General features: G+C 68.4%; 110 protein-coding genes, 5 tRNA genes and 1 other RNA gene (1 of these 116 cut by a window edge). 81 read left to right on the top strand and 35 right to left on the bottom strand.

All coding sequences use genetic code 11. The features are described 5' to 3' along the window. Positions 1-736, top strand: the 3' portion of a protein-coding gene (locus tag MicroSTF_RS07600; protein WP_322954613.1) for a LysR family transcriptional regulator ArgP. 209 nt of this gene lie to the left of the window's left edge; the window shows 736 of its 945 coding nt (coding positions 210-945); the start codon falls outside the window, past its left edge; its stop codon occupies positions 734-736. Here the strand turns inward: MicroSTF_RS07600 and MicroSTF_RS07595 are convergent. After that, positions 675-1,163, bottom strand: a complete 489-nt coding sequence (locus MicroSTF_RS07595) for a MarR family winged helix-turn-helix transcriptional regulator (protein ID WP_322954612.1) — start codon at positions 1,161-1,163, stop codon at positions 675-677. The two genes, MicroSTF_RS07600 and MicroSTF_RS07595, sit on opposite strands and share 62 nt — an antisense overlap. Further along, entirely contained in the window at positions 1,150-2,871 is a 1,722-nt protein-coding gene (locus MicroSTF_RS07590; RefSeq protein ID WP_322954610.1) for an MDR family MFS transporter, read from the bottom strand. Before MicroSTF_RS07590 ends, MicroSTF_RS07595 begins: the two co-directional genes overlap by 14 nt. A gap of 281 nt (positions 2,872-3,152) precedes the next feature. Here MicroSTF_RS07590 and MicroSTF_RS07585 point away from each other — a divergent pair, with 281 nt between their 5' ends. The 5 genes from MicroSTF_RS07585 to MicroSTF_RS07565 are packed head-to-tail and all read left to right on the top strand — an operon-like array spanning position 3,153 to position 6,183. Then, positions 3,153-3,773 carry a SipW-dependent-type signal peptide-containing protein gene (locus MicroSTF_RS07585; RefSeq protein ID WP_029258901.1) on the top strand — a complete coding sequence of 207 codons (621 nt, stop codon included), beginning with the start codon at positions 3,153-3,155 and terminating at the stop codon, positions 3,771-3,773. A 7-nt stretch (positions 3,774-3,780) separates the two neighbouring features. After that, positions 3,781-4,398, top strand: coding sequence for a SipW-dependent-type signal peptide-containing protein (locus MicroSTF_RS07580; RefSeq protein ID WP_297555882.1), 618 nt, complete (start codon positions 3,781-3,783; stop codon positions 4,396-4,398). Between the two features lie 26 nt (positions 4,399-4,424). Continuing rightward, positions 4,425-5,042 carry a signal peptidase I gene (locus MicroSTF_RS07575; RefSeq protein ID WP_322954595.1) on the top strand — a complete coding sequence of 206 codons (618 nt, stop codon included), beginning with the start codon at positions 4,425-4,427 and terminating at the stop codon, positions 5,040-5,042. After that, positions 5,039-5,689, top strand: coding sequence for a hypothetical protein (locus MicroSTF_RS07570; protein ID WP_322954594.1), 651 nt, complete (start codon positions 5,039-5,041; stop codon positions 5,687-5,689). The genes MicroSTF_RS07575 and MicroSTF_RS07570 overlap by 4 nt, the downstream gene beginning before the upstream one ends. Beyond that, the gene (locus tag MicroSTF_RS07565) at positions 5,686-6,183 is read left to right on the top strand and encodes a hypothetical protein (protein ID WP_029267316.1); all 498 of its coding nucleotides are present in this window, start codon (positions 5,686-5,688) and stop codon (positions 6,181-6,183) included. Before MicroSTF_RS07570 ends, MicroSTF_RS07565 begins: the two co-directional genes overlap by 4 nt. Before the next feature lie 28 nt (positions 6,184-6,211). Here MicroSTF_RS07565 and MicroSTF_RS07560 read toward each other — a convergent pair whose 3' ends face one another. Further along, on the bottom strand, positions 6,212-6,892 hold the full coding sequence (locus tag MicroSTF_RS07560) for a YqaJ viral recombinase family protein (RefSeq protein WP_029267314.1): 681 nt from the start codon (positions 6,890-6,892) through the stop codon (positions 6,212-6,214). A 472-nt stretch (positions 6,893-7,364) separates the two neighbouring features. Here MicroSTF_RS07560 and MicroSTF_RS07555 point away from each other — a divergent pair, with 472 nt between their 5' ends. The 3 genes from MicroSTF_RS07555 (at position 7,365) to rplL (ending at position 9,507) form a co-directional block, all read left to right on the top strand. Next, positions 7,365-8,204 carry a hypothetical protein gene (locus MicroSTF_RS07555; protein WP_322954590.1) on the top strand — a complete coding sequence of 280 codons (840 nt, stop codon included), beginning with the start codon at positions 7,365-7,367 and terminating at the stop codon, positions 8,202-8,204. Positions 8,205-8,586: 382 nt separating this feature from the next. Further along, positions 8,587-9,075: a 50S ribosomal protein L10 gene (rplJ, locus tag MicroSTF_RS07550; RefSeq protein ID WP_017829129.1), complete on the top strand. Its 489-nt coding sequence runs from the start codon at positions 8,587-8,589 to the stop codon at positions 9,073-9,075. Positions 9,076-9,123: 48 nt separating this feature from the next. Next, on the top strand, positions 9,124-9,507 hold the full coding sequence (rplL, locus tag MicroSTF_RS07545) for a 50S ribosomal protein L7/L12 (RefSeq protein ID WP_017829128.1): 384 nt from the start codon (positions 9,124-9,126) through the stop codon (positions 9,505-9,507). Positions 9,508-9,669: 162 nt separating this feature from the next. Here the strand turns inward: rplL and MicroSTF_RS07540 are convergent, their stop codons facing one another. Continuing rightward, complete coding sequence (locus MicroSTF_RS07540; protein ID WP_021199173.1) at positions 9,670-10,674, bottom strand: LacI family DNA-binding transcriptional regulator; 1,005 nt, start codon at positions 10,672-10,674, stop codon at positions 9,670-9,672. Between the two features lie 287 nt (positions 10,675-10,961). On the opposite strand from MicroSTF_RS07540, the gene MicroSTF_RS07535 reads away from it, so the two are divergent. The 3 genes from MicroSTF_RS07535 to MicroSTF_RS07525 all read left to right on the top strand — a co-directional run bounded on the left by MicroSTF_RS07535 (position 10,962) and on the right by MicroSTF_RS07525 (position 14,480). Further along, positions 10,962-12,278: an ABC transporter substrate-binding protein gene (locus MicroSTF_RS07535; RefSeq protein ID WP_021199172.1), complete on the top strand. Its 1,317-nt coding sequence runs from the start codon at positions 10,962-10,964 to the stop codon at positions 12,276-12,278. A gap of 103 nt (positions 12,279-12,381) precedes the next feature. Next, a complete protein-coding gene (locus MicroSTF_RS07530; protein WP_029258742.1) occupies positions 12,382-13,521 on the top strand; it encodes a carbohydrate ABC transporter permease in 1,140 nt (379 codons plus the stop codon). After that, positions 13,518-14,480 (top strand): carbohydrate ABC transporter permease, encoded by a 963-nt coding sequence (locus MicroSTF_RS07525; RefSeq protein WP_021199170.1) that lies wholly within the window; start codon positions 13,518-13,520, stop codon positions 14,478-14,480. The genes MicroSTF_RS07530 and MicroSTF_RS07525 overlap by 4 nt, the downstream gene beginning before the upstream one ends. A gap of 66 nt (positions 14,481-14,546) precedes the next feature. Here MicroSTF_RS07525 and MicroSTF_RS07520 read toward each other — a convergent pair whose 3' ends face one another. Continuing rightward, positions 14,547-15,554: a glycerophosphodiester phosphodiesterase family protein gene (locus MicroSTF_RS07520; protein WP_322954570.1), complete on the bottom strand. Its 1,008-nt coding sequence runs from the start codon at positions 15,552-15,554 to the stop codon at positions 14,547-14,549. A gap of 141 nt (positions 15,555-15,695) precedes the next feature. Between MicroSTF_RS07520 and MicroSTF_RS07515 the strand changes: the two genes are divergently transcribed. The 5 genes from MicroSTF_RS07515 to MicroSTF_RS07495 all read left to right on the top strand — a co-directional run bounded on the left by MicroSTF_RS07515 (position 15,696) and on the right by MicroSTF_RS07495 (position 21,152). Further along, positions 15,696-17,072, top strand: a complete 1,377-nt coding sequence (locus tag MicroSTF_RS07515) for a cystathionine beta-synthase (protein ID WP_029267310.1) — start codon at positions 15,696-15,698, stop codon at positions 17,070-17,072. A gap of 76 nt (positions 17,073-17,148) precedes the next feature. After that, positions 17,149-18,303, top strand: coding sequence for a cystathionine gamma-synthase (locus tag MicroSTF_RS07510; RefSeq protein WP_322954568.1), 1,155 nt, complete (start codon positions 17,149-17,151; stop codon positions 18,301-18,303). Positions 18,304-18,461: 158 nt separating this feature from the next. Beyond that, positions 18,462-19,862 carry a multidrug effflux MFS transporter gene (locus MicroSTF_RS07505; RefSeq protein ID WP_029258738.1) on the top strand — a complete coding sequence of 467 codons (1,401 nt, stop codon included), beginning with the start codon at positions 18,462-18,464 and terminating at the stop codon, positions 19,860-19,862. Positions 19,863-19,893: 31 nt separating this feature from the next. After that, entirely contained in the window at positions 19,894-20,523 is a 630-nt protein-coding gene (locus tag MicroSTF_RS07500) for a phosphatase PAP2 family protein (RefSeq protein WP_029258737.1), read from the top strand. A 26-nt stretch (positions 20,524-20,549) separates the two neighbouring features. Continuing rightward, positions 20,550-21,152: a GNAT family N-acetyltransferase gene (locus MicroSTF_RS07495; protein ID WP_029258736.1), complete on the top strand. Its 603-nt coding sequence runs from the start codon at positions 20,550-20,552 to the stop codon at positions 21,150-21,152. 171 nt (positions 21,153-21,323) lie between these two features. Here MicroSTF_RS07495 and MicroSTF_RS07490 read toward each other — a convergent pair. Continuing rightward, positions 21,324-21,411, bottom strand: a tRNA-Ser gene (locus MicroSTF_RS07490). A 170-nt stretch (positions 21,412-21,581) separates the two neighbouring features. Here MicroSTF_RS07490 and mpaB (MicroSTF_RS07485) point away from each other — a divergent pair. From mpaB (MicroSTF_RS07485) to MicroSTF_RS07425, 13 genes are all read left to right on the top strand, one after another. Further along, a complete protein-coding gene (mpaB, locus tag MicroSTF_RS07485; protein WP_322954563.1) occupies positions 21,582-22,658 on the top strand; it encodes a daptide biosynthesis RiPP recognition protein in 1,077 nt (358 codons plus the stop codon). Beyond that, on the top strand, positions 22,658-23,707 hold the full coding sequence (gene mpaB / locus MicroSTF_RS07480; protein WP_322954562.1) for a daptide biosynthesis RiPP recognition protein: 1,050 nt from the start codon (positions 22,658-22,660) through the stop codon (positions 23,705-23,707). Before mpaB (MicroSTF_RS07485) ends, mpaB (MicroSTF_RS07480) begins: the two co-directional genes overlap by 1 nt. Next, a complete protein-coding gene (gene mpaD, locus MicroSTF_RS07475; RefSeq protein WP_322954560.1) occupies positions 23,704-24,957 on the top strand; it encodes a daptide-type RiPP biosynthesis aminotransferase in 1,254 nt (417 codons plus the stop codon). Before mpaB (MicroSTF_RS07480) ends, mpaD begins: the two co-directional genes overlap by 4 nt. Further along, complete coding sequence (mpaC, locus tag MicroSTF_RS07470) at positions 24,954-26,141, top strand: daptide-type RiPP biosynthesis dehydogenase (protein ID WP_322954558.1); 1,188 nt, start codon at positions 24,954-24,956, stop codon at positions 26,139-26,141. Before mpaD ends, mpaC begins: the two co-directional genes overlap by 4 nt. Next, positions 26,142-26,276 carry an MpaA1 family daptide-type RiPP gene (gene mpaA1 / locus MicroSTF_RS07465; RefSeq protein WP_021199159.1) on the top strand — a complete coding sequence of 45 codons (135 nt, stop codon included), beginning with the start codon at positions 26,142-26,144 and terminating at the stop codon, positions 26,274-26,276. It begins immediately after the preceding gene. Between the two features lie 37 nt (positions 26,277-26,313). Further along, positions 26,314-26,439: an MpaA2 family daptide-type RiPP gene (mpaA2, locus tag MicroSTF_RS07460; protein WP_269320225.1), complete on the top strand. Its 126-nt coding sequence runs from the start codon at positions 26,314-26,316 to the stop codon at positions 26,437-26,439. 40 nt (positions 26,440-26,479) lie between these two features. Continuing rightward, positions 26,480-26,593, top strand: coding sequence for an MpaA3 family daptide-type RiPP (mpaA3, locus tag MicroSTF_RS07455; RefSeq protein ID WP_021199157.1), 114 nt, complete (start codon positions 26,480-26,482; stop codon positions 26,591-26,593). 66 nt (positions 26,594-26,659) lie between these two features. Next, positions 26,660-27,487 carry a daptide-type RiPP biosynthesis methyltransferase gene (mpaM, locus tag MicroSTF_RS07450; RefSeq protein ID WP_322954554.1) on the top strand — a complete coding sequence of 276 codons (828 nt, stop codon included), beginning with the start codon at positions 26,660-26,662 and terminating at the stop codon, positions 27,485-27,487. Beyond that, positions 27,474-29,210, top strand: coding sequence for a daptide biosynthesis intramembrane metalloprotease (gene mpaP / locus MicroSTF_RS07445; RefSeq protein ID WP_322954552.1), 1,737 nt, complete (start codon positions 27,474-27,476; stop codon positions 29,208-29,210). The genes mpaM and mpaP overlap by 14 nt, the downstream gene beginning before the upstream one ends. Beyond that, positions 29,191-29,907 (top strand): ATP-binding cassette domain-containing protein, encoded by a 717-nt coding sequence (locus MicroSTF_RS07440; protein WP_021199154.1) that lies wholly within the window; start codon positions 29,191-29,193, stop codon positions 29,905-29,907. The genes mpaP and MicroSTF_RS07440 overlap by 20 nt, the downstream gene beginning before the upstream one ends. Continuing rightward, the gene (locus MicroSTF_RS07435; protein ID WP_322954549.1) at positions 29,904-30,632 is read left to right on the top strand and encodes an ABC transporter permease; all 729 of its coding nucleotides are present in this window, start codon (positions 29,904-29,906) and stop codon (positions 30,630-30,632) included. The genes MicroSTF_RS07440 and MicroSTF_RS07435 overlap by 4 nt, the downstream gene beginning before the upstream one ends. After that, positions 30,629-31,390: a hypothetical protein gene (locus MicroSTF_RS07430; protein WP_322954548.1), complete on the top strand. Its 762-nt coding sequence runs from the start codon at positions 30,629-30,631 to the stop codon at positions 31,388-31,390. Before MicroSTF_RS07435 ends, MicroSTF_RS07430 begins: the two co-directional genes overlap by 4 nt. A 9-nt stretch (positions 31,391-31,399) precedes the next feature. Then, complete coding sequence (locus MicroSTF_RS07425) at positions 31,400-32,290, top strand: rhodanese-related sulfurtransferase (protein ID WP_029267290.1); 891 nt, start codon at positions 31,400-31,402, stop codon at positions 32,288-32,290. 4 nt (positions 32,291-32,294) lie between these two features. Here MicroSTF_RS07425 and MicroSTF_RS07420 read toward each other — a convergent pair whose 3' ends face one another. The 3 genes from MicroSTF_RS07420 to MicroSTF_RS07410 are packed head-to-tail and all read right to left on the bottom strand — an operon-like array spanning position 32,295 to position 36,740. Then, positions 32,295-34,562 (bottom strand): DUF3488 and transglutaminase-like domain-containing protein, encoded by a 2,268-nt coding sequence (locus MicroSTF_RS07420; RefSeq protein WP_322954546.1) that lies wholly within the window; start codon positions 34,560-34,562, stop codon positions 32,295-32,297. Further along, positions 34,549-35,739, bottom strand: coding sequence for a DUF58 domain-containing protein (locus MicroSTF_RS07415; protein ID WP_322954544.1), 1,191 nt, complete (start codon positions 35,737-35,739; stop codon positions 34,549-34,551). Before MicroSTF_RS07415 ends, MicroSTF_RS07420 begins: the two co-directional genes overlap by 14 nt. A gap of 11 nt (positions 35,740-35,750) precedes the next feature. Continuing rightward, a complete protein-coding gene (locus MicroSTF_RS07410; protein WP_021199148.1) occupies positions 35,751-36,740 on the bottom strand; it encodes an AAA family ATPase in 990 nt (329 codons plus the stop codon). A 143-nt stretch (positions 36,741-36,883) separates the two neighbouring features. Between MicroSTF_RS07410 and ffs the strand changes: the two genes are divergently transcribed. The 16 genes from ffs to MicroSTF_RS07330 all read left to right on the top strand — a co-directional run bounded on the left by ffs (position 36,884) and on the right by MicroSTF_RS07330 (position 56,221). Continuing rightward, positions 36,884-36,980: signal recognition particle sRNA small type (gene ffs / locus MicroSTF_RS07405), an RNA gene on the top strand. A gap of 83 nt (positions 36,981-37,063) precedes the next feature. Continuing rightward, a complete protein-coding gene (locus MicroSTF_RS07400) occupies positions 37,064-37,675 on the top strand; it encodes a rhomboid family intramembrane serine protease (RefSeq protein WP_322954541.1) in 612 nt (203 codons plus the stop codon). Next, positions 37,672-38,394 (top strand): hypothetical protein, encoded by a 723-nt coding sequence (locus MicroSTF_RS07395; protein ID WP_322954539.1) that lies wholly within the window; start codon positions 37,672-37,674, stop codon positions 38,392-38,394. The genes MicroSTF_RS07400 and MicroSTF_RS07395 overlap by 4 nt, the downstream gene beginning before the upstream one ends. Before the next feature lie 65 nt (positions 38,395-38,459). Then, positions 38,460-40,592, top strand: coding sequence for a phosphate acetyltransferase (gene pta, locus MicroSTF_RS07390; RefSeq protein ID WP_297555949.1), 2,133 nt, complete (start codon positions 38,460-38,462; stop codon positions 40,590-40,592). Further along, complete coding sequence (locus tag MicroSTF_RS07385) at positions 40,589-41,809, top strand: acetate kinase (protein WP_322954537.1); 1,221 nt, start codon at positions 40,589-40,591, stop codon at positions 41,807-41,809. The genes pta and MicroSTF_RS07385 overlap by 4 nt, the downstream gene beginning before the upstream one ends. Positions 41,810-41,921: 112 nt before the next feature. Continuing rightward, entirely contained in the window at positions 41,922-42,680 is a 759-nt protein-coding gene (locus tag MicroSTF_RS07380; protein WP_021199143.1) for an HAD family hydrolase, read from the top strand. Beyond that, entirely contained in the window at positions 42,677-45,181 is a 2,505-nt protein-coding gene (locus MicroSTF_RS07375) for a glycoside hydrolase family 65 protein (RefSeq protein ID WP_322954534.1), read from the top strand. The genes MicroSTF_RS07380 and MicroSTF_RS07375 overlap by 4 nt, the downstream gene beginning before the upstream one ends. 45 nt (positions 45,182-45,226) lie before the next feature. Further along, positions 45,227-47,530, top strand: coding sequence for a DNA polymerase III subunit gamma and tau (locus tag MicroSTF_RS07370; RefSeq protein WP_021199141.1), 2,304 nt, complete (start codon positions 45,227-45,229; stop codon positions 47,528-47,530). After that, the gene (recR, locus tag MicroSTF_RS07365; protein WP_021199140.1) at positions 47,530-48,123 is read left to right on the top strand and encodes a recombination mediator RecR; all 594 of its coding nucleotides are present in this window, start codon (positions 47,530-47,532) and stop codon (positions 48,121-48,123) included. Before MicroSTF_RS07370 ends, recR begins: the two co-directional genes overlap by 1 nt. Further along, positions 48,120-49,037 carry a DMT family transporter gene (locus tag MicroSTF_RS07360; RefSeq protein ID WP_029267277.1) on the top strand — a complete coding sequence of 306 codons (918 nt, stop codon included), beginning with the start codon at positions 48,120-48,122 and terminating at the stop codon, positions 49,035-49,037. The genes recR and MicroSTF_RS07360 overlap by 4 nt, the downstream gene beginning before the upstream one ends. A gap of 227 nt (positions 49,038-49,264) precedes the next feature. After that, entirely contained in the window at positions 49,265-50,545 is a 1,281-nt protein-coding gene (locus MicroSTF_RS07355; RefSeq protein ID WP_029258718.1) for an aspartate kinase, read from the top strand. Between the two features lie 180 nt (positions 50,546-50,725). Beyond that, a complete protein-coding gene (locus MicroSTF_RS07350) occupies positions 50,726-51,796 on the top strand; it encodes an aspartate-semialdehyde dehydrogenase (protein ID WP_021199137.1) in 1,071 nt (356 codons plus the stop codon). An 83-nt stretch (positions 51,797-51,879) separates the two neighbouring features. Next, positions 51,880-53,352 carry a malate:quinone oxidoreductase gene (locus tag MicroSTF_RS07345; RefSeq protein ID WP_021199136.1) on the top strand — a complete coding sequence of 491 codons (1,473 nt, stop codon included), beginning with the start codon at positions 51,880-51,882 and terminating at the stop codon, positions 53,350-53,352. Positions 53,353-53,361: 9 nt separating this feature from the next. Then, positions 53,362-54,015: a thymidine kinase gene (locus MicroSTF_RS07340; RefSeq protein ID WP_021199135.1), complete on the top strand. Its 654-nt coding sequence runs from the start codon at positions 53,362-53,364 to the stop codon at positions 54,013-54,015. Positions 54,016-54,228: 213 nt separating this feature from the next. After that, entirely contained in the window at positions 54,229-54,951 is a 723-nt protein-coding gene (locus MicroSTF_RS07335; RefSeq protein ID WP_029267273.1) for a FadR/GntR family transcriptional regulator, read from the top strand. Between the two features lie 10 nt (positions 54,952-54,961). Next, positions 54,962-56,221: an alpha-hydroxy acid oxidase gene (locus MicroSTF_RS07330; RefSeq protein WP_322954524.1), complete on the top strand. Its 1,260-nt coding sequence runs from the start codon at positions 54,962-54,964 to the stop codon at positions 56,219-56,221. Positions 56,222-56,263: 42 nt separating this feature from the next. On the opposite strand, the gene MicroSTF_RS07325 is transcribed toward MicroSTF_RS07330, so the two are convergent. The 6 genes from MicroSTF_RS07325 to MicroSTF_RS07300 all read right to left on the bottom strand — a co-directional run bounded on the left by MicroSTF_RS07325 (position 56,264) and on the right by MicroSTF_RS07300 (position 62,083). Beyond that, on the bottom strand, positions 56,264-57,106 hold the full coding sequence (locus MicroSTF_RS07325) for a DUF1295 domain-containing protein (RefSeq protein ID WP_029267272.1): 843 nt from the start codon (positions 57,104-57,106) through the stop codon (positions 56,264-56,266). Between the two features lie 52 nt (positions 57,107-57,158). Continuing rightward, complete coding sequence (locus MicroSTF_RS07320; protein ID WP_029258713.1) at positions 57,159-57,914, bottom strand: HAD-IIB family hydrolase; 756 nt, start codon at positions 57,912-57,914, stop codon at positions 57,159-57,161. Beyond that, on the bottom strand, positions 57,911-58,387 hold the full coding sequence (locus MicroSTF_RS07315; protein WP_322954520.1) for a VanZ family protein: 477 nt from the start codon (positions 58,385-58,387) through the stop codon (positions 57,911-57,913). The genes MicroSTF_RS07320 and MicroSTF_RS07315 overlap by 4 nt, the downstream gene beginning before the upstream one ends. 67 nt (positions 58,388-58,454) lie before the next feature. Then, positions 58,455-58,531 (bottom strand) — tRNA-Pro (locus tag MicroSTF_RS07310). A gap of 55 nt (positions 58,532-58,586) precedes the next feature. Then, positions 58,587-59,528 (bottom strand): metallophosphoesterase, encoded by a 942-nt coding sequence (locus tag MicroSTF_RS07305; RefSeq protein WP_297555985.1) that lies wholly within the window; start codon positions 59,526-59,528, stop codon positions 58,587-58,589. Further along, positions 59,519-62,083 carry a transglycosylase domain-containing protein gene (locus MicroSTF_RS07300; RefSeq protein WP_029258710.1) on the bottom strand — a complete coding sequence of 855 codons (2,565 nt, stop codon included), beginning with the start codon at positions 62,081-62,083 and terminating at the stop codon, positions 59,519-59,521. The genes MicroSTF_RS07305 and MicroSTF_RS07300 overlap by 10 nt, the downstream gene beginning before the upstream one ends. An 89-nt stretch (positions 62,084-62,172) precedes the next feature. On the opposite strand from MicroSTF_RS07300, the gene MicroSTF_RS07295 reads away from it, so the two are divergent. Continuing rightward, positions 62,173-62,397, top strand: coding sequence for a hypothetical protein (locus tag MicroSTF_RS07295; RefSeq protein WP_021199127.1), 225 nt, complete (start codon positions 62,173-62,175; stop codon positions 62,395-62,397). Then, positions 62,394-62,852, top strand: a complete 459-nt coding sequence (locus tag MicroSTF_RS07290; RefSeq protein ID WP_021199126.1) for a RidA family protein — start codon at positions 62,394-62,396, stop codon at positions 62,850-62,852. Before MicroSTF_RS07295 ends, MicroSTF_RS07290 begins: the two co-directional genes overlap by 4 nt. A gap of 86 nt (positions 62,853-62,938) precedes the next feature. On the opposite strand, the gene acs is transcribed toward MicroSTF_RS07290, so the two are convergent. Continuing rightward, entirely contained in the window at positions 62,939-64,906 is a 1,968-nt protein-coding gene (acs, locus tag MicroSTF_RS07285) for an acetate--CoA ligase (protein WP_021199125.1), read from the bottom strand. A 401-nt stretch (positions 64,907-65,307) separates the two neighbouring features. Here acs and MicroSTF_RS07280 point away from each other — a divergent pair, with 401 nt between their 5' ends. The 12 genes from MicroSTF_RS07280 (at position 65,308) to MicroSTF_RS07225 (ending at position 75,868) form a co-directional block, all read left to right on the top strand. Continuing rightward, positions 65,308-66,315 (top strand): TadA family conjugal transfer-associated ATPase, encoded by a 1,008-nt coding sequence (locus tag MicroSTF_RS07280; RefSeq protein WP_029258709.1) that lies wholly within the window; start codon positions 65,308-65,310, stop codon positions 66,313-66,315. Then, a complete protein-coding gene (locus MicroSTF_RS07275) occupies positions 66,315-67,211 on the top strand; it encodes a type II secretion system F family protein (protein WP_322956361.1) in 897 nt (298 codons plus the stop codon). The genes MicroSTF_RS07280 and MicroSTF_RS07275 overlap by 1 nt, the downstream gene beginning before the upstream one ends. Positions 67,212-67,268: 57 nt before the next feature. Then, positions 67,269-67,466 (top strand): DUF4244 domain-containing protein, encoded by a 198-nt coding sequence (locus tag MicroSTF_RS07270; protein ID WP_021199122.1) that lies wholly within the window; start codon positions 67,269-67,271, stop codon positions 67,464-67,466. Next, a complete protein-coding gene (locus MicroSTF_RS07265; protein WP_322954510.1) occupies positions 67,466-67,861 on the top strand; it encodes a TadE family type IV pilus minor pilin in 396 nt (131 codons plus the stop codon). Before MicroSTF_RS07270 ends, MicroSTF_RS07265 begins: the two co-directional genes overlap by 1 nt. Continuing rightward, entirely contained in the window at positions 67,861-68,187 is a 327-nt protein-coding gene (locus tag MicroSTF_RS07260; RefSeq protein WP_021199120.1) for a hypothetical protein, read from the top strand. The genes MicroSTF_RS07265 and MicroSTF_RS07260 overlap by 1 nt, the downstream gene beginning before the upstream one ends. A gap of 80 nt (positions 68,188-68,267) precedes the next feature. After that, the gene (gene topA / locus MicroSTF_RS07255; RefSeq protein ID WP_322954508.1) at positions 68,268-71,141 is read left to right on the top strand and encodes a type I DNA topoisomerase; all 2,874 of its coding nucleotides are present in this window, start codon (positions 68,268-68,270) and stop codon (positions 71,139-71,141) included. Next, positions 71,138-71,767 (top strand): dTMP kinase, encoded by a 630-nt coding sequence (gene tmk / locus MicroSTF_RS07250; protein WP_167255710.1) that lies wholly within the window; start codon positions 71,138-71,140, stop codon positions 71,765-71,767. The genes topA and tmk overlap by 4 nt, the downstream gene beginning before the upstream one ends. Before the next feature lie 71 nt (positions 71,768-71,838). After that, positions 71,839-72,996 carry a DNA polymerase III subunit delta' gene (locus MicroSTF_RS07245; protein ID WP_136024972.1) on the top strand — a complete coding sequence of 386 codons (1,158 nt, stop codon included), beginning with the start codon at positions 71,839-71,841 and terminating at the stop codon, positions 72,994-72,996. Continuing rightward, entirely contained in the window at positions 72,993-74,546 is a 1,554-nt protein-coding gene (locus tag MicroSTF_RS07240) for an alpha/beta hydrolase (RefSeq protein WP_029258703.1), read from the top strand. Before MicroSTF_RS07245 ends, MicroSTF_RS07240 begins: the two co-directional genes overlap by 4 nt. 70 nt (positions 74,547-74,616) lie before the next feature. Continuing rightward, positions 74,617-74,689 (top strand) — tRNA-Thr (locus tag MicroSTF_RS07235). A 67-nt stretch (positions 74,690-74,756) separates the two neighbouring features. Next, complete coding sequence (locus MicroSTF_RS07230) at positions 74,757-75,338, top strand: isochorismatase family protein (RefSeq protein WP_322954505.1); 582 nt, start codon at positions 74,757-74,759, stop codon at positions 75,336-75,338. After that, entirely contained in the window at positions 75,335-75,868 is a 534-nt protein-coding gene (locus MicroSTF_RS07225; RefSeq protein WP_136024974.1) for a DUF1697 domain-containing protein, read from the top strand. Before MicroSTF_RS07230 ends, MicroSTF_RS07225 begins: the two co-directional genes overlap by 4 nt. On the opposite strand, the gene MicroSTF_RS07220 is transcribed toward MicroSTF_RS07225, so the two are convergent. After that, a complete protein-coding gene (locus MicroSTF_RS07220; protein ID WP_021199113.1) occupies positions 75,849-76,073 on the bottom strand; it encodes a hypothetical protein in 225 nt (74 codons plus the stop codon). The genes MicroSTF_RS07225 and MicroSTF_RS07220 overlap by 20 nt on opposite strands. Before the next feature lie 25 nt (positions 76,074-76,098). On the opposite strand from MicroSTF_RS07220, the gene MicroSTF_RS07215 reads away from it, so the two are divergent. Beyond that, positions 76,099-76,614: a CGNR zinc finger domain-containing protein gene (locus tag MicroSTF_RS07215; protein ID WP_029258700.1), complete on the top strand. Its 516-nt coding sequence runs from the start codon at positions 76,099-76,101 to the stop codon at positions 76,612-76,614. Positions 76,615-76,629: 15 nt separating this feature from the next. Here the strand turns inward: MicroSTF_RS07215 and MicroSTF_RS07210 are convergent, their stop codons facing one another. Beyond that, positions 76,630-77,175, bottom strand: a complete 546-nt coding sequence (locus tag MicroSTF_RS07210; protein WP_029267250.1) for a type 1 glutamine amidotransferase domain-containing protein — start codon at positions 77,173-77,175, stop codon at positions 76,630-76,632. 170 nt (positions 77,176-77,345) lie between these two features. On the opposite strand from MicroSTF_RS07210, the gene MicroSTF_RS07205 reads away from it, so the two are divergent. Beyond that, positions 77,346-77,801, top strand: coding sequence for a hypothetical protein (locus MicroSTF_RS07205; protein WP_029267248.1), 456 nt, complete (start codon positions 77,346-77,348; stop codon positions 77,799-77,801). Positions 77,802-77,827: 26 nt separating this feature from the next. On the opposite strand, the gene MicroSTF_RS07200 is transcribed toward MicroSTF_RS07205, so the two are convergent. Beyond that, a tRNA-Lys gene (locus MicroSTF_RS07200) sits at positions 77,828-77,900 on the bottom strand. A gap of 137 nt (positions 77,901-78,037) precedes the next feature. Then, a complete protein-coding gene (locus tag MicroSTF_RS07195; protein ID WP_021199109.1) occupies positions 78,038-78,697 on the bottom strand; it encodes a fasciclin domain-containing protein in 660 nt (219 codons plus the stop codon). A 196-nt stretch (positions 78,698-78,893) separates the two neighbouring features. Here MicroSTF_RS07195 and sigK point away from each other — a divergent pair, with 196 nt between their 5' ends. The 4 genes from sigK to MicroSTF_RS07175 all read left to right on the top strand — a co-directional run bounded on the left by sigK (position 78,894) and on the right by MicroSTF_RS07175 (position 82,022). Beyond that, on the top strand, positions 78,894-79,493 hold the full coding sequence (sigK, locus tag MicroSTF_RS07190) for an ECF RNA polymerase sigma factor SigK (protein WP_029258697.1): 600 nt from the start codon (positions 78,894-78,896) through the stop codon (positions 79,491-79,493). Further along, positions 79,490-80,281, top strand: a complete 792-nt coding sequence (locus tag MicroSTF_RS07185) for an anti-sigma factor (protein WP_322954501.1) — start codon at positions 79,490-79,492, stop codon at positions 80,279-80,281. The genes sigK and MicroSTF_RS07185 overlap by 4 nt, the downstream gene beginning before the upstream one ends. Positions 80,282-80,310: 29 nt before the next feature. Next, positions 80,311-80,940 carry a DNA-directed RNA polymerase subunit beta gene (locus tag MicroSTF_RS07180; RefSeq protein ID WP_167255722.1) on the top strand — a complete coding sequence of 210 codons (630 nt, stop codon included), beginning with the start codon at positions 80,311-80,313 and terminating at the stop codon, positions 80,938-80,940. A gap of 197 nt (positions 80,941-81,137) precedes the next feature. Continuing rightward, the gene (locus tag MicroSTF_RS07175) at positions 81,138-82,022 is read left to right on the top strand and encodes an aminodeoxychorismate lyase (RefSeq protein ID WP_021199105.1); all 885 of its coding nucleotides are present in this window, start codon (positions 81,138-81,140) and stop codon (positions 82,020-82,022) included. A 189-nt stretch (positions 82,023-82,211) separates the two neighbouring features. Here the strand turns inward: MicroSTF_RS07175 and MicroSTF_RS07170 are convergent, their stop codons facing one another. From MicroSTF_RS07170 to MicroSTF_RS07135, 8 genes are all read right to left on the bottom strand, one after another. Continuing rightward, on the bottom strand, positions 82,212-83,060 hold the full coding sequence (locus MicroSTF_RS07170; protein WP_322954499.1) for a type IV toxin-antitoxin system AbiEi family antitoxin domain-containing protein: 849 nt from the start codon (positions 83,058-83,060) through the stop codon (positions 82,212-82,214). 231 nt (positions 83,061-83,291) lie between these two features. Further along, on the bottom strand, positions 83,292-84,071 hold the full coding sequence (gene pstB, locus MicroSTF_RS07165; RefSeq protein ID WP_017828973.1) for a phosphate ABC transporter ATP-binding protein PstB: 780 nt from the start codon (positions 84,069-84,071) through the stop codon (positions 83,292-83,294). 28 nt (positions 84,072-84,099) lie between these two features. Next, positions 84,100-85,203: a phosphate ABC transporter permease PstA gene (gene pstA, locus MicroSTF_RS07160; protein ID WP_029267231.1), complete on the bottom strand. Its 1,104-nt coding sequence runs from the start codon at positions 85,201-85,203 to the stop codon at positions 84,100-84,102. 1 nt (position 85,204) lies between these two features. Further along, entirely contained in the window at positions 85,205-86,155 is a 951-nt protein-coding gene (pstC, locus tag MicroSTF_RS07155; protein WP_021199103.1) for a phosphate ABC transporter permease subunit PstC, read from the bottom strand. Between the two features lie 92 nt (positions 86,156-86,247). Next, the gene (gene pstS, locus MicroSTF_RS07150) at positions 86,248-87,354 is read right to left on the bottom strand and encodes a phosphate ABC transporter substrate-binding protein PstS (protein WP_322954495.1); all 1,107 of its coding nucleotides are present in this window, start codon (positions 87,352-87,354) and stop codon (positions 86,248-86,250) included. A gap of 150 nt (positions 87,355-87,504) precedes the next feature. Then, entirely contained in the window at positions 87,505-88,494 is a 990-nt protein-coding gene (locus tag MicroSTF_RS07145; RefSeq protein WP_051668074.1) for an NUDIX hydrolase, read from the bottom strand. After that, entirely contained in the window at positions 88,491-90,656 is a 2,166-nt protein-coding gene (locus MicroSTF_RS07140) for an RNA degradosome polyphosphate kinase (protein ID WP_322954494.1), read from the bottom strand. Before MicroSTF_RS07140 ends, MicroSTF_RS07145 begins: the two co-directional genes overlap by 4 nt. Positions 90,657-90,707: 51 nt before the next feature. Further along, a complete protein-coding gene (locus MicroSTF_RS07135) occupies positions 90,708-91,391 on the bottom strand; it encodes a winged helix-turn-helix transcriptional regulator (RefSeq protein ID WP_021199099.1) in 684 nt (227 codons plus the stop codon). 71 nt (positions 91,392-91,462) lie between these two features. Here MicroSTF_RS07135 and MicroSTF_RS07130 point away from each other — a divergent pair, with 71 nt between their 5' ends. The 3 genes from MicroSTF_RS07130 (at position 91,463) to MicroSTF_RS07120 (ending at position 93,644) form a co-directional block, all read left to right on the top strand. Further along, positions 91,463-91,753, top strand: coding sequence for a hypothetical protein (locus MicroSTF_RS07130; protein WP_292765633.1), 291 nt, complete (start codon positions 91,463-91,465; stop codon positions 91,751-91,753). Between the two features lie 150 nt (positions 91,754-91,903). Further along, positions 91,904-92,506 carry an FABP family protein gene (locus MicroSTF_RS07125; RefSeq protein ID WP_322954493.1) on the top strand — a complete coding sequence of 201 codons (603 nt, stop codon included), beginning with the start codon at positions 91,904-91,906 and terminating at the stop codon, positions 92,504-92,506. Between the two features lies 1 nt (position 92,507). Continuing rightward, entirely contained in the window at positions 92,508-93,644 is a 1,137-nt protein-coding gene (locus MicroSTF_RS07120) for a YgfZ/GcvT domain-containing protein (RefSeq protein ID WP_322954492.1), read from the top strand. Between the two features lie 2 nt (positions 93,645-93,646). Here the strand turns inward: MicroSTF_RS07120 and MicroSTF_RS07115 are convergent, their stop codons facing one another. Continuing rightward, positions 93,647-94,474, bottom strand: a complete 828-nt coding sequence (locus MicroSTF_RS07115; protein WP_029267226.1) for a class I SAM-dependent methyltransferase — start codon at positions 94,472-94,474, stop codon at positions 93,647-93,649. Between the two features lie 59 nt (positions 94,475-94,533). Between MicroSTF_RS07115 and MicroSTF_RS07110 the strand changes: the two genes are divergently transcribed. Next, the gene (locus MicroSTF_RS07110) at positions 94,534-95,283 is read left to right on the top strand and encodes a phosphoglyceromutase (RefSeq protein ID WP_021199094.1); all 750 of its coding nucleotides are present in this window, start codon (positions 94,534-94,536) and stop codon (positions 95,281-95,283) included. A gap of 72 nt (positions 95,284-95,355) precedes the next feature. On the opposite strand, the gene phoU is transcribed toward MicroSTF_RS07110, so the two are convergent. After that, positions 95,356-96,066, bottom strand: coding sequence for a phosphate signaling complex protein PhoU (gene phoU / locus MicroSTF_RS07105; protein WP_021199093.1), 711 nt, complete (start codon positions 96,064-96,066; stop codon positions 95,356-95,358). Positions 96,067-96,282: 216 nt separating this feature from the next. Between phoU and MicroSTF_RS07100 the strand changes: the two genes are divergently transcribed. Together MicroSTF_RS07100 and MicroSTF_RS07095 are read left to right on the top strand one after the other, a co-directional pair. After that, positions 96,283-97,506, top strand: a complete 1,224-nt coding sequence (locus MicroSTF_RS07100; RefSeq protein WP_029258686.1) for a sensor histidine kinase — start codon at positions 96,283-96,285, stop codon at positions 97,504-97,506. Beyond that, on the top strand, positions 97,503-98,186 hold the full coding sequence (locus MicroSTF_RS07095; protein ID WP_021199091.1) for a response regulator transcription factor: 684 nt from the start codon (positions 97,503-97,505) through the stop codon (positions 98,184-98,186). The genes MicroSTF_RS07100 and MicroSTF_RS07095 overlap by 4 nt, the downstream gene beginning before the upstream one ends. A gap of 70 nt (positions 98,187-98,256) precedes the next feature. On the opposite strand, the gene MicroSTF_RS07090 is transcribed toward MicroSTF_RS07095, so the two are convergent. Next, a complete protein-coding gene (locus MicroSTF_RS07090) occupies positions 98,257-98,790 on the bottom strand; it encodes a restriction endonuclease subunit M (RefSeq protein WP_029267222.1) in 534 nt (177 codons plus the stop codon). A 137-nt stretch (positions 98,791-98,927) separates the two neighbouring features. On the opposite strand from MicroSTF_RS07090, the gene MicroSTF_RS07085 reads away from it, so the two are divergent. The 5 genes from MicroSTF_RS07085 (at position 98,928) to MicroSTF_RS07065 (ending at position 103,849) form a co-directional block, all read left to right on the top strand. Continuing rightward, entirely contained in the window at positions 98,928-99,410 is a 483-nt protein-coding gene (locus MicroSTF_RS07085; protein WP_017201416.1) for a CarD family transcriptional regulator, read from the top strand. A 69-nt stretch (positions 99,411-99,479) separates the two neighbouring features. Continuing rightward, positions 99,480-100,676: a 2-C-methyl-D-erythritol 4-phosphate cytidylyltransferase gene (ispD, locus tag MicroSTF_RS07080; protein ID WP_322954486.1), complete on the top strand. Its 1,197-nt coding sequence runs from the start codon at positions 99,480-99,482 to the stop codon at positions 100,674-100,676. 103 nt (positions 100,677-100,779) lie between these two features. Beyond that, complete coding sequence (gene cysS / locus MicroSTF_RS07075; protein ID WP_029258685.1) at positions 100,780-102,180, top strand: cysteine--tRNA ligase; 1,401 nt, start codon at positions 100,780-100,782, stop codon at positions 102,178-102,180. Beyond that, positions 102,173-103,186: a 23S rRNA (guanosine(2251)-2'-O)-methyltransferase RlmB gene (rlmB, locus tag MicroSTF_RS07070; RefSeq protein WP_021199087.1), complete on the top strand. Its 1,014-nt coding sequence runs from the start codon at positions 102,173-102,175 to the stop codon at positions 103,184-103,186. The genes cysS and rlmB overlap by 8 nt, the downstream gene beginning before the upstream one ends. 21 nt (positions 103,187-103,207) lie before the next feature. Then, positions 103,208-103,849, top strand: coding sequence for an NAD(P)-dependent oxidoreductase (locus MicroSTF_RS07065; RefSeq protein ID WP_029258684.1), 642 nt, complete (start codon positions 103,208-103,210; stop codon positions 103,847-103,849). A 182-nt stretch (positions 103,850-104,031) separates the two neighbouring features. Here MicroSTF_RS07065 and MicroSTF_RS07060 read toward each other — a convergent pair whose 3' ends face one another. After that, positions 104,032-105,336 (bottom strand): DUF4032 domain-containing protein, encoded by a 1,305-nt coding sequence (locus MicroSTF_RS07060; RefSeq protein WP_322954481.1) that lies wholly within the window; start codon positions 105,334-105,336, stop codon positions 104,032-104,034. An 83-nt stretch (positions 105,337-105,419) separates the two neighbouring features. Beyond that, on the bottom strand, positions 105,420-106,523 hold the full coding sequence (locus MicroSTF_RS07055) for an ABC transporter ATP-binding protein (protein ID WP_021199080.1): 1,104 nt from the start codon (positions 106,521-106,523) through the stop codon (positions 105,420-105,422). 229 nt (positions 106,524-106,752) lie between these two features. Here MicroSTF_RS07055 and MicroSTF_RS07050 point away from each other — a divergent pair, with 229 nt between their 5' ends. Together MicroSTF_RS07050 and MicroSTF_RS07045 are read left to right on the top strand one after the other, a co-directional pair. After that, entirely contained in the window at positions 106,753-107,697 is a 945-nt protein-coding gene (locus MicroSTF_RS07050; RefSeq protein ID WP_322954478.1) for a DsbA family protein, read from the top strand. Positions 107,698-107,742: 45 nt separating this feature from the next. Then, positions 107,743-107,815, top strand: a tRNA-Thr gene (locus tag MicroSTF_RS07045). 192 nt (positions 107,816-108,007) lie between these two features. On the opposite strand, the gene MicroSTF_RS07040 is transcribed toward MicroSTF_RS07045, so the two are convergent. Further along, positions 108,008-108,868, bottom strand: a complete 861-nt coding sequence (locus MicroSTF_RS07040; protein ID WP_081859764.1) for a M15 family metallopeptidase — start codon at positions 108,866-108,868, stop codon at positions 108,008-108,010. A 426-nt stretch (positions 108,869-109,294) separates the two neighbouring features. On the opposite strand from MicroSTF_RS07040, the gene MicroSTF_RS07035 reads away from it, so the two are divergent. Continuing rightward, positions 109,295-109,573: a hypothetical protein gene (locus tag MicroSTF_RS07035; protein WP_021199068.1), complete on the top strand. Its 279-nt coding sequence runs from the start codon at positions 109,295-109,297 to the stop codon at positions 109,571-109,573. 31 nt (positions 109,574-109,604) lie between these two features. Here the strand turns inward: MicroSTF_RS07035 and MicroSTF_RS07030 are convergent, their stop codons facing one another. Continuing rightward, a complete protein-coding gene (locus tag MicroSTF_RS07030; protein ID WP_029258679.1) occupies positions 109,605-109,943 on the bottom strand; it encodes a hypothetical protein in 339 nt (112 codons plus the stop codon). 238 nt (positions 109,944-110,181) lie between these two features. On the opposite strand from MicroSTF_RS07030, the gene ppk2 reads away from it, so the two are divergent. Next, positions 110,182-111,012: a polyphosphate kinase 2 gene (gene ppk2 / locus MicroSTF_RS07025; RefSeq protein ID WP_315073754.1), complete on the top strand. Its 831-nt coding sequence runs from the start codon at positions 110,182-110,184 to the stop codon at positions 111,010-111,012. Positions 111,013-111,051 lie beyond the last annotated feature (39 nt).

The following is a 111,051-nucleotide window of genomic DNA, read 5'->3' as shown; positions in this document are numbered from 1 at the left end:
GCAGGTCGCTCTGCTGGAGCATGATGCGCTGGCTGGGGTGGGCATCGACGAGGCCGGCGCGGCGCGCAGGATCAGCATCCCCCTCGCGGTCAACGCCGACTCGATGGCGACCTGGTTCCTCGCTCCGCTCGCGCGCCTGTCCGCCGCGCACGACATCGACTTCGACCTGCACCGCGATGACCAGAACTTCACCGCGCGTCTCCTGGAATCGGGAACGGTGATGGCTGCCGTCACGAGCGAGGAGTCTCCGGTCTCCGGATGCTCGGTGTCACCGCTCGGGGTGCTGGAATACCGGGCGATGGCCGAGCCGGGTTTCGCGGCGCGGTGGTTCCCGGACGGGCCGACCTCGACCGCGCTGGCCGCAGCCCCGTTCGTCGACTTCGACCGGAGGGACACCCTGCAGCACGAATGGCTTCGGGCGATGGCGGTCGCGCAGGAGGGCGTTCCGCGGCACTACGTTCCCGCATCCCATGACTACGCTCTTGCCGTCACCCTGGGGCTCGGTTGGGGGATGGTGCCGCTGCTGCAGGAGTCGGCTGGGCTCGTGCCGTTGGGGGGACCGACCCTGCGCGTGCAGCTCTATTGGCAGCAGTGGAACCTGCGCTCGGAGTTGCTCGACACGATCGCCGCGGAGGTCGCCACCGAGGCCCGGCGCGTCCTCGGCAGCGTCCCGGTCAATCGGCCGCGGTCGACCCCGGTGTCACTCCGGAAGCCAGGGCGTGCAGCAACCGGGTGAGGTTGCCGATGTCGGTGAGGCTCCACTGCTCGAGCGTGCGCAGCAGCAGGCCCTCCTGCGGCAGTCGAGCCGCTGACAACCGCTCCGTGCCGAGGGGCGTGAGCTCCAGGAGGGACGAACGGCCGTCGGCGGGGTCGGCGGTGCGCTCGATCAGACCGAGTTCCTCCAGCTCGCGCACCGTGCGGCTGACCTGTCCCTTGTCCATGAGCATCCGCTCGGACAGCGTCGACACGGTCACCCGTTCGCATCGGGCGATCGTCGTGAAGATCTTGTAGGCGCCGGGCAGCAGACCGGGGCTCACCCGATGGGCGTTCTCGGTGATGACGCGGCGGAAGTGCGTGATCAGCTCACTGAACTCCGCCTCGAGGGCGCGGACCGTTTCGGCCCGCGCCTCCGGGGTGTCGATGTCTTTCTCAGCGTCGGGCATCGGAGGTGCCGTCCCCACGGTCACCGGCGCGGTCGACGACCGTCACGGTACCGGTCGTCGGGGCACCGGAGAGCGCAGTCGCGTCGGCGATCGCCACGTCGACCGCGCCGTCGACGCTGCCGTCGACGGGCTTCTTCTTCGCGGCGTCCGCCTGGGCGCGCTCGGTCGTGGTCATCGTCGTCAGCGGTCGGTTCGGCAGGAACAGGATCGCGATGAGGCTGATCACCGCGAGCGGGATGCCGATCAGGAACGCGTGCGAGATGGCCTGGGCGTAGAAGTCCTCGATGATCGAGCGCACCGGTTCCGGGAGGAGTCGGACCTCCGGCAGTGTTCCGCTGGAGAGCTGTGCGGCGACTTCGGCGCCCTTGTCGCCGAGCTGGGCGATCGCTGCCCCGATGCGCTCCTTGCCGTCGCTGAACAGACCGGTGAGGCTGTTCGCGAGCACGGCGCCCATGACGGAGACGCCGATCGTGCCGCCGAGGCTGCGGAAGAAGGTCACGCCCGAGCTCGCAACGCCCATCTCGCTGGGCTTCGCGACGTTCTGCACGATGAGCACGAGATTCTGCATGGTCATGCCGACGCCCGCGCCCATCACGAACATGTAGATCGAGACGAGGACGAAGTTCGTGTCGTAGTGCAACGTGGACAGCATCACGGAGCCCGCGATCAGCAGCACGGACCCGAGGATCAGGTAGCCCTTCCACTTGCCGAAACGGGTGACGAGCTGGCCGATGACCATCGACGAGATCAGGAGGCCGGCCATCATCGGCAGGGTCATGAGCCCGGCCTCGGTCGGCGTCGCACCGCGGGAGAGCTGCATGTACTGCGCGAGGTACACCGAGGTGCCGAACATCGCGACGCCGATCGAGATCGACGCGAGCACCGAGAGGGTGAAGGTGCGGCCGCGGAACAGCGTGAGCGGGATGAGCGGCTCGCGCACCTTGAGCTCGACGATGATGAAGGCGATGGCCGAGACGATCGCGCCGCCGACCATGAGCACGGTCTCTGTGCTCCACCAGTCGAACGTCGAGCCGGCGTTGGTGATCCAGATGAGGATCAGCGAGACGGCGGCCGACAGCAGCACGATGCCGACGTAGTCGATCGACACCTTGCGGGTGCGCTCGGTGCTGATGTGCAGAGTCTTCTGCAGGATGATCAGTGCGGCCACGGCGAAGGGGAGGGCGACGAAGAAGTTCCAGCGCCAGTTGGCGACGTCGGTGATCCATCCGCCGAGCAGCGGGCCGCCCACGGTGGCGACAGCCATCACGGCACCGAACAGACCCATGTAGCGGCCGCGCTCGCGCGGGCTGATGATGTCGGCCATGATGACCTGGCTGAGGGCGGCGAGCCCACCGCCGCCGATGCCCTGGATGGCGCGGAAGGCGATGAGGGTGTTGGTGTCCTGCGCGAATCCGGCCGCAGCGGTCGCTCCGACGAAGACGATGATCGCGATCTGGATCAACAGCTTGCGATTGAACAGGTCGGCGAGCTTGCCCCAGATCGGGGTCGAGATCGCGGTGGTGAGGAGCGTCGCCGTGATGACCCAGGTGTAGGCGGCCTGGTCGCCGCCGAGGTCGTGCACGATGACCGGCATCGAGGTGGAGACCACCGTGGTCGCGATCATCGAGACGAACATGCCGAGGAGGAGGCCGGTGAGGGCTTCGAGCACCTGGCGATGCGTCATCTTGACGGGGGAATCCGTGGTCATGCGTGACCTTTCGCAGAAGGGTGGTGGAGAGATGCTGCGACAGCTCTGGCGCGCACGAGATGGTTGAACTGCGTCAACTATACGCCGATCGTTGATATACGTCAACGATCTTCGAGAGGGATTCGGATCTGCGCGGGATGAGCGAATGTCGTGCGCGAAATCGCCTTGTTCTGCGGATGAGGCGGGGAGAGGATGGCGCAAACGCGCGGATGCGGGGTCGTTGAGGGGCGACCGGACGACAGGCATTCGCGTGGTTCACGAATTCCTGAGGGGGAAGCGACATGGCAACCAAGGCAACCCAGCGCAAGGTCCTGGCGGTACTGGCCGGTGGACTCGTGCTCGGCATCGGCACCGCAGTGACGCTCGCGGTCTGGAACGACTCCGAGTTCGCGAACGGCACGTTCACCGCGGGCGCATTCAATCTGCAGGGGTCCACCGACGGCACCGCGTACGCCGACCACAACTCCGCTGGCACCGCGGCGACTCTCGCCTTCACCCTGCCGGCGGGGCTCGTGGGCAACATGTCGCCGACGAGTTCGGTCTACGCCGGGTTCTGGGTGCGCCTCGCAGCCGGCACCACGAGCGGAGCGAACCTCGTCGCCGACGGCACGACGGCCGACCCCGCCGCGAGTTCGAACACCGGTCATCTGTCGTACTCGATCTACCAGCTCGCGCCGGGCGCCACGTGCAACGCGGCGAGTGCCACGGGCACGCCCATCGCGACCGGAGCGACGCTCGATGTGCAGACCGGCGTGACGCAGGTTCCGCTCACGGCCGGCGGCACATCGGCCGTGCCCGGCACGGCGGTGCAGTTGTGTTTCAAGGTGACGGCGGATGCGTCGCTCACGCCGAGCCTGGTGACCAACGCCACCTGGAAGTTCACGGCCACGTCGACGAACTGAGCATGTGATGGTCACCCGCAGAGATGTGCGGGAGAGGCGGCGGCTGCGCTCCCGTCGGCTGAGAGCCGTCCTCGCGGGCGGGCTCGTGCTCGGCATCGGCGTCGCCGCCACCCTCGCCGCCTGGAATGACTCCGAGTACGGATCCGCCAGCTTCACGGCCGGGAGATTCGACATCGTCGGAGCGGTCGACGGTTCCACGTTCTCGAGTCACGCCACCACGGGCGCGGCGGCGACCCTGAACTTCCAGCTCGCGCCCACCGCGATGGCGCCGGGGAACGCGACGTATGCGCTGTTCAGCGTGAAGACGGCGAACCCCTCGGTGGCGGGAACCCTCCAGCTGACCGCGGGAACACCCGGCGGCACGGGGCTCGCGACGTATCTCACCTACGGTGTGCGCACCATCGCGGGCACCACCTGCAACGCGACCACGTACGCGGCGGGGACGGCCGTCGTCGCGGACGGGTCGGCGCTCACCGCCGGGGGGTCGGGGACGCAGGCGGTGACGGCGAACGGTGCGGCTCAGGTCAACTACTGCTTCGCGGTCACCCTCCCGACGACGGCCCCGAACGCCGCGCAGGGACTCACGATGACGCAGACCTGGCAGTTCCTCGGAACGTCGTCGTAGGCGCGGATGGCAGGGAGGAGGACGAGATGACGACCCCCATGACGCGAAGGAGCCTGCGCGAGAAAGAGACGTCCCTCGCCGCGGTCGAACCCCACGCGACCGCGGCGAGGGTACATACCGGCATGCGGCCGGGGCGTGTGATCGGCGACGCGCTGCTCTGGATGGCCGCGGTCGCCGGGGCGATCTGCATCCTGCTCGTCGTGCTCGCTTTCACGGCGCAGATCACGCTCATCATGTTCCGCACAGGGTCGATGTCCCCGACGATCCCCGCGGGCTCCGTCGCGGTGGTGCAGCGCGTCCCGGCGACGGAGATCGACGTCGGCGACGTCGTGACCGTCGACCGCGAAGGGGAGCTGCCGGTGACCCACCGCGTCACCACGATCGTCCGGGGTGCGAGCGCGGATGAACGGGTGATCACGATGCGTGGCGACGCGAACGCCGCAGACGATCCCTTCCCCTACCCGGTGACATCGGTGCGGAAGGTGCTGTTCTCCGTTCCCGGTATCGCGCTCGTCGTCGCGGGCATGGGGAACCCGATCGTGCTGGGAGCTCTGACAGTTGCGGCGACGTCGCTGGTCGTCTGGGCGTTCTGGCCGCGCGGGCAGCATCGGTCCGGGCGCGATCCCGACGGGAACGGGCCATGAGGCGCGCGCTCGCCGTCGTCCTGCTCGCCGTCCTCGCGGTCACGATGCCGGTGGTCACGATGCCGACGGCCGCGTGGGGCGCGCCGACGACGCAGATCATCCAGGGGTCGGTCCTGCGCCTCGTCTCGATCGCGGACTGGACGGCAGCCGGCAGCCTGCTGCCGGGACAGCCGGTGGAATGGGACATCGCGGTGAGTGCAGATGCCCCGGATCCGGGGGTCGTGCGGATCGCGGTCAGCGCGACGGGTGATGCACAGCTGCTCCTCGACGTCGCCCTGTGCCTGCAGGAATGGACCGACGCCGGGTGTCCCCATGGCGCCGCCACGCTTCGTACGGCGTGGAGCATCCCGCGCGACGGGGTCGAGATCCCGCTCGCACAGGTCGCCGACACCGAGACGGCGCATCTTCGCCTCGCGATCTCCCTGGATCCCTCCGGGGGTGCGGGTGCGGGCAGTACCGATGTGCGCGTGCACGCGCAGGGGGCGGGCGAGACGGTGATCGTGGGGTCGGACGGCGGCCTCGCGACGACGGGGCTGCCACCGGGCATGCCGTGGGCGATCATGGCCGGCTCGGCGCTGGTGGCGTCGGGCATCGCACTCGCGGGTCGGCGTCGACGCGCGACGTCAGAGACGCGGAGTCGACGATGAGGCGGCCGACGCGCGCACGCATCCTGGCAGGAGCCCTCGGCCTCGTCGTGCTCGTCGGCGTCGCCTCGACGCCCGCTGTGCAGGTCACCGACGCCGCATTCACCGACAGCGAGTATGCGACGCGCACGTTCACCGCGGCGACCCTGGCCGCCCCCGTGGTCACATCGTGCACGGTGACGAGCTTCCTCGGCACGTTCACCGGCTTCACGATCACGTGGACATCGCCCTACCTGACCGTGCAGCAGCGGCTGTCGATCAACAACGTCGTCGTCGACAACAGCAACGTCACGCAGAGCGGATCCGGCCCCTACACCTACTCGTCCACGATCAGCTCCGGATTGCTGAACACGCTGCTGGGGAGTCTTCTCGGATCGTCCAACGCGGTGAAGGTCGAGACGATCTACGCGGGAACGTCGTGGGTCTCACCGGCCGCGACACGCACGCTCTCGGTCGGTGGTCTGCTCGGTCTCGGTGGCAACAACACCTGCACGTGAGGCCGGGCTCGGCCTCGGCGGGGTCGGATCAGTCGGCGAGGGCCAGCGCGCGGAACGCGTCGCGTTCACGGAGCTGTTCGCGCCGGCTCGCGGCGGCATCCATCACCCGGCTCGGAACCTGCTGGCCGGTGGTGCGTCGGTAGAGCTCATCGATGAGATCCGTGGCGAGGCCGACGAGTTTCGCGATCTCGCGGTCGTCGCGGTCGATCCACACGCAGCGCGGCTCATCGTGGATCGGGGCGAAGTCGACGTGCTCTTCCCAGACGAACAGGGTCCGCTCGGCGCCGAGCACGTGCTGCTGCCACCACACCTGACGGAGGTAGGTGCGCGGGATGCCCCGGAACGCCTTGTTCGTGGTCTTGATCTCGGCGAGCTTCACGCGTCCGTCGGCGTCGACCGCGATGCCGTCGGGGGTGGCCAGGTGCCGGTGCTCGACCTCGGCGCGGAACAGTGCGGAGGAGGGAAGGATGCCATGGGTGGCCGCGACCCATGCCGCGATCTCGGGCTCGCGTCGTCGACCATGATCGGTGTAGGCGTTGCCGCCGAAGCGGGGTCCGCCGCCGAGCTTGGAGTCGGCCGCGCGGGCGATCGACTTCTCCGAGGTGAGACCTGCCACGTCGGTGGCCGTGATGCCCCGCGAGCGCGCACGCAACCATGCCACGCGGTCGCGGGAGTCCGCGACGATGCGTGCAGAGAGTTCCGGGGTCACCCTTCGACCCTAACCCCGCGCGCCGACCCTCCCTCCCGTACACGCCGCCCTCCCGCCCCCTGCCCCCCGCCCCGCCCGCCCTCGCCCCGCCCGCTCCCGCCCCGCCCCCCTCCCCGTCCCTGCCGCTCCCTGCCTCGTTTCGCCGTCGAGTGCACGGCATCTCGTCGAGCGCACGGGACCTGTACGTGAGTACGCCGTCCATTCGGCGACATCCCGTGCACGCGACGAGCGTGCCAGTGCTCCTGCACATTCGCAGAACGGACGAGGAAACGGAGGGACGGCGGGGGAGGGTGGGGAAAGAGGGAAAGTGAGGGGTGGCGAGAGGCAACCATGGGGCATGCCGCACGTATCACCCGCTCTTACTCAGCTCGTTCGCTCGCGCGCAGACCTCCTCCAACACGGATGGACGGATCGGAGGATCACCGCTGCGGTGCGGGAAGGAGAGCTTTTCGCCTTCCGCCGTGGATGGTTCATGTCTTCGACTGCTCGGGAGAATCTGTGGCCGGAGCAGAGGCACCACGCCCATGTCATCGCGGTGGCGCGCGACGCACGGGGGCCAGCCGTGATGTCGCACGCGTCCGCCGCCGTGCTCTGGGGTTTGCCGCTCTACGCGATGCGGCCCGCCCGCGTGCACATGACGACGGCGACGCCGAGGCGCATCTCGAGTGCACCGGATGTGTTCCGTCATGTCGCTCCTCTGCCGGCCGCCGACGTCACAGTGCGCGGCGGGATCCGATGCACGTCGTTGTCGCGAACGGTCTTCGATCTCATCCGCTCGCTGCCGGTGGCCGCGGCCGTCGCAGCGGCTGATGCGGCGGAGCGGCAGATTGCCGAGCGGCAATGGGAGTGGGACCTGGATGCTGTCGTCGCGTGGCGTCGTGGACTCGGCGAGAGGCTGAGCGAGGCCGGAGGTGCCCGGGGGATCCGTCAGGCACGGTGGGTGGCGGAGTTCGCCGATGGGCGGGCGCAGCTTCCCGGCGAGAGCGTGAGCCGACTGCAACTGCGCAGACTCGGCTTCGCCGACCCCGAGCTGCAGGTTCCGGTCGACGGACCGGACGGCACGCAGTACTTCGTCGACTTCGGGCTTACCGATGTCCGCAGCTTCGGCGAGTTCGATGGAAAGACCAAATACCTCGATGAAGCGCTGCGCTCGGAGCGCACGCTCGAGCAGGTGCTGTTGGCAGAGAAGCAGCGAGAGGACTGGATCCGGGGTCGAACCCGTTGGGGCTTCGCGCGGTGGGGGTCTGAGCACATCGCAACCCCCGCCGCCTTGGCTGCACGCCTCTCTTCCTTCCACATCACCCCACCCTGAGTCGCCCCGCTGCCAGGTTGTCGCGTCGAGTGCACGGGATCTCGCCGAGCGCACGGCAACTTCGTGCTGGGAACCCGTGCACTCGTTGAGATCCGGTGCGCTCGGCGGAGGGCGGAGAGGCGGAGGGCGGAGGACGGACGGTGGCGGAGGGGTGGGGATTTGGGGGAGCGGGGCGGGTGGGGTACAGTTATGTCGAACCGAAGACCGCTGGTCATCGTCGTGTGCGCAAGCATGCAGCGATCGAAGCTCTGCATAGCAGGGGCCCGCGCAGGCCACGAACTCTCAAAGCTCCGTGCGCTTGCGCCGGAGCTTTTTCTCTTGCAGGTGGTCCAGGTCGGCGCCTCACCACCGTGCGGCGCCTCGTACACACCAAGGAGTGACCATGGCGCAGAAGGATGCATCGGTCGCCGAGCTCACGAAGTCATTCGAGAACTCGACTGCCGTTCTGCTGACCGAGTACCGCGGTCTGACGGTTGCCCAGCTCAAGGAGCTGCGCAACAGCATCCGTCAGGACGCTGAGTACGCCGTGGTGAAGAACACGCTGACCAAGATCGCCGCCAACAAGGCTGGCATCTCCGCGCTGGACGACGACCTCAAGGGTCCGTCGGCTGTCGCGTTCGTGCACGGTGACTTCGTCGCCACCGCCAAGGCTCTGCGTGACTTCGCCAAGGCCAACCCGCTTCTCGTGATCAAGTCCGGCATCTTCGAGGGCAACGCCCTCACCGCGGACGAGGTCAACAAGTACGCCGCGCTCGAGAGCCGTGAGGTTCTGCTGGCGAAGGCTGCGGGCATGATGAAGGCGACGATGGGCAAGGCTGCCGCCACCATCGATGCTCTTCGCGAAAAGCTGGAGACCGCAGAGGCCGCGTAAGCGACCTGCGATCTCGTCTACAAACCCCATCTATCTAGGAGATACATCATGGCGAAGCTTTCCACCGAGGAACTGCTCGAGCAGTTCGCCGGCCTGACCCTCATCGAGCTCAACGAGTTCGTGAAGGCGTTCGAGGAGAAGTTCGAGGTCACCGCTGCTGCTCCCGTCGCCGTCGCCGGTGCCGCGGGTGGCGCAGGCGCTGCTGAGGCTGAGGAAGAGAAGGACTCCTTCGACGTCATCCTCGAGGCTGCTGGCGACAAGAAGATCCAGGTCATCAAGACCGTCCGCGAGCTCACCTCGCTGGGTCTCGGCGAGGCCAAGGCTGTCGTCGACGGTGCCCCGAAGGCCGTCCTTGAGGGCGCCAACAAGGAGACCGCCGAGAAGGCCAAGGCTGCTCTCGAAGAGGCAGGCGCCACGGTTACCCTCAAGTAATCGCGACGCTCACGCGTTTCTCGTCGAAGGCCCCGGGTTCGCCCCGGGGCCTTCGTGCGTTCCGGGTGGTTTCCGCCGTTGCCGACGCTTCCCGGGGCTGTCCTCCCGGTGCACCCAGGAGCCCGGGCCGCGGCCCGGCCTGCATCCCGGCATGCTGCGAAGTCAGCGCGGAGGAGCCGTCGAGCTGCGCACGACGAGGGCCGACGCCGCATAGATGCGCTCCAGCGGTGCGTCGGGGTGCTCCATCCGCTGCGTCAGGAGGCGCACCGCCTCATGTCCCTGGTCGCGCGGTGACTGTCCGATCGTGGTCAACGCGAACATGTCGGCGTGTTCGTGATCGTCGATGCCGACGACGCTGAGCTCGGTCGGCACGGCGATGCCGAGTCGCCGCGCGGCGATGATCGCCCCGATCGCGGCTTCATCGCACACTCCCACGATCGCCGTCGGCCTCCGCCGTCGGTCTCCCAGCAGTCCCGCTGCCGCGGTGTACCCGCCGGGCATCGTCGGAGCCCCGCCGGCGACGCGCGCATGAGCCGCGATTCCGGCCGCCTGCAATGCGCCGCGATAACCCTCCAGCCGCTGCGCGTCACCGTAGCTCAGCGTGGCCGCGTCCGTCGATCCGCCGACGAAGGCGATGTCGGTGTGCCCGAGCTCGATGAGGTGCTCGGTCGCGATGCGCGCGGCGGCCGTGTCGTCGATCGACACCGCGCTGGAACCCTCGCTGTACGGTCCGACGCTCACGAGCGGCCGCCCGGTCTGCTGCAGGCGCTCGAGCTCCCGGGCGCTCGGCTGGATGCCGACCGCGATGATCCCGTCGAACCGCCGGCCGGGGAGCACGCTCTCGAACAGCCGCTCCCTGGTCTGCGACCCTTCCGGCACGCCGTAGAGCGACAGGTCGTAGTCGAGGGCGAAGAGCGATTCCTGCACGCCGGCGAGCAGCTCGGCGAAGAACCAGCGGTCCACAGGCGGCATCACGACGCCCACGGTCTGCGTGCGCCCGGTGGCCAGGCTCGTCGCGGAGGAGTGGGCGACATAGGAGAGATCGCGAGCGGCGTCCTCGACGCGCTGCCGGGTGGTCTCCGACACGTACCCACGGCCGCTCAGGGCGCGACTGGCGGTGGCCTTCGATACGCCGGCACGCGACGCGACGTCCGCGATCGTGCTCATCGGTCCTCCTCGACCTGATCACGCAGCTGCGTGGCCCCGACGCGGGGGTGCGCGCCGCGTCAAATCGTAGTCGCCGGCATACGAAAAAGGAACCGGTTCCAGAGCGGAAGCGAGGGAGCGCTCCCACGTCGGGGGCGCGAGCACGTCGAATGGTTGCGAGCTTGTGACCCTAGCGTGTTGTGCGGGGGTGCGCATGGCCAGTAGGTTGGCCTGGAATCGGTTCCCTAACGATGCCCCGGGGTGGCGTCGCACCAGTCGGGAACCTGTACTCGAAGAGGAGAATTCACATGGCTCTGTCACAGCGTTCCCGGCGTTACGCGCCGCTCGCCCTGCTGGGGGTCGCGGGCATCGCGCTCGCCGGATGCGGGGCTCCCGGAGGGGCACCGGGCACCGACGGCGGCGATGGGGGCGATGCCACCGTCACCATCTACGGAACGATCGTCGATGACGAGGCGAAGCTCCTCCAGGAGTCCTGGAAGGACTGGGCCGACGAGAACGGCATCACGATCAAGTACGAGGGCAGCCAGGACTTCGAGACCCAGCTCGGCACGCGCGCCCAGGGCGGCAACCCGCCGGACATCGCGATCTTCCCGCAGCCGGGACTGTTCAAGGACTTCGCAGACCGCGACTACCTGAAGCCCGCACCCGAAGAGGTCGAGAAGAACGCCAACGAGTACTGGACCGAAGACTGGGTGAACTACGGCACCGTCGACGGCACCTTCTACGGCGCCCCGCTGATGGCGAACGTCAAGGGCTGGATCTGGTACTCGCCGGCGAAGTTCAAGGAGTGGGGCGTCGAGGTTCCCAAGACGCTCGACGAGATGACCGCCCTCACCGAGAAGATCCAGGCGACCACCGGAACCCCCGCATGGTGCGCCGGCTTCGAATCGGGCACCGCGACCGGCTGGCCGGGAACGGACTGGATCGAGGACTACGTGCTGCGTCAGTCCGGACCGGACGTCTACGACCAGTGGGTCACGAACGAGGTCAAGTTCACCGACCCGCAGATCAAGCAGGCGTTCGACTCGGTCGGCGGCATCCTGCTCAACCCGGCCAACGTCAACGCCGGCTTCGGTGACGTGCGCTCCATCAACTCCACCGCGTTCGGAGATGTCGCTCCGAAGCTCGCGGGCGGCGAGTGCGCGCTGACCCACCAGGCCTCGTTCCTGTCGGGCTTCTTCCCCGACGGCACGAAGGTCGCAGAGGACGGCGACGTCTGGGCATTCATGCTGCCGGGCGAGACCGAGGGCGACACGGCTGTGACGGGTGCCGGTGAGATCGTCGGCGGGTTCAGCGACTCCGAGGCGACGCAGAAGGTGCTCGCGTACCTGTCCAGCCCCGAGTGGGCGAACAGTCGCGTCAGCCTCGGCGGCGTGACCTCCGCGAACAACGGCCTCGACCCCGCGAACGCGAAGGACCCGATCCTCCAGGAGACCATCAAGATCCTGCAGGACCCGGACACCACCTTCCGATTCGACGCGTCCGACCTGATGCCCGGTGCCGTCGGCGCCGGAACGTTCTGGAAGGGCATGGTCGCGTGGGTCAACGGCACCTCGACCGATGAGGTGCTCACGCAGATCGAGACCGGCTGGCCGAGCAGCTGATCCAGGGGAGGGGCCGCCCCGCACCGGGGCGGCCCCTCTGACCCCACGGCGCGCACTCCGACGTGTGCGTCGATGATCCGGTCCGCGTGATGAAGGGGAATCCGTGAACGCGACTAATTTCTTCAAATGGATCGGCTCGCTCCCGCCGGTCCTGCAGGCCGTCGCCGTGGTCATCGCCTTCGCGGTGGTCGTGGCGATCATCCTGCTCCTGGTGGACATCGCTCCCCGTAGGGGGAAGGTCTACACGTTCGTCCGATTGGCGATGTGCCTGCTCATCCCTCTCGCGGTGATGTTCTTCTTCAACTCCTATTACTGGGCGATGGGAGTCGCCGTCGCCGTCGGCGCCTTGTTCTTCTGGCTCGACTACCGTTCCCGCGATGGCGCGGGATATCTGATCCAGCTCGTGGCCTTCATGGCTCCGGCTCTGCTGTTGCTGATCGTCGGCCTCGTCCTGCCGTCGATCCAGACGATGTTCTCGTCGTTCATGAACTCCTCGGGGAAGGAGTTCGTCGGCCTGTCGAACTACCTCTGGATCTTCACGCAATCCGACGGCATCACCGCCGTCATCAACACGATCATCTGGGTGCTCCTGGTTCCGACGGTCTCCACGATCGTCGGCCTCGCGTACGCCGTGTTCATCGATCGCACCCGGGGCGAGAAGATCTACAAGGTGCTGGTCTTCATGCCGATGGCCATCTCCTTCGTCGGGGCGAGCATCATCTGGCGATTCATCTACGAGTACCGTGGCCCGCAGTATGAGCAGATCGGTCTGCTCAACCAGCTCCTCGTGTGGTTCGGTGGCACGCCGCAGCAGTGGCTGCTCAATGAGCCGTGGAACAACCTGTTCCTGATCGTCGTGCTGATCTGGGTGCAGACCGGTTTCGCGATGGTGGTGCTGTCCGCATCGATCAAGGGCGTGCCGGCGGAGCTGCTGGAAGCGGCCGAGCTGGACGGCGCGAACGCGTGGCAGCGGTTCATCTCGGTGACGGTCCCTGCGATCCGCCCGGCGCTCATCGTGGTGCTCACGACCATCTCGATCGCCTCGCTGAAGGTGTTCGACATCGTGCGCACGATGACCGCCGGCAACTACGGCACGTCGACCCTCGCGAACGAGATGTACACGCAGTTCTCGAAGTTCGAGGCGGGACGCAGTGCCGCGCTCTCCGTCATCCTGTTCATCCTGGTGTTGCCGATCGTGATCTACAACGCGCGCCAGATCAAGAAGCAGCGGGAGATCCGATGACCGACACCGTGAAGTCAGACGCCGCCGTCAGCACGCGCGCGATCACCACCGGCGGCGGGTTCGACGGCGCCGCCGGTCGCACCCGCAAGCGCCTGTCCCGTCCGTGGGCGTCGGTGGCGTCCATCGTCATCGCGTTCCTGTGGACGATTCCGACGCTCGGGCTGTTCATCTCGTCGTTCCGGCCGAGGGACCAGATCCAGACGACCGGCTGGTGGACCTTCTTCGCCGACCCGCAGGTGACGCTCGAGAACTACGTCGACGTGCTCCAGTCCGGCACGACGCAGCTCACGATCCTGGAGTCGTTCGTCAACTCGATCGCGATCACGATCCCCGCCACCATCGTGCCGCTGATGATCGCGTCCATGGCGGCCTATGCGTTCGCGTGGATCGACTTCAAGGGGCGCAACGCGCTGTTCATCTTCGTGTTCGCGCTGCAGATCGTGCCGATCCAGATGGCGCTGGTGCCACTGCTGAGCTCGTTCTCCCGAGGGATCAACCTCTTCGGGCTGCAGGTCACGACCCCGCTCGGTGCCTCCTCGGGCTACGCCCAGGTGTGGATCGCTCACTCGATGTTCGCTCTCCCCCTGGCGATCTACCTGCTGCACAACTTCATGTCGGAGATCCCCGGAGAGATCATCGAGGCCGCGCGCGTCGACGGTGCGTCCCGTGGGCAGATCTTCTTCCGCGTGGTGCTGCCTCTCACGATGCCGGCGATCGCTTCTGTCGCGATCTTCCAGTTCTTGTGGGTGTGGAACGATCTGCTCGTGGCGCTGGTGTTCGCCGACGGCGCCGCGGCGCCCATCACGAAGCTGTTGGCCGAGATCACGGGCACGAGAGGAAACGACTGGTACCTGCTCACGGCGGGCGCCTTCGTGTCGATCATCGTGCCGCTGATCGTCTTCTTCGCACTGCAGCGCTACTTCGTCCGCGGCCTGCTGGCGGGATCGACGAAGGGCTAGCGGTACGGATCCGCTTCATCGACGACGCCGCGCCGACCTGAGGAGGTCGACGCGGCGTCGTCGATGTCAGCGGGAGTGGCCGTACTTCCAGCTCACGGCATCGCGGGGCGAGTCCACGAGGACCGCATCGACGCCGACGCGGGCGAGGTCTCGATACCGTTCGGCGTCCGCGACTCCGATCGCCATGAGATTCACACGGTCGGTGGGATCGATGCACCGCACGGCCTCGCGATCCCAGGGGGTGACTTCCACCTCGCTCTTCGTGGTACCCGAGGTGAAGGTCTCACTGACGGTGATCTTGCGGCGATCCTCGAAGGCCATCCAGGTTCCGGCCGCGGGCGGCGGCTCGCACTCGTGTGCGAGGGCGATGTCGAGGAGTCGCTTGCGGGTGACATCGCGGTCCTCTGCGACCTGGACGTCGCCGGCGTCACGGGCTCGACCGCTCGCGGCCGCATCCGTGGAGTAGATGACGGTGTTCTCCGTACGCTCCGCATCGCGGAGAACGGCGACGACCGCGTCGGCCAGAGGAACGGGATCCGCCTGCTTGAGATCGAGGAACAGCAGGCGGTCGGCGGGGATGTCCGCCAGAGCCTGTCGGAGTGTCGGGAGAAGGGCCGGGGCGTCGCGATACGGCGTCTCTTCCGATCCACGAGGGCGGAAGTTCCATCCGGCGTTGAGCGCGGTCAGTTCTGCGACGGTCTTCTCCGCCACGGTCCCCGTCCCGTTCGTCTTCTCGTCGAGGCCGATGGGCCGGTACAGCACGGGCACGCCGTCGCGAGAGAGCTGGACGGTGATCCAGAGCGCGTCAGCGCCGTCCTCCAGTGAACCTCGGATGCCCTCCCTGGTGTTCTCCGGGTAGTCGGCGGTCCCCGCCCGATGAGCCACGATCAGCGGCGCCTCTTGCCCGTAGCCGGTTTCGGAGTCGGTCCCGGTTTCGGTGCCGGTTTCGGTGCCTGTCCCGGCTCCGACTTTCGGGGGCCGATCTGCCGCGATCATCGGCGCGACGCCGAGCACGAGACCGAGGGTCGTGATACCCGCCACGCGCGTCCAGAATGGATGCTGCTTCGAGAACATGGTGATCTGCTCCTTCGTGAGCCCGCCGCTGGAATCTGTCCCGCCATCAGGCAAAAGTAACATTTTACGTTTTGGGTCCTCGGTTCGATCGGCACCGAAACACATCCCCGTCCGCGGCACCGCCGCGTCTACCCTGAAGGCATGAAGTACGCAGACTCGATCGTCGACCTCGTCGGCGACACGCCCCTCGTGAAGCTGCAGCACGTCACCGAGGGCGTCGCGTGCACGGTGCTCGTGAAGCTCGAGTACCTGAACCCCGGCGGTTCCTCGAAGGATCGAATCGCCGCGCGGATCATCGACGCCGCGGAGGCATCCGGCGATCTGAAACCCGGCGGCACGATCGTCGAGCCCACCAGTGGCAACACCGGGGTCGGCCTGGCGCTCGTCGCCCAGCAACGGGGCTACAAGTGCGTGTTCGTGCTGCCGGACAAGGTCGGCGAAGACAAGATCGACGTGCTGCGGGCCTACGGTGCCGAGGTCGTGGTGACCCCCACTTCGGTCGCCCCCGACAGCCCGGAGTCGTACTACAGCGTGAGCGACCGGTTGACCCGCGAGATCCCCGGAGCCTTCAAGCCGAACCAGTACGAGAACCCGAACGGTCCGCGCAGCCACTACGAGACCACGGGTCCCGAGATCTGGCGCGACACCGACGGCGAGGTCACGCATTTCGTGGCCGGCGTGGGCACGGGCGGAACGATCACGGGGACGGGGCGGTATCTGCGCGAGGTCTCGGAAGGGCGGGTGCGGATCGTCGGGGTCGACCCCGAGGGCAGCGTGTACAGCGGCGGCACCGGCCGTCCGTACCTCGTCGAGGGCGTGGGCGAGGACATCTGGCCCGGTGCGTACGATCCCACGGTGCCGCACGAGATCGTCGCTGTCGGCGATGCCGAGGCGTTCGCGATGACCCGGCGCCTCGCCCGCGAGGAGGGCATCCTCGTCGGGGGATCGAGTGGCATGGCCGTCGTCGGTGCGCTGCGCGTCGCGCGTGACCTGCCGGCGGACGCCGTGATGGTCGTGCTGCTGCCCGACGGCGGACGCGGCTACCTGGGCAAGATCTTCAACGACGGATGGATGCGCTCCTACGGGTTCAGCGAGCTGGAGGACGGGGAGACCGTCGCCGACGTGCTCGCGGCTCGTCCGTCGCGGCAGGGCGCCGGCATCCCCGACCTGGTGCACGCCCACCCGACCGACACCGTGCTCGAGGCCATCGGCATGATGACCGAGTACGACGTCTCGCAGCTGGTCGTGCTCAGCGCCGAACCGCCGGTCATGATGGGCGAGGTGGTCGGCACGGTCGACGAGAAGGGGCTGCTCGACCTGCTGTTCCGCGGTGAGGCGAACGCGACCGATGCCGTGGGCGCGCACGTGGGGGAGAGGCTCCCGCTCGTCGGCATCCACACCTCCGTCGCACAGGCCAAGGCCGCGCTCGCCGATGCCGACGCGCTGCTGGTGACCGAAGACGGCAAGCCGCACACCGTGCTCACCCGTCAGGACCTGCTGGCGTATCTGTCGCGCTGAGAGACACCGAGAGCTCGGCCGACCCGGGGCGTAACCAGGAGGCCCTCCCCGCAGGGGCGGACGTAGGCTGAGACACATGTCCGATCACGCCTTCGCCACCCGAGCCATCCACGCAGGACAAGCGCCCGACCCCGTCACGGGAGCGATCATCCCGCCGATCTACCAGTCCTCGACGCATGTGCAGGACAGCGTCGGCGGCCTGCGTGCGGGCTACGAGTACAACCGTGCGGGCAACCCCACGCGCTCCTCGCTCGAGACCCAGCTCGCGGCCCTCGAAGGGGGCGCGAGCGCGCTCTCGTTCGCGTCGGGACTCGCCGCGGAGGATGCGCTGCTGCGTGGCATCCTCAAGCCCGGCGACCACATCCTGCTCGGCAACGACGTGTACGGCGGCACCTACCGGCTGCTCACCCGGGTCCTCGCACCGTGGGGGATCGAGACCACGACGGTCGAGCTCTCCGACGTGGATGCGCTCCGCGCGGCGATCCGTCCCGAGACGAAGATCGTGTGGCTGGAGACGCCCAGCAATCCGCTCCTGAAGATCGTCGACATCGCTCTGATCGCCGAGATCGCGCACGCGGCCGGCCTGATCGTGGTCGTGGACAACACCTTCGCCTCGCCGGCGCTGCAGCAGCCGCTCGCGCTCGGCGCCGACCTGGTGGTCCACTCCACGACCAAGTACCTGGGCGGGCACTCGGATGTGCTCGGCGGCGCGGTCGTGTTCGGCGATGATCGGTTCTTCGATCAGGTCAAGTTCCAGCAGTTCGCGGTCGGAGCGGTCTCCGCCCCGCTGGACGCCTGGCTGACGACCCGCGGCATCAAGACCCTGGCGCTGCGGATGCGGCAGCACTCCGAGAACGCGCAGGCCATCGCCGAGTGGGCGCAGGATCGGCCGGAGTTCGCGCAGGTCTACTTCCCGGGACTGGCCTCGCATCCCGGCCACGAGATCGCCGCGAAGCAGATGAGCGGTTTCGGCGGGATGCTGTCGCTCGGTCTCGCCGCCGGCGCCGACGCGGCACGGGCCTTCGTCGAGAGCACCTCGGTGTTCCAGCTCGCCGAGTCGCTCGGTGGCGTCGAGTCGCTCATCGGATACCCGCCGGACATGACGCACGCCTCCGTGCGCGGCACCGAGCTCGCGGTCCCGGAGAACATCGTGCGCCTCTCCGTCGGGATCGAAGACGCGGGCGACCTGATCGCCGACCTCGAGCAGGGACTCGACCTCATCTCGCGCTGACGTCGCACCGGGCCGTGAGAGACGCACCTTCGCATCCGCGGGGGTGCATCTCTGCTCTGCGCGTGGGCGGGCGGACGAGGCCGTGGCGGCGGTAACATGGGGGCTTCCCCGGTCGAATCGATTCGACCCTTGCACCCCCTGAACTCTGGAAGGACGTCGTGTCCGACGCTCCCCGCACTGATTCCCTCCCCGTCGTGAAGGCGGGGGATTCCGCCGCCGACGAATCGCGGATCCCGCAGCCCGAGCGCACCGCGACGGGGAGCATCCGCATCCCCACCGCGACCGGCGCGATTCGCACCCTCGGCGCGAACCCCGCCACCGCGCCGATCATGCTGCACCCGGGCGATGCCATCTCCCTGGGCCGCCGCACGCTGTACATCATCCTGCTCGGCGCGCTCACCGCCCTCGGCCCCTTCACGATCGACCTCTACCTTCCGGCGTTCCCGGTGCTGGAGCAGGACTTCCAGACCACGGCCGCCGCGATCCAGCTGACCCTGACCGGAACCATGATCGGGTTCGCGCTCGGCCAGCTCGTGGTCGGACCGCTCAGCGACAAGGTCGGTCGTCGCGTGCCGCTGATCGCCGTCACCGCGCTGCACGTGCTCGCGAGCGTCGGGGCGGCCTTCGCACCGGACCTCGGGCTGCTCAGCGTCGCCCGCGTGCTGATGGGAGTGGGTGCCGCGGCCGGCGGCGTGGTGGCCATGGCGATCGTGCGCGACCTGTTCGGCGGGCGTCGACTGGTCGTCATGCTCTCCCGCCTCGCTCTGGTCTCGGGCGTGGCACCGGTCATCGCGCCCCTTATCGGCTCGTGGCTGCTCACGCTCATGCCGTGGCGCGGGATCTTCGGCGTGCTCGCGGCCTACGGCGTGGTCATGCTGCTGTCGACGATCCTGTTCATCCCGGAGACGCTGCCCGTCGCCCGGCGCCAGGGTCACGGTGGCGCCACCATGCTGCAGCGATATCGCTCCGTGCTCTCGGACCGGGTGTTCCTCGGCGTGCTCGTCATCGGCGGGATGACCTTCTCCGGTCTGTTCTCGTACCTGTCGGCATCGCCGTTCCTGTTCCAGGTGACCCACGGGCTCGATGCACAGCAGTACGGTCTGCTCTTCGCCGTGAACTCGCTCGGCGTGGTCGTCGGCGTGCAGACCGCCTCCCGCTTGGCCGCACGCTTCGGACCGCAGTGGGTCATGGCCTACTCGACCGCAGTGTTGCTGCTCGCCGGCGTCGCGATCATCGTCACCGACCAGCTCGGCCTCGGCCTGTGGGGCACGGTGATCCCGCTGTTCGTCTTCATGACTGCTTGTGGCTTCACATTCCCGAACGTGCAGGTGCTGGCGCTCGACCGCCACGGGAAGGCCGCGGGAACCGCGGCATCCATCATCGGCGCGACGAACTTCGGCGTCGCCGGGCTCATCTCGCCCGTCGTCGGCTGGCTCTCGCACGACGCCGGGATCACCGCGACCACCATGGCGTCCGTCATGGTCGGCTGTGCCGCGATCGGCATCCTGTCGCTGTGGTTCGTCGTGCGCCCGCGCACCGTCGGGATGCTCGCTCCCTGAGTCTTCAGGTGTCGTCCGACAGAATAGGACGATGAACAGGCGCATGCTGCTGTGGTGGGGAGTGGGCCTCCTCGCGCTCGCAACGGTCCTGGGCGCCGTGGTCGTGTTCGCCTACCCGCAGACTCCGGGCTTCGACCACTGGTGGAACGAGACGATCGCCGGGGTCCGCGCGGACTGGATGGTCGACTTCGCCCTCGTTCTGAACTGGATCGGCGGCGGCTGGGTCGCGATCCTCGGGGTGCCGCTGCTGGCGATCCTGGCGCTCGTGCTCGCACGGCGCTGGCGTGGCGCGCTGTTCGCGGCACTCTGCTTCGCCGCCAGTGCCGCCGGCGTGCAACTGCTCAAGCAGCTCTTCGGGCGGGCGCGGCCCGACGACATGCTCGTGGTGAGCGACTACGGCTCGTTCCCCTCCGGGCACACGGCGAACGCCGCGACGATCGCCCTCGTGCTCTGGGTGCTGTTCCCGCGCGTCTGGGTCGCGATCGTGGGTGCGGCGTGGGTGCTCGCGATGGCGCTCTCGCGCACCTTCCTCTCGGTGCACTGGGCCAGCGACACCCTCGGCGGCGCCCTGGTCGGCGCCGGCGTGGTGCTGGTGCTCGCCGCCTGGTTGCTCCCGTGGGTGCAGCAGAAGAAGTCGGCGGTCGAGGCGCCGATAGGCTGAGAAGACCCGTCCCCAGAGGAGTCGTCGTGTCTCGCATCCGTCCGTACCGCCCCACCGATCGTGCCGCACTGTATGAGATCTGCGTGAAGACGGCCGACGCCGGGGCAGATGCGACCGGCGTCCTCTCCGACGACTCGCTGTGGGGCGACCTCTTCGCCGTCCCCTATGCCGAGCGTCATCCCGACCTCGCCTGGGTGGTCGAGAGCGATGACGAGCGCACGATCGGCTACATCGTCGCGACCGACGACACCGATGCCTTCTACACCTGGTTCCGCGAGGAGTGGTGGCCGACGCTCGAGGGTCGCCACCCCCGGCCGGCGGAGGTGGTCACGCGGGAGGATCGGATGATCGACTACGGCTACAGCCGCGCCGCCGGCATCGAGCCGAACGTCGCGGATCACCCGGCCCATCTGCACATCGACCTGCTTCCCGAGACCCAGGGTCAGGGGCTCGGTCGCCAGCTCATCGAAACGCTGTTCGCCGAGCTGACCCGACGCGGAGTGCGCGGGCTGCACCTGGGCATCGATCCGAACAACACCGGAGCCGCCGCCTTCTACGAACGGCTCGGGATGACGCGTCTCCCGGCCGAGCCCGGCGGACAGATCTACGGCGTGCGCTTCGACGACTGAACGCCGAACGATCGCGTGGGCGAAGCGAAAGAGCCCCCGCTGATGCGGAGGCTCTTTCACTTTTGGCGGTGACGGCGGGACTCCGGTGCTCGCTGCGCTCGCTCCTCCCCGAATCCCCGGTGCTCGATAAAAGCGAAAGAGCCCCCGCTGATGCGGAGGCTCTCTCACTTTTGGCGGTGACGGCGGGATTCGAACCCGCGGTTGCTTGCACAACACACGCTTTCCAAGCGTGCTCCTTCGGCCGCTCGGACACGTCACCAGGGAACAACCTGTCCATCCTATCCGATGCGAGGGCGACGACGTGACAGGCCTCTGGGGTCCGCGACCTGAACGTCCACCGATGTGAAATATTGCACGTCACACGTCACCTGTATAGCCTCATGTGAGGACGGACGCATTCGCTGGGGGTGCGGTGTCCAGAGGGGGAGCATGGACGCGAGCTCGATCACGACGGCGCGAGACCGCCACCGCACCACGACGGCCTTCGAACAGTGCGTCAGCGGAAGACGGAACCTCGTCACGGGCGCCGTGTTCTTCGTCGAGGCGGGTGACCACGTCGGTGCGGTGCTGAGCCAGACCCGCCTCGACGACATCGTGTTCGCTCCCGCGGGCAGTGTCGTCATGAGCAGCGACTCACGGGTGATCCCCTACGACGGTGCTCTGCGCGAGCCCGGCGATCGGATCATGTTCGACGGCGGGCAGACGTTCGAACTCCGGGAGTACGTGGCGGCTCCCTTCCTTCCGATCGTCGGGCCCACTCTCTTCCGGCAGTGCAACGCCGCGGGCGTGGCCGCGTTCCTGAGCGATGCCGATACGGCGAAGGACTCCGGGATCTTCATCGATCCGCTGCTCAGCAGCACGGTTCTGCTCGACTCCCTGCCGTCATTCCTCGGCTCCGGCCGCGAGGGAGAGGCCCTGCCCCGCGTGCACGTCACCGCGGAAGGCGAGTACAGGGACGGGCCCGACGGGCTCCTGCTCGGCGAGGTGGGCGACGGGCGGGCAGACATCGAGGCCCGCGCAGGAGAAGGCGCCGGCCGAGGGCGGGCGTTCGCGCGCGTCGTCGACCGCGGGATGCTGGAGGCCGATCTCGACGACCGGCCGTGGTTCGCACGGTACATCGGCGCGATCGACCTGCTGCGTCGATGGGAGGGAGTTCCGAATCGCCCCGCCATCTCCGGCTTCGGCGGACACCTCGTGCGGGCTCTCGACGAACTCGCCGCGCTTCCGGGAGTCGTCTCACCACGCGTCCCGTACCTGCTGACGGGCGACGGCGAGGAGTGGATGCTGATCGATCCCGTGAGCCGGCGCGGGATCCGGCTCGGCATCGACAGCGCACGCGCGGCGGAATGCCTGATCGCGACGGCGGACGAGTCCGCGGCGGTCGGATTGCTGGCGGCCGAGCTCGGCAGGGGGACGAGCAGCGTCGCCTCCCTGGTGCAGGAGGTCCGATGCCGATTGGCGGTGGTCGGCCTCGATCCCGCCGCGGGCGGGCAGGCGGGACTGTGATGCACGACGGTGAGCGGGTGGAAACAGGGGAAGTCAGCGGAGCGCGGGCACTCCGCGCATGGATCACCGGGCAGGGGGAGGGGCACTCGCGAGTGTTCCTCCTCGAGAGCGGGGCTCCGGCAGCCGATGTCGCGAAGGTGGCGCGCGGCGACGACGTGGTCCTCCTGCCGGTGGAGAGTGGGATGTACGACGGTCTCGGCAGCGTGGTGCGCTACCGAGGCGCACTGCGAGAAGCGGGTGACGAGCTGTTCCTCGGCGAACACGGCGTCGAACTCCAGGACTATGTCGCTGCTGCGTTCGTCCAGATCGTCGGTCCCACCGTGGTGCGCTTCTTCGACGCATCCAGCGGGCAGGCCTTCCTCGAGGATGCCGAGCTCGCTCGCCGAACCGGGGTCTTTCCCTCGGCGTTGATCGACCCACGGGTGCTGCTCGCGGACCGCGACGCCCTGGACTGCCCGAGGGAGAGGAAGACTCCGAAGGCGCTGCGGGTGGGTGCGGACGGCAGCGTCGGCATCGGCGTGCAGGGGCGGATCATCGGCACCGTCGACGACCTGCCGTCCGTTCTCGCCATCCCGCTGCCCCGGGCCGCGGCACTGGGAGAGGTCGCGGCGGGCGATGGGTTCGCGGCCGACCTCGCGAGCCGGGAGTGGATCGGACGCTACCTCAAGGCGACGGACCTCATGAAGATGCTCCGCGCAGAGAACGGCGCCGCCCGGGTCACGGGATTCGGCTGGTTCCCGATCGACGACGGCCTCTCGGATGCCGAACCGTTGACTGCGGATCCGTTTCTGCTCGAGACCGCCGCCGGTTTCCTGCTCGCAGACACCGGGACCCTGCGCCGCCAGCTGCTCACGCCATCGACGGCCCGGGTCATCGCGGTGATACAGACGTCGAGCACGATCGAGATCGCCACCGAGCGCGTGGCTCGGCTGCGGGGCACATCGTCACCGGACGCGCGTGACCTGTGCCTGCAAGCCCGCACCGCTCTCAACGTCCACACGGGCCGGCGTACCGGATCCGCTGACGGGACGAACGGGGCCGAAGGATGACATCGCCGCACGCGCTGTGGACCTCGATGCTCCCCGCGGACTCGACCTTCGCACCGGAGCGCGTCGCCGTCGGCGCTGCCGGGAACCTGATCGAGTTCGCTGACGGATCCACACGTCTCTGCGCGACGAGCGGTCTCTGGAACGTCCCTCTCGGGTTCGGCAACCCGACGGTCGTCGAGGCCGTCAACAGGGCGAATCACGATGCCTCCTATCTCTCGCTGTTCCGCGCGCCCCATGAGTACGCGCAGCGCGCGGCCGAAGCGCTGATCGAGCTCGCGGACCCCGTCCGCTACCGCCGCGTCATCTTCTCGACCTCGGGAGGGGCGGCGAACGACGCGGCGATGAAGCTGGGCAGGCAGTACTGGGCGCAGAAGGGGCTCGCGTCCCGCTCGTTGATCGTGGGCCTGAAAGGCAGCTATCACGGCACGGCATACGGCAGTCACGCCCTGAGTGGGGACGACCTCCTCCAATCCGTCTACGCCGTCGACCGCCGGTCGGTGCGGCATGTATCCCACCGCGACGACGGCGAGGAGCTCGAACGGCTGCTGCAGCGGGAGGGGGCGCGCGTGGCATCGGTCGTCGTCGAACCCGTGCTGGGCAGCGGTGCCTACGCGCTGTCTGAGGCGTTCGTCCAGCGTCTGCTCGCACTGCGCGAGGAGTACGGCTTCCTGATCGTCGCCGATGAGGTCGCGACGGGCTTCGGCCGCACCGGGACGATGTTCGCCACCGACAGGTGGGCTGCGGCACCGGACATCCTCATCCTCTCGAAGGCGCTGACCAACGGGGCGATGGGTGCGGCGGCGCTCCTGGTGGGGGAACGGGTCGCCTCGGAGTTCGTGCGGGGCGGGTGGACGTTCGTGCATGGCGAGACCCAGGCGGGGACGCCGGCTTGTGCGGCGGCGATCCTCGCCGTGATCGAGGAACTGCGCCGCATCGATGTGGAGTCGACCGCTCAGGCACTGGGCATCGACCTGCTTCGCCTCGCGGCCGAGTGGGAGGCGGACGGTGTGGTCGCGGAGATCACCGGACGCGGGTGCTTCATGGGACTCGGGCTCCGCCACGCGGACGAGAGCCCGCTCTCTGGGCCCGACATCCTTCGCGTCGTCTCCGCGATCGCGGACAACGGCGTCCTGGTGCAACCGGGCCCCAGCTCCATCGAGTTGATCCCGGCCTACGGATTCACTGCGGAGGAGCTTCTCGCCGTGGACGTGGCCGTACGCGCAGGCCTGGCCCGGGGAGTGCAGGGATGACCGCGGAGTTCGGTCGACTTCCCACCCTGTGGCAGGGGGAAGGGGCCACCGGCCGGTTGACGAAGCACCTCACGGCCGACCGAGAGAGCCTCATGATCGTGGATTCGGCGGTACCGGTTGCCCTCCCGTCCGGGCGCCGGACCACGACGATCCAGATCGATGCGTCGTCGGTCGACGTCGCTGCAGTCGTCGAACTGGCCCGACAGATCGTGCGTCGATCGCCGAGCGTCATCGTCGCGGTCGGCGGCGGAACCGTTCTCGACGCCAGCAAGATCGCCGCGCTCGCTCTCGCTCGGGGGCGGGTGTTCGACTTCGCCATCGGGCATGCGTCGAGGTCGGCGTTGACTCTCCTTCCCCACGCATTGCCACCCGTCGACATCATCGCCGTGCCGACGACGCTCGGCACCTCGTCGGAGACCAACAGCGTCGGAGTGCTCAAGAACGACAGCGGATACCGGCTCATCGTCGGTCTTGCCCTGAGGCCTCGCCACGCGATCATCGATCCGGGCAATCTGGCTTCGCTGACGCACGCCGCCGTCCGGGAGGGAGCACTGGAAGCGTTCCTCCGGGTAGCGGGCGCCTCGACGAGCTCGCGGAGGAACGCGCGGCAGAACGGAGACGCCGTCGCGCTCGGGAGAGCCGTCCTCGATTCCGCCAGCCGTGACCCGGACTCGCGCGGGGGAAGGATGCGTCTCGCTCGACTCAGCGCGGCGACCCAGCGCAGCGCGGCGCTGCGGGGGCCGGACCCCTACAGCGCGCGCCACTGGTATGCGGCGAACGAGATCGCCTTCGTGCTGGGGGTCCGCAAGATCATCGCCACGGCGGCGGTCATCGGCGCGGTCTGGCGGCGGATCTGCGCAGGAGACGTGCGCTGGGGAGACCGGCAGAGTCTCCAGGACTTCTGGGTGAACGTCGTGGGCGGGATGGCATTGCCGCTGGACCCGCCGACGGGCATCGAGGCCCTGATCGAACGGTGGGGAATCGAGCGCGCTCCGACACCGAGCCCCGATGACATCGACCGCATCTCCGTCGCCACAGAGAGGGCGTGGGGAAGACGCCACCCGATGCTGCCGGGCCTCCTCGCAGACGACTTCCGTGTCGTGCTCCACGATTCCCGGTGGAGTTCTGAGCTGGTCGGCCCTGATCGCCGACCTCCGATGTCTGTTGCGAAGGAGGTGAATTAGATGGGCGAGAAAGTCGAGAGCAGTATCCGGTTCCAGGAGCTGGAAACGATGGAGGCCCCCAGTTGGGAGAGCTTCTATCAGGGCGCGATAGGGGCGTTGGTCCTAATCGGGATCGGCGCAGCCGCGGCGACCTGATCCCTGGCACGCGCAGCGACACGGAAGGGAGGTGAAGATGCACACCGCAACGCCGACGCTCGAGTTCACGGAACTCGAGGCCATGGAAGCCCTGAACGACACCGACGACTACATCCGAGGATTCGCCGTGGGAGTCATCATCGGAATTCTCGCCCTGACATAGGGCGGCGACCGACAGCTCGAGAAGGAGGTGCAGATTGCAGATGACGTCTCTGGAGTTCACGGAACTCGAACAGATCGACGCACCGTTGGAATGGTGGGAGCACGCCAGCTACATCATTGCCATCATCGGCGGCGCGGCAGCGATCGCAACCTAATCCCCGGGGTGCGGGTGGAGCATGCCCGCCCGCACCCCATCGCTCCCGTTGAGAGGCGATGTGTGAATGTCCGGTTTGATCACCGAAGCAGTATCGGCGCGGCTCGAGACCGCGGGCGCGGTTCCCCGGGAGCTGGATCTGTACTCCGGGGAGGGCACCGACTTCTATGAGCGATTGGTCGGTACCGACCGTGCAGAGATTCGAGAGGTGCTGGCGCTCGCGAGGAAGACCGACGACCCCATCCTCGACATCGCCGCGGGCGGGGGGAGGTTGACGGTTCCGCTGGTGAGAACGGGAAGAGAGGTCACCGCGATCGATCTCTCCGACGACATGCTCTCTCACCTGCGTCGAGCGCTTCCTGCGCGATCGACGGTGGAGTGCGTCGTGGCGGACATGCGCGACTTCTCCCTGGGGCGGCGATACGGTCTCGTCATCATCGGTGCCACATCCATCACGTTGCTCGATCGTGCGGGGCGCTCGCTCCTGTACGGGAGTGTGCGTCGTCACCTCGCCGCCGGAGGCGTGTTCGCCTTCACCGTCGCGGGAGGCGCGGCGGCGCAGAGCCTGGCGGTGTCGAGAACGCAGGAGATCGGCGTCCCCGGTCCGCAGGGCGAAGAGACCTACCTCTTCGCGCAGCAGATGGAAGACGGCGGAGCGGCGCGAGTGGTCAACTGGGTGCGCGTCGCCGACATCGCGGCCGGCCTCGAAGCGACGGTGCTCACGAGCCGCCTGCAGGTGCTCGGCCATGACGTCCTCGCCGGGGAGCTCGTCGACGCGGGCTTCGCGGCACCTGCCGTGTCGCCCGTCCGCACCGACCGCGGGGTGGAGATCCTCCTGCTCACGACGTCGTGGGCGGGATCGTCGGGAACGGTCGACGACGATGCCGCCGGCTGACTCCCCGCGTCGACGCGGCTCCCGCGCGAGGGTTCGGCTCTCTGCCGATGCATGCCCGAGCCTCGCCTCCGGTGTCGCTTTCGAGGAAGGGGCCGACGACAGGGCATGGATAGCGACGATCCACGGAGTGCCGTCGTCGAGGGTGTCCCGGTCGGTCGCCGACCTGCTCTCGGCGATGAACGGCGAGACCGCGCTCCGCGACCTGCACCTGCGCTTCGCCGCATCCGAATCGCTGGAGGACTTCCTCGACCTCGCCGAGCGCTTCCGCGCCAGCGGACTCCTGAAGGGCGACGCGATCCTCCCGCCCGGGCGGCTGACCTACCGCCCGCCATTCACCCTGCAGATCGCGACGCTCCGTGCTCCCGCCCTCTTCCGGCGCGCGGATCGTGTGATCGTCCGGCTGCCGGCTCGGGTGGTCCTGGCGTCGGTGGTGGTGCTGCTCGGCGGAGGGCTCGTGGCCGCCATCGTTCAGGCGCAGGACCTGCTGAGCGTCCTGACCACGCCGATGCCTTTGACCGGCCTGCTGATCCTGATCGCGGTGCTCTCGCTCGCGACGCTGCTCCATGAGGCCGCCCACGGACTCACCCTCGCCCGCTTCGGCGGGAGCCCCCGTCGTGCCGGCTTCATGCTCTTCTACCTCACCCCCGCGTTCTTCGTGGACGTGACCGACGGCTGGCGCCTCCCGAAGAGCTCGCAACGCGTGGCGATCGCGTTGGCCGGCCCCGCAGTGCATGCGGTCATCGCCGCCGTCGCGCTCCTCGCCGCTCTCGCGCTTCCGCAGCCGGAGACCGACAGGGCGATGCTGCTGCTCGCTCTCTCCTGCATCGCCGTCGTCATCGTCAACCTGATCCCGTTCGTGCGGTTCGACGGGTACATCGCACTCATGAGCGCGCTCGACGAGCCGAACCTCCGGGGACGCGCCATCCGCGACGCCTCGAACTTCCTGACCCGATTCCTGTTCGGCGGTCGGCGGATCGGCAGAGCCCTGGACACCGCGTGGAGCGTTCCGTTCGGCCTCGCCAGTCTTGCCGCCCCGGTCGTGATGGTCGTGTTCGCCGTCGCACGCACCGCTCAAGCGCTCGCCGGAGGAGGACCGGTCCTCGGCCTGCTGGTGGTCGTGTTGGAAGCCGTCGTCGTCCTCGTCGGTGTGGCTCTGCTGGCGAAAGCCCTGCGGCGAGTCCTCCGCTCGGGTGTCTCCCGGCTCCGGTTCGTGTGCGTCGGGGCGGTGGTGGTCGCGAGCATCGTGACCGCCGGAGCCCTCATCCGCGTACCCGTCACCCACACGCTCGGCTTCTCCGTAGACGGGGGCCGGGTGATGCTCCTTCGCGCAGGAGCAGGCGCAGGCGCAGGCGCAGGCGCAGGTGCCGACACCGAGGCGGGGGTGCCGGCGGGCGCCCCGGTCGTGTTGATGAGCAGTGGCATCGTCGCGAACGTGCCGGTGGGAGAGGGCACAGCCAGGCCGCTGCCTCCGACGCCGACGACGGTGCCACTCGACGCGCTGCTTCCCGTGACCGCGGATGGGGTGGCGATACCTGCGGTGGTCGTCGCCGAGGTGCTCGTCGCCGGGAAGAGCGACGGCCTGCCCCCGACGGGGCAGGCGCGGGTCGAGCTCGGTGAGACGGACCTGTGGCAGGCGCTCTGGGCGAGAGGCGTGATGCTGCCGCTGACAGCGCTTCAGGGTGAGAGAGAAGAAGAGGAAGAGAATGAGCGACCACGCGATTGAAGTCCGAGGACTCACGAAGAGGTACGGGCGCCGAACGGCCGTCGAGGAACTGTCGTTCGACGTGCCGCGGGGGACGGTCGTCGGACTCCTCGGCCCCAACGGGGCGGGAAAGTCGACGACGCTGCGGGCCCTGGTGGGGTTGATCACTCCGACCAGTGGCGACAGCGTCATCGACGGTGCGCCGTTCTCCGCGCTCGACAACCCTGCATCGCACGTGGGCGTTCATATGGACGGGTTCGGCTTCGAGCTGGGCATCACAGCGAGAAGGCACCTGGAGATCTCCCGCCTCGCGGCCGGCGCACCCCGGGGCCGTGTCGACGAGGTGCTCCAGGAGGTGGGGCTCGCAGCGGATGCCGACCGTCGCGTGAAGACGTTCTCGACCGGGATGGCACAGAGGCTGGGGTTGGCGACCGCTCTTGTGGGTTCACCCCGGACGCTCATCCTCGACGAGCCGGCGAACGGGCTCGACCCCGACGGCATCCGGTGGCTTCGCCGGTTCCTGCGGAGCTTCGCCGAACGCGGCGGCACCGTGCTGGTCGCCAGCCATCAGCTGGCGGAACTCGAGCAATTCGTGGACGAGGTCGTCGTGATCAAGCGCCGTGCACTCTTCGCGGGGCGGTTGCACGACCTCGTCACGGACGACGGCGACTCCCTCGAGAGCAAGTACTTCGATCTCGTGGGAGAAGCGGCAGCATGAGGAACGCGATCCGCAGCGAAGCGCTGCGTGCAGTGAGCGGACTCTCCGTCCTGCCGGTCTATCTCGTGGCCCTGCTCATGCCGGTATTCGTGCTCGTCTCCGACGGTTCCCGCTTCGAGTTCGCCGGTGTCGATCCCGGCACGGCCACCGCGCGCCTGCTGGAGCCGCTCGCGTGGTCGGTCGTCTCCGCGGCGTTCGTCGGTGCGTACTCCGTCACGCGGGAGTACTACTACGGCTCGATGGACAGAACGCTCACCGGGGTCGGCTTCCGTCGCGCCTTCGGGGGAAAGCTCGTCGCGGCGGTGTTGGCCGCCGTCGCGCTGTCGGTGTGCATCTTCGTCCTCTGGACAGGGGGCGTCTCCGTGATCCTGATCCGGAACGGACTGGCGCTCGCTCTCACACCGGAGTCGTGGCAGCTGTATGCCGGCGCGCTGGCCGGCACGGTCCTCGGTGCACTGATCGGAGTGTCCGTCGGCTGGATCACCCGCAACTACTACCTGACGGCAGGTATCGTCCTCATCTTTCCGATGGTCGTGGAGCTCGCACTCGTGCGCACGGCGCCGGAGGTGGCGAAGTTCTCGCCCGGATTGGCACTCGCCGCGCTGGGTGTTCCCGGCTACCAGGGGCGACTGCTCGAGTTCGCGCCCGCACTCGGTGTCGGGCTCGTCTGGGCCGCAGCTCTCGTCGTGATCGCCTGGTTCAGGGGACGTCGGGGAGCCGCGTGATCGGCCGGGCGCTTCGCGCGCAGGCGCGCAGCTTCGCCGGTGACGTGGTCCTCCTCGGGATGGTGGCAGCGGCGCTGCTGATGTCGCTCGCCGTGGCGACGAGTATTCCGCCCGACTTCGCGGAGGCCCCGGCGGGCGTCCGATCCGCGTTCGCCGAGGCCTTCACCGTCGTGCTCGCGACGTACGGAGCGGTCCTCGCGGCGGTCTACGGCTCCTTCCGATACACGATCGACCGCCGGGACGGTGTCATCGCGCAACGTCTGATGATGCTGCCCCGGTGGACGATCTTCGTCGCCAGGATGCCGACGGCCGCTCTGGGAGGGGCGATCGTGGCGCTCACCGTCGTCGTCGTCGGGCAGATCGCGCTGAACGTGTCCCGGGGCGGTGCGACCCTCGATGGAGCGACCCTCGATGGAGCGACTGTGGCATCGACTCTCGCCCTCGGGGCGGTCGCCGGGCTCTGGGGGATGGGGCTGGGAGTCGTCGTACAGGTTCATCTCGTCGCGCTCTTCGTGGTGTCGATGTCGATGAGCGGGGCGCTGCTCCTCACGATGTTCTGGAGCTCCGGCGCCGGCTATCTCCCGCCCCTCGTGATGCTCCGAGCCCTCGGATTCGACGTGTCAGCCATGGGCATCCCGCCGAACGATCTTCTCGAGAGCTCCCTGGCGCTCTGGGCGACCGCAGGCTGGGTGCTCGCCGCGCTCCTCGCCGGGGGAGCGGCTTTCATGAAGCGTGATGTCGGCGCGGAGACGACGTAGGATCCCTAGGTGGCAACACCCAAGATCGTCCTCTTCTACGCCTTCACTCCTCTCGCCGATCCCGATGCCATCCGCGTCTGGCAGCGAGACCTCGGTGAGGCGCTCGGACTGCGCGGACGTCTGCTCATCTCGAAGGACGGCATCAACGGCACCCTCGGCGGCGACATCGGCGCGCTGAAGAAATGGCTGCGCTCGTTCCGCTCATACCGTCCGTTCGCCGACGCCGACATCAAATGGAGCGAGGGGACCGGTGTGGACGCCGAGGGACGCAGCCTCGACTTCCCCAAGCTCAGCGTCAAGGTGCGCGAGGAGATCGTGTCGTTCGGTGCGCCCGGTGAGCTCCGCGTCGACGAGAACGGCGTCGTCGGCGGCGGCACGCGTCTGACGCCCGAAGAACTGCACGGTCTGATCGACGAACGTGGCGACGATGTGGTGTTCTTCGACGGTCGGAACGCGCTCGAAGCGCAGATCGGACGCTTCCGCGGCGCGGTCGTCCCCGACACCGAGACGACCAGGGATTTCGTCGAGCTTCTCGATTCGGGCGTCTACGACGACCTCAAAGGCAAGCCCGTGGTCACGTACTGCACCGGCGGCATCCGCTGCGAGGTGCTGTCGAGTCTGATGACCGCCCGCGGGTTCGGTGAGGTCTACCAGCTCGAGGGCGGCATCGTCCGATACGGCGAGAAGTACGGCGACGACGGCCTGTGGGACGGATCGCTCTACGTCTTCGACGGCCGGGGCTCCGTGGACTTCTCCGACCATGCCGCGGTCATCGGGGAATGCGTCGGATGCGGGGCAGCGACCAAGCGCACCGCGAACTGCCCCGATCTCTCGTGCCGATCGCAGTTCGTGGTGTGCGAGGAGTGCGGCGCTGTGCCCTGCACCTCCCACGCCGCCTGACGGGTCAGATCGTCACACCGGGCTCGGCGGCTCTCGGGGCGTACAGGGAACGCGGGATCAGCACGGCCCGCACCCTGGTGGCCCGATCGGCGCTCTGCCGCAGGCTCGTGAGAACGTCGCCCAACGGCTCGGCGAGGTCGTCCGTCGCCTCGCCGGGGCGGGCGTAGTTCGAGCGCTCGACCGCATCGGTGAGGTGTCGTATCGCCTCGGCCCCCACGCCGTTCTGCCGCACCAGTCCTGCCGCGCGCGTGCGTGGCGTGTCGGCGTCGGACACCGGGATCTGCAGGTCGATCAGGGTGTCCCGGAGTTCCGCCCATGCCGCAGCGGAATCTCCTCGACGTGCCCTGTTCAGCCGCGCTCGGCGTTCCACGAGCCGGATCAGTGCGGGAAGCAGGAGCAGCACGACGATGCCGAGGGCTGTGAAGACCACCGGCGTCGGGTCGAGGCGGCGCAGATCGTCGCCGCTGGCCGCGTCGCCGCCGGCATCGTTGCGGTCGATCTCGGGACCCGAGGTCTGCTCGGCCTGCGGTGCCGTGGTCGGGGCCGGGGCGGACGGGCTTCCGGAACCTCCGCCCTGCGTCGCTCCGGGGCGGAAGGCGGTGGGCACACCCAGAGACGCGGTGGGCTCGAACGGAACCCATCCGATACCGGGGAACAGCACCTCCGGCCAGGAGTGCAGCCGGTCGCTGGTCACGGAGAACACCGACTCGCTGCCGCGCTTCTCGTCGGTCAGCGAACCGGGAAGGTATCCGACGACGATGCGCACCTGCATGCCCAGGCTCTCCGCCATCAACGCGAACGCCCCCGCGAAATGGACGCAGTATCCCGACCGCGCCTCGAGGAACTCCGCGACGGCTTCCGCCCCGGTGCCGTCGAAGCCTTCCTCCACCGGGGTCTCCAGCGAGTAGGCGAACTGCGAGCGGAACCAGTTCTGCAGCGCGATGAGCCGGTCGTAGTCGGTGCTCGCCGCCGCGGTCACGTCGTCCGCGAGCTCACCGATGATCCCGGGGAGCTCGACCGGTTCGGCATCGGGATCGACGACGGGAGCGGCGGCATCGATCGCGCGGATCTGCTCGAGGGTGGGGATCAATCTCGACGACGTGACCGTGTAGTCGTTCCCGACGGCGTCCGCGCCGCGGGAGTACAGCGTGCGATTCTCGGGGGCGATCCTCCAGGCATTGCTGAGTCCCTGCACGGCGGTGGCGGGATAGGGCACCGGGAGCCAGGAACTCGACATCCGCAGCACGCGGATGGAGGTGTTCTGTTCTTCCGTCGCGATGTCCTCGCCCCATTCCGGGGGACCGAATCCGTCGTTCTGCGCCTGCAGGTCGCCGTCGTCCGGCTGCCAGACGCGGCCGTCGAAGCGCGAGAGCGTGGTCAGACGCAGGTACGGTGCCGTGTCGCCTTTCGCGGCAACGGTGAGGACTTCGACCGGATTGGGCTGGCGCAGGTCGTCTCCGAGACGCAGCGAGGCGTCGACCGTGACGCCGACCCCGTTGCCGGCGAGGCTCGCGGTGACGGGCAGCATCGGCGCGATGGCCACTGTCGTCGCCAGCGCGGCGGCTCCGAGCGCGACGGCCAACGACGTCGACGAGCGGCGCGGGGATTCCGGATGCCGGCGTGCGGTGTAGCGGAGGAGGAGCAGGGCGACCACGCCGAAGAGCAGGAACCAGGCCACGTTCGTGTCGCCGAGCGTGACGATCATCGGCACGGCGCCGATGACGCCGGTCAAGAGGACGGCCAGCACGGCCGAACGATGCGCGACGAGATGGTCGAGGAGGATCGCGACGACCGCGAAGCCGATGCCCATCACCGCAGCGAGGCCGGGGGAGGGATCCAACGGCGCGGATCCGAACACCACGGCCTCGACGGCGGAGGCCCCGAGCACGCCGAACAGCGTCAGCGTCGCCGATGTCGGGACGATCCCGAAGATGGCGGTGTCGCCGGCCACGAGCAGCGTCACGACGGCGATGGCGACCACGATCTGCACGGCGAAGGTGACGATGTCCTGCGCCCACGCCGCTCGTCGCCGCAGCAGGTGTCGCGTCAGCATCCCGGTGCCCGCCACGGCGACGATCACGGCGATCACGGTGAAGGACCACGCCCCGGGTCCGATCACCGAGGTGAACGGCCACATCGCCGTGAGCGCCGCCGTCGCCGCGAGTGCGCCGGGGCCGACGATGCCGGCCGGCTCCTCGTGGTCGCGGTGCCAGAAGGCCGGCCTGCGCGTGGCGACGGTCGGCGCCGGCGGGGCCTGCTCAGCGCGGAACATCGCCGACCCCGATCCGGGCCGAGACGGCGTCTTCCCACGCTGCGGGGATGTCGTCCCCGAGCGGGGCCACCGTCCATCCATGGCGGACGGAGGCCTCGGTGGCGCCGGGGAGCAGCTCTGTGCTGAACAGCATCGGTGCAGCGGCACCTGCTGAACGCAGCAGGGCCGCATCCTCCTCGTCGAGGCGGCCCGTGATGTAGACGAGCGGACCGGGCGGGGTGCCGCCGACGAGCGCCATCAGGTCACGGCTCTCTCCGCGCGGGGTGACCGTCGCGAGCGCAGCGAGCAGACCGTCGCGATCGTCTTCATGCCCGCGAAGCGCGCCGAGCAGCGTTCCTGCGCTGTCGAGAACGTCGACGCTGTACCCCTCCGATGCGAGGTGCACGGCCGCGGAGGCGCACAGGGAGACCGCTGCTTCGAAGGCGGGATCCTCGTCGGTGCCCGGTGCGCCCCAATGGCGCCCGCTGCGGTCGAGCACGACCACAGCGTCGGGGCTGGACTCCTCCTCTTCCTGACGCACCATCAACTGACCGCGATGCGCGGTCGCCCGCCAGTGGATACGGCGCATCGAGTCGCCCGGGATGTATCCGCGGGGCGAGAGGTTGTCGCTTCCCTGCCCGAGCCGGGTGGAGGAGGTGTGCGCGGTGCCGCCGGCGGCACCGACACGCACGGCCAGCGGAGCGAGCGCGAACACCTCGGGAACGACCGTCACGCTCCTCGTCTCGCCGAATGCCTGCTCGCGCTGCGCCAGACCGAACGGGTCGACTGTGCGCAGCATCAGCGGCCCGAGGGGCCAGACGCCGCGTCGAACACCGGTGATGAGGTACGTCAGCTGGCCGGTCTCGGGGGGATATTCACCGCCGGAGTCTCCGGAGACCGCGTCGGGGAGCACATCGTGCCAGAGCCCCCGCGGCACCCGGATCGCTCGCAGCGAGAACCGCACCGTCACTCGTGACGTCTCGGACACGGTCAGCAGATCGGTCGAGATCTGGCGGGTGACCGTTCCGGATCGTCGTGGCAATCGCACCGCCATGAGGGAGAAGAGCGTGACGGCCGCGAGCAGCACGCCGATGTAGAGCAGGACGCGCGTGCCGAGGAGGTTCGCGGCGATCATGCAGCCGAGCGCGGCGACGAGCGCTCCGGCACCGCGGCCGGTGAGGGATCGACGTCTTCGCATGATGAGGTCTGTCAGGAACGCGTCGCGACGGGGACACGCACCCGCTCGACGATCTGGGTGAGGGCGGCCTCGACCGGCTGCGCGCCGGCGCGATGTGCGCCCCTGGCCGGGAGCAGGCGGTGCGCCAGCACAGGGATGAGCAGCGCGGTGATGTCGTCGGGGATCACGTACTCGCGTCCGTCGAGAGCAGCCCACACCTTCGCGGCCCTGACCAGCTGCAGGGTGGCCCGAGGGCTCGCACCGAGATGCAGGTTCGGGTCGGAGCGGGTGGCTTGGGCGAGCGCGACAGCGTACTCCTCGAGCGCGGGGGCCACGTGCACCGAGCGCGCCCAGGCGATGAGGTGGGCGATGGACGCCGCGTCGGCGACGGGCGACACGGCCGCAAGGGGGCTGACGACATCACGCTGGCGCAGCATGAGAGCCTCGGCGGCGGCATCCGGATACCCCATCGAGATCCGCATCATGAACCGATCGCGCTGCGCTTCGGGCAGGGCGTAGGTCCCCTCCATCTCCAGCGGGTTCTGGGTCGCGACGACCAGGAACGGCTGGGGCAGCAGGTGCGTGGAGCCGTCGACGGTGACCTGCCCCTCCTCCATCGCCTCCAGCAGAGCGGACTGCGTCTTGGGGGAGGAGCGGTTGATCTCGTCGGCGATCACGATGTGCGCGAACACCGCGCCGCGCTTGAATTCGAATTCGCGATCCACGGGGTTGTAGACGGACACCCCCGTGACGTCGCCGGGCAGCAGATCGGGCGTGAACTGGATGCGGCGCACCGTCGCATCCACGCTCGCGGCGAGGGCCCTGGCGAGCATGGTCTTGCCGACCCCTGGAACGTCTTCGATCAGCAGGTGCCCCTCGGCGAGGAGGCATACGAGAGCGCTGCGCACCGCGTCCGGCTTGCCGTCGATGACCTGGCCGATCGAGCCGAGGATCGCAGACGTCTGTGCGGCGAACCTCTCGGCATCCATCGATACCGGGGTCAGGGGGGCGTTCTCTGGCATGCGTTCCCTCTCACGTCGGCGCTGCGGTGCGCGTGACTCGATCGTAACCCTGCACGGGGTGCGCCGCTCTGGCAGGTTCCCCTGAGGATGCACGTGGAGACGTGCGCGGTTCGGACCATCGCGCCGGTCGGGTTAGGATGGTTGACGGCTCTCCGCGTGGCGGCATCCAGGCCAATTCCCCCAGGGCGGAAACGCAGCAAGGGTAACCGGGCTCTGCTGGGTGCGCGGAGAGTCATTTTCTTTGTGCGGGCGTCTCGTTCGTGTGCGGGCGTCTCGCCCCGGGCGCACAGCCCTCTCGTGGCTGCACCTGCGACAATCGTCCGGTGACCGTCACCCCGCCGCCGCAGACGCAGCATCCGCTCGGCCGATTCGCCTCGCCGGTGCTGCTGCTCGTCGCGATGTGGGTCGTGCAGTTCGCCGACGCGATCCTCCCCGGCTCGTTCACCGGATTCGGGCTGCGGTCCTGGGACGTCTCCGGACTCGGCGGCATCGTGCTCGGGCCGCTCCTGCACGCGAACTGGCAGCATCTCATCGCGAACTCCGTCCCGTTCCTGGTGCTCGGCTGTCTCGTCGCGGTCGAGGGCACGCGACGGTTCTGGACCGTCACCGCGATCGTCGCCGTCGTCGGGGGCATCGGCACCTGGGTGTTCAACGCTCCCGGCACTCTGACGGTCGGGGCGTCGGGGCTGGTCTTCGGCTACTTCGGGTATGTCGTGATGCGGGTGTTCGCCCCCGGCCGTGCGGCGCACCGCATCCTGTACGCCGTGATCGCGATCGTCGTGATCGCGCTGTACGGCGGCTCGATGCTGGCCGGCGTCCTCGGCGTGGCCGACGGCATCTCCTGGCAGGGGCATCTGTTCGGGGCCATCGGAGGTGGCATCGCCGCCCTCGCCGGTCGCCGGCCGCGAACCGCCGGCGGAGCCCTCGCGCCATGAGCGCCGCACCGGCATCGCGGGCCCGACGCAGGCCGGCGGCGAAGAAGCCGGCAACCAGAGGCACGCGCACGAAGAGCACGACGAACACCAAGAAGACCAGGAAACGCCGCGGTCCCGGCGCGCGACGGCAGGCGGCGAATCGCCTGCGCCGGCGGAAGATCCTGCAGCGCATCCTGATCTCCGGGGGCGCCGTCGTCGTCGCCGTCGGTCTGTTCGTGCTCATCCCCCTGGGGCTCGCGCGCGATCCCGCGCCGATCTGCATCGACCGCCCGCAGACGTTTCCTGCGGAGGGCATCGAGGGATGGAGTGGTGAGCAGCTCGAGAACGCGGCGACCATCATCCGCACCGCCGCGGTTCTCGGCTACGCGCGTGAGGGGCAGATCCTCGGGGTGATGACGGCGATGGGGGAGAGCAGCCTGCGCAACATCGACTACGGCGACTGGGAGACGCGCGGATTCACCAACCCCGATGGAACCCGGACGACCAGCATCGGACTCTTCCAGCAGCAGGAGTGGTGGGGAAGCGTGGAGCAGCGGATGGATCCGGCGACCGCGACGACGCTGTTCTTCGATCGCCTCGGACGGCTCCCGGACTGGCAGACGATGGAGCCCTCCCACGCGATCCACCGGGTGCAGATCAACACCGACCGCGACTACTACTCGCGGTTCCAGGCGGATGCCACGGCGGTCGTCGATGCGATGTCCGGACCGTGCGAGTGACGTCGCGGCATTTGACCCGGTGAGACGCTCGGTGCGTTCATGGATGCCGCGCCTAAGCTGAAGTCGTGGCGCAGAGCATCTACATCACCTCGGCCGAAGGCCATACCGGAAAGTCGACGATCGCCCTCGGGGCGCTCGACGCTCTGATGCGCGTCTCGCCGCGGGTGGGCGTGTTCCGTCCGATCGCCCGCTCGGTCACCGCGCGCGACGAGATCCTCGAACTGATGCTCGCGCACGACGGGGTGAACCTCGACTACGAGGACTGCATCGGCGTCACCTACGACGATGTGAGGGCCGACCCGGAGGGCGCCCTGTCGACCATCGTCGCGCGGTTCAAGGCGGTCGAGGCCCAGTGCGATGCCGTCGTCGTCATCGGCAGCGACTACACCGATGTGGCCAGCCCTGCGGAGCTCGGTTTCAACGCCAGGATCGCCGCCAACCTCGGAGCCCCGGTGCTCCTCGTGCTCAGCGGTCGCGACCAGCAGCGCCAGGCCGAGCAGTTGGGGACCACCACGGCGCGGTCGGCCGCCGCGATCGCGCAGATCGCGGCGCTCGCCCTGTCCGAGTTGACGGAGGAGCGGGCGGAGCTGTTCGCCGTCGCGGTCAACCGCGCCGACCCGGAGGCGCTCGACGCCATCATCGAGGCGGTGCATGCCGCGCTCCCCGCGGAGAGCACGCCGGTATGGGCGATCCCCGAGGACCGTGCTCTCGTCGCGCCGTCGATCCGCGGCATCCTCGCGGCCGTCGACGGCACGCTGCTCAAGGGCGACGACGATCGTCTCACGAGGGAGGCGCTGACGATCGTCGTCGCGGGCATGTCGATGGTGAACGTGCTGCCCCGACTGACCGAGGAGGCGGTCGTGGTGATCCCCGCCGACCGCACCGAGGTACTGCTGGCTGCGCTGCTCGCCGATTCGTCCGGCACCTTCCCCCGCATCGCCGGCATCATCCTGAACGGGCCGTTCCCGCTGCCGGAGCCGATCGTGCGACTGCTCGACGGCTTTGCCTCGTCGGTGCCGATCATCACGACGGATCTCGGCACCTATGACACGGCGGTGCGCGTGATGAGCACCCGCGGACGCATCTCCGCCGATTCGCGCAGCCGCTATGACCGTGCGCTCGGCCTCTTCCAGGCGCATGTCGACATCGCCGAGCTCACCGAGCAGCTCGGCCTCGCCGAGGCTCACGTGGTGACTCCGCTGATGTTCCAGTACGGACTCATCGAACGCGCACGCGGGGACCGCCGCCGCATCGTGCTTCCGGAGGGGGACGACGATCGCATCCTGCGCGCCGCGGCCACGCTGCTCGCGAGAGAGGTCGCCGACCTGACGATCCTCGGCGACGAGGCAACCATCCGCGCCCGCGCCGTCGAACTCGGCATCGACATCACGGCGGCCCAGGTGCTCAGCCCGACCGATCCCGAGCTGGTCGAGCGTTTCGCCGCGGAGTACGCCCGGCTACGGGCCCACAAAGGCATCACGCTCGCCCAGGCGGCGGACACGGTGACCGACGTGTCGTATTTCGGCACGATGATGGTGCACCTCGGCCTCGCCGACGGGATGGTGTCGGGCGCCGCGCACACCACCGCTCACACGATCCGCCCGTCGTTCGAGATCATCAAGACCAAGCCGGGAGTGAACGTGGTCTCCAGCGTGTTCCTGATGGCGCTCGCCGACCGCGTGCTCGTCTACGGCGACTGCGCCGTGATCCCCGACCCGACCAGCGAGCAGCTCGCCGACATCGCGATCTCCTCCGCGACGACCGCCCGGCAGTTCGGCATCGATCCGCGCGTGGCGATGCTGTCGTACTCGACGGGGGAGTCCGGATCCGGTGCGGACGTCGACAAGGTGCGCGCCGCCACCGCCCTCGTGCGCGAACGGGCGCCCGAGCTCCCGGTCGAGGGGCCGATCCAGTACGACGCCGCCGCGGATGCGGCGGTGGCCAAGGCCAAGCTCCCCGGCTCCGCCGTGGCCGGACGGGCGACCGTGTTCGTCTTCCCCGACCTGAACACCGGCAACAACACCTACAAGGCCGTGCAGCGCTCAGCCGGCGCCGTCGCGATCGGCCCGGTGCTGCAGGGGCTCAACAAGCCGATCAACGACCTCTCCCGCGGTGCGCTCGTCGACGACATCGTCAACACGGTGGCGATCACGGCGATCCAGGCGCAGGGAGCCGAGCAGGCGGGAGAGGCGGCATGAGCGCCATCCTGGTCATCAACAGCGGCTCCTCCTCGTTGAAGTACAGCCTGATCGACATCGAGCAGGAGAATCTGCTCGCGAGCGGGCTGATCGAGCGCATCGGTCAGGAGATCAGCCCGGTCGCGCACACGGTGCGCCCCTCGGTCGACGGCGACGCCGTGCCGACCATGCTCGACGCCACCTACCGCAGTGAGAGGCCGATCGCCGATCACGCCGCCGCCTTCGAGGTGATGCGCGAGCAGTTCGTCACGCACGGTCCCTCACTCGACGAGCATCGCCCCGTCGCTGTCGGGCACCGCGTGGTCCACGGCGGCGCCCGCTTCTACGCCCCTACTCTGATCGATGCCGACGTGGAGCGGCAGATCGACGAGCTCGCGGTGCTCGCACCGTTGCACAACCCCGCGAACCTCGCCGGCATCCTCGCCGCGCGCGCCGTGTTCGACGGCGTTCCGCACGTCGCGGTGTTCGACACGGCCTTCCATCAGACGCTCCCTCCCGCCGCCTACACCTACGCGATCGATGCGGCGCTCGCCGCGGAGCACCGGGTGCGCCGCTACGGCTTCCACGGCACGAGTCACCAGTACGTCAGCGAGTCCGCCGCCGCGTTCCTCGGTCGTGACCTCGGGGATCTCCGGCAGCTGGTGTTCCACCTCGGCAACGGGGCCTCGGTGACCGCGATCGACGGCGGCCGCTCGGTGGAGACCTCTATGGGGCTCACCCCTCTCGAGGGGCTCGTCATGGGCACGCGCTCGGGCGACATCGATCCGGCCGCGCTCGTGCACCTGTCGCGCCGCGCCGGGCTGTCGATCGACGACCTCGATTCTCTGCTGAACACCCGCAGCGGACTCGCCGGTCTCGCCGGGCGCAGCGATATGCGCGACATCCTCGCGGGCGTCGAGGCAGGGGAGGACGCGGCGATGCTCGCGTTCGACGTGTACGTGCACCGGCTGCGCGCCTACGCCGGCGCCTACATCGCACAGCTGGGGGGAGTGGACGTCATCTCCTTCACCGCCGGCGTGGGCGAGAACGCCGCGCCGGTGCGTGCCGGTGCGATGGCGACGCTCGGCTTCGCCGGTGTGGAGATCGATCCCGCCAGGAATGCGGCACGAGAGCGCGGCATCCGCCGGATCTCCACGGATGCCTCCTCGGTGATGGTCCTCGTCGTGCCGACCGACGAGGAGCTGCAGATCGCGCGGCAGACGGCGGAGCTGCTCTGATCGCTGCGCCGATCCTCCCGCAGGGGTTACCCCGCGGCGCGCGACCGCATTACGCTTGCACAGTGGCACGGAGAGGTGCCGGCCCGACGATCGCCCTTCTCCTGGAGGCTCTGTGCCTGAAGCACTGCCCGACCTGTTCCACGCCGACGGCGTGCTCTTCGACCTCGACGGCGTGCTCACCCCGACGGCCGAGGTGCACATGCGCGCCTGGAAGGCCGTGTTCGACGATGTGTTCGCGCGATGGGGGATCACTCCGCCGTACACCGATGCCGACTACTACGACTACGTCGACGGCAAGAAGCGCTACGACGGCGTCGCGAGCCTGATGCACAGTCGCAACGTCGAGCTGCCGTGGGGCGACGTCGACGACGACCCCTCGGCCGAGACCGTGTGCGGTATCGGCAACCGCAAGAACGCCGCGTTCGCCGCATCGCTGCGCGGCCAGGGGATCGCGCCGTATCCCGGCTCGCTCGCACTCGTCGAGAGCCTGCATTCCGCCGGAGTCCCGCTCGGCGTGGTGTCGAGCTCCAAGAACGCCGAAGAGGTCCTGGGGGCCGCGGGCCTGCGCTCCTTCTTCCGGATCGTCGTCGACGGCGTCGTGGCCGAACGCGACGGACTCGCCTCCAAACCCGCCGCCGACATGTTCGCCGCCGGTGCCGTCGCCCTCGGGATCGACCCCGCCCGTGCGGTCGCCGTGGAGGACGCCACGTCCGGCGCCGCCTCCGCTGCCGCGGCCGGCTTCGCAACCGTGGTCGGCGTCGACCGTGGCACGGGTGCCGACGCCTTGCGCGCGGCCGGTGCCACCGTCGTGGTCGACGACCTCGCCGTCCTCCTTCCCTCTTCCCGCACCGACATCCCGGAGACCGCATGATCGACCGCGACCGCTTCCCCGTCGACCCGTGGCGTCTGATCGACACTCACTACTCGGAGGAGGGCGTCGGAGAGACGCTGTTCTCCGTCGGCAACGGCTATCTCGGCCTGCGCGGCAACCACATCGAGGGTCGCGGCGCGCAGGAGCACGGCACGTTCATCAACGGTCTGCACGAGACCTGGCCGATCCGTCACGCCGAGCAGGCCTACGGCTTCGCAGAGGTCGGGCAGACGATCGTCAACGCGCCGGATGCCAAGGTCATGCGCGTGTACGTCGACGATGAGCCGGTCTCGCTGGACGACGCCGATGTGCGCGAGTACCGGCGCACACTCGACCTGCGCACCGGCGTGCTGGAGCGCCACGTGGTCTGGGAGACCCCGTCCGGCAAGCGCGTGCGCATGCGGGACGAGCGCATCGTCAGCTTCGAGGAGCGTCATCTCGCCGTGCTGCGCCTCGAGGTCGTGGTCGAGAACGCCGACGCGCCCGTCACCATCAGCTGCCAGCTGCTCAACAGGCAGGACGGTGCGGGCGTCTATGCGGGCACACCGATCGGCACGAAGGCCGCGGCGTTCGACCCGCGCAAGGCCGAGAAGATCGCCGACCGCGTGCTGGAGCCGGCCGAGCACTGGCAGGACGGGCTGCGATCCGCGCTCTCCTATCGTGTCGCCGATTCGGGCATGACCGTCGCCGTGGTCGCCGACCACGTCGTCGAGACCGAGAACGAGTACAACGCCCGCACGCTGGTGGAACCGGACATCGCCAAGAACGTGTTCCGTGTGCAGGCGAAGGCCGGCGTGCCGATCACCGTGACCAAGCTCGTCAGCTACCACACGTCGCGAGGCGTGCCCCCGCGCGAGCTCGTCGACCGCTGCCGTCGCTCGCTCGACCGGGCGGCGGACGAGGGCGTCGAGACCGTGTTCCGTCGGCAGCGGGAATGGCTCGACGCGTTCTGGGAGCGCAGCGACGTGCAGATCGGCGGGCGCGACGACCTGCAGCAGGCCACCCGCTGGTGCCTGTTCCAGCTCGCCCAGGCCTCGGCGCGTGCCGACGGCGCCGGAGTCCCCGCCAAGGGCGTCTCCGGCTCGGGATACAGCGGGCACTACTTCTGGGACACCGAGATCTACGTGCTCCCGTTCCTCACATACACCTCGCCACGCTGGGCGTACAACGCGCTGCGCGCCCGTGTGCGCATGCTCCCGGCCGCACGTCGTCGGGCCGCGCAGCTCAACGAGGCGGGGGCGCTCTTCCCCTGGCGCACGATCAACGGCGAGGAGGCATCGGCCTACTACGCGGCCGGCACGGCGCAGTACCACATCAACGCCGACATCAGCTTCGCCCTGGGCAAGTACGTGCGTGCGACGGGGGACGAGGAGTTCCTGCGTCGGGAAGGCGCCGACATCGCGATCGAGACCGCCCGGTTGTGGGCGACTCTCGGCTTCTGGCGTGCCTCCCGGTTGATCGAAGGCATGCCGGGGGAGGGGACCGAGACGTTCCACATCCACGGCGTCACCGGCCCCGACGAGTACACGACGGTCGTGAACGACAACCTCTACACGAACGTCATGGCGCGCTACAACCTCCGCTACGCGGCCAAGATCGTGCGCGAGATCAGGGAGGGCTATCCCGACGACTACGTGAAGCTGGTCGACCGCACCGGCCTCGGCCCCGGCGAGGCCGAAGCCTGGGATCGCGCCGCAGAGGCCATGTACATCCCCTACAGCGAGGGCCTCGGCATCCACCCGCAGGACTCCCTGTTCCTCGAGCGTGAGGTGTGGGACCTCGCCAATACGCCCGCCGATCAGCGTCCGCTCCTGCTGCACTTCCACCCCCTCGTGATCTACCGGTTCCAGGTGCTCAAGCAGGCCGACGTCGTGCTGGCGCTCTTCCTGCAGGGCAATCACTTCACGCCAGAGGAGAAGAAGGCGGACTTCGACTACTACGACCCGCTGACCACCGGCGACTCGACTCTCTCGGCCGTCGTGCAGTCGATCCTCGCCGCCGAGGTGGGGTATCAGGACCTCGCGCAGAAGTACTTCGAGCAGTCGCTGTTCGTCGACCTGCACGACCTGCACCACAACGCGGCGGACGGCGTGCACGTCGCTTCCGCCGGCGGGGTGTGGACGGCTCTGGTGTGCGGTTTCGGCGGGATGCGCGACTACGCCGGCGAACTGAGCTTCGACCCGCGGCTTCCGGCGAGCTGGCCGTCGCTGTCGTTCCCGCTGCAGTGGCAGGGATCGACGCTGCACGTGACGGTGACTGCGGCCGAGCTGCGCGTGCAGTTGAGGAACGGACCCCCCGTTCCCTTCAGCGTGCGAGAGACCGCGTACATCGCGACCGTCGACGACGAGGTCGTCGTGCCGCTCGCGGATCAGGGTCCCCTGCTCCCCGGTCGTCCGACGCTCCGACAGTTCGCCGACGCTCGACGCGAGGACGGCACGCGCATGTCGGCATCCGTTCCCGTGATCACGACGACGATCCCGGTGATCGAGACGATCGACTGATGCTCGGGCCCGCCGAAGGTCGGTGGCACGCCGTAGGCTGTTGAGGTGACCACAGCCCTCTACCGCCGCTACCGACCCGAGACGTTCGGCGAGATGATCGGGCAGTCCCAGGTGACCGATCCGCTCATGACGGCGTTGCGCGGTGACCGGGTCGGCCATGCCTATCTGTTCTCCGGCCCCCGCGGGTGCGGCAAGACCACGTCCGCGCGCATCCTGGCGCGGTGCCTGAACTGCGCCGAGGGGCCGACCGACGTGCCCTGCGGCGTCTGCCCGAGCTGTGTGGAGCTGTCGCGGGCCGGCGGCGGATCACTCGATGTCGTCGAGATCGACGCGGCGAGCCACAACGGCGTCGACGACGCGCGCGACCTGCGCGAGCGGGCGACATTCGCCCCCAGCCGCGACCGGTACAAGATCTTCATCCTCGACGAGGCGCACATGGTGACGCCCCAGGGCTTCAACGCGCTGCTCAAGCTCGTCGAAGAGCCGCCGGAGCACGTGAAGTTCATCTTCGCGACCACCGAGCCCGAGAAGGTGCTGGGCACGATCCGCTCGCGCACCCACCACTACCCGTTCCGGCTCGTCCCGCCGGCCGCGATGCTCGAGTACGTCGCCAAGCTGTGCGCCGAAGAGGGCGTGATCGTCGAACAGGGCGTCCTCCCGCTCGTGGTCCGCGCCGGCGGCGGCTCGCCCCGTGACACGCTCTCGCTGCTCGACCAGCTGATCGCCGGCTCCGACGCCCCCGCAGGTTCGGAGACGGTCACCGTCGGCTATGCGCGCGCCGTCTCCCTGCTCGGGTACACGCATGCCGCCCTCCTCGACGAGATCGTCGACGCGCTCGCCGCGGGCGACGCGGCGACCGCGTTCCCCGCGATCGACCGGGTCGTGCAGACCGGGCAGGACCCCCGTCGCTTCGTCGACGATCTGCTCGAGCGTCTGCGCGATCTCATCGTGATCGCGGCGGTCGGCGCCGGCGCATCCGCCGTCCTGCGCGGTATCGCCGAAGACGACCTGGAGCGCATGCGCGCCCAGGCCGCAGAATTCGGCTCCGCACGCCTCTCGCGCACGGCCGACGTGGTGAGTGCGGCACTCGACGACATGTCGGGAGCCACATCTCCGCGCCTGCATCTCGAGCTCATGGTCGCACGGGTGCTCGCGGGAGCGACGGATGCCGCCGTGGCTGCGCCCGCGCCGGCGGGGGAGCGTACCGCGGTTCCCGCTCGACAGGTCGCGACCCCGGCAGCGTCGGCGCCTTCCGCGTCATCCACGATCGGGGCTTCGGCCGGTTCATCGGCTCCCGCGGCCCCGGCGGCGTCTGCGGCTCCCGTCAGCCCGGCCGCTACCACGCAGACGCCGGAGCCGGTCGTCGTCGAATCCGCTCCTGCTTCGGCTGCCCAGACTCGGGTCGTCGAGCAGGCGGCGAGCGAGAGCGTCGGTGCGGTATCCGACGGTGCCGCACCGGAACCCGCGGCTCCTGCGGAACCCGCGGCTCCTGCGGCATCGCAGGGACCGGTCACGTTCGAGCGCATCCGCGCCGCGTGGCCCGCCGTGCTGACGCGGCTCGAGAGCATCAGCCGCACGTCGTGGCTGCTGGCCACGGCCGTGCAGCCCCTGGCGTACGTCACCGAGACCGAGGTGCTCACGCTCGGATTCACCAGCCAGCACGATGTCGCCAAGTTCAAGGGCACGACCCCGGGCTCAGGGCCTTCCGACCACCTGCGTTCCGCGATCGAGAACGAGCTCGGCGTCCGCGTGAAGTACCTCCCCGCCCCGATGCCGACCGGGGGTGCCCCGCGCCAGCCGGCGTCGTCCGGATCCTCGGCACCGACTGATTCCGCTCCCGCATCGGAGCCTGCGTCAGCGCGTTCCCCTCGTTCGCAGGTCCGTGGCGCGTCCGCATCGTCGGTGACGGAGTGGGCCGTCGCGTCGATTCCGACCGCGAACGAGGAGTCGGTGCGCGACGCTCCGATACCGTCCGCGCCGCTCCCCGTCGACGATGAGCCCGAAGAGGTCGAGGCAGCGGCCTCGGCACCGGTTCCCCCGTCCGACGGTGTCATCGATCGCGACGAGCCGCCGCTGCCCGGCGACGACGAGGCTCCGGCCTACGACGATGAGCCTCCGTACGACCCCTCGTACGAGCCGCCGGCCGACCCGTCCGTGTCGCGCGGGGCTGCTCCTGACCGGTCGGCGCCGCAGACGCAGCGCACCGCCGTCGCCACTCCGCCGGTCGTCATCGAGCGTTCGCCCTCCGTCGGAGGAGTGCAGCGCTACGGTGAGGCCGTGATCCGCCAGGTGCTCGGCGCGACATTCCTGCGCGAAGAGCCCTACGAGCCCCCGACGAGGTTCTCCTGATGTACGACGGCATCGTTCAGGAGTTGATCGACGAGTTCGGTCGGCTCCCCGGCATCGGCCCGAAGTCCGCGCAGCGGATCGCGTTCCATATCTTGCAGACGCCGACGTTCGACGTCGCTCGTCTCGCTGAGCTGCTCAGTGAGATCCGTCTCCGCGTGCGGTTCTGCGAGATCTGCGGCAACGTCGCCGAGCAGGAGCGTTGCGCCATCTGCCGCGACCCGCGTCGCAGCCAGGCGCTGATCTGTGTGGTCGAAGACGCCAAAGACGTCGCCGCCATCGAGCGCACCAGGGAGTTCCGGGGCCTCTACCACGTCCTCGGCGGAGCGATCAGTCCCATCGCCGGTATCGGACCGGACGACCTGCGCATCGCCCAGCTCATGACCCGCCTCGCCGACGGCACCGTGCAGGAGGTCATCCTCGCCACCAACCCCAATCTCGAGGGGGAGGCGACCGCGAGCTACCTCAGCCGCCTGCTGACGACGATGCAGATCACGGTCTCCCGTCTCGCTTCGGGCCTGCCCGTCGGCGGCGACCTCGAGTACGCCGACGAGGTCACCCTCGGCCGCGCCTTCGAAGGCCGGCGCATCCTGTGAGCCCCCACACGGGCTTCTCACGTCGTGGCTGGCTCCTCTTCGGTGCCATGGCGCTGCTGTGGGGAGTTCCGTATCTGTTCATCAGCGTCGCGGTCGAGTCGTTCTCGCCACCGGCGATCGTGGCGGGGCGCACGCTCATCGCGGCTCTGCTGCTGCTGCCGTTCGCCCTCCGCAGCGGTGCGCTGCGTGCGGCTCTGAAGCACTGGCCGTGGGTGCTCGCGTTCGGCGTCGTCGAGATGGCGGGCCCCTTCCTGTTGCTCGGGCACGCCGAGATGACGCTGCCCTCCGGCATGACGGGCCTGCTGGTGGCGACCGTGCCGCTGTTCGCCGCTCTCATCGCCCTCGGCGGTGGCGACCGTGGCGTGCTGCGGCCGGCCCGCGGGATCGGTCTGCTCGTCGGGTTCGTCGGTGTCGCGGTGGTGGTCGCGGGTCCCGGGCTCTTCGGCGGTGAGGTCAGTCTTCTCGCGGCCGGCGAGGTGCTGCTGGTCGCGGTGCTGTATGCGACCGCGCCCTTCATCGTCGCTCGCAAGCTCAACGATGTGCCGTCCCTCGGCACCATCACCCTCTCTCTTCTCATGATCGGGATCTTCTACCTCCCGATCGGGTTGCTCACTCAGCACGAGGCGCCCACTCTGCCGTCGATCGTCGCGCTGCTCGCGCTCGCCGTGATCTGCACGGCGGTGGCCTTCCTGGCCTTCTTCGCGCTCATCCGCGAAGTCGGTCCGGTGCGCGCGCCACTGTTCACCTATGTGAATCCGGTGGTCGCGATCGTCCTCGGAGCCCTCGTCCTCGCCGAGCCGTTGACCCCCGGCCTGCTGCTGGGCTTCCCGCTGATCATCGTCGGGTGCTGGTTCGCCGCCACAGGTGGTCGGCTGCGGCCGGTCTCTCCCCAGGCTCTCCCGCCCTCCCTCTGAGCCGCGCCCCGCACCTCCTGCCGCGCGCCGCGCCGCGCACCTCCCACTCCGAGTCGTCGAGTGCACGGCTTGCTGTCGAGCGCACGGCTTGCTCACGCGAACATCCTGTGCACTCGGCGACATCCTGTGCACTCGATGCACCGCGGCCTGACACATGCGCAACGGGGCATACGCGCCGATCGTAGAATGAGCGTGGGCGGATCCGCCCGTCATCCCAGGGAGTGATCGTGGCCCTCATCGTGCAGAAGTACGGCGGCTCGTCCGTCGCCGACGCAGAGAGCATCAAGCGCGTCGCCAAGCGCATCGTCGATACGCGTCGTGCCGGTCACGACGTGGTCGTCGCCGTGAGCGCCATGGGCGACACCACCGACGAGCTGCTCGATCTCGCCAACGAGGTCGCACCGATTCCCGCGCCGCGTGAACTCGACATGCTCCTCTCCAGCGGAGAGCGCATCTCGATGGCGCTGCTGGCCATGGCGATCCACTCCATGGGCTTCGAGGCGCGGTCGTTCACGGGCAGCCAGGCGGGCATGATCACCGACTCGCAGCACGGTGCCGCCCGCATCGTCGATGTCACGCCCGTGCGTCTGCGCGAAGCTCTGGACGAGGGCGCGATCGTGATCGTCGCCGGGTTCCAGGGCTTCAACCGCGACACCCGTGACATCACCACGCTCGGTCGCGGCGGGTCCGATACCACCGCCGTCGCCCTCGCCGCCGCGCTCGATGCCGACGTCTGCGAGATCTATAGCGACGTCGACGGCATCTTCACCGCCGATCCGCGCGTGATCCCGAAGGCACAGAAGCTCGACCACGTCTCGAGCGAGGAGATGCTGGAGCTCGCCGCCAACGGGGCCAAGGTGCTGTACATCCGCGCCGTCGAGTACGCACGCCGTCACGGCGTCCTGATTCACGCCCGGTCGACGTTCTCGTCGGCCGAGGGCACATACGTTCTGGGCGAGGGTATGAAGAACCCCCGCGAAGCCGAGGGAGCAGTCATGGAAGAACCGATCGTCGCCGGCGTCGCCACCGACTTCAGCCAGGCCAAGATCACGGTCGCGGGCGTGCCCGATGTGCCGGGCAAGGCCGCCGAGATCTTCAAGATCGTCGCGAAGTCGGGTGCGAACGTCGACATGATCGTGCAGAACGTCTCGGCCACCGGACGCACCGATATCTCCTTCACCGTTCCCAAGGCGGATGCGGCGGCCGCCCTCAAGGCCCTCGCCGGAGAGCAGACCGAGGTCGGGTTCCAGAACCTGATCCACGACGACCAGATCGGCAAGCTGTCTGTCGTCGGCGCGGGCATGCGCACGCACTCGGGTGTCTCCGCGACCCTCTTCGAGGCGCTGTCGGCCGGGGGGATCAACATCGAGATGATCTCGACCTCGGAGATCCGCATCTCGGTCGTGCTGCGCGACACCGACCTCACCGAGGCCGCGCGCACCGTGCACACCGCCTACGGACTCGACGGCGACGCCGAAGCCACGGTCCACGCCGGCACCGGCCGCTGATCTCCGCCGTTCATCGCCGTTTTCCTGCCGACTCCGTGCCCCATCGGGACGCAGCGCCGGCAGTTCGTGAGACCACGGTAGACTCGCCGAAACCCTGACACCGGCGCCAGGCGCAGCTTCAACACCCCGACGCCGCGCCCGAAGCCTCGTACGCAGTACCGCACGACGCCAAGGAACATCATGACCCGCATCTCCGATTCAGGACTCTCCGTCGCCATCGTCGGCGCCACCGGCCAGGTGGGCACCGTGATGCGCGAGATTCTCGCCGAGCGGTCGTTCCCGATCCGCGACCTGCGCCTGTTCTCCTCCGCGCGCTCCGCCGGCACGGCCATCGAATTCGGTGGCGCGACGGTCATCGTCGAAGACGTCGAGACGGCGGATGTCGCGGGCATCGACATCGCCCTGTTCTCGGCCGGAGCCACCGCGAGCCGCGCTTATGCGCCGCGCTTCGCCGCCGCCGGCGCCGTGGTCGTCGACAACTCCAGCGCCTGGCGCATGGACCCCGAGGTCCCGCTCGTGGTCAGCGAGGTCAACCCGCACGCGATCGACGAGCGCCCCAAGGGCATCATCGCGAACCCGAACTGCACCACGATGGCCGCGATGCCGGTGCTGAAGGCCCTGCACGCCGAGGCCGGTCTCGAGCGTCTGATCGTGTCGACCTACCAGGCTGTCTCCGGCTCCGGCCTCGCCGGTGCCCAGGAGCTCCTCGGCCAGGTCGAGGGCGTGCTCGCACAGGGCGACACCCTCCGCCTCGTGCACGACGGGTCGGCGGTCGACTTCCCCGAGCCCGAGAAGTACATCGCGCCGATCGCGTTCGACGTGATCCCGTTCGCCGGCAACCTCGTCGACGACGGCGACAACGAGACCGACGAGGAGAAGAAGCTCCGCAACGAGAGCCGCAAGATCCTCGAACTCCCGGACCTCCGTGTCGCGGGCACCTGCGTGCGGGTGCCGGTCTTCACGGGGCACTCGCTGTCGATCAACGTCGAGTTCGCCGGCGACATCACGCCCGAGCGTGCGCGCGAGGTGCTGAGCGTCGCTCCCGGTGTCGTGCTCGACGAGGTTCCCACCCCGCTGCAGGCCGCGGGGAAGGACCCGAGCTTCGTCGGTCGCATCCGCGCCGACCAGTCCGCCCCCGAGGGCAAGGGGCTCGTGCTGTTCCTCAGCAACGACAACCTGCGCAAGGGGGCGGCGCTGAACGCCGTGCAGATCGCCGAGATCCTGGCAGAGCGCCTGGCGGTCATAGCCTGACGGTATCCCCGCGATGTGGAAGCGGTCTGACCGGGCCGTGCCGCATGGTCGGCGGTGGCGTGCCCGCGAACTAGACTGGTTCGGTGACTGAAAACGTCGATGTCGTCCTGATCGGCGGTGGCATCATGAGCGCCACCCTGGGTACTCTCCTGCACGAGCTGCAGCCGGAGTGGAAGATCGTCGCCTTCGAGCGACTCTCCGAGGTGGCTCAGGAGAGTTCGAACCCGTGGAACAACGCCGGCACGGGGCACGCCGCACTGTGCGAGCTGAACTACATGCCGCAGCAGGGTGATGCCCCGCTCGACCCCGCCAAGGCGGTCTCGATCAACGAGCAGTTCCAGCAGAGCCGGCAGTTCTGGTCGTCGCTGGTGGAGAAGGGCGTGCTCGATGCGCCGTCGACCTTCATCAACGCGACGCCGCACATGACGTTCGTGCGCGGTGAGAAGGATGTCGCGTACCTCAAGAACCGGTACGAGGTACTCAAGAAGCAGCCGCTGTTCGCGGGCATCGAGTACAGCGAGGATTCCCGCGTCATCAACAAGTGGGCGCCGCTCCTCATGCAGCAGCGCGTGAAGGGCGAGCCGTTCGCCGCGACCCGCGTTCCCGCGGGCACCGACGTCGATTTCGGCGCCCTCACGCACCAGCTGTTCGACCACCTGACCGACTCCGGCGTCACGCTGCGCACCAACCACGAGGTGCGCAGTCTGAAGAAGCAGAAGGACGGTACCTGGCTGGTCAAGTACCGCAACAGCATCGGTCACACCCCGAGCGAGGTCAAGGCGCGCTTCGTGTTCGTCGGGGCCGGCGGCTGGGCTCTCAAGCTGCTGCAGAATTCCGGCATCCCGGAGATCAAAGGCTACGGCGTCTTCCCGATCGGCGGCCAGTTCCTCAAGACCACCAACCCGACGATCGTCGCCCAGCACAAGGCGAAGGTGTACTCGCAGGCGTCGGTGGGTGCTCCGCCCATGTCGGTCCCGCACCTCGACACGCGTGTCGTCGACGGCGAGGCCTCGCTCATGTTCGGGCCGTTCGCGACCTTCAGCCCGAAGTTCCTGAAGAACGGGTCGATGCTCGACATCGTCTCGCAGGTGCGCGCGCACAACCTGCTGCCGATGCTGCAGGTGGCGGTGAAGAACCCCGATCTCATCACGTATCTCATCAGCGAGCTGCTGAAGAACCACGCCAAGAAGGTCGACAGCCTGCGTACGTTCATGCCGACTGCGAAGGACGAGGACTGGACGCTCATCGACGCCGGCCAGCGCGCCCAGGTCATGAAGAAGGACCCGAAGAAGGGTGGCATCCTGCAGTTCGGCACCGAGGTCGTCGCGGCGGCCGACGGGTCGATCGCGGGTCTGCTCGGTGCTTCTCCGGGCGCCTCGACCGCCGTGCCGATCATGCTCGATCTGCTCAAGAAGTGCTTCCCCGCGGAGTACCCGGGTTGGGAGCCCGAGCTGCGCGCGCTGATCCCCACGTTCGGCGAGAAGCTGAACGAGAATCCGGAGCTCGCCGAGAAGTCGACCGCAGCGACCGCAGCCGCACTCGGCATCAACGTCTGAGGTCGCACCGTGGCGAAGCTCTACTTCCGCTACGGCGCGATGAACTCCGGAAAATCGACCGCCCTGCTGCAGGCCGCCTACAACTACGAGGAGCGCGGGCAGCACGTGCTTCTCGCGAAGCCGGCGATCGACACCAAGGGGGCATCCGAGATCGAGAGTCGACTCGGCGTCACCCGTCGGGTCGACTTCCTGATCGATCCCGATGACGACGCGCGTGCGATCTTCGCCGCACATCGCGGGCGCATGCAGCATGCGTCGGATGATGAGCTGCTGCCGGAAGGGCCGAGCGACGTCGCCTGCCTGTTGATCGACGAGGCGCAGTTCCTCACGCCGACCCAGGTCGATGATCTCTTCCGCATCGCGGTGGTCGACGGAATCCCGGTCATCGCCTACGGCATCCGCAACGACTTCCTCACTCATGCCTTCCCCGGATCCGCGCGACTGCTCGCGATCGCGCACTCGCTGGAGGAACTCAAGACCATCTGCCGCTGTGGGCGGAAGGCCGTGTTCAACGGTCGCGTCGTCGGTGGACGGTTCGTGTTCGACGGCGACCAGGTCGCTATCGACGAGGGCGCGACCGGATCGGCCTCGCCGGAGCTGACCACCTATGAGTCGCTCTGCGGTACCTGCTACCTCGAAGAGTCCGGTGGTCGCCTGGGCTGAGGCCGGCCCGATCCGTCGAGGCGCCCGTCGGCCGCTGCCGTCGCGCAGCCGTGCACAATCCAGGAAGACAGTCGGCCCCGTGCCGCGGTGAGCCGTCTGCGACGCACGTCGTCGCCTTCTTCCTGAGGTGCGCACGCGGGGCGGGGATCGAGCGTGCCTGTTTGCGTGGTCTGACCACACGCGATACTCTGTGGTCAGACCACAGGAGGTTCGATGACCGACCAGCCGGCGCGCGCATGGCGACTCGTGCTCGAGCACATCGAACGCGACCTCCTCGACGGACGTCTCGGTCCGGGTGATCGTCTCCCGTCCGAGCGTGATCTGGCATCCGAACTCGGCGTCGGACGCTCGAGCGTGCGCGAGGCGTTCCGGGTGCTCGAAGTGATGGGGCTCATCCGCACAGCGACCGGCTCGGGCCCGCAATCGGGCGCCATCGTCATCGCCACGCCCACCGGTGGCATGTCAGCGCTGCTGCGGCTCCAGGTGGCGGCGCAAGGCTTCCCGCTCGACGACGTCGTGCGCACGCGTCTGGTGCTCGAAGACGCGGTCGTCGCCGCGATGGCAGGCGCCCCCGAGCGCGACACGGACCGCGCCCATGAACTGCTCGCCGCGATGGACGCCCCGGGCCTCGCCCCGTCGGAGTTCCTCGCCCTCGACGCGCAGCTGCACCTCTCGCTCGCCGAGGCCAGCGGAAACACGGTCATCGCCGCGATGATGGCGGGTCTTCGTTCCTCGATCGAGTCCTACGTGCAGGCGGGCGTCTCCGCGATCGCCGATTGGGGGGCGATGGCGACGCGGCTTCGCGCCGAGCACCACGCACTCGTCACGGCGATCGATGCCGCCGACGTCGAGACAGCGCGTTCCCTGGTCCACACGCACATCACCGGCTACTACACGTCCGCGGGCCTGACCCGTGAGATCCACCCCCAGATCTGAGAGGCACATCATGGTGCAGCGCCAATTCCCCAACCCCGTCGAGCTCCTCGAGCTGATGAAGTTCAAGAAGCCCGAACTCGACGGTCGCAAGCGACGGTTGGAGGGTGCTCTCACGATCGATGATCTTCGCCTGATCGCCAAGCGCCGCACGCCGAAGGCCGCGTTCGACTACACCGACGGCGCCGCCGAGGGCGAGCTGTCGCTCACGCGCGCACGTCAGGCGTTCCAGGACGTGGAGTTCCACCCCGGGATCCTGCGACCGGCGCCGACCGTCGACACCAGCGTCGAGATCCTCGGCGGTCCGTCCGCTCTGCCGTTCGGAATCGCCCCGACCGGGTTCACCCGTCTGATGCAGACCGAGGGGGAGACGGCGGGCGCGGGCGCCGCGGCCGCCGCCGGGATCCCGTTCACGCTCTCGACCCTCGGCACCACTTCGATCGAGGGCGTGAAGGCTGCCAACCCGCACGGACGCAACTGGTTCCAGCTCTACGTCATGCGCGACCGTGAGATCTCCTACGAGCTCACCCGTCGCGCCGCCGCCTCGGGGTTCGACACCCTGCAGTTCACGGTGGACACCCCGGTCGCGGGAGCGCGTCTGCGCGATAAGCGCAACGGGTTCAGCATCCCGCCGCAGCTGACCCTCGGCACGATCATCAACGCGATCCCGCGCCCATGGTGGTGGTATGACTTCCTCACCACCCCGAAGCTCGAGTTCGCCTCGCTCAGCACCACCGGGGGGACCGTGGGCGAGCTGCTGGACGCCGCGATGGACCCCACGATCAGTTATGACGATCTCGCCGTCATCCGCGATATCTGGCCAGGCAAGATCGTGATCAAGGGCGTGCAGAACGTCGAGGACTCGGTGCGTCTGCGCGATGCCGGAGTCGATGGGATCGTCCTCTCGAACCACGGTGGCCGCCAGCTCGACCGTGCACCGATCCCGTTCCACCTGCTTCCCGAGGTGCGCAAGACCGTGGGCGACGACTTCACGGTGATGATCGACACCGGCATCATGAACGGTGCGGACATCGTCGCCGCGGTGGCGCTTGGAGCGGACTTCACGCTGATCGGACGGGCGTACCTCTACGGTCTGATGGCGGGCGGACGTCAGGGTGTCGACCGCACGATCGCGATCCTGCGCAGCGAGATCGAACGCACGATGCGCCTGCTGGGTGTCGCCTCGCTCGCCGAGCTCGAGCCCGCGCACGTGACCCAGTTGACCCGCTTGGTTCCCGTGGCCCGCGCCGCCGCGGAAGCCCGCGTGCGCTGAGCCCTGCTCGTCCGGATCTGACCGGGAGGTGGCCACGTCGTCTCAGGACTGCGTGGCCACCGCCCTGGTGCGTGGGGGCCACGGCACCAGCATCGACGTGGTCTTGCGGTACTGGGCGTACGCCGGATACTTCGACGCGGTTATCGACTCGGTGAAGATCGTCGAGCCGATGAAGAGCACGGTCAGCAGAGCCGGACCGACGATCGTCGGATTCAGCACCCCGCCGATGACGCCGGCTCCGCCGGTGACCGCAGCCGTCGCTCCGATCGCGTAGAAGGCCCACCACTGCGCCTGCTCGAAGAAGAAGTTCGGGTGCCGGCTGTATCGGAAGAGGCCCGTCGTGGCGAATCCCGGTGCGAGCGTGCCACCCGCCTGCTTCTTCCGCTGATGGAACACCCACTGCTGCTGATCGGCGATCGTCTCTCCGACGAGGAAGGCGACGAATGCGGCGATGAACAGCGCGTCCCACCCGGTGAGGGCCGAAGGGTGCTGTGCGGCGACCAGCGTCGGCAGCGTGATGAGCACGAGCAGTGCCATCTGATAGCAGATGATGAACAGCGCGTTGAAGATCTGGAACTGCCAGGGCCGCATCCGCCCACGCAGGATGGCCCAGCGGTAGTCCTCCATCCCGGTGTAGCCACCCTTGCGGGCGAAGTTGAAGGTCAGGCGTGCGCCCCACGCGGTGGCGAGCACACCCATCACGACCACACGCGCCGACCCGTCACCGTTCACGAAAGCGCCGGCGACGAAGATCCAGACGTAGGCCACCGGCACGATCGACCACGCGCGGTCGACCCAGGAGGTGTCGCGGGTGATCAGGGAGAGCACCCAGCAGACGGCGCTGGTGGCCGCGGCGACGACGATGACGATCAGCAGGGCATCCATGACGCCATGCTAGGACTCTCGCCTAGGGTCGCGCAGCGCGACACCGCGAAGGTCAGAGCGTCAGCAGAAGCGCGTCGAGCTTGTCTGCGGTGTCTTCCCAGCCGTCGACGGCGATGGCGGGAACACCGATCGCGAGCACGGGGTAGTCGTTGCCCCCCTCATCGAGCCGGTCGCCGTAGAACAGCATCTCGGTGAGGGCGATGCCGGTGTGCGCGGCGAGTTGCCGCATTCCGAAGGCCTTGTCGATACCGGCTTGGGTGATGTCGATCGAGGTCGAACCGCCCGAGCGCACCTCGAGACCGGGAAGGCGTGCGGCGACCGCATCCCGCAGCGCAGCCCGCTTGGCGCCCGTCGGGTCCCAGTCGTGCTTCGCCTCGCGCGGCGCACGCTGACCGAGCGCCGAGAAGGTGATCTGCGATCCGCGGTCCTCGAGGATGTCGCCCCACGGCTCGGCCTCCCACAGTCCGAGGCGCTCGGCCTCTTCGCGCAGAGCCGTGAGGGCCGCCTGCTTGTCGGCCTCGCTGAGATCGTGGGCGTAGACCGGGGCGAAGTCCGTGCCGTCGTGGCGGAGGTAGCGGGTGCCGCAGGTGGGCAGGAGGTGCAGGCGGGCGAGATCGGAGGGGTCAGCGTCTCCGAGCTGTGCGATCACCTGCGAGCGGAACTGCGCCTCGTTCCCTCCGGAGATGATGGCGACGTCGACGGTGCGCAGCAGAGTGCGGAGCAGCGCGGCGATCCGCGGGTCGATCAGGCCCTTGGAGGGGGCGAGCGTGTCATCGAGATCGAAGGCGACGAGTGTGGGCGCGGTCATGATGTCTCCAGCCTAGAAGGTGGACGCTGGGAGGATCTCGGGCCGATCAGCAGGGTGAAGGCGACCGCGACGGCGACGCCGATGATGGCGCCCGTCGAGTTGGCGACGACATCGTTCACGGTGGCCGCGCGGTGGGGGAGAGCCACACGTTGGGCGATCTCGATCATCGCTGACAGCAGCGGCCCCACCAGCACAGCGAGGAACCAGATACGACGGGGGAGGAGTAGGAAGGCGAGGATGCCGACCGGCACGAAGACGAGCACGTTCGCGATGATCTCGAGCCGGGTGAAGTCGAGCCACTCCCAGCCGAGACGGTGAGCTGTGGCGAGCACGAGGTCGAGCAGATTCGGCATCGACTCCTCGACCTTCGACGGCGTGAGGGTGAGAGCGGCGAGGCCGATCAGGAAGGGGACACCGAGGGCGATCGCCCAGGCCCGGGTGAAACGGCGCGGCGGCGGGAGCAGAGAGTTCATGCGTTCCCTTTCGTGCACGGTCCCGGTACAGAGAAGGCCGCCCCTGAGGGCGGCCTTCCGGTGTTACTGGTCGGGGTGACAGGATTTGAACCTGCGACCTCTTCGTCCCGAACGAAGCGCGCTACCAAGCTGCGCCACACCCCGTTTGCAACCCTCCGAGTCTACAGGGAAATGTTCCCTGCGCCGAATCGAGGCCGGATCACACCTGTGCGGTCAGAGTGAGCAGCGTCGCCTCGGGGCGGCAGGCGAACCGGACCGGGGCGTAGATGGAGTGTCCACACCCCGCGCTGACGTTGAGCGGCACAGTGCGGCCGCCGTGCGACCAGGTGCTGAGCCCCTTGGCCTGCTTGAGCGGGATGTCGCAGTTCGCCACGAGAGCCCCGTACCCGGGAATGCACACCTGACCGCCGTGCGTGTGGCCACCGAGGATCGCATCGGCACCGAGATCGATGAAGCCGTTGAGCACCCGCTGATACGGCGCGTGCGTGACGCCGAGGACGGGCGTCGCTGCGTCGCGGGCACCGAGAGCCGCGATGGCATCGGGAAGCTCATCCAGACGGTCCCAATCGCGGTGAGCGTCGTCGACACCGAAGAGATCGACGTCGCTGCCCGCGATGTTCAGCCGCGCCGCAGAGTTGTTGAGCTCGGTCCAGCCCAGCTCGTCCGCGAAGTACCGATCCATCGCGTCCGTGTCGAGAAGCTCCGGCTTGTGGTGCTTCTTGGACGGTCCGAGGAAGTAGCGGAAAGGGTTCCGCGGAGACGGCGCGGCGACGTCGTTCGAGCCGTGCACGAACACGCCGGGGATGCCGGCGAACGGAGCGAAAGCGCGCCGGATGCCGTCGAGTCCGTTCTCGTGGCCGAGATTGTCCCCGGTGTTCACGATGAGGTCGGGCTTCAGCTCGGCGAGGGAGGCGAGCCAGTCCTGCTTGCGATGCTGCCACGGCGCCATGTGCGCATCGGAGATGTGCAGGATGCGCAGCGGTGCGGCACCGGGCGGGAGAGCCACTGTTGAGGCCTCGCGCACGGTGAACAGGTACCGCTCGATCCCGATCCCCCAGATGGCGGCGCCGGCACCCACGGCCCCCACCGCGCCGAGCGCGATGAGGGCCGGGTGCGCGCCGCGACGGGCCGCTACTGGCACGTCACACGCACGGCGGTGGACTTGCTGGCCGCGGTGCCGGGCGCAGGGTCGGATCCGCCGACGACGGAGGTCGGTGGATTGCAGGAGTTGTCGAATTCGATATTCGTGAATCCTGCGGCGCCGAGCGCGGCAGAGGCTTGGGCTCTCGACATCCCGACGAGATTCGCCGGGACGGTCGTGCCCTGTCCGTTGCTGGTCGTGAGGGTCACCGTCGCGCCAGTGGCCGCCTCCCCGGTCGGATCCTGGCCGGCGACCAGGCCGACGGCGAGGTCGCTGTCCACTGCTCCTCCGACAGAGACCTGGAAGCCGGCGTCCGTCAGGATCGCGGTCGCTTCCTCGACGGACTTGCCCACGACACTCGGAACCGTCGTCAGCTGCTGTCGGGTGAGCTTGCCATCGGGCTTCGGGAAGGCGTCTCCACCGTACGCAGCGTTCGCTGCGGCCTGCGCGGCCTGCGCCACCGGGTAACGCATGTCGTTGAGGTTCCAGCCGTTGGCCCTCTTGCGGTAGATGTTCTCCTGGCCCTGCCAGCGGCCGGCCCAGACCGCCGTGGCGACCTTGGTGCTGGACTCGATCATCATCGTCGACCAGGTGTCGTGCGTTCCGGTCTTGCCGATCAGCGGCGTGCCGTCGTTGGGGTTCGCCCGGGAACCGGTGCCGCCGCCACCCATGACGCTCTGCAACGCGAAGGCGGCCGTCGCGGCGACCTCGGGAGAGATCACTCCGTCGGTGCACGACGATGCCGGCAGTTCGCGGTCCTGACCGTCGGGGCCGACGACGCGATCGATCGCGCGCGGTGTGCAGTACTTCCCACCGCTCGCGACGGTCGCGTAGGCGTTCGCCATCGCGAGGGGGGAGATGTTCTTCGGGCCGAGCACGTCGAAGGGCACGTTCTCGTCGGTGACCTTGTCGCCGTTCGCCAGCGTGACACCCATACGGTCGGCGACCTTGTTGATGTCGCAGATATCGAGCTTCGACGCCATCGCGAAGTAACCACTGTTGAGCGAGTTCTTCGTGAAGCTCAGCACGGATCCGGTTCCACCGCCACCGCCACCGAAGTTGCCGATCTCCTTGGTGTTGGCGTTCTGCTTGGCTCCGCAGACGGGGATCTTCAGGTTCGTCTGCACGCTTCCGTTGAGAACCTCGTTGACGGAGTGGCCCTTCTCGAGCCAGTCGATCAGCGTGAAGAGCTTGTAGGTCGAGCCGACCTGGAAGCCACCCGAGTTCCCGTGGTTCTTATCGCCCGCGAACACCAGGGAGGAGTAGGCCTGATCATCGGTGGGAGTCTCGGTGAAGGTCGTGTTCTGCGTCATGGAGAGGATTCGGCCGGTGCCGACCTCGACCGAGACGCCGGCCGCCCCGAAGTACTGGTTGTCGGCGTTGGCGGGAACAACCTCGGCCATCTTCTCGGCGGCGGGGTTCTGGATGCGGTAGTCCAGCGTCGTGTAGATCTTGAGGCCACCGCGGCGGAGCAGATCCGTCCGCTCCTGCTGGGTCTTGCCGAAGGCCTCGTCGTTCAGCACGATCGACTTCACGTACTGGCAGAAGTAGGCGCTCGTGCCTGCGGAGGCGCATCCCTGCGTCGGTGGGTTCAGCGCGGGGGCGATCTCCGAGGCATCGGCTTCGTCGTACTGCGCCTGCGTGATCTTGCCGTCCGTGAGCATGCGCCCGAGCACGTAGTGTCGGCGGTCCTTCGTGAGCGAGTATCCGTCCGCCGCAGTGTTCAGGGCGACGCCCTCGGCGTTGGTGGTCGTGCCCTGTTCGGCCTTGTCGATGCGATACGTGTTGGGGTTCTGCACGATGCCCGCGAGAGTCGCCGACTGCGCGACCGTGAGGTTCGCCGCGGTCGTCGAGAAGTAGTAGTTCGCGGCGGCCTCGATGCCGTACACAGTGCCACCGAAGTTGGCGATGTTCAGGTAGCCGAGCAGGATGTCGTTCTTCGAGAAGTCCTTCTCGATCTGGATCGCGTAGCGCATCTCCTGCAGCTTGCGCTCGATGCCCTTGGCCCCGGTCGCGTTGGTCGCATCCTTCCAGCACTGCTGGAGGTCCTCAGAGTAGGTGTCGGACGTGGTGTCGACCTCCTGCTCGCACTTCTGGATGAGGACGTTCTTCACGTACTGCTGGCTGATGGTCGACGCACCACGGCTGGACGTGCCGCGTACGTTGTCCACCAGAGCCTTCACCGTGGCGCCGATGTTGACGCCGCCGTGGCTGTAGAAGTTCTTGTCCTCACTCGAGAGGATCGCGTCGTACAGGTTCGGGGAGACCTGTTCGTACGTCACGGGGACACGGTTCTGCTCGTAGAACGACGCGAGTTCGACCTGGGATCCGTCGGGGGCGGTCGCGTAGATGGTCGACTGCTCCATCGGCGTGCTCGGGTCGAGGCTCTCGGGGAGCTGATCGAAGAGCGTGAGGGCCTGGGTGCCTGCGAGACCGGTCATCGCGAGGACCGGAGTGACGCTGGCCGTGACGAGGAGACCGGCGACGGCGCTCAGGCCGACGAGCCCGACGAGACCGCCGAGCACGCCTCTCACCGTGCGATTCTTTTGGGGCATACGCTTGATCGTAGGGGAGTTCCCTGAATACCGCCTTTGACGAGCCCGCCCCGGATCTCGGGTGTCGTGCCCCGATCGACAGGAGTGCCATGACCACGTGGGAGTACCTCACCACGCCGCTGCTGATCCACAACACCGCAGCCATCCTCAACAACTGGGGCAAGCAGGGCTGGGAGCTCGTCCAGGTCGTGCAGGGCCCCGAGGGCGGGCTCGTCGCCTACTTGAAGCGCCCCGTGACGTCGGACGCGTCGACGAACGCCGGTCTCGCAGCCGCAGAACAGGCCGCCCGTCAGTTCGAGGGAGGCCAGGCATGAGCGTCTCCGCCCGTCTTGCCGAACTCGGCATCGAGCTCCCGGCCGTCGCTGCCCCGGTCGCCGCCTACGTCCCGGCGGTCGTGCACGGCGGTCTCGTCTACACCTCCGGGCAGCTTCCGTTCGTCGACGGTGCGCTTCCGGCCGTCGGCAAGGTCGGCGGCGAGGTCTCCGCCGAGGACGCCAAGTCCTACGCCCGCACCTGCGCGCTCAACGCCCTCGCCGCGGCAGCGGATGCGGCCGGCGGGATCGATCGCATCGTCGGTGTGCTCCGCGTCGGCGGCTTCGTCGCCTCGGCGGAGGGCTTCACCGGTCAGCCCGGCGTCATCAACGGCTCGAGCGAGGTACTCGGTGAGATCTTCGGCGATGCCGGGCGTCACGCCCGCGCGGCCGTCGGCGTCGCCGAGCTTCCGCTCGGCAGCCCGGTCGAGGTCGAGGTCGCCTTCCTGCTGGCCTGACACCCGGCGCGGCATCCAGCCGCCGGTGAACAAGAAACGCGCCTCCCCGTCGGGGGAGGCGCGTTTTCTGTCTCGTCCGGGTGGCTCTACTTGACCTGCGCCGAGATGATGCTCATCACCGCGGTGTCGGCGAGGGTCGTCGTGTCACCCACCTCGCGGCCCTCGGCGACGTCGCGGAGCAGGCGCCGCATGATCTTCCCGGAGCGGGTCTTCGGCAGCTCACCCACGATGTAGACATCGCGCGGGCGGGCGATCGCGCCGATCTGCTCTCCCACCCAGAGGCGCAGCTGCTGGGCGAGGCCGGCAGGCTCGTGCGCGGCGAGATAGCTCTCCTTGATGATGACGAAGGCCACCACTGCCTGACCGGTCGTCTCGTCCGAGGCACCGACCACGGCGGCCTCGGCCGTCGCTTCGTGCGCGACCAACGACGATTCGATCTCCGCGGTCGACAGGCGATGTCCGGAGACGTTCATGACGTCGTCGACGCGACCCAGCAGCCACAGGTCGCCGTCGTCGTCGAGGCGCGCGCCATCCCCGGCGAAGTAGTAGCCCTGGTCTTCGAACTTCTCCCAATAGGTCTCCCGGTAGCGCTCGGGGTCGCCCCAGATGCCGCGCAGCATGCTGGGCCAGGGTTCGGTGATCACGAGGAGGCCGCCGCTGCCGTTGCCGACCTCGACGCCGCTCTCGTCGACGACGTCGATAGAGATCCCGGGCAGAGGCACCTGTGCGGAACCGGGCTTGGTCTCGGTGACTCCCGGAAGAGCGGACACCATGATCGCGCCGGTCTCGGTCTGCCACCAGGTGTCGACGATCGGGGTCTTGTTCGCCCCGATGACCTCGCGGTACCACATCCATGCCTCGGGGTTGATGGGCTCTCCCACCGAGCCGAGCAGTCGCAGCGACGACAGATCGAACTTCGCGGGGACGCTGCGGCCGATCTTCATGAACGAGCGGATCGCGGTCGGCGCGGTGTAGAAGATCGACACCTTGTACTTCTCGATGATCTCCCACCAGCGGCCGGGGTGCGGGGCATCCGGTGTGCCTTCGTAGAGCACCTGGGTCGCGCCGTTGGCGAGGGGGCCGTACGTGACGTAGCTGTGTCCGGTGATCCAGCCGATGTCGGCCGTGCACCAGAACACATCGGTCTCCGGGTGTAGATCGAAGACGTACTTGTGCGAGTACGCCGCCTGGGTCAGGTACCCGCCTGAGGTGTGCAGGATGCCCTTGGGCTTGCCCGTCGTGCCCGAGGTGTAGAGGATGAAGAGCGGGTTCTCGGCGGGGAAGGCCTGTGCCGTGTGCTCGGTGGAGGCGGCGGGGACGGCGTCGTGCCACCAGATGTCGCGTCCGTCGGTCCAGTCGACCTCGTTCTCGCCGCGGCGGACGACGAGGACGTGCTCGACGGTCTGCTGCTCGCCGTCGCCGCGGTCGGCAAGGGCCTGATCGACGGCCGGCTTCAGCGCCGAGACGCGACCCTTGCGGTAGCCGCCGTCGGCGGTGATGACGAGCTTGGCGCCGGCGTCGTCGATGCGCGAACGCAGGCTGTCGGCGCTGAAGCCGCCGAACACGACGGAGTGGATCGCTCCCAGGCGGGCGACCGCGAGCATCGAGGCGATCGCTTCGGGGATCATCGGCAGGTAGATCGCGACGCGGTCGCCCTGGCCGATGCCGAGACCTTCGAGCACGTTGGCGACGCGCTTGACCTCGTCCGTGAGCTCGGCGTACGTGATGCGGCGGGAGTCGCCCGGCTCGCCTTCCCAGTGCAGGGCGACGCGATCGCCGTTGCCTGCTTCGACATGACGGTCGAGGCAGTTGTAGGCGACGTTCAGCTCGCCGTCCTCGAACCACTTCGCGAAGGGCGGGTTGCTCCAGTCGAGCACCTGGGTGAACGGCTTGTGCCAGTGCACCAGCTCTCGGGACTGCTCACCCCAGAAGGATTCGCGATCGGCGGCGGCACGCTCGTACAGCTCGGGCGACGAGATGGTGTGGGCGACGAAGTCCTCCGACGGCGGGAACTTCCGGGTCTCGTCGAGAAGATGATCGATCTGGCTGCTCATCGGCAGGCGCTCCTTTGCGGCATACGGGTCTTACGAGCATGGTCGTGGGGGTGGCGACCAGGTCACGGCGAATCTATCTCCGCGGCCTCCTGTCGCATACTGCCGAAAGTCGGTAGTGCGGCCGGTTTTGTCGGGACGGTCGCCTTGCGTACACTCGACGACAGCCGAATTCTCATTCCGGCCTTGGCGTGCCCGATTCCCCCAATCGTGGTTCGTCGTGGGCGGCATCTCATTCCCCCCGTGAGATGCCGCCCATTCCTTTGGGAGCGCTCCCTGCCGTGCCGGGTTCCGCCGGAGGCGTCGCCTGCACCGTGGGCGGATGAGTGGTCTTATTCACAGGCGCTGAGCCGATCCGCGCCTCACGCCTTTCCCGCACGACGGCCGCGCATAGCGTCGCGTCCATGCCTGATTCCTTCGTCATCCAGCCCAGGGGAGTTCGTTCGGCTGCGCCCGAAGGGGAAGCCCCGCCCGAGACCCGTCGCCTGGATCCGGCGTTCGGGCCGCTTCTCACCCACCTCGACGATGCCGTCACCGACGTGTTCGTGAACGGGGCGAGCGGGCTGTTCGTCGACCGCGGGAGTGGAGCAGAGCCCGCACCGGGGTGGAGGGCTTCGGAGCGGGAGGTCCGCGACCTCGCCGTCGCACTGGTCGGTCTCGGGGGACGCCATATCGACGACCAGGCGCCCTGCGTCGACGTCCGTCTCGATTCCGGCGTCCGGGTTCATGCGGTCCTCGCACCGGTGTCGACCACCGGAACCGCCCTCTCGATACGCATTCCCCGCGTACGTGTCGCGGATCTCGACGCGCTCGCCGCTCTCGGTGCCTTCGATGCGCGCCAGCATGCCTGGCTGCTCGGGCTGGTGGCCGAGCGGGCGAACATCCTCATCACCGGGGGAACCGGAACGGGCAAGACGACGCTGCTGTCGGCGCTGCTGTCGGAGGTGTCGTCGACGGAGCGCATCGTCACGATCGAAGACGTCGCCGAGCTGCGTCCGCGTCACCCGCATCACGTCGCCCTCGAAGCGCGGCAGTCGAACCTCGAGGGCGCGGGCGGCATCTCTCTGGCGCGACTGGTGCGCGAGTCGCTGCGGATGCGTCCCGATCGGCTGGTGGTCGGGGAGTGCCGCGGTGAAGAGGTCCGGGAGCTGCTCACCGCCCTCAACACCGGTCACGACGGGGGTGCGGGCACTCTGCACGCGAGCGGGCTCCGCGACGTCCCCGCGCGGCTCGAAGCCCTCGGCGCCCTCGCCGGAATGGACGCGATCGCTCTCGCGCGGCAGGCGGTCAGCGCGTTCACGATCGTCCTCCACCTCGACCGCGCCCCCGGGGGCACCCGTCGCATCCGGCAGGCGGGGCGTCTCGTGATCGTCGGGGATCGTCTCGATGTCGAGGAAGTGCAGCCGTGGTGATGCGGTGGGGCCGTGTGGGGCGACGAGGGTCGACCGGCGCGACGGATGCCGCGACCTCGGTGCAGACGCTGGCCGTGCTGCTGCAGGCGGGGGCTGCGCCGGTCATCGCGTGGCGCCACCTGGCCGAGGCCGATGATCCGCAGGCGCGGGCTGTCGTCGACCGCCTCGATCGTGGCGTGCCGCTTCTCGAGGCCATCGAGGCTGAGGGCGGGGCGTGGATCGATCTGGCCGCCGCCTGGGAGATCGCGACGACGGTGGGGGCGCCGCTCGCCGAGGTTCTCCGCATGATCGCGGAGACGCTGCGAGACTCCGAGGCCGCGGCTGACGATGTGCGCATCGCACTCGCCGAACCCGCAGGAACCGCACGGCTGCTGCTGTGGATGCCGTTCGCCGGGGTGCTCCTCGGGTTCGCACTCGGGTTCGACACCATCGGAGTGATCTTCGGGAACGTGCTCGGCGCCGCCTGCGTCACCGTCGGCCTGCTCCTCGTCGCCGCGGCGCATCTGTGGACGACGCGCCTGCTGCGGCGGGCACGACCGGCGCCCGGCACCCCCGGGATGCACGCAGAGCTCGTCGCGGTCGCACTGTCGGGCGGGGCCTCGATCGATCGTGCGCATCAGCTGGTCTCGCAGGCGTCCCCCTCGGAGACCGGCGATGAACGCGTTCGCTCCGTGCTCGAGCTCTCTCGCGCCGCGGGGGTGCCGGCAGTCGAGCTGCTCCGGGCATCCGCGGCCCAGGACCGACACGCCGCCAGAGTGCAGGGGCGGCTCCGTGCCGCGAAGCTCGCGACACGCCTGTTGTTCCCGCTCGGGGTCTGCACGCTGCCGGCTTTCCTCCTTCTCGGTGTGGCGCCGCTCCTGCTCAGCGTCCTCGTATCCGCGCCGATGCCGCTGTGACGTTCCCGAACACCCGTACACCCCGATGCCCTGCATCCCACAGAAAGAAGGAACACGATGAAGAACATTCCCCTGCTGGATCGACGGCGCGCCGAGGCGTTGTTCGGCGACGACACCGGAGCCGCCACGGCCGAGTACGCGATCACGACGATGGCTGCTGTGGCTTTCGCAGGACTCCTCGTCGTCATCATGCGATCGGACGAAGTGCGTGGCATTCTCACCGATCTCGTGCGCCGGGCGCTGACGGTGTCGTGATGAAGATCACGAGACGATCCCGGAACGCCCGTGGCGTCGGCGAGGTGTCGCCGGCGCCGCGACACGCGGGCGACCGCGGATCCGTCTCGGCGGAGTTGGCCCTCGCTCTTCCCGCGGTGGTGCTGGTGTTCCTGCTCGGCGCGGGAGCTCTCGGCACGGCATCCCGCCAGGTGGCGCTGCAGGATGCCTCTGCCGACGCGGCGCGCCTGCTCGGACGCGGCGAAGAACAGGGCACCGCGAAACGCGTGGTGCAGTCCGCAGTCCCGGGAGCGAGGATGACGTCCTCGCTCTCGGGCGACCTCGTCTGCGTCAGCGCGTCGCTCGACGTTCCCGTCGGATCGGTGCTCCGTCTGCCTCTTCGTGCCAGGAGTTGCGCGCTCGACGGGGGACTCTGATGGCAGGTTCGGCGCTCGCGGCGGGAGTTCTCGCCGTCGCGGCGACGCTGTCCCTCGGCCTCGCCGCTGTCGGCGGGGCTGCGGTGACGGCACAGCGGGCGGCGGGTGCCGCTGATGCCGCGGCGCTCGCCGTCGCGGACGCCGCGAGCGGTGCCGTGCCGACCGACGAGCAGCCCTGTGAACTCGGAGCGAGGGTCGCGCGGGCGTCGGATGCCGTGCTCACCGGCTGTGTCCTCAGGGGCTTCGTGGCGACCGTGGAGGTGCAGGCGGCGTACGCTGGACTCGCAGCCGTCTCCCGAGCCCGTGCCGGGCCACCCGAGGGATAGCGACGGCAGCGCGACCTCGCTCACTGTGAACGACCCCGCACAGTGGTGTGTATGGTGTGCTTCGAAGAAAGGACGCACCCTTGGCTGAAGGCAAGAAGCTCGTCATCGTCGAGTCCCCGACGAAGATGCGGTCTATTCAGGGATACCTCGGCGACGGCTACGAGGTGCTCAGCTCCGTCGGCCACATCCGCGACCTCGCTGACAAGAAGGACATCCCGGCTGCGGACAAGCAGGCCTACGGGAAGTACTCCATCGACATCGACAACGGATTCGACCCGTACTACGTCGTCTCCGATCGGAAGACCAAGACGGTCGCCGAACTCAAGCGCGCGCTGAAAAGCGCCGACGAACTCCTGCTCGCCACTGATGAGGACCGCGAGGGCGAGGCGATCGCCTGGCATCTGCTCGAGACCCTCAAGCCCAAGGTGCCCGTGAAGCGGATGGTGTTCCACGAGATCACCAAGGATGCGATCCAGGCCGCAGTCGGCAACACACGCGAACTCGACCACGACCTCGTCGATGCACAGGAGACCCGACGCATCCTCGACCGTCTGTACGGCTGGGACGTCTCGCCCGTGCTCTGGTACAAGGTGAAGACAGGCATCTCGGCCGGACGCGTGCAGTCCGCTGCGACCCGCCTGATCGTCGACCGGGAGCGCGAGCGCATGGCGTTCACCTCCGCCGAGTACTGGGACGTCGATGCGGCGGCTGCCGCGACCGGCACCTCGTTCAAGATCCGTCTGGTGCGCGTCGACGGTGGCCAGCTCGCTCGCGGTAGCGACTTCGATGACGACGGCAAGCTCAAGAAGGCCGTCGTCATCCTCGATGAGGCCGCAGCGTCTGCCCTGGCGAAGGCCGTCGATGCCGTGGGCGCCGGCACCGTCACCAAGGTCGAGGCGAAGCCCGGCACCCGCAGCCCCTACGCTCCCTTCACGACATCCACGATGCAGCAGGAAGCCGGGCGCAAGCTCTCGATGGGCGCGAAGCAGGCGATGGGTGTCGCCCAGCGCCTGTACGAGAAGGGCTACATCACTTATATGCGTACCGACTCCACGTCGCTGAGCACCCAGGCGGTGCAGGCGGCGCGGAGCCAGGCGGTGGCCCTCTACGGCGACGCCGCGGTGCCGCTGAAGCCGCGGGTGTACAAGTCCAAGAGCAAGAACGCGCAGGAGGCCCACGAGGCCATCCGTCCGTCCGGTGATAACTTCCGCACGCCGGCCTCGCTGTCGTCGGAACTCGATCGCGACGAGCAGCGCCTCTACGACCTCATCTGGAAGCGCACCGTCGCCAGCCAGATGGCCGATGCCAAGTACGAGACCACCACGGTCACGATTGCCGTCGACGCCGCGGGCAAGAAGGCCGAGTTCACGGCCTCCGGGACCGTGTACACCTTCAAGGGCTTCCTGGAGGCGTACGAAGAGGGTCGCGATGAGAAGCGTGGCGACGCGGACGCCGCGGAGAACCAGTCGCTCCCCGCTGTCGCGGTCGGCGATCAGCTCGCGGTGTCGGATGCGGAGGCCAAGGGGCACCGCACCACCCCGAAGCCGCGATACACCGAGGCTTCGCTCGTGAAGGTGCTCGAGGAGAAGGGCATCGGTCGCCCCTCGACGTTCGCCTCGATCCCCGAGACGATCCTCGATCGTGGCTACGCGGTCAAACGTGGGCAGGCCCTCGTGCCGACCTGGCTCGCGTTCAGTGTCGTGCGCCTGCTCGAAGAGCACTTCGCCGAACTCGTCGACTACGACTTCACGGCTGCGCTCGAAGACGACCTCGACACGATCGCCCGCGGCGAGCAGAACCGGGTCGAGTGGCTCAAGTCCTTCTACTTCGGATCCGACAACCACGTGGGTCTGCGCCAGGTCGTCGACAACCTCGGTGAGATCGACGCTCGTGCACTGAACTCCACGCGCATCACCGACACGGCCACGCTTCGCTTCGGCAAGTACGGCCCGTATCTCGAGGTGGCCGACCCCGCGAACCCCGAGGCCAAGCCGCGCATCGTCAACGTGCCGGAAGACCTCGCACCCGACGAGCTGACCGCTGAGAAGGCTCAGGAGCTCATCGACGCTCCCGTCGCCGGCGACCGCGTGCTGGGGGAGAACCCCGAGAACGGCAAGATCATCGTGGTGAAGGACGGCCGGTTCGGGCCGTACGTGCAGGAGAACGACCCCGTGTCGGAAGACGCGGCGGTCGACGAGACCACGGGCGAGGTCGTCGAGGCTCCGAAGCCGAAGCGCGGTGCGAAGAAAGAGGCTGCCCCGAAGCCCCGCACTGCATCGCTCTTCCGCTCGATGTCGGTCGACGAGATCGATCTCGACACCGCGCTGAAGCTGCTCAGCCTTCCCCGCATCGTGGGCGTCGACCCGGAATCCGGCGACGAGATCACGGCGCAGAACGGCAGGTTCGGGCCGTACCTGAAGAAGGGCACCGACTCGCGTTCGCTCGAGTCCGAGTCGCAGATCTTCGACGTGACGCTCGAACAGGCACTCGAGATCTACGCGCAGCCGAAGTACGGCGCAGGCCGTCGGGCCTCCAGCGCGCTCGCCGAATTCGAGGCCGACCCTGTCAGCGGGAAGCCGATCCGCATCCGCGACGGCCGTTTCGGCGCGTATGTGACCGATGGCGAGACGAACGTGACGATCCCGCGCGGTCAGACCGTCGACGACATCACCTTCGAGGTTGCGGTCCAGATGCTCGCCGACAAGCGTGCCAAGGGCCCGGCTCCCAAGCGCGGAGCGGCGAAGAAGGCGCCTGCCAAGAAGCCTGCAGCCAAGAAGACCGCCGCCAAGACAGCCGCCACGACGACCGCCGCCAAGAAGGCCCCTGCGAAGAAGCCGGCAGCGAAGAAGACCACCGCTGCCGCGTCCGCCGCTCGTTCGGCGGCGGCCAAGAAGGCCGCGGCGACGCGTGCGGCCAACGCGGCAGCGAAGGCGGCGGAGAAGGCGGACTCGTGACCTCAGGGCACGGGGTGTGGATCACGTTCGAGGGCGGCGACGGCTCGGGGAAGACCACGCAGTCGAATCTGCTCGCCGAGTGGCTCGAAGGCGCCGGACGCACGGTCGTCCGCACGCGTGAACCCGGGGGTTCCGAGGTGGGACAGTTGATCCGAGACATCGTGCTGCACCATCGGGGCGACATCGCGCCCCGAGCGGAGGCACTGCTGTACGCCGCGGATCGGGCTCACCATGTCGCCACCGTCGTGCGACCGGCGCTCGAGCGGGGCGACATCGTGTTGCAGGACCGCTACCTCGATTCGTCCGTGGCGTATCAGGGTGCCGGCCGCGTGCTCGACGCGGCCGAGATCCGAGACCTGTCGCTTTGGGCGGCGGAAGGCGCGCTTCCGGACCTCACGATCCTGCTCGACCTCGACCCTGCGGCGGCGCGCACCCGTCTGGACTCCGCCGACAAGCCCTTCGACCGGCTCGAAGCCGAGAAGGCGGAGTTCCACGAACGCGTGCGCGACGCCTTCCTCACACTCGCGGAGGAAGAAGAGGAGCGGTTCCTCGTCGTCGATGCCTCCTCCGCGCCGGAGATCATCGCGGAACGGATCCGTGCGGGAGTCGACGCCCTTCTCGACTGAGCCGACCTGGCCGGTCGGCTCGACCACGATCTCGTGCGGTGGGCGTCGGTGGTCGCGATTAGGCTGAGTGCATGCCCCAGACCGTTCCCGCCCCTTTTCCCTGGGCGGATGTGTGGGGGCAGGACGCCGCCGTCGACACTCTCCGTGCCGCGGCATCCGATCCGTCCGCGCTCTCGCACGCCTGGTTGATCACGGGCCCGCCGGGCTCCGGGCGCTCCACCCTCGCGTACGCGTTCGCCGCGGCGTTGATCGCCGACCGACCTGACGACGAGAATGCGATGCGGCAGGTGCTCGCCGGTACTCACCCCGACGTCACGGCACTGCGTACCGACAAGGTCATCATCACGATCGCCGAAGCGCGCAGTCTTGTCGAACGCTCGTACTTCGCGCCCTCTGCGGGGCGCTATCGGGTCATCGTGGTCGAAGACGCCGACCGTATGGTCGAGCGCACCTCCAACGTGCTCCTGAAGGCGCTCGAAGAGCCGCCGGAACAGACGGTGTGGATCCTGTGCGCGCCGAGCGAGGCCGATCTGCTCCCCACGATCCGATCGCGCGTGCGGTCGTTGCGGTTGCGGGAACCCGATGTCGCCGATGTCGCCCGGCTCATCGGTCTTCGCACGGGCGTCGATGCGGGCGTCGCAGAGCAGGCGGCACGGCACGCCCAGCGCCACATCGGCATGGCTCAGCGACTGGCCACCGACGATGCGGCTCGGCGTCGGCGAGACGAGACCCTCCGCTCCGTCCTCGGCGTCAGGGGAGTCGGCGATGCCGTCGAGGTCGCCGGGCGCATCATCCAGGCGGCGACGGAGGATGCGAAGGCGCTCACGGCCGAACGCGACGCTCAGGAGCGCGCTTCGCTGCTGCGTACCATCGGCATCGCCGAGGGGCAGGCGGTGCCGCCGGCGCTGCGCACGCAGCTCTCCGCACTCGAAGACGATCAGAAGAAGCGGGCCACGCGGAGCCTCCGCGACGGGATCGACCGTGTTCTCACCGATCTGCAGTCGCTGTTCCGCGATGTCGTGATGGTGCAGTTCGGACAGGGCGACGACCTCATCAACAGCGAGTTGCGCACCGAGCTGTCCGACCTCGCTTCCGCCTGGTCCGAGACCCGTACTCTTGTCGTACTTGACCACCTTGCCGAGACGCGGCAGTCGTTGGAGCGCAATGTCGCTCCTCTGCTCGCCCTGGAAAGCTTGCTCGTGACGATCACGAGCGGGAGGAAACCGTGAACAATCGATCGACTTCCCGCTGGCGTCGAGCCGCCGCGATCATCGCAGGGCTCGCAGCCGCATCCGTCGCACTCTCGGGGTGCCTGTACGCGATGATTCCCGAACAGTCCTCGCGGCCGGCGACGTCCAGCGAACCCGACACCGAGGGCGTCGCGGAGGATCTGCTGCCCTTCTACTCGCAGGATCTCACCTGGACCGAGTGCGGCGTCGGCTTCGACTGCACCGACGTGACGGCCCCTCTCGACTGGGAGGACCCGGGCAAGGGTGAGATCACCCTCTCGGTGGTCCGGCACCGTGCCGAGGGCACTCCCGTCGGTTCGCTGCTGACGAATCCGGGCGGCCCCGGGGCCAGCGGCGTCGACCTGATCCTCAACAGCCTCGACTTCGCGGTCGGAGCCGACCTCATCGAGAACTTCGATGTGATCGGCTTCGATCCGCGCGGAGTCGGTGACTCGACCGCGGTGAAGTGCTACGACGCCCCGCAGATGGACGACTACCTCTATGGCATTCCCTCCGCTGCCCGTGGGACGGCCGAGTGGGAGGCCGAGCTGCTCGACTCCCACAAGGCCTTCGCCGAGGCGTGTGATGCGAACAGCAACGGCATCCTGCCCTACATCACGACCGTCAACGCGGCCCGAGACATGGATCTGATCCGGGCGGTGCTGGGCGACAAGCAGCTGAACTACCTCGGCTACTCGTACGGCACGTTCCTCGGTGCGACCTACGCGAAGCTGTACCCCGAGAAGGCAGGCCGCCTGGTGCTCGACGGCGCCATCGATCCGGCCGTCCCCGGGCTCGAGGTCGGGGCGACCCAGGCGCTCGGATTCGAATCCGCGTTGCGCGCCTACATGCAGGACTGCCTCGACTCGGGGGAATGCCCGTTCAACGGCACCGTGGACGAGGCGATGGCCGATCTGGGCGCACTGCTGGCGAGCGTCGACAGCACGCCTCTGAAAAGCGGAGACGGCCGCATGCTGGGTGCCGACTCGCTGATGACGGCCATCATCGCCGCGCTCTACTCGCAGGACAGCTGGGGCTACCTCACGCAGGCGCTCGACGAGGCTCTTCAGGGCGACCCGACCTCGGCACTGTTCCTCGCCGACTTCTACAACGGCCGAGAGAACGGCACCTACACCGACAACTCCGCCGAGGCGTTCCGTGCCTACAACTGCATGGACTACCCGGTGGAAGACGACCCGGCCGCGGAAGCGGCGACGAACGCGAAGATCGCCGAGGGCGCCCCGACGATCGCGCCGTACTGGACGGGCCCCGACTCCTGCGCGGTCTGGCCCTACCCGCCCACGGGCACGCGGGGTGAGATCAAGGCCGAAGGCGCCGGTCCCATCCTCGTGATCGGCACCACGAACGACCCGGCCACCCCCTACGAGTGGTCGGAGTCGCTCGCGAAGCAGCTCGAAGAAGGCATCCTCATCACGCGCGTCGGCGAGGGTCACACCGGCTACAACAAGGGCAACGCCTGCGTCGATGATGCGGTCGAGGCGTTCCTGCTCGACGACGTCGTGCCGGAAGACGGTCTCCGCTGCGAGTGATCGCGGTTTCGATTCGCGAGTGAGCGCGAGACAGGGTAATATCGGTGATCGCGCCGCTCACGCGTCGCACGCCGCTTTAGCTCAGTCGGCAGAGCATTTCACTCGTAATGAAAAGGTCGTCAGTTCGATTCTGACAAGCGGCTCCGAAGGCCCCGTGATGCGAAGAACATCACGGGGCCTTTCCCGTTCCGCACCGCGTACCCTCGAAGCATGAGCAGAGCGCTTCTCATCGTCGATGTGCAGAATGACTTCACCGAAGACGGCGCCCTCGCCGTCGCGGGCGGCGATGCGGTGGCCGCAGCCGTCACGGCATTCCTCGCCGCCCACACGGGCGACTACGCGGTGATCATCGCCTCGAGGGATTGGCACGATGCCGACGGCGACAACGGCGGACATTTCGCCGACGGCCCCGACTACGTCGACTCCTGGCCTGTGCATTGCGTCGCGGGGACCACGGGGGCGGCGTACGACCCGCTGCTCGCGACCGATGCCGTGACGCACCACGTCCTCAAAGGGCAGGGGAGGCCGGCGTATTCGATGTTCGAGGGGCAGACAGAGGCCGGGGAGACGGTCGGCGCCATCCTGGCCGCAGCAGGTGTGCTCAGCGCCGACGTGGTGGGCCTCGCGACAGATCACTGCGTCAGGGCGAGCGCCCTCGACGCCATTGCGCACGGCGTGCGGGTCCGCATCCTCACCGACCTCGTCGCCGGTGTCGCCGCGGAGACCAGTGATGCCGCACTCGCCGAACTCGTCCACGCGGGGGCGGAGCTGGTCGAGAGCGCCGACGCGTGAGCCGCAGCGTCCTGCTCCTGCGGGCGGTCAACGTCAGCGGCCGCAACAGGGTGCCGATGTCGCGCCTCCGCGAGCTGCTCACGGCAGAGACCGAGCTGAACGACGTCTCCACCTACATCGCGAGCGGCAACATCATCTGCGAAACACCGGAGCATCCGGCTGCCACGTGTGCGGCCGTCCGCATGGCCATCCACGATGAGTTCGGCGTCGACACCCCGGTCATCCACCGCACTCATGCGCAGCTGGTCTCTTCGGAATCCGCCCAGCCGTTTCCCGAAGGCGACGTGAAGTCCGTGCACGCGATGTTCCTGGAGGGTGCGCCCTCGGGCGACGCGATCGAGGCGTTGCAGCAGCGTCTCCGCGACACCGAGCGGATCGCGCTGATCGGCGACGACCTGTGGATCGATTACGGTGCGGGCGGCGTGCACTCCACGAAGCTCACCAAGACGGTGCTCGATCGCGCGCTCGGAGTGGCTGGAACGGCGCGTAACCTGCGGACGACGCGCACGCTCATCGAACTGACGGCGTGACGCCGCCCAGTTCGCCGCTCAGCGCTGCCGGAGGCGTCTGCGAATGCGCCTGCACGTCGACCCGGCGCGTGTCACAGGCGGTGCACCGCACGTAGAGCACGACGCCCTCGCTCGTCGGATGCCGTGACTCCACCAGCCAGGCATGCTCGTGCGCCTCGGCGGCGGGGCGGATGCGGGGGACGGGAAGGGTGTTCAGCGAGGTCATGCTTCCAGCGTGATGTAATGGTCTTATGCATCTCAACCCTTACGGCGAGTACGCGGTGCTGCTCGCCGCGTCGCTGGCCAACGACTGGCCGGAGACCCGCGCTGGGATCGAGGAGCGCACCCTGGAGCTCGGGATGACGCAGACGTTCCCGCCCGCCGCCGACGACCACGAGAAGGTCAGAGCCGTCATCGACGACTGGCTGGCGATCGTGGATGAACCCGACCCCGACGCGCGGGCGGTGCTGCTCAACGCGCAACTCGCGGCCGCAGCCGCCTATCCGAGATTGACGAACCACGACGGCGAGGGGTGGCACCTGCACTACCGCGACGACGTCCCGTCCCTGCCCTACGTGCTCCGGGCGATCATCAGCCTCGGCACGTCGCTGCACCTGGTCACCCGGGGAATGAGCCGGCTCGGCCGATGCCAGGCCACGCCGTGCACGAACGTCGTCGCGGACGTGACCCGCAACGGCCGCCAGCGCTTCTGCTCCGTGCGCTGCGCGAACCGTGCGGCCGTGCGTCGGCACCGTGCGCGAGCCTGAGCCTGAGCCTGACCGTCAGGCGGTCTGTCCGGCGTGCTTCCCTTCGCCGATCTCCTCGACGAGCTTCGCGTTGAAAGCCGGCAGGTCGTCGGGAGTGCGGCTGGAGACCAGGCCCTCATCGACCACCACCTCCTCATCCACCCACGTCGCTCCGGCGTTGCGCAGATCGGTGGTCAGGCTCGGATAGCTGGTGAGCGTGCGTCCGTCGACGACACCGGCTTCGATCAGGATCCACGCACCGTGGCAGATCACGCCTACCGGCTTGTGCTGCTCGAAGAATGCTCGTGCCAGGTCGATCGAAGCCTTGTCCATGCGCAAGTGATCGGCGTTGACAACGCCGCCGGGGAGTACCAGCGCGTCGAAATCGTCCGCACTGGTCTCGGTTGCGCGCAGATCGACGGCTTGCTCATGGCCGTTCTTGCCGGTGATGGCAGCGCCGTCCGGAGCGATCAAGGTCGCGCTCGCGCCTTCTGCCGTCACGGCATCCCAGGGACTCGTGAGCTCACTGTCTTCGAATCCGTCTGTCGCGAGGAATGCCACGCGGCTGCCGCTGAGAGTCATCGTCCGTCCTTTCCTGGAGAGTCGTCCGCCGTTCGGGGACGACTCGACGATCTCCCGGATCGGGGGAGGATGGAAGGGGGTGGCCGAGGTGATGAGCCGGTGATAAGGGGGAACGGTCTTCCGCGGAGCGCTCGTCACAGGTGCGCGAGTCCCGGCAGTACGATCCAGATATGCGCGTCCGTCCTGCACTCGTCCTCCTCCCGGTACTCATCCTGCTCGCGGGGTGTGCCCCCGAGCCGGCGTCGAGCCCTTCGCCCTCCGCATCGAGGACCTCTTCACCCACGCCCACCCCGACCCCCTCGGCGATCGAGACCACGGAACCGCCGGCGACGGGAACGGAGTTCACCACGACTGCGCTCGTCGATCTCTGCACCGAGAGGACCCGAGCTCTCGCACCGGATGCCACGTATTTCGGAGACATGGCGACCACCGAATGGCTCGCGTCGTCGTCGCTCTGGTTCGTGGTCATCCCCAAGTCGCTCGACGGTGCGGACAGCGTCGCGGTGTGCGGCATCGGGGGAAGCCAGGAAGCGCCGGTCTTCGCTCTCGAAGGGGAGTCGCTGCCGGACGGTGTGGCCGACATCCGAGCGGAGCTGTTGTCGGGCGCGCCCGGCGGCGAGTCCTGAGACAGTCGCCGAGCGGCGACCTGCGGTGGGCCCCGTGGGGCTCGAACCCACGACCCGCGGATTAAAAGTCCGATGCTCTGCCAACTGAGCTAGAGGCCCCTCATCAAAGTCTAGTGCGCACGACGAGGGGCCGTCGGCGACACAGCACCGCCGACGGCCCCTTTTCCCTCTCGGGATCCTCCCCCTGCTTCCGAGAGGGCGCGTGCCGGGTGTCCTCCCACCCGGCGATCCCTGGCTCAGGAAGCCGGGGGCATCAGAACCGTGTCGATGAGGTACACGGTCGCGTTCGCGGTCTTGACTCCACCGCAGATCACCTTGGCGTCGTTGACCATCAGGTCGTCACCGCTGCCCGTGACCTCGAGCTCGGCGCCCTGCACGGTCTTGTGCATGCCGTCGATGTCGGCCGGGTCGATCTGGCCGGGAACCACGTGGTACGTCAGGATCGAGCTCAGCGTGGCGCTGTCGGTCTTGAGTGCCTCGATGGTGGCCGGGTCGATCTTCGCGAACGCGTCGTCCACCGGTGCGAAGACCGTGAACTCGCTGCCGTTCAGGGTGTCGACGAGGTCGACGTCGGGGTTGAGCTGTCCGCTCACCGCCGAGACCAGCGTGGTCAGCAGCGGGTTGTTCGAGGCCGCGACCGCGACCGGGTCCTGCGACATTCCCTCGACGGAACCCGCGCCGTCCGGCACAGCGTCGGCGTACGCCGCGCAGCCGGGGCCGACCAGGTTGGCTGCCGGGTCCATCTCCATCGGCGTCGACTCCGACGTCTCCGGTGCCTTCGGCTCGGAAGACGAGTCCGAGGTGCTGCCGCTGCCCATGGAACAGGCGGAGAGCAGGAACGCGCTCGCCAGGCCGAGGGTGATTGCCGCGGTGACCTTCTTCTTGGTGCTGAACATGTCGAGCTCCTTCAGAAAACTGAGCCACGGCCTCTCCGTGGCGTCGAGTGCTGTTCGGAGCCCGTTCGGGATCGGATGGGAAGAATCTCAGAAATCTTGGAAACAGCTCCGACGACGGCGCCGGAGCGCACGATTCGCGAGGTCGATTCCTTCACATTCGGGTGACGTCTGCACGTGATCGGGGAGGAGATGCGGCATGCTTATGGGGATGGTCATCGATGGGTTCGACGTTCCCGAGGACGGAGCGACGCAGGATGCTGTCGCCGACCTCCTCGTCCGCGTCGCCTCCGGTGATCAGGCTGCCTTCGCGACGCTCTATGACACGCTGTCCTCCCGCGTGTTCGGCCTCATCCTCCGCGTCCTTATCAATCGCGCGCAGAGCGAAGAGGTGCTCCAGGAGGTTTTTCTCGAGATCTGGCAATCCGCTTCCCGCTTCGCTCCGAACAGAGGTCAGGGACGAGCGTGGGTCATGACGATCGCTCATCGCCGGGCCGTCGACCGAGTGCGGGCATCGCAATCGAGCGCGGACCGGGACGTACGAGCAGGATTCAAGGACATCGGCGTCGCGCACGACAGTGTCGCGGAGCAGGTCGAATTGGGGATCGAGGGAGGGAAGGTCGTCGAGGCGCTTTCGGGGCTTCCGGAAGCTCAGCGCGAAGCACTCGTCCTCGCGTATTACGGCGGTTACAGTCAGAACGAGATCGCGGCCCTCGTGGGGGCGCCGCTGGGGACAATCAAGACACGGATGCGAGACGGGCTCAGCCGTCTGCGTACGGCGATGGGGGTGACGGCATGAACGAGAAGGACTTCGAGGAACTCGCGGCAGGTGCCGCGCTGCACTCGCTCTCCGCTGACGACGAGCGTCGATACCGTTCAGCCCTCGCGGAGCACCCGGAATGGGAGGACACGGTGGATGCGGATATCGCGACGGCCGCGTCGCTCGCAGACCCTGTCGAGCCCGTCGCCGCTCCCGCACACATCCGATCCGCGCTGCTCGCGCAGATCGCGGACATGCCCCAGAACGGTGGATCGCGGACCGACACCGACGTCTCGTCATCGCACGAGGAACGTCCCGCAGTCGTCGCCGTGTCCCACACCGAGCCTCAGCCCGAGCCGAAGAAGCAGCGTCGCTGGACCCGCACCGTCTTCGCCCTGGCGGCGTGCCTCGCCGTGCTGGTGGGCGTCGGCATCGGCGCGGTCGCCCTCAATCAGCAGCTGAACCCGCCCGCGAGTGTCATCGCGCTGCAGGAGATCGAAGCAGCCGACGACGCCCAGCAGGCGACGGTGACGCTCGACGACGGAGGAAGCGCGACAGCGCACTGGTCGGCTTCCACCGGCAAGGCCGTGCTCGTGGCCGACGGTCTCCCGAGTGCGGGTGAAGGCCAGACGTATGAGCTGTGGTTCGTGCGCGGTGACGCTCCCGTCTCCGCCGGAGTGTTCGATGTGGACGGTGGTGACGCCACCGCCCTCCTCGCCGGTGATATGCAGGCGGGTGACGCGATCGCGGTGACCGTGGAGCAGGCCGGCGGATCTCCGTCGGGCCAGCCGACGACCGATCCGGTGATCGTCATCCCCACGGCGTGAGCCGCACTGATCGCGCGTACCCTGGAGGGATGCCCGAGCAGTATCATCGCCCCGTGCGCCGCCCGACGAGCGCCTTCGACAACATCGTCGGCGCACACGACCCCGCCGAGGAGACGCGTATCGCGCATGCCACGGCATCCGCTCTGCTGACCCGCGTCCGCGCCGACGAGAGCGGAGCGAGCGCCGAGAGACTCGTCGCCTTCACCGCCGAACACGGAATCGACGAGATCGCGGAGCTGTGGTCGAAAGCACCCTCACGGACTCTCCCCGGCGCCCTGTGGCGCCTCTACGTGCTGCAGCTCGCGATCCACGGCGACCCGCAGACCGCGGCCCTCCTATACGACCGCGGGCGCGTCGAATTGCCGTCGGCGGATGCGGCGATCGCCGGTGCGCCGGTGCCGGCGAGTCCGGACGAGCTGGTCGCTCTGATCGACACGATCCTGCGGGGGGCATTCCGTGGTGACTTCGCCGTGGCGCTCGACCGCGCCGCGGCCTTCTGCCGAGTGCAGGCCTCCGGGGCGACGCACACGGCTGACGACTACGAACCGACCGAGCCCGCACGATCCAGCGAACTGACCACGCGAGCGCTGCGACTGAGCAGTTACGGACAGGATCTGGCCGCAGCCGCCGTGCTGTGGCGGATGGATGCGCTCGCCTGACGAGCATCGGGTGGCCCGACGGGAAGGCGATCCGGATGCGCGAAACCGCTCCGGGCAAGAAAAGACCGGGCCGCAAGAACGCCTCTCGGCGGAAGGCCGCTCGCAGCGGCAAAAATTGGAGCCCGGGGTTATGCGGCCCGGCCACTCCATTGTAACGCGATGCGGCGGACGGTATTCCCGCCCTCTAGGCTCGGATCATGACCGGGCGCTTCGCACTCATGATCGATCCCGTCGCCGCCGACGAACAGCGCAGCGACTTCTCCGAGACCTTCACGCAGGTGGACGCCGCCGCCCCCGCGCTCAGTGTGGGGGAGCTGAGCACACAGCGCGGTGACGGGGTGTTCGAGTCGATCGGCGTGATCGACGGGCACGCGCAGGAGGTCGTCCCGCACCTGGAACGCCTCGCCCACTCGGCACGGCTGTGCGACCTTCCGGTCCCGAATCTCATGCAATGGCGGCAGGCGGTCGATCAGGCGGCTGCACAGCTCGGAGCGGGCGAGTCCGTCATCAAGCTCATCCTCAGCCGGGGAGTCGAGCACGGGCCCACCCCGACGGCATGGGTGACCGCGGCCCCGGCCTCCGACTTCTCCGCTGTGCGAGAGCATGGTGTGCGCGTCGTGACGCTCGACCGCGGGTACGACCTGGGCGCAGCGGAGCGGGCTCCGTGGCTGCTGCTGGGAGCGAAGACGCTGTCGTACGCCGTGAACATGGCGGCCCTGCGCGAGGCGCACCGGCGTGGTGCGGACGATGCGATCTTCCTCTCGAGCGACGGCTTCGTGCTGGAGGCTCCGACGGCTTCCCTGATTCTCCGCTTCGGCGACCGTTTCGTGACGCCGGCTCCGACGGGTGGCATCCTGCACGGTACGACGCAGCTCAGCGTGTACGAGCACCTCGCCGCCCAGGGTTTCGACGTCGGGTACGACCGCATCCCGGCAACCGACCTTCCGCAGGCGGACGCCGCGTGGCTCGTGTCGAGCGTGCGCCTCGCCGCGGCGATCACCGCCGTCGATGGCGTCTCCCTTCCGGTCGACCGCACGCTCACGGCCGCGCTGAACCGCTACCTGCTCTCGCCGCGCGACTGATCCCAGCCGCCCACCCATTCCACTCCCGCCCGCCTGCCCTCCCGCCTGCCAAAACGGAGGGCGCCCGTCGGCGGCACGGCGCGTCTGGCCGCGACACGCCCCGGCTCTCGCTCCTGATCTCCGTTTTGGCGAGTGCCGACCAGGGCTGAGGCTGGCGAGTGCAGACGAGGGCGAGGGTTCGCGGAGTCATCACACCGGCGCGAGGTGAGCCCTGCGTGCGACAGCGCCGCGGATCGCGGCCTCGACGAGAGGCCAGTCGTCGACGATCAGCTCATACGTGAATCGCAGAGTCGTGTATCCGGCGGCCGCAGCAGCTACGTCACGCCGCAGATCTTTGCTCCGCTCCTTCTCCCTGGCATGGTTCTCACGGCCATCGGCCTCGACGATCAGGAAGTCGCCGATGACGATGTCGACCTCCCCGACACCGGAGACGGGCACCTGGGTCCTGACCGCGATCCCGATCCGGTGCAGCCGAAGCCGGATGAGTGACTCGAGTCCGCTGTCGGCATCTGCACGAGCGAACGCGACGAGCCACCGCATCGACGTCGGAAGATGGCGGCGAAGCCAGTTCAGCCCCGCGGGGGAGAGCAGTGATCGACGCAAGGCCGATTCGAGCGCGGCGAAGAACGTGTCCTCGCCACAGCACCCCGCGATCTGAAGGAGCGCATTCGGGACAGGGGCAGCCTCGCCGACGCGCGCACGACCCTCATCCCAGTGCAGCACGCAGGCGTCGCACGTCGATCGTGGAGTTCCCGCGGCTCCCATCCAGACGTGATTCGACGAAGGAAGACGGAGCACCCAGAGCCCCTGCTCCGCTGCAGCTTGCGCACAGCCGATCGTGCCGCCGTGAGACGCCGCATGCACCCAGGCCTCCGTGGCGTCGGGGAGCGCATAGACGCCCTGGCGAGGTCGCAGCACTTCGCCGGAACGCACCGCGCGCGAGAGCTCGTCGCGGCTCACTCCCCGTCGTCGAAGCTCCGACGTCCGTGCCATCCGCCCGAGCGCACTCAGCACAGAAGCGGCGCGCACGAAGGACATCGCCTGATACTGCCCTGAGCGCGCCGTCGGTCGAGGCCGAAACCGTACGAGCTATGGACAACACGCGGCACCCCGCGACCGTGCAGGAGAAGTGCGCCTCGTTCGGGGAGGCCAAGACCCAGACCGCCGAACGACCGGACGGCGTGTCAACAGGTGACACGCCGTCGGCGACTCAAGTGATCTGGGTTTTGGCGATGAAGCAGCAGGGGTGCAGCAGCAGGGACCTAGCGCTCAACCGAAGCGGCCGGAGACGTAGTCCTCGGTGGCCTGCACCGACGGTGTGGTGAAGATCGAGGTCGTGTCGTCGTATTCGATCAGCTTTCCGGGCTTGCCGGTGCCCGCGATGTTGAAGAACGCGGTCTTGTCCGACACGCGGCTCGCCTGCTGCATGTTGTGCGTCACGATCACGATCGTGAACTCGTTCTTCAGCTCGCCGATCAGTTCCTCGATCGCGTACGTCGAGATGGGGTCGAGAGCCGAGCAGGGCTCGTCCATCAGCAGCACCTGCGGCGAGACGGCGATCGCACGGGCGATGCACAGACGCTGCTGCTGACCGCCGGAGAGGCCGGAACCGGGCTTGTCGAGGCGGTCCTTGACCTCGTTCCACAGATTCGCACCGGTGAGCGACTTCTCGACCAGGGCATCCTGATCGCTCTTCGACATGCGGCTGTTGTTGAGCTTCACGCCGGCGAGGACGTTCTCCTTGATCGACATCGTGGGGAACGGATTCGGACGCTGGAAGACCATGCCCACCTGGCGCCGGACGAGCACCGGGTCGATGCCGGGGCCGTAGAGGTCCTTGCCGTCGAGCAGCACCTCGCCCTCGACGCGGGCACCGGGGATGACCTCGTGCATGCGGTTGAGCGTGCGCAGGAAGGTGGACTTGCCGCAGCCGGAGGGGCCGATGAACGCGGTGACGCTGCGCGGCTGGATGTCGAGGGAGACGCCCTCCACGGCGAGGAAGTCGCCGTAGTAGACGTTCAGGTCGTTGACTTCAATGCTCTTGGACACTGCAGTTCCTTGCTTGTCGGGTCGAGGCTCAGCGGCCGGTCTTGGGTGCGAAGATCTTCGCGACGAGGCGCGCGATCAGGTTGAGCAGCATGACGATGATGATGAGCGTCAGGGCTGCGGCCCAGGCCCGCTCCACGTATGCCTCAGCGGGGATGCCCTGGTACGCGTACTGCGAGTACGTGAACACCGGGAGCGTCTGCATGCGTCCGCTGAACAGGTTGTAGTTCATCGCGTCGGTGAAGCCGGCCGTCAGCAGGAGGGGCGCGGTCTCGCCGATCACGCGCGAGATGGCGAGCATGACACCCGTGGTGATGCCGGCGATCGAGGTCGGGAGGACCACCTTGACGATCGTGAGCCATTTCGGCACCCCGAGCGCGTACGACGCTTCGCGCAGCTCGTTCGGCACCAGTCGCAGCATCTCCTCGGTGGAGCGCACGACGACGGGGATCATGAGCACGGCCAACGCGACCGAGCCCGCGATGCCCATGCGCACGCCGGGTCCGAAGATCAGCGCGAAGACGGCGTAGGCGAACAGACCGGCGACGATCGACGGGATTCCCGTCATGACATCGACGAGGAAGGTGATGGTGCGAGCCATCCGGCCGCCCTTGCCGTATTCGACGAGGTAGACGGCCGTCATCAGACCGATCGGGATCGAGATGATCGCGGCGGCGAGGGTGACCAGGAGCGTGCCGATGATGGCGTGCAGGGCGCCGCCGCCTTCACCGAGCACTCCCCGCATCGATGACGAGAAGAACAGTCCGTCGAAACGGGCGACGCCGTTGGCGACCACGGTGATCGCGACGGACACCAGCGGCACCATCGCGATGGCGAACGCCGAGGTCACGATTCCGGTGATCAGGCGGTCCAGCGCCTTCCTGGAGCCTTCGATGATGCGCGACATCACGTAGATGAGCACCAGGTAGATGACCGCGCCGAGAACGACGGAGCCGGCGATGTTGAGGTCGGATCCGCTGGCGAGGGCCTCGAGAGCGAAGGGCGTGAAGCCGATGAGGAGGGAGAGGGCGAGGAGCGCCCACGGCGACCAGCGGGGGAGGTGTCCCGAGCTGAGCGACAGCTGGGTGGGGGCCGCGCTCGCCGTGCGAGACGATTCAGGGGCGGTAACGGTCATGTCAGTTCGCTCCCGAGAATTCCTTGCGGCGGTTCACGAACCAGCGTGCGAGAGCGTTCACCGCGAACGTCACGACGAACAGGATCAGACCGGTCGCGATGAGGATGTTGATGTTGACCTGGTACGCCTCGGGGAACGTCAGCGCGATGTTCGCTGCGATCGTGGAGGGGTTCGTGGAGGTGAGCAGTTCGAAGGTGACGGCCTTGCTCACCGAGAGCACCATCGCGACGGCCATGGTCTCGCCGAGCGCACGGCCGAGGCCGAGCATGGAGGCGGAGACGATGCCGGAACGGCCGAAGGGAAGAACGGCCATCCGCACCATCTCCCAGCGGGTGGCGCCGAGGGCGAGGGCGGCCTCCTCGTGAAGGCGAGGGGTCTGCAGGAAGATCTCGCGGCAGATGGCCGTGATGATCGGGACGACCATGACGGCGAGCACCATCGCGGCGGTCAGGATCGTCCGTCCGGTAGGGGAGACGACGCCGTCGAAGAACGGGATCCAGGAGGCGTTCGTGTTCAGCCAGACGTAGATGGGCTGCACAGCGGGAGCCAGGACGAGGATTCCCCAGAGGCCGAACACGACCGAGGGGACGGCGGCCAGCAGGTCGACCACGTAGCCCAGGCCCTGAGCGAGCCGCCGCGGTGCGTAGTGCGTGATGAACAGGGCGACGCCGAGCGAGAGCGGCACGGCGAGCAGGAGGGCCAGGAAGGCGGCCCAGACCGTGCCGAACAGGAGTGGGCCGACGTAGTCCCAGAAGTTCGTCTTGAGGAGCGAGGCATCCTCGGCTGTCGCGGTGAAGGCCGGAATGGACTGCACGATGAGGAAGATCGCGACCGCGGCCAGCGTGATCATGATCATGGATCCGGCGGCGACCGCCGTTCCGGAGAACCAGAGGTCACCGGCGCGCTTCTTCGCGACGATGCGCGTCGACGCCGGCGAGGTCGTGGCTGTCATGGGAGCTGCTTCCTGCTCAGTGGAGATCGGGTGTCTGACGCGAGCAGACGGTCTCCGGGATGCCGCGCGGCATCCCGGAGACCGTCACTGGCTCACTTGATGAGGTCGATCGCAGCCTGAGCCTGCGTGCGCAGGTCGTCCGAGATCGGGGCGCTGCCGGCGTTGGTCGCGGCGGCGTCCTGGCCCTCGGCGCTGATCGCGGTGGTGAAGAACGCCTTGGTCAACGCGGCGACGTTCTCGTCCTCGTACTCGGCGCAGCCGATGAGGTAGCTGACGAGGAGCACGGGGTACGCGCCGTCGGCGGTGGTGGTGCGGTCGATCGCGAAGGCGAGGTCGCCGTCGGTGCGGCCTTCCTCGATCTTCGAGGCGTCGAGCGTGGCGGCGGCACCTTCGGCCGAGTGCGGTACGAACTTGTCGCCGACCTTGACGTTGACCGACGCGAAGTCGGCGGCCTGCGAGGAGTCGATGTAGCCGATGAGGCCCTGTCCACCCTTGACGGCGTTGGCGACGCCCGAGGTCTTCTCGGCGGACTCTCCGGCGAGGTCGGCCGGCCACTCCTCGACGCTGCCCGCGGTCCACACGTCACCGGCGGTCTGCGCCAGGTAGTCGGTGAAGTTGCCCGTGGTGCCCGACTTGTCGGAGCGGTGGACGGGCGTGATGGCGAGATCGGGGAGCTTGGCGTCGGGGTTGTCCTTGGCGATCGCCGGGTCGTTCCAGTTGGTGATCTTGCCGGCGAAGATCGACGCGATGGTCTCGGGGTCGAGGTTCAGCTCGTCCACGCCGTCGAGCGAGAAGACGATGGCGATCGGCGAGATGTATGCGGGGATCTCGATGAGGTCGGAGCCGTCGACGCACGCGCCGAAGCCGCCGGCCGAGATCTCGTCGGTCTTGAACGCGCGGTCCGAGCCGGCGAAGTTGACCGCGCCCTGCTGGAAGGACTCGCGGCCACCGCCCGAGCCCTGCGGGTCGTACTCGACCTGGGCGTCGGGGTTGGTCTTCTGGAACTCGGCGGTCCATGCCTGGATGGCGACCTGCTGCGAGGAGGCGCCCGCGCCGACCAGGGAACCGCTGACGGTGGCGGTGCTGGAGGTGGGCTCGTCGGTGGAACCGGTGCCTGCTTCGTTCGCGGCACAGCCGGCGAGTGCGAGGGCGGCGACGGCGCCGATGGCGCCGATTCGTGCGATTCGGGAGATCTTCACTGTGGATCCTTCGATCTGGAATGGGTGGGGCCCGGTGCAGGGCACACAGTGACGCTATGGGCGACGGTTAACGAGACTCTCCCGAGCAGGTGAACGGCAGGTGAACGACGGGCGACTCTCTGGGGTGCTCCCGCGAGAAATCAGGGGACGTCAGACCTTGGGAATGTGCGTCTCGATCGCGATGATCCCGGATCCGGGGTTCGTGGCCGACAGGTGCACGACCGAGAACGCGGCCGGCTCGAGGTCTGCGGCACTGCTGAGATACGACCCCTGGATGGTGCCTGTGGCCAGGGCGATCTCGGAGAGCAGACCCGGAAGCACCGGCCCGTGGCTGCACAGCACCGCAGGCTTGCCGGCGCGGATGCGGCGACCGACGACCGCGCGCAGATCGGACTCGCCGTCCTCCCAAGCGTCCTGGCTGATCTTCTCCGTCTTCACGGGCTTGCGATCGAGTGCGCGAGCGAGAGGAGTGATCGTCTCCACGCACCGCACCGCGTCGCTCGTCACGATCCTGCGCACGCCGAAAGCGCGCAGCGGTCCCACGATCGACTTCGCCTGCTTCCGCCCGCGGTCGGTGAGTGGCCGTGAGGCATCCGACCCGTCCCACTCCGAGCGGGGCGTCGCCTTCGCATGCCGCAGGGCGATCACCGGGAAGGTGCGCAGCACACCGTCGTCGACGAGGTTGGAGAAGAAGTCGAGGATCTCGAGGTCGACGGGGTAGCTCAGGCGCGCTCTCGCCTTCTTCACGCTCACCCACTCGAGCGCAGCGATCTCCCGGTTGGGAACGAACGTCGACTCCCGGATCGCGGCGTCGGTCGCCTCTGCGGCCCAGTAGTGCACGACCTTCTGCTTCTGCGACGCCAGGTGATATCGGCTCACACCGACCGAGACTCCGAGCGAGACCCGGATGCCGGTCTCCTCCTGCACCTCCCGCACGGCTGTCTCGGCGAGCATCTCCCCAGGATCGACCTTGCCCTTGGGAAGCGTGATGTCGCGGTACTTGGTGCGGTGTATCAGCAGGATGCGCAGCTTGCCCTCGACGAGGCGCCACACCACGGCTCCCGCCGCGTACACGGCCTTGTCCGTCCACTTCGAGTTCGTCGTGGTGCCGACCGGGAGCTGCAGCTGCCGCGTGTTCATCGGACCGCCCGCGCGCGACGGCGCCGCTGGATCAACCCCATGGTCTTGTCCTGCAGGTCGATCAGGGGCTTGCCCTCCGCGTCGACGGCGTGGCGCTCCCAAACCCCTCCTGCACCGAGATGCCACGAGGTCGTGCCGGCATCCATCGCCAGGTCGAAGAACGTTCCGAGGTCTTTGAGGTGGGCGGGGTCGGTGACGCGCACCAGGGCCTCCACCCGGCGGTCGAGGTTGCGGTGCATCATGTCGGCACTGCCGATGTACACCTGAGGATCGCCGCCGTTCTCGAAGGCGAAGATGCGCGAGTGCTCCAGGTATCGACCGAGGATGCTGCGCACCGTGATGTTGTCGCTGATCCCGTCGAGGTCGGTGCGGAGACTGCAGATACCGCGCACCCAGACGTCGACCTTCACACCCGCCGCGCTCGCACGGTAGAGCGCGTCGATGATCTCCTCGTCCACCATCGAGTTCACCTTGATGCGGATGTGCGCGGGAATCCCCGCCTCGGCGTTCTTCCGCTCGGCATCGATCTGGCGGACCAGGCCCTTGCGCAGGTGCAGGGGGGCGACCAGGAGGCGCTTGAACTTCTTCTCGATCGCGTAGCCGCTGAGCTCGTTGAAGAGTCGTGTCAGGTCCTTGCCGACCTGCGCGTCGGCGGTGAACAACCCGAAGTCCTCGTAGATACGGCTGGTCTTCGGGTTGTAGTTTCCGGTGCCGACATGGGAGTAGTGCTGCAGCTTGCCGTCTTCCTCGCGGATGACGAGAGCGAGCTTGCAGTGGGTCTTGAGCCCGACGAGGCCGTAGACCACGTGCACGCCGGCCTTCTCGAGCTTGCGCGCCCAGACGATGTTGTTCGCCTCGTCGAAGCGGGCCTTCACCTCGACGAGGGCCAGCACCTGCTTGCCCGCCTCCGCCGCGTCGATGAGCGCCTGCACGATGGGGCTGTCGCCGGAGGTGCGGTAGAGGGTCTGCTTGATGGCGAGCACGTGCGGGTCACGGGCCGCCTGCTCGAGGAACGCCTGCACGCTCGTGGTGAACGACTCGTACGGGTGGTGCACCAGCACGTCCGACTTGCGGATCGCCTTGAAGATGTCCGCCCGGTTGCTCGATCCCGCGGGCTGGAAGGCCACGGCGGTGGTCGGCAGGTGCGGCGGATACCGCAGGTCGGGGCGATCGATGCGGGACAGGTCGAACAGACCGCGCAGGTCGAGCGGCCCGGGAAGCCGGTAGACCTCGAGGTCGGTGATGTCGAGTTCGCGGACCAGCAGGTCCATCGTGACGTCATCCATGTCGTCGGTGATCTCGAGACGGATCGGCGGGCCGAAACGTCGACGCAGCAGCTCGGCCTCGAGCGCCTGGATGAGGTTCTCGCTCTCGTCCTCCTCGATCTCCACGTCCTCGTTGCGCGTCAGACGGAACGCGTGGTGGTCGAGCACCTCCATGCCGGGGAACAGATCGCCCAGATGATTGGCGATGAGCTCCTCCAAGCGCAGGAAGCGCTTGATCTCGCCGCCTCCCGGAACCTCGACGAAGCGCGGGAGCATGGGCGGCACCTTGAGCCGAGCGAACTCCTGCCGGCCGGTGCGGGCGTTGCGGATGCGGATCGCGAGGTTCAGCGACAGCCCCGAGATGTAGGGGAACGGATGCGCCGGATCCACGGCGAGCGGCATCAGCACAGGGAAGACCTGGGCTCCGAAGTACTCCGACAGCGCCGAGCGCTCGCCGTCCGTGAGCTCGGACCACTCGGTGATCTCCACGCCGGATTCGGCCAGAGCCGGACGCACGAGCGAGGTCCAGGCATCCGCGTGCCGCAGCTGCAGGGCATGCGCCTCGCGCGAGATGTCGGCGAGCGCGTCGACGGGGGAGCGGCCGATGTTCGTGGGCACCGCGAGACCGGTCATGATGCGGCGCTTGAGGCCCGCGACGCGCACCATGAAGAACTCGTCGAGGTTGCTCGCGAAGATCGCCAGGAAGTTGGCACGTTCGAGTTCGGGAAGCGAGGGATCCTCGGCGAGCTCGAGCACGCGCTGGTTGAAGGCGAGCCAGCTGAGCTCGCGATCCAGGTAGCGGTGGTCCGGGAGCTGGGAGTCGTAGGACTCGATGGCGTCGAAGTCGTCGTCTTCGGCGTCACCCAGCCCGGCGTCGGCGAGTGCGGGATCGATCATGGGGTACATCTAAGCACCGAGAGGTGACGCCCGTGTGAACGGAGTCGATCGTCAGCCCGCGCTGGCGAGGCCCTCATCCTCGTTGACGTTGAAGCGATAGCCGACGTTGCGCACGGTGCCGATGATCTGCTCCTGGTCGCCGAGCTTCGCCCTGAGCCGTCGCACATGCACGTCGACCGTGCGGGTGCCCCCGAAATAGTCGTACCCCCAGACCTCGCTGAGCAACTGCTCGCGGGTGAACACGCGAGCGGGGTGCGTCGCCAGGAAGTGCAGAAGCTGGAACTCCTTGTAGGTGAGATCCAGAGGCCTTCCGCGCAGTTTGGCGGAGTAGGACTGCTCATCGATCGTGACGCCGGATGCCTGCACGCGCGCGGGCTCGGCGACCTCGTCGCGTCGGGCGAGGGCGAGACGGAGTCGGGCGTCGATCTCCGCGGGCCCCGCCGTGGAGAGCAGGACATCGTCGATGCCCCAGTCTCCCGACAGCGCGCTCATCCCGCCTTCCGTGACGACGAGGAGCAGCGGCGCATCCTGCCCGGCGGTTCGCAGCAGGCGGCACAGCGACTTCGCGGCGACCAGGTCGTGACGGCCATCGACGATCACGACGTCGTACTCGGGGGCGTTGACCAGCTGCGAGGGCTCTGCGGGTATCTGGCGCGCGCGGTGGCTCAGCAGCTCGAGCGCGGGGAGCACCTGCTCGGAGAGCGGAGCGTTGGTCAGAACCAGCACCTGGGCCACGCGCACTCCTCACAGACGCGGATCGACGTCGTGCCGCCATGATACCGGGAGCGATGCGCAACAATGGAGACATGACGGATCCCGCACTCGCACCGCGCAACGCGTTCGTCGGTGTGCTCGTCGTCTGGGCCACCGCGTTCCTCGCCACCGTCGCCATCGGCATCTTCGTGCCGGAGGAATGGCGCGTGCCCTGGCTGCTGGTCGGGTTCGGCGGCGTCGTGCTCCTGTCCTTCGCCGTGCAGCTCTGGTACGGGCGTACGCAGGGTTTCATCTTCCGGGTGGCGGGGAGCGTGATCGGCGGTCTGCTGCTGATGGGCATCATCTCGGTCGGATTCGGTCTCGCGGCACTGATCCCGTCCTGACACCGGCGCGGCGCGGTAAGGTGGAGCACATGGACCTCATGGCGCTCGAAATCTTCTTCATCGGCCTGCTGGGCCTCGCGAGCCTCGCTATCGTCTTCGTCTCGGCAGTGGTGCTGCGCAACCTCTTCCGCGGCCAGCGCTGACGCGACGATGCTCGAACTGCCCGTCGACCTTCCGGCCGATCTCGTCCCGTTCGCGTGGCTGATCGGCGTCTGGGAGGGAACAGGTGTCATCGACTACCCGGTGGGCGAAGACCGCCTGCAGGGCGAGTTCACGCACCGGATCAGCTTCAGCCATGACGGGGGTCCGTTCCTGAACTACTCCGGCACGGCCACGTTCCTCACGGAAGAGGGCGCCCCCGCCGCGGCGTTGCTGGCCGAGACAGGCTTCTGGCGTCTGGCGCGCCCGGCCACGGCCGCGGATCCCGGTCCCGCGCTGCTGCCTCCGACCGCGCCCGCCGTCGCACGCACGGTCGACGACGTGGAGGAGCTGCGCGCGCCGAGCGGCGGATTCCCCATCGAGGTCTCGCTCGCGCACGCCGACGGCGCCCTCGAGCTGTACATCGGCGAGATCAACGGTCCGCGCATCGACATCGGATCGGACGCCGTCGTGCGCAGTGCCGGTGCGAAGGTGCACACGGCGTCTTCGCGCATGTACGGCCTCGTCGACGGTCACCTGCTGTGGGCGTGGGACATCGCCGCCCTCGGCACCCCGCTGCGCTCTCATGCGTCGGCGCGACTGGCCAAGGTCTGAGATGTCCGTCTTCGGCCGGATCGACGGGGCCGTCACCGACGGCGACCTGATCGCGCACTTCGGCGATGCGTTCCGTGAGCAGCGGCGTCTCGCCGACGGCGCGGCCCTCGCGCCGCTCGGCGACCGCACCGTGATCGAGGTCGCGGGTCCCGAACGGCTGAGCTGGCTCGATTCGATCACCTCGCAGGCCGTCGGACGGCTCGCCCCCGGTGAAAGCACCGAGCTTCTGGTTCTCGACCCGCAGGGCCGGGTGGAACACGCGGCCGGCGTCATCGACGACGGTGCATCCACATGGCTCATCGCGGATGCGGGAGACGCCGAGGCGCTCGCCGGCTGGCTGACGCGCATGAAGTTCCGCACCCAGGCCACCGTCGACATCCGCGCCGACCTCGTGCCGGTCGGGTTCATCGACGGCGGTGTCGTCGCTGCGGCGGCCACCGCCGCCGCAGCCTCGCCGCACGGCACCGCTCTCGTCTGGGCCGACCCGTGGCAGCGGATCAGCGTCGGCGGACACCAGTACTCCGAGGTCATCGAGCATCCGGCGGCCGACTATGCGTGGCGGGTGGCGATCCTGTCCGCGGACGGGGCTGAGGCCCTCGCCGCGTCCCTCGATCGGGAGGCGCTCGCCGGTCTCCTCGCCGCCGAGGCACTCCGCGTGGCTGCCTGGCGCCCGCGCTGGACGACAGAGGTCGACGAGCGTTCGCTGCCGCACGAGTCCGACTGGATCCGCAGCGCGGTGCACCTGAACAAGGGCTGCTACCGCGGACAGGAGACGGTCGCGAAGGTGCACAATCTCGGTCACCCGCCCCGCCGTCTGGCCGCCCTCCACCTCGATGGCAGCGATGCGGTGCTTCCCGAGCCGGGCGCGCCGGTGTACGCCGGCGACGATGAGGTCGGGCACCTGACCTCGGTCGCGCGTCACCACGAAGACGGTCCCATCGCTCTCGCGATCCTGTCGCGGCGCGCGCCGGTCGGGGATCTGGTGGTGCGTGCGGACGGCATCGACATCGCCGCCTCTCAGCAGGTGATCGTGCCGGCTGACGCGGGGGCCACCGCAGACATCCCGCGCCTCACCCGTCTGTCTCGCCGACCCACGGCACCGGACCCGCGCGATTCCATCTCCGGCGCCGGAAGCTGAACTCAGGCGGGGAGCGGGGCGACCGCGGACCAGGGCAGCGTCAGCTCGCCCAGGCGCCACCGAGTGCGTCCGCCGAGCACAGGCCATCCCTGGTCCCGGAGTGCGCCCACGGCGGCGAGGAAGCGCTGCGTGGCGCCGAACGTCGAAAGCGGAGCCGCGCGGTCCCACTCCCGATCGAGATCGACGAGCAGGGAATGGATGCGCTCGCCCGGGACGTTGCGGTGGATCAGCGCCTTCGGCAGACGCTCGGCGACGATGCTCGGTCGCTCCAGATCGGCGAGACGCAGGGAGATCGTGAAGCGCAGCGGCGCAGCGTGCGCATCCACGTCGATCCAGCTCGACACCCGGCCGATCTCGTCACAGGTCCCCTCGAACAGCAGGCCGTCAGGGGCCAGGCGGGAAGCCATCAGGGACCAGGCATTCGCGACGTCCTGCTCGTCATACTGCCGCAGCACGTTCATGGCGCGGATCACCGCGGCCGTGCGTCCCTCGGGGAGCGGAACCTCGAAGCCGCCGCGCGCGAAGGAGACGGGCAGATCGGGAGCGAACGGCGTCCGCCCTGCACGCACCTCGGCGAGCTGCGCGTCGGCCGTCGCGACGCGGGCGGGGTCGATCTCCAGGCCGCGCACCTCGACGTCGTCGCGCACCCGGACCAGGCGGGTCGCGAGCTCGAAGGCGGTGACGCCGCTGGCGCCGTAGCCGAGGTCGACGACCAGCGGATCGGATGCCCGCCGCAACGCGGCGCTCGCCGCGATCCAGCGATCGTTGCGTCGCAGTCGGTTGGTCCCCGTGGTGCCGCGGGTCGGCCGACCGAGGGGAGATGACGCCATGTCTCCATCCTCCCAGCATCCGAATCGGGTGCCGTGCCCCGGGCGGATAAACTGACGGCATGACTGCGACGCGCACCCTCATCCTGCTCCGCCACGGCCGGAGCGAGTGGAACGAACTGAACCTGTTCACCGGTTGGGTGGACGTCCGCCTCAACGCGCAGGGCGAGAAGGAGGCCCGCCGCGGTGGTGAGCTGCTGGCCGAGTCCGGCATCCTCCCCGACGTGCTGCACACCTCGCTGCTGAGCCGCGCCATCCAGACCGCGAACATCGCGCTCGATGCCGCCGACCGGCTGTGGATCCCGGTGACCCGCTCCTGGCGCCTCAACGAGCGCCACTACGGCGCGCTCCAGGGCAAGGACAAGGCGCAGACGCTCGAGGAGTTCGGTCCCGAGCAGTTCCAGCTGTGGCGCCGCTCGTTCGACGTGCCGCCGCCCGTGCTCGACGACGAGAGCGAGTTCAGCCAGGTGAACGACGTCCGCTACGCGGGGATCGATGGCGAAGTGCCGCGCACCGAGTCGCTCAAGCTCGTCATCGACCGTCTGCTGCCGTACTGGGAGAGCGCGATCGTCCCCGACCTCGAAGCCGGCAAGACCGTGCTCGTCACAGCGCACGGCAACTCGCTGCGTGGTCTCGTGAAGCACCTCGAGGGCATCAGCGACGACGACATCGCCGAGCTGAACATCCCGACCGGCATCCCGCTGGTGTACGAGCTGGACGAGAACAACGTCCCCACCGGACCCGGCCGCTACCTCGATCCCGAGGCCGCCGCCGCCGGTGCCGCCGCCGTCGCGGCGCAGGGCAAGAAGTAAGAGCTTCCGCTCGAAACGCCGAAGCCCCCGATGCACATGCATCGGGGGCTTCGGCGTTTCTCGATGTGCGGGTCAGGCGTGGCCGAACTCCTGCTGGCCCAGCTCCTGCTGCTCGACGGCGAGGGGGATGTCCTCCTCCTCGACGGCCCAATCGCCCGTGGCGAGGTAGACGACCTTCTTCGCGACGGCCACCGCGTGGTCCGCGAAGCGCTCGTGGTAGCGGCTGGCGAGCGTGGCATCGACGGTCGCCGTGGCCTCGCCCTTCCAGTTGTCGCTGAGCACCTTCTCGAAGACGGTGGCGTGCAGCTCGTCGACGTCGTCGTCCGCGTTGCGGATGGCGTCGGCGAAGCGCAGGTCCTGGGTGCGCAGCAGCTCGGAGAGCGTGCGGGCGACCTCGACGTCGAGCTCGCCCATCTTCACGAAGGTGCCCTTGAGGCCCTTCGGGATGGCGCGCTCGGGGAAGCGGAGACGGGCGAGCTGGGCGATGTGCTCCGACATGTCGCCCATGCGCTCGAGCGAGGCGCTCACGCGCAGAGCCGTGACCACGATGCGCAGGTCGCGGGCGACCGGCTGCTGGCGGGCGAGGATCTCGATGGCCTGCTCGTCGAGGGCGACGGCCAGCTCGTCGATCTTCGCGTCGTCGGCGATGACCTCCTCGGCCAGGGCCACGTCGCTCGTCGCGAACGCCCTGGTGGCCTTGTCGATCGAGACCGTGACGAGGTCGGCGATCTCGACGAGACGATTCTGAAGGTCCTCGAGGGACTGGTGGAAGACTTCGCGCATGTTGGGGCGCAACCTTTCATTCGGATCTCGGCTGTGTCAGCGCGAGACGGCGGGTCGTCCGCACGAGAGCAGGTCTGTGCTCCCGCACAAGCCCGAAGCGATTGTCTGCTTCGAAGGTTAACGAACGGTGCCCAGCACGTGAATAGTACTTCTCCTGTTCCCGCCAGGGCGCGGAAACCCGCCGGACGGACGGTGAACGCACTCTACGCTTGTGTCATGACCTTGCCGCAGCTCGCGCTGTCTTCGCTCGCCATCGGGCTGGTGATCGGCGTCGGCCTCTCCCTCCTCGTGGTGTGGGCATACCGTGCACGGGCGCGGGTGCAGGAGGAGACGTCGCTGGCGATCCCGGCCGGCATCACCGACGTCCTGCACAGCATGGATGATGCCGCGGCGATCGTCGACACCTCCGGCCTCGTGCTGGCTTCCTCGCAGGCTGCGACGCGTTTCGGCATCGAGGTCGGCTCGACGCTCGACCACCCGGAGCTCCGCCAACTGGTGCGCGGCGTCCGGGAAGCGGGCGGCTCCGTCACCGAGTCGATGCGCATCACACGTGGGGGACTGAGTCTCGACCCCCGACTGGTCTCGGCCCGTGCCAGCGTCATCGGCACACGTCTGGTGCTGCTGATCATCCGCGACGTCACCGAGCAGGAGCGACTCGACCAGATGCGTCGCGACTTCGTGGCGAACACCAGTCACGAGCTGAAGACCCCCGTGGGAGCCGTGAGCCTTCTCGCCGAGGCCATCGAGTCCGCCGCCGACGACCCGGCCCAGGTGCGCATCTTCGCCGCACGCATCTCCGCCGAGGCCGGAAGACTCGGGCAGCTCACCGGGCGCATCATGAGTCTGTCCCGGCTGCAGGCCGAGGACGGCCTGACGAAGGTCGGTCCCGTCGCGATCGACGAGGTGATCGCCTCCTCGATCGAGGCCCATGTCGTGCAGGCGGATTCCGCCGGCGTCGAGCTCGCCAGAGGCGGGGACCGCGGCGTGTTCGTGCGCGGCGACGCGCAGATCCTGATCGAGGCGGTCGGCAACCTGATCGCCAACGCGATCGTGTACTCGCCCCGCGGCTCCCGCGTCGGAGTCGGCGTGCGGGCGGAGGCGGGCGTGGTCGAGATCGCCGTGTCCGACCAGGGCATCGGTATCGCCGAAGCCGATCGCGAGCGCATCTTCGAACGGTTCTACCGTGCGGATGAAGCCCGCTCCCGGCGCACCGGGGGTACCGGTCTCGGGCTCTCCATCGTCAAGCACGCGACGCAGCGGCACGGCGGAGAGGTGCGGCTGTGGTCCCGTCCGGGCCGGGGCTCCACGTTCACGATCCGTCTTCCCCGGATCGACGCCCCCGACAACCTCGACGCGGGCAAGAAGAGCAAGAAGAAGCGTGCGCGCAAGGCGGCCAAGGCCGCGTCGTCCGCGCGCGTTCGAAACGGAGAGAGAGCATGACCCGAATCCTTCTCGTCGAAGACGAGCCCGACCTCGCCGACCCGCTCGCGTACCTGCTCCGGCGTGAGGGTTACGAGGTGGAGATCGCCGAGGACGGCCCCGGCGCTCTCGCGGCCTTCCGGGAGCGCGGTGCCGACATCGTGCTGCTCGACCTCATGCTTCCGGGGATGCCGGGCACCGAGGTGTGCCGACAGATCCGGTCCACCTCGGCCGTGCCCATCATCATGCTCACAGCGAAGGACTCCGAGGTGGACATCGTCGTGGGCCTCGAGCTCGGCGCCGACGACTACATCACGAAGCCCTACTCGTCCCGCGAGCTGCTCGCACGCATGCGTGCCGTGCTGCGTCGGGTCGTGCAGGCCGAGGGTGAGCTCGACGAGCGTGTGCTCGACGGCGGGCGGGTCTCGCTCGACATCGACCGGCACACCGTCTCCGTCGCCGGCGCGCAGATCAACATGCCGTTGAAGGAGTTCGAGCTGCTCGAGGTCCTGATGCGCAACTCCGGACGCGTCCTGACCCGCGGACAGCTCATCGACCGGGTCTGGGGGAGTGACTACTTCGGCGACACCAAGACCCTCGACGTGCACATCAAGCGCATCCGCTCGCGCATCGAGGAGAACCCGAGCGAGCCGGTCATGCTCGTCACCGTGCGAGGTCTGGGGTATCGCTTCGAAGGCTGATCCTCAGACGGAACGGAGAAGAGGCCGGCACCCTGCGGGGGTGCCGGCCTCTTCTCGATGCGGTGACGCGTCAGTTCGCGGGCGCCGGAGCTGCCGTGTCGGTCGGCAGGGGTGTCGGGCGAGGGGTCGACTCCTTCTCGGAGGGGACCAGGTCTGCGTAGTACGGGAGAGTGCCGTCGAGTACGGGCACCTCGGTCTTGACGCCGGTGGAGTCTCCGGACTGGAAGTGCATCTCCACCGTGGCGCCGGGCTTGGTGTCGAGGCCGACGATGCGCAGCGGCTCCTCATCCGCGCCCAGGCTCACCGTGCCCCCTGCGGGGACGGTGACGACGAGCGGATCCAGGCCCTCGACGGTGATCGTCAGGGTCGCCTTCTCCTCGGTGGGGTTCACGATGGCGGCGACGAAGTTTCCGGTCGACCCGTCTTCGGTGGCAACCACGAGGGCGTTGCGCACGTCGATCGGGCCGTCGGCGTCGGACACGTTCACTCCGTCGGACGCGGCGTACTCGGTCTTGGTGGACTGCGGGGTGATGAACGTGCACCCGGTCGCACCGAGCAGAACGAGGGCGCTGAGGGCTGCAGACGCAACAAGGCGCGATTTCACGGGTCCTCCTGAGGTCCGGCGGGGATATCCGCATCCATTCTATGCGTAAGTCGTGAGGGCTCCTGCGGCACCGGAGGCGCGAACCTTAGCGCATGACCCCTGTGGTATCCTTGAGGTTGCCGAAAGGACACGTTTTTATGCTTTTTGAGGTTGGCGAGACCGTCGTCTATCCCCACCATGGCGCTGCGACCATCATCGAGGTCAAAGAGCGCATCATCAAGGGTGAGGCGAAGAAATACCTGAAGCTCAACGTCACCCAGGGCGATCTCATCATTGAGGTCCCCGCGGAGAATGTCGACCTGGTCGGCGTTCGTGACGTCATCGGCAAGGAAGGCCTCGATCATGTTTTCGAGGTGCTGCGAGCACCCTTCACAGAAGAGCCCACGAACTGGTCGCGTCGGTACAAGGCGAACCTCGAGAAGCTCGCCTCCGGCGATGTGATCAAGGTGAGCGAAGTCGTTCGCGACCTGTGGCGTCGTGACCAGGACCGCGGACTCTCCGCGGGTGAGAAGCGGATGCTGGCGAAGGCTCGTCAGATCCTCATCTCCGAGCTGGCGCTCGCCGAGAAGACCGACGAGGACAAGGCGGGCGCACTGCTCGACGAGGTCCTCGCGTCCTGAGCTGTTCCACGACGAAAGGCGGGTGCTTCGGCATCCGCCTTTCGTCGTCTTCGCCGGTAACGTGATGCTGTGACCATCCTCCCCGTCCCGCGTACCGCGATCATCGTCGTCGCCGCCGGCTCAGGCACGCGTCTGGGCGCACGCGCCCCGAAGGCCTTCGTCGGTATCGATGCCCGTCCCATCCTTCGCCATGCGCTCGACGGCGTCTTCGCCGCGGCCCCGGCTCAGGTCATCGTGGTCGCCCCGGAAGGGTGGGAGGGCGACGCCGAGACAGAGCTTCGAGAGGCCGCCGGCGAACGGGCCGACCTCGGACGTGTGGTCGTGGGCGGTGCGACCAGACAGCAGTCGGTCGCGGCGGGTCTCGCCGCGCTCTGGGGCGACGTCGAGACGGTGCTGGTGCACGATGCGGCGCGCGCTCTCACCCCTCCGACGCAGATCGATGCGGTCGCCGCGTCGGTGACGGCAGATGTCGGCGTGATCCCGGCGCTGCCCGTGGTCGACACCCTCAAGAAGGTCGTGGACGGTGTCGTCGTCGCCGCCGTCGACCGTTCCGAACTCGCCGCGGCGCAGACGCCGCAGGGGTTCCCGAGGGCGCTGCTCGAGTCCGCGTACGCCGCGGCACGCGACGGTGGCACCGAGTACACCGACGATGCGGCGCTGTTCGCTGCGGCGGGTCATCCCGTGCGGTACATCGGGGGCTCCGAGCGGGCTTTCAAGATCACCACGCCGGCCGACCTCGAGCGTGCCCGGCATCTGCTCGGCACGAGAGCCGCGGCATCCGGCATCCCCCGCGTGGGCATCGGGACGGATGTCCACGCTTTCGGCGGCGAAGGGAACCTGTGGCTCGCCGGGCTCGAATGGGAGGGGGAGCAGCCGCTGTCCGGTCATTCGGACGGAGACGCCGTCGCTCACGCGATGGTCGACGCGCTCCTCGGGGCCGCGGGTCTCGGCGACATCGGGGAGCACTTCGGCACCTCGCACCCCGAGTACGCCGGCGCGCACGCCGACGTCTTCCTCGCCCGCACCCGCGAGCTCCTCGCTGGAGCCGGATTCGACATCGGCAACGTCTCAGTGCAGTTCCAGGGCAATCGCCCCCGATTCAGCCCTCGACGGGCAGAGGCCGAGGGAGTCCTGTCCACTGTCCTCGGCGCCCCGGTGACGGTGACCGCGACGACGACGGACGGGCTCGGATTCCCCGGGCGGGGCGAGGGCATCGCGGTGACGGCCATCGCGTCGGTGATCCCCACCGGTCCCAGAGAAGGCTGACGATCAGGGGAGGAGGCCTCCCGGTCGGTCGCCGAACGTCATATCGGACGGCGAATAACGCTGCGGGGGCTGGCGCTCAGCGGTCGCCGAGTAGGCTTGAGCGGTGACAGTCCGCCTCTACGACACCCGCGCGCAGCAGCTGCGCGACTTCGTGCCTCTCGATCCCGAGAACATCACGATGTACGTGTGTGGACCCACGGTGCAGTCGGGGCCCCACATCGGGCACGTCCGGGCCGCTCTGAGCTTCGATCTGCTGCGCCGCTGGCTGGAGTACCGCCACGGTCGGGTCACGTTCGTGCGCAACGTCACCGACATCGACGACAAGGTGCTCGCCAACGCGACGGACTCCGAGCCGTGGTGGGCATTGGCGTACCGGATGGAGCAGGAGTTCACCGCGGCGTATGCGGGTGTCGGTATCCTGCCGCCGACCTACGAGCCTCGGGCCACGGCGTCCGTGCCGCAGATGCAGGAACTCATCGCGGTGCTGATCGAACGCGGCCACGCCTACCCGGCGCCCGACAGCTCCGGCGACGTGTACTTCGACGTGCGCTCCTGGGCGGAGTACGGGTCGCTCACCCATCAGTCCCTCGACGCCATGGAGGCCGCAGAGGATGCGGACCCTCGGGGCAAGCGCAACCCCCAGGACTTCGCGCTCTGGAAGGGCAGCAAGCCCGAAGAGCCGGCCGATGCGACCTGGGCGTCGCCGTGGGGATCCGGGCGGCCCGGATGGCACATCGAATGCTCCGCGATGTCGAAGCGCTATCTCGGCGCCGAGTTCGACATCCATGGGGGAGGGCTCGACCTGCGCTTCCCGCACCACGAGAACGAGCTCGCGCAGTCGACGGCAGCAGGTGACGGCTTCGCGCGCTACTGGGTGCACAACGGGCTCGTGACCGTCGACGGCCAGAAGATGTCGAAGTCGTTGGGGAACTTCACGTTGGCGGCCGATGTGCTGGCCGCGCACGATCCACTGGTGGTGCGGTACGCGCTGGCCGCCGCCCACTACCGGTCGAGCCTCGACCTCGGCGACTCGTCGTGGGCCGAGGCCGAGGCGGCTCTCAACCGGATCGGCACGTTCCAGCAACGTGCCGCACGTGTTGCCGGAGGGGGCATCGGGTTCCTCCTGTCGCAGAGCCTCCCCGCCGCGTTCGCAGCGGCGATGGATGATGACCTCGGTGTGCCCCAGGCACTCGCGGTGCTGCACGAGACGGTGCGAGCGGGAAACGCGGCGCTGGACGCGGGGGAGGACGCCGCCGCGCTCGATGCGCTGCGCGCCGTGCTGGCGATGACTTCCGTCCTCGGCCTCACGCCCACTTCCGATGCGAAGACCGGCGCTTCGGAATCCGCTCTGGACGCCCTCGTCCAGACGATGATCACCCAGCGCGCCCAAGCACGCGCTGACAAGGACTGGGCGGCGGCGGATCGCATCCGAGATGCGATCGCCGCCGCAGGAATCACGCTGGAGGACACTCCGGCCGGAACTCATTGGAGTATCGATGGCTAAGCCAGGGCGCCCCGGCGCGAGCAAGGGAAACAAGAAGGGCCCGACCAAGGGCACCGGCGGACTCGGGCGCAAGGCGCTCGAGGGGCGGGGACCGACGCCGAAAGCGGAGGACCGCGCCTGGCATCCCGCGGGCAAGCGCAAGGCCGCAGCCGAGCGCTACGCGGCAGCCACGGGCGGCAAGGGACGTCCCGGCGGCAGTCGGCCGGGCTCCGGTGGCGGGGGGAACCGTGCGCCCAAGGCCAAGGCGGGGGACGACACCGAGAACGTCACGGGTCGCAACTCGGTCCTCGAGGCACTGCGCGCGAAGATCCCGGCGACGGCGTTCTACATCGCGCAGCGCGTCGAGATGGACGACCGCGTGAAGGAGATGCTCTCGATCGCCACGCATCGGGGCATCCCCGTGATGGAGGTCACGCGTCCGGAGCTCGACCGTATGGCCGGGTTCGACGGCGTGCACCAGGGCGTCGCTATCAAGGTGCCGCCGTACGAGTACGCGCACCCACAGGATCTGCTCGAGCAGGTCATCGACCGCGGAGAGGTCCCCCTGTTCGTCGCCCTCGACGGCATCACCGACCCCCGCAACCTGGGCGCCATCATCCGTTCCACCGCGGCGTTCGGCGGGCAGGGCGTCATCCTTCCCCAGCGTCGCTCGGCCGGCGTCAACTCGGCGGCTTGGAAGACCAGCGCCGGAGCCGTCGCCCGCACCCCCGTGGCGCTGGCGACCAACCTCACCACGCAGCTCAAGGAGTTCAAGAAGCAGGGCGTGTTCGTGCTCGGTCTCGACGGTGACGGCGACGTGTCGCTCCCCGAGCTGCAGCTCGCCGATCGTCCCGTCGTGATCGTGGTCGGCTCGGAGGGCAAGGGACTGTCGCGCCTGGTGTCCGAGACCTGCGACCAGATCGTCTCGATTCCGATCTCCGCGGCCACCGAGTCGCTGAACGCCGGTATCGCGACATCCGTCGCCCTGTACCAGGTCGCGTCGCTCCGCGCCGCGAAGAAGAACTAGACGTCCGAGGGAAGGCTGACCATGGCTCGCATCATCGTGATCGGAGGGACCGGGTACGCCGGTCGCCACATCGTCACGGAGGCGGTGAGTCGTGGCCACGCCGTCATCGCGATCTCGCGTTCGGAACCGACCGATCCGGTGGCCGGAGCCGCCTACCTGCAGGGCTCCGCGCTCGACCTGGCGCCCCTCGCGGACGCGTTCGTCGGTGCGGATGCCGTGGTGTCGGCGCTCTCTCCACGCGGCGACATGGAAGACCGTGCGCTCGAGGCGCTGTCGAACGTCGTCGAGCAGATCGCCGGTACGGCGACCCGTCTCGGCGTGGTCGGCGGTGCCGGAGGAAGCCTGGTGGCGCCGGGAGGCCCGCGTCTGTTCGATCAGGACTTCCCCGAGGAGTACAAGCACGAGGCGCAGGTCGGGATCGACTCGCTCGCGCTCCTCGAGGCGACCGACGCGGGGCTGGACTGGTTCTTCATCCATCCGGCTGAGGTGTTCGGTCCTTGGGCGGAGGGCGAGCGTACCGGCCGCTATCGCGACGGGGGCGATGTGATCGTCCGCGATGCCGAAGGCACGTCGTACATCTCCGGGGCCGATTTCGCCGTCGCCGTGGTCGACGAGATCGAGCAGGGCAACCACCACCGCGAGCGTTTCACCGTCGGCTACTGACCCCCACGCTCCGCCCACTCTCTCTCCCCCCCCCCCCACGCCCGCCGGGCCGCGTCGAGATCACGTGATCTCGCCGAGCGCACGGTTTGCTGGCGTCAACAGGCGGTGCACTCGAAGACAACCCGTGCACTCGACTACCCCCGCACTCGACGACAACCCGTGCGCGGGGAGCGGAGGGGCGGTCAGACCAGGTCGCGCCAGTCGACGTCCTCATCCTCGTCGGCCACCGGGGTCACGCCGGTGATCACCGGAAGGCTCATCGTCTCGGTGGGCGGCCCCATGATGGTGGCTTCGTCGCGTCGGTGGCGCAGCACCTCGTTGATGTAGCTGGTGAGCACCTCGGCGAGTGGGACCGAGCGTCCTTCCGCCTGAGACAGGTACCAGCGGTGTTCCAGCACCTGGTGGAACACCTCAGCCGGCTCGAGCTTGGCGCGCAGCTCGTAGGGGATCGCGCGAACGACGGGCTCGAACACGCGGGTGAGCCACTCGTGCGCGTACATCTCTTCGTCCGCCCATTGCTTGGTCGAGCGAGCGCGGAACTCGTCGAGGTCGTTGAGCAGCCGTCGTGCCTGGTTCTCCTCCACGTCGAGCCCCGTGAGACGGATGAGGCGCCGCTGATGATGCCCGGCGTCCACGACCTTCGGCTGGATCTCGACGACGGTGCCGTCCGCGGTGGTCGACATCGACATCTCATCGATGTCGAATCCGAGGGCGTTGAGCCGTTCCACGCGCTCGGTGATGCGCCACGTCTCGGCGGCGGAAAAGGACTCCTGTGCGGTGAGCTCGGCCCAGAGCGAGCGGTAGGACGACACGATGCCGTCGGCGATCGCGACCGCATCCACCCCGTGCTCGAGGCGTCCGCCGGCGGCGAGGTCCATGATCTCGCCGGCGATGTTCGTACGCGCGAGGTCGAGGTCGTAGGCGCGCTGCCCGTCGGTCAGACCCTCCTCATGGAGCTCTCCGGTCTCCGCGTCGACGAGATAGGCGGCGAAGGCCCCGGCATCACGACGGAAGAGGGTGTTCGACAGGGAGACGTCGCCCCAGTAGAAGCCCACGTTGTGGAGGCGCACGAGCAGCAGTGCGAGCGCGTCTACCAGACGGTTGGCGGTGTCCGGGCGCAGGACGCGCGTGAACAGCGCACGGTACGGCATCGAGAAGCGCAGGTGCGAGGTGACCAGTGCCGCGGGGAGGGGATCGCCATGGGCATCGGTGCGCCCCGCGATCACAGCGACCCGGTCGACGCACGGTACGTCGAGCCGGGCGAGGTTGCCCAGCATGTCGTACTCGCGCTGTGCCATCTCGGCAGTGGTCTCCTTGACGGCGACGACGCGACCCGAGAGGTCGGCGAACCGGACGAGGTGGCGGGAGAGCCCCTTGGGGAGCGAGACGATGTGCTCGGACGGCCACTTGGCGAGCGTGGTGGACCAGGGGAGGGCGAGCAGTCCCGGATCGACCTTGCTGGCGGTGATCCGCAGCGAATCCTGCATGATGCTCCTGGTGGCGTACGAAGAGGAAAAAGAGACGCGGCGCAGGCGACCGAGGTCAGCCTGCGCCGCGTCTGTGGATCCGATCAGGCGGAGACGACCGGCTTGTCGTTCAGACGGTCACCCGACTCGATGTCGAACGCGTGCACGTGGCCGGCCGAGGCGGCGAGCGTGACGGTCTCGCCGGCGTTCGGGTGGTTGCGACCGTCGACGCGAGCGACGAGGTCGGCGCGCTTGCCGTTGATCTCGGTGTGACCGTAGAGGTAGCCGTCGGCGCCGAGCTCTTCGACGAGGTCGACCGTGACCGAGAGGCCCTTGCCGTCGGCGGGGCCGACGACGATGTCCTCCGGACGCACGCCGACCGTCACCTGCGAACCGTTGGCGCGACCGACGGTGTCGCGGTCGAGCGGGACGACCTCGGTGCCGAAGCGGATGCCGCCCTCGGCGAGGTCGGCCGAGAACAGGTTCATCGCGGGCGAGCCGATGAAGCCGGCGACGAAGACGTTGTTCGGCTTCTCGTACAGGTCGCGGGGCGAGCCGACCTGCTGGAGCAGACCGTCCTTGAGGACCGCGATGCGGTCGCCCATGGTCAGCGCCTCGGTCTGGTCGTGGGTGACGTAGACCGTGGTGACGCCGAGACGACGCTGCAGCGATGCGATCTGGGTACGGGTCTGGACGCGGAGCTTGGCGTCGAGGTTCGACAGCGGCTCGTCCATGAGGAACACCTGCGGCTGACGCACGATCGCACGGCCCATGGCGACACGCTGACGCTGACCACCGGAGAGGGCCTTCGGCTTGCGGGTCAGGTAGGGCTCGAGGTCGAGGAGCTTCGCGGCCTCGAGCACGCGTGCGGCGCGCTCTTCCTTGCCGACGCCGGCGATCTTGAGCGCGAAGCCCATGTTCTCGGCGACGGTCATGTGCGGGTACAGGGCGTAGTTCTGGAAGACCATCGCGATGTCGCGGTCCTTCGGCGGGACGTCGGTCACGTCGCGGTCGCCGATGAGGATGCGGCCGGCGTTGACCTCTTCGAGGCCGGCGAGCATGCGCAGAGATGTGGACTTACCGCAACCGGAAGGGCCGACGAGGACGAGGAACTCTCCGTCACCGACCTCGAGGTTCAGCTTGTCGACGGCCGGACGGGTTCCACCGGGGTACAGGCGGGTGGCTTCGTCGAAAGTCACAGATGCCATTGTGTTTCTCCTTCACCGGCAGGTACGTGCCGGACGATCCGTAGTGATGAAGCGGTGGGGTGAGCCACCGTGACCCGTCTTTGGGTCGAGATCAGTATGACATGAACGGCTGTACCTGGGTATTTCTCAGCCTCACTGGTTAGCATCGATCTCGGCCGCGCCCAGCGGCGATCGTCGCTCAGCGGCGGTCGGGGCCAACCCGGACCCCCGCAGACTCACAAGAGGAACGATGTCGAGCGACGAAACGCCGAACGTCCCCACACCTCGCAATTCTCGCGAGGCCGTGCGGGAGAAGGCTCAGAAAGTGCACGCCCAGCAGTCGAGGGCGCGCCTCATGCGACGGATCATCATCGGCGCCGTCGCCGTCGTCGCGGTGGGGGCGATCGGCACCGCCGTGACCCTTGCGGTGTCCGCTCAGGTGTCGAAGCCGAAGCTCACCCCGACGGGGATGGAGTCGGATGGCGTCGTCGTCACCGACATCACCGCCGTTGCCGGATCCGATGAGGTCCCCGCGACGCCCTCGGCAGAGCCGACCGATGCGGGCGCCTCGACTGAGCCGACCCCCAGCGCGACCTCCTCCGACAAGGTCGACATCCACGTCTACGTCGACTACCTCTCGCCGGACGCCGGAAAGTTCGAGCGGGCCAATGCGCGTCAGCTCGCCGGTTGGATCGGGGAGGGGGCGGTCACCGTCAGTTACCACCCGGTCGCCTTGCTCACCGCGAGCTCGAACGGCACCAAGTACTCGTTGCGTTCCGCTGCGGCCGCCGCGTGCGTCGCCACGCACTCGCCTGCGCAGTTCTACGCCTTCAATCACGACCTGCTCGACGACCAGCCCGAGGTCGGGAGTGACGGGATGTCAGACGAGGACCTGGCGAATCTGGCAGCCGCCGTCGGCACCGACAACACCAAGGCCGTCCGGTCGTGCATCGAGAACGGTGACTTCGTCGGTTGGGCGAAGGAGGCGACCACGCGCGCGCTCGACGGACCGCTCGCCGGATCGAAAGACCTGATGCTCAACACCGCGCCCATGATCGTCGCGAACGGCGAGGCGTACGTCGGTGCGTTTGACGACCCGGCCGAGTTCTCGCAGTTCGTGCTGAGCGTCGCGAGCGATGCCTCCCGTGCGACGCCGTCTCCGACGCCCACGTCGACCACCACGCCCGCCCCGTAGTTCGAACCGGGGTCGATGCCATCGCTAAGCTGGTGGATGGCATCCGCCGACTTGGCGCAATTGGTAGCGCACCGTACTTGTAATACGGGGGTTACGGGTTCGAGTCCCGTAGTCGGCTCAAGAAGTAGCGGTTCGGAAAGCAGAAGACCGCCTCGGTTTCTACTCGAGGTCGGGCATCAGGGCAGCCCAGGTCCGGGAATGGGTAGCATCGAGGATCGAGCGTCCCGGAAGGCGAAGACCCCCACCAAGCCTTGCGGCTGGGCGGGGGCCTTGTGTCGTTCAGGCTGTCGCGCTGAAGAACGCTGCGTTCTTACTCGGGCGCACCGATGTAGCGCGAGAGGTATATGAACGTGTCCCACGTCACGCCGGGAACCGTGGACAGCTCAGGCAGCGCCATAACGTCGGTTGCACCAGCGTTACGAAGGAACGCGATCTGATCGCGGAACGTGTTGTACTCCTGCGGCGTCCCGAAGTTCGTCTTTCCGCCGGGGCGAAGGTGAACCACGATTCCATTCGGTGCTCTTACGATTGCTTCCACTGAATCCTCCATCGTTGTCGTTGTTGGCGTGCCGTTGTAGACACCGTTGAATTCCCAATGCCAGGGTTCGGGACGTGACGTCCCGGGCTCGGCCCAGGCCGGGTGTATGTAGCCGAACTGTCGGGCATTCGACTTGAGCCACAGGTAGATCGGATGGCTGAAGCTCAGCTGCACTCGATTGGTGTCGGCCAGGTCGACGGCGATTGCCCATCCGTGGTTCGAGGTCCCCGGCTCCGCAGCCTTGTCTCCGTACTTCTCCTTCGCACGGACCTGCTCGGCGAGATCTCGGTAGCCGTCATTCACGGTGATGTTGTGCCCAAATTGAGGGCGGAACGCGTTGTTCAGCTGAACGAGCGCGTCTCGTGCGTCTGTCCGCAAGATGCGGACGGTGTCCCAGGGCACGGGAGCCAGGATGTTGACCGGGATGCGCCCGTTCTGGTAGTTGCCCCAATCCGCGAACGCCGGAGCTGCGTGCCCGACGAGTGGTCCGGCGGCCGCGACAATCGCAGCGATCGCAGAGGCGGACAAGAAGGTCCGTCGTGAGACAGGTTTACGGCCGGCGGGTGGTGACGCTGTGACCGTGCGTTCGGCCGCAACGATCCCCGGCGGCGGTGCCTCGAGGGTTGTGTTCATGGAGCCAGGCTATGGCTCAGGCGTCGGCCCGCGCTGTCCCCTTTTCGGCCTACAGACACTCGACCGCGAGCCTCGATAGGTTGAGAGATCCCCACCTGGCTGTCCGAGTTCTCGTGGTCGTTGCAGCACCTGATCCAGGGAACTCCGCCCGGTCGGCAGGGCGGGGCCCCGCGGCGTTTCCGGGGCGAGGACGTGGGGCCACCGATGTAGCCGGTGCCAGTTGTAGGCGGGCCGGGGATGCTCCTCACGAATGTGATGGGCGGGGGGATCGAGGTGTCGCCGACGTTCCTGATCGGGGCTGCCGAGGGGTACTCGGTCGTAGGTGTTGTCGGACGAAGGGTTCTGCTCCTCGACCCTGGTTTCCACTCATCGCCGCCCTTCGGGGGGAAGGCCTCGCTCACGTGTCCCTCGCCCTAGGCTGGTCTGATGCTCCACGGACTGATCCGCCCGCTCGAAGCCCACAGCGTCACCCTCAAAGGCGAAGATCTCGCCGAGGTCCGTGCACAGCTGACCGCCCAGGCGCCTGCGGGATGGGACCTGGTGTCGGCCATGGCGACGATGGAGAAGGCCGGATCGATGCGATCCGTCGAGGGCAAGTTCCTGCGTCGCGACGGCATCCGCGAGATCGAGGGTGACGACATGGCCGCGCTCGAGTCCCAGGTGCCGGAAGGATGGCAGCTGCTCTCCGTGTGGCGGGCGAGCTGACGCGCGTCCGCCAGCCGCTCGTTCGGAGAGTTCAGTCCAGGTGAGGTGAGTCCGCGTCGCCGGTCGGCGGCGCTTCGACCACTTCCTCGATGAGGCTGATCCCGCCCGTGGAGCTCGCCGACCGCATGAGGTCCTGAATCCATTTCGGGTTGAGCTGAGGGGCGTCTGGCTCGTCGAAGGTGAAGCGCAGCGGGATCGATGGGTGCAGCCAGATGGTCGAACGGCCGGGGGCGTCGCCGTCGGGGTGCCGCCACGACAGGGTGAAGCTCTCATTGCGTCGCAATTTCGTGGCGATGACCACTTTGAGATGTGCGAGTGCGCGGTCCTCGATGTGGATCTCGTCACCGCTGCCGTACTGGATCGTTCCCATGAGTGAACGATAGCCGCGACTTCGACCTCGTCGCGTCTCCGGTGACGGCTGGGTGCGAGAAGTACATTCCGGAGTATCGCGCTACAAGGTGATATGTTACTAAGCGTTGAGTTTCCTGGTGGATTCAACGAGATCACGCCGGGTCGATGACGGCGCAGGTGGCCGACTCCCCGCCGCGGCCACCTGCGCTTTGCCTCGTGCGTCGCGCGATCGAGAAGCGCCAGGGGAGGGGGAGGCGATGGGCAGCTCGTCCGAACTCCCGACGGTCACGTCGGAGCGGCAGCCCGGCTGCCCCCACGCGCAGGCGCTCACACGGGCGGCATACGCGCGCGAGAAACGACTGCTGCAGATCGAGCTCCTCAAACTCCAGGCGCACATCACGCGCTCGTCGGAACGGGTCCTCATCCTGTTCGAGGGGCGGGATGCGGCGGGCGCGGGCGGTGCGATCGCACGCTTCATGGAGCACCTGAACCCCCGCGGCGCTCGTGTCGTCGCGCTCGACAAACCCAGTGATGTCGAGCGGACGCAGTGGTATTTCCAGCGCTACGTCGCGCATCTGCCGTCGGGCGGCGAGATCGTGCTGATGGATCGCTCCTGGTACAACCGAGCGGGCGTCGAACGCGTGATGGGGTACTGCTCGTCGGCGGAGTACGAGGAGTTCATCCAGACCGCGCCGGAGTTCGAGCGCATGCTCGTCGGTTCGGGCATCCGCCTCATCAAGCTGTGGTTCTCGATCGGCGAGGCGGAACAACGGCGCCGGTTCACCCGTCGCGGCGAGGATCCGCTCAAGCAGTGGAAGCTCAGCCCCACCGACCTCACGAGCGTCGACAGATGGGAGGACTACACCGAGGCAGCGGCGGCCATGTTCTTCCACACGGACACCCCGGCCCTCCCGTGGGTCGTCATCTCGTCGAACGACAAGAGGCGCGCGCGGCTGGAAGCGATGAGATGTGTTCTCGCACGGTTCGACTATCCGGGCAAGGACCCGATGGTCGCCCACGCTCCGGATCCGCGGATCGTGGGCCGCCCCTCGCAGATCCACGACGAGGGGGAGGCATCGCCAGCGTGACGTTCATGGAGCGCAACACGGCGTCGTCCGGGAATGCGG

It is taken from the genome of Microbacterium sp. STF-2 (genome assembly GCF_034650155.1).
In the GTDB taxonomy this organism is placed as follows: domain Bacteria; phylum Actinomycetota; class Actinomycetes; order Actinomycetales; family Microbacteriaceae; genus Microbacterium; species Microbacterium maritypicum_A.
This window is presented reverse-complemented; position numbering and strand designations above follow the sequence as displayed.

Bases quoted from the DNA above. Each gene is read 5' to 3' on its own strand.
- mpaA1 (WP_021199159.1), top strand. From the start codon at position 26,142: ATGGGCGAGAAAGTCGAGAGCAGTATCCGGTTCCAGGAGCTGGAAACG.
- MicroSTF_RS07115 (WP_029267226.1), bottom strand. From the start codon at position 94,474: ATGGCGTCATCTCCCCTCGGTCGGCCGACCCGCGGCACCACGGGGACC.
- recR (WP_021199140.1), top strand. From the start codon at position 47,530: ATGTACGACGGCATCGTTCAGGAGTTGATCGACGAGTTCGGTCGGCTC.
- mpaD (WP_322954560.1), top strand. From the start codon at position 23,704: ATGACATCGCCGCACGCGCTGTGGACCTCGATGCTCCCCGCGGACTCG.
- mpaM (WP_322954554.1), top strand. From the start codon at position 26,660: ATGTCCGGTTTGATCACCGAAGCAGTATCGGCGCGGCTCGAGACCGCG.
- MicroSTF_RS07145 (WP_051668074.1), bottom strand. From the start codon at position 88,494: ATGAACACGCGGCAGCTGCAGCTCCCGGTCGGCACCACGACGAACTCG.
- MicroSTF_RS07130 (WP_292765633.1), top strand. From the start codon at position 91,463: ATGACGGATCCCGCACTCGCACCGCGCAACGCGTTCGTCGGTGTGCTC.
- MicroSTF_RS07205 (WP_029267248.1), top strand. From the start codon at position 77,346: ATGCGCGTCCGTCCTGCACTCGTCCTCCTCCCGGTACTCATCCTGCTC.
- MicroSTF_RS07435 (WP_322954549.1), top strand. From the start codon at position 29,904: ATGAGGAACGCGATCCGCAGCGAAGCGCTGCGTGCAGTGAGCGGACTC.
- MicroSTF_RS07580 (WP_297555882.1), top strand. From the start codon at position 3,781: ATGGTCACCCGCAGAGATGTGCGGGAGAGGCGGCGGCTGCGCTCCCGT.
- MicroSTF_RS07320 (WP_029258713.1), bottom strand. From the start codon at position 57,914: ATGACCGCGCCCACACTCGTCGCCTTCGATCTCGATGACACGCTCGCC.
- MicroSTF_RS07100 (WP_029258686.1), top strand. From the start codon at position 96,283: ATGACCTTGCCGCAGCTCGCGCTGTCTTCGCTCGCCATCGGGCTGGTG.
- MicroSTF_RS07265 (WP_322954510.1), top strand. From the start codon at position 67,466: ATGAAGATCACGAGACGATCCCGGAACGCCCGTGGCGTCGGCGAGGTG.
- rplJ (WP_017829129.1), top strand. From the start codon at position 8,587: ATGGCGCAGAAGGATGCATCGGTCGCCGAGCTCACGAAGTCATTCGAG.
- MicroSTF_RS07315 (WP_322954520.1), bottom strand. From the start codon at position 58,387: ATGAACTCTCTGCTCCCGCCGCCGCGCCGTTTCACCCGGGCCTGGGCG.
- mpaP (WP_322954552.1), top strand. From the start codon at position 27,474: ATGCCGCCGGCTGACTCCCCGCGTCGACGCGGCTCCCGCGCGAGGGTT.
- pstA (WP_029267231.1), bottom strand. From the start codon at position 85,203: ATGACCGTTACCGCCCCTGAATCGTCTCGCACGGCGAGCGCGGCCCCC.
- MicroSTF_RS07185 (WP_322954501.1), top strand. From the start codon at position 79,490: ATGAACGAGAAGGACTTCGAGGAACTCGCGGCAGGTGCCGCGCTGCAC.
- MicroSTF_RS07290 (WP_021199126.1), top strand. From the start codon at position 62,394: ATGAGCGTCTCCGCCCGTCTTGCCGAACTCGGCATCGAGCTCCCGGCC.
- mpaC (WP_322954558.1), top strand. From the start codon at position 24,954: ATGACCGCGGAGTTCGGTCGACTTCCCACCCTGTGGCAGGGGGAAGGG.
- MicroSTF_RS07270 (WP_021199122.1), top strand. From the start codon at position 67,269: ATGAAGAACATTCCCCTGCTGGATCGACGGCGCGCCGAGGCGTTGTTC.
- ppk2 (WP_315073754.1), top strand. From the start codon at position 110,182: ATGGGCAGCTCGTCCGAACTCCCGACGGTCACGTCGGAGCGGCAGCCC.
- MicroSTF_RS07280 (WP_029258709.1), top strand. From the start codon at position 65,308: ATGCCTGATTCCTTCGTCATCCAGCCCAGGGGAGTTCGTTCGGCTGCG.
- mpaB (WP_322954563.1), top strand. From the start codon at position 21,582: ATGGACGCGAGCTCGATCACGACGGCGCGAGACCGCCACCGCACCACG.
- MicroSTF_RS07040 (WP_081859764.1), bottom strand. From the start codon at position 108,868: ATGAACACAACCCTCGAGGCACCGCCGCCGGGGATCGTTGCGGCCGAA.
- MicroSTF_RS07590 (WP_322954610.1), bottom strand. From the start codon at position 2,871: ATGACCACGGATTCCCCCGTCAAGATGACGCATCGCCAGGTGCTCGAA.
- MicroSTF_RS07175 (WP_021199105.1), top strand. From the start codon at position 81,138: ATGACCGGGCGCTTCGCACTCATGATCGATCCCGTCGCCGCCGACGAA.
- MicroSTF_RS07335 (WP_029267273.1), top strand. From the start codon at position 54,229: ATGACCGACCAGCCGGCGCGCGCATGGCGACTCGTGCTCGAGCACATC.
- MicroSTF_RS07230 (WP_322954505.1), top strand. From the start codon at position 74,757: ATGAGCAGAGCGCTTCTCATCGTCGATGTGCAGAATGACTTCACCGAA.
- MicroSTF_RS07515 (WP_029267310.1), top strand. From the start codon at position 15,696: ATGAAGTACGCAGACTCGATCGTCGACCTCGTCGGCGACACGCCCCTC.
- MicroSTF_RS07215 (WP_029258700.1), top strand. From the start codon at position 76,099: ATGCATCTCAACCCTTACGGCGAGTACGCGGTGCTGCTCGCCGCGTCG.
- phoU (WP_021199093.1), bottom strand. From the start codon at position 96,066: ATGCGCGAAGTCTTCCACCAGTCCCTCGAGGACCTTCAGAATCGTCTC.
- MicroSTF_RS07500 (WP_029258737.1), top strand. From the start codon at position 19,894: ATGAACAGGCGCATGCTGCTGTGGTGGGGAGTGGGCCTCCTCGCGCTC.
- MicroSTF_RS07350 (WP_021199137.1), top strand. From the start codon at position 50,726: ATGACCCGCATCTCCGATTCAGGACTCTCCGTCGCCATCGTCGGCGCC.
- MicroSTF_RS07440 (WP_021199154.1), top strand. From the start codon at position 29,191: ATGAGCGACCACGCGATTGAAGTCCGAGGACTCACGAAGAGGTACGGG.
- MicroSTF_RS07055 (WP_021199080.1), bottom strand. From the start codon at position 106,523: ATGGCATCTGTGACTTTCGACGAAGCCACCCGCCTGTACCCCGGTGGA.
- MicroSTF_RS07085 (WP_017201416.1), top strand. From the start codon at position 98,928: ATGCTTTTTGAGGTTGGCGAGACCGTCGTCTATCCCCACCATGGCGCT.
- rplL (WP_017829128.1), top strand. From the start codon at position 9,124: ATGGCGAAGCTTTCCACCGAGGAACTGCTCGAGCAGTTCGCCGGCCTG.
- MicroSTF_RS07275 (WP_322956361.1), top strand. From the start codon at position 66,315: ATGCGGTGGGGCCGTGTGGGGCGACGAGGGTCGACCGGCGCGACGGAT.
- MicroSTF_RS07565 (WP_029267316.1), top strand. From the start codon at position 5,686: ATGAGGCGGCCGACGCGCGCACGCATCCTGGCAGGAGCCCTCGGCCTC.
- MicroSTF_RS07415 (WP_322954544.1), bottom strand. From the start codon at position 35,739: ATGCGAAGACGTCGATCCCTCACCGGCCGCGGTGCCGGAGCGCTCGTC.
- MicroSTF_RS07595 (WP_322954612.1), bottom strand. From the start codon at position 1,163: ATGCCCGACGCTGAGAAAGACATCGACACCCCGGAGGCGCGGGCCGAA.
- MicroSTF_RS07525 (WP_021199170.1), top strand. From the start codon at position 13,518: ATGACCGACACCGTGAAGTCAGACGCCGCCGTCAGCACGCGCGCGATC.
- MicroSTF_RS07295 (WP_021199127.1), top strand. From the start codon at position 62,173: ATGACCACGTGGGAGTACCTCACCACGCCGCTGCTGATCCACAACACC.
- rlmB (WP_021199087.1), top strand. From the start codon at position 102,173: ATGGCTAAGCCAGGGCGCCCCGGCGCGAGCAAGGGAAACAAGAAGGGC.
- MicroSTF_RS07570 (WP_322954594.1), top strand. From the start codon at position 5,039: ATGAGGCGCGCGCTCGCCGTCGTCCTGCTCGCCGTCCTCGCGGTCACG.
- MicroSTF_RS07330 (WP_322954524.1), top strand. From the start codon at position 54,962: ATGGTGCAGCGCCAATTCCCCAACCCCGTCGAGCTCCTCGAGCTGATG.
- MicroSTF_RS07420 (WP_322954546.1), bottom strand. From the start codon at position 34,562: ATGTTCCGCGCTGAGCAGGCCCCGCCGGCGCCGACCGTCGCCACGCGC.
- MicroSTF_RS07510 (WP_322954568.1), top strand. From the start codon at position 17,149: ATGTCCGATCACGCCTTCGCCACCCGAGCCATCCACGCAGGACAAGCG.
- MicroSTF_RS07385 (WP_322954537.1), top strand. From the start codon at position 40,589: ATGAGCGCCATCCTGGTCATCAACAGCGGCTCCTCCTCGTTGAAGTAC.
- MicroSTF_RS07195 (WP_021199109.1), bottom strand. From the start codon at position 78,697: ATGTTCAGCACCAAGAAGAAGGTCACCGCGGCAATCACCCTCGGCCTG.
- MicroSTF_RS07520 (WP_322954570.1), bottom strand. From the start codon at position 15,554: ATGTTCTCGAAGCAGCATCCATTCTGGACGCGCGTGGCGGGTATCACG.
- acs (WP_021199125.1), bottom strand. From the start codon at position 64,906: ATGAGCAGCCAGATCGATCATCTTCTCGACGAGACCCGGAAGTTCCCG.
- MicroSTF_RS07140 (WP_322954494.1), bottom strand. From the start codon at position 90,656: ATGATCGATCCCGCACTCGCCGACGCCGGGCTGGGTGACGCCGAAGAC.
- MicroSTF_RS07585 (WP_029258901.1), top strand. From the start codon at position 3,153: ATGGCAACCAAGGCAACCCAGCGCAAGGTCCTGGCGGTACTGGCCGGT.
- MicroSTF_RS07030 (WP_029258679.1), bottom strand. From the start codon at position 109,943: ATGGGAACGATCCAGTACGGCAGCGGTGACGAGATCCACATCGAGGAC.
- sigK (WP_029258697.1), top strand. From the start codon at position 78,894: ATGCTTATGGGGATGGTCATCGATGGGTTCGACGTTCCCGAGGACGGA.
- MicroSTF_RS07060 (WP_322954481.1), bottom strand. From the start codon at position 105,336: ATGCAGGATTCGCTGCGGATCACCGCCAGCAAGGTCGATCCGGGACTG.
- MicroSTF_RS07245 (WP_136024972.1), top strand. From the start codon at position 71,839: ATGCCCCAGACCGTTCCCGCCCCTTTTCCCTGGGCGGATGTGTGGGGG.
- MicroSTF_RS07220 (WP_021199113.1), bottom strand. From the start codon at position 76,073: ATGACCTCGCTGAACACCCTTCCCGTCCCCCGCATCCGCCCCGCCGCC.
- MicroSTF_RS07120 (WP_322954492.1), top strand. From the start codon at position 92,508: ATGTCCGTCTTCGGCCGGATCGACGGGGCCGTCACCGACGGCGACCTG.
- mpaB (WP_322954562.1), top strand. From the start codon at position 22,658: ATGCACGACGGTGAGCGGGTGGAAACAGGGGAAGTCAGCGGAGCGCGG.
- MicroSTF_RS07410 (WP_021199148.1), bottom strand. From the start codon at position 36,740: ATGCCAGAGAACGCCCCCCTGACCCCGGTATCGATGGATGCCGAGAGG.
- MicroSTF_RS07540 (WP_021199173.1), bottom strand. From the start codon at position 10,674: ATGAGCACGATCGCGGACGTCGCGTCGCGTGCCGGCGTATCGAAGGCC.
- MicroSTF_RS07325 (WP_029267272.1), bottom strand. From the start codon at position 57,106: ATGGATGCCCTGCTGATCGTCATCGTCGTCGCCGCGGCCACCAGCGCC.
- MicroSTF_RS07575 (WP_322954595.1), top strand. From the start codon at position 4,425: ATGACGACCCCCATGACGCGAAGGAGCCTGCGCGAGAAAGAGACGTCC.
- MicroSTF_RS07395 (WP_322954539.1), top strand. From the start codon at position 37,672: ATGAGCGCCGCACCGGCATCGCGGGCCCGACGCAGGCCGGCGGCGAAG.
- mpaA3 (WP_021199157.1), top strand. From the start codon at position 26,480: ATGACGTCTCTGGAGTTCACGGAACTCGAACAGATCGACGCACCGTTG.
- MicroSTF_RS07170 (WP_322954499.1), bottom strand. From the start codon at position 83,060: ATGTCCTTCGTGCGCGCCGCTTCTGTGCTGAGTGCGCTCGGGCGGATG.
- MicroSTF_RS07050 (WP_322954478.1), top strand. From the start codon at position 106,753: ATGTCGAGCGACGAAACGCCGAACGTCCCCACACCTCGCAATTCTCGC.
- MicroSTF_RS07300 (WP_029258710.1), bottom strand. From the start codon at position 62,083: ATGCCCCAAAAGAATCGCACGGTGAGAGGCGTGCTCGGCGGTCTCGTC.
- MicroSTF_RS07180 (WP_167255722.1), top strand. From the start codon at position 80,311: ATGCCCGAGCAGTATCATCGCCCCGTGCGCCGCCCGACGAGCGCCTTC.
- MicroSTF_RS07260 (WP_021199120.1), top strand. From the start codon at position 67,861: ATGGCAGGTTCGGCGCTCGCGGCGGGAGTTCTCGCCGTCGCGGCGACG.
- MicroSTF_RS07375 (WP_322954534.1), top strand. From the start codon at position 42,677: ATGATCGACCGCGACCGCTTCCCCGTCGACCCGTGGCGTCTGATCGAC.
- mpaA2 (WP_269320225.1), top strand. From the start codon at position 26,314: ATGCACACCGCAACGCCGACGCTCGAGTTCACGGAACTCGAGGCCATG.
- MicroSTF_RS07035 (WP_021199068.1), top strand. From the start codon at position 109,295: ATGCTCCACGGACTGATCCGCCCGCTCGAAGCCCACAGCGTCACCCTC.
- MicroSTF_RS07210 (WP_029267250.1), bottom strand. From the start codon at position 77,175: ATGACTCTCAGCGGCAGCCGCGTGGCATTCCTCGCGACAGACGGATTC.
- MicroSTF_RS07110 (WP_021199094.1), top strand. From the start codon at position 94,534: ATGACTGCGACGCGCACCCTCATCCTGCTCCGCCACGGCCGGAGCGAG.
- MicroSTF_RS07535 (WP_021199172.1), top strand. From the start codon at position 10,962: ATGGCTCTGTCACAGCGTTCCCGGCGTTACGCGCCGCTCGCCCTGCTG.
- pstC (WP_021199103.1), bottom strand. From the start codon at position 86,155: ATGACAGCCACGACCTCGCCGGCGTCGACGCGCATCGTCGCGAAGAAG.
- MicroSTF_RS07125 (WP_322954493.1), top strand. From the start codon at position 91,904: ATGCTCGAACTGCCCGTCGACCTTCCGGCCGATCTCGTCCCGTTCGCG.
- MicroSTF_RS07065 (WP_029258684.1), top strand. From the start codon at position 103,208: ATGGCTCGCATCATCGTGATCGGAGGGACCGGGTACGCCGGTCGCCAC.
- MicroSTF_RS07095 (WP_021199091.1), top strand. From the start codon at position 97,503: ATGACCCGAATCCTTCTCGTCGAAGACGAGCCCGACCTCGCCGACCCG.
- MicroSTF_RS07555 (WP_322954590.1), top strand. From the start codon at position 7,365: ATGTCTTCGACTGCTCGGGAGAATCTGTGGCCGGAGCAGAGGCACCAC.